Here is a 115343-nt window from a genome sequence, read left to right on the forward strand (position 1 = left end):
CGCCCGACAAGAAATCACCAAGGGATTCTGGGGACAATTCACGCAGAGTCTCTACAACGGCCTGAGTCGGCAGATCGTTATTTCGCGCATCATGCAGCCACTGAACACGATACGTCGCATACAGGTGGCAGTTCCCTCACGTGCAGAGTTCGAACCGGGTTTCTACCGTTGGCTGGAGCGCCTCTCCCGCATTGCGGCCAATACGGAATGCCGAATCGTTTTCCATGGTAGGCAAGACACATTGCAGCTCATCAGTGGCTACGTTCGTAACCGACACCCAAGTGTCAGGGGAGAATATGTTCAGATGGAGCACTGGAAAGAGTTGCCGAGACTGGCAGCCGAGGTGAAGGAAGACCATCTCTTCGTCATCGTTACTGCCCGTAAGGGCACCATCTCTTACAAAACGGCGATGGAGCGTTTGCCAGAGGAAATCAATCGCTTCTTTAAGGGAAAGACAATCATGATCATTTTCCCCGACCAGTACGGCGACCGCATGGACGGAATGACCTTTGCCCAGTCGCAACATACGGAAGAGCGGAGTGCTTACGATGTTTTCCGAGAGTGGATCATAAGTAAAATAAGAAAAATATGATAGATATTACAGGTATCACCAAAAGTTTTGGATCGCTACAAGTGCTCAAAGGCATCGACTTGCACATCGAAAAGGGTGAGATAGTGAGCATTGTTGGCCCTTCAGGAGCAGGAAAGACGACGTTGCTTCAAATCATTGGCACGCTCGATCAGCCCGATGCGGGCTCCGTCAGTGTCGATGGGATTGAGACCAACCGCCTGTCGAGCAACAAGCTCAGCGATTTCCGTAACCGGCACCTTGGTTTTGTGTTTCAGTTTCATCAGCTCCTGCCAGAGTTTACAGCCATTGAGAACATCATGATTCCAGCATATATAGCAGGAGTCAAGCCCAAGGATGCCCGTGTGCGTGCCGAAGAGCTTCTGGAATTTATGGGATTGAGCGACAGGGCCACCCACAAGCCCAACGAACTGTCTGGAGGGGAGAAGCAACGAGTGGCCGTAGCCCGTGCGTTGGTCAACAATCCAGCTGTCGTCCTTGCCGATGAGCCGTCGGGAAGTCTCGATACGAAGAACAAGGAGGAACTTCACCGTCTGTTCTTTGAGCTTCGCGATAAGTTCGGACAGACTTTTGTCATCGTCACCCATGATGAGACGCTCGCCACTCTGACAGATAGGACCATACATCTCAAGGACGGACTGATTGTCAATGGCGACCAGCACCAAGGCGAAATATAACCCGAAACAATTCCAAGCACTAATAGAAGCATGAAGATGTCAAAATTAAACATAGGTGACTACAACACCCTAACTGTAGTAAAGGTGGCATTGCGCGAGGGCAACGGCGATCCTTTCGGACTCTATCTGGATGGAGGGCGAGAGGGAGAAATACTGATGCCAGAAAAGTATGTGCCCGAAGGAACGGCCATAGGCGACGAGCTGCGTGTCTTCGTATATCTTGATCAAGAGGAACGCCCCATAGCCACGACCGAGAAGCCACTGGCGGTGGTGGGAGACTTCGCTTATCTCGAATGTGCGTGGGTCAATGAATACGGGGCATTTCTGAAATGGGGCGTGACGAAAGACCTTTTCTGTCCGTTCCGTGAGCAGAAGATGCGCATGCAGATAGGAAACTCCTACATTGTGCACATCCATCTCGATGAGGAAAGTTACCGACTTGTTGCCTCCGCTAAGGTGGAGCATTACTTCGACGAGTCGTTCCCGCCCTACAAGCCAGGGCAAGAGGTTGATTTGCTCATCTGGCAGAAAACAGACCTTGGCTTCAAGGTCATCATCGACAACCAATATCCCGGACTTATCTATGAGGGACAAGTTTTTCAGTATGTACACACGGGCGACCGCATGAAGGGTTACATCTCGTCGGTCCGCCCCGATGGGAAGATAGACTGCACCCTGCAGCCGACAGGGCAGCGACATGCCACCGATTTCGCAGAGACGCTCCTCCAGTATCTCAAGGACAACGGCGGCCAGTGCAACCTTGGCGACAAGAGCGATGCCGAAGACATCAAGCGGCGCTTCCAAGTGTCGAAGAAAGTCTATAAGAAAGCCGTCGGCGACCTCTACAAGCGCCATCTCATCATTGTGGAACCACTTTCCATCAAGTTGGTATAATCCTCTCAATACTTAGTTAATGGAGAATCAATTTTCCAGAACCGAGCTTCTCATGGGTGCCTCCGCCCTGGCGACACTCCGCAACAGTCATGTGATTGTGTTTGGAGTGGGGGGAGTTGGTGGCTATGTGGTGGAAGTGCTTGCCCGCAGCGGTGTGGGGAACATTGACGTTGTGGATGATGATTTCGTAACACTCTCAAACATCAACCGACAAATCATAGCCACCCATTCATCACTCGGAAAGCCGAAGGTAGATGTCGTCGAGGCTCGCATCAAGGATATAAACCCCGAATGCAAGGTTGGCAAGTTCCAAACTTTCTATCTGCCCGAAACAGCCGGTCAGTTCGACTTCTCAAACTATGACTATGTGGTGGATTGCATTGACACCGTGGTGGCCAAACTTGACATTATAACACGTTGCCATCAGCTCGGCGTGCCCGTCATCAGTTCGATGGGGGCGGCATTCAAGCTCGATGCCACGCAACTTTGCATCACTGACCTGTTCAAGACCATCAACGATCCACTGGCAAAGGTTCTCCGCAAGAAGCTTCGTAAAACCAACGTGCGTGGTATCAAAGTTGTTTATAGTCCCGAAGAGCCGCTGACCAGTATTGAGCCTCGGCAAGTGGATGGGGCGACGCCCGCCGAAGCGGAGGAGAAGACGGGAATAGCGCATAAAAAGCGTTCAACTCCCGCCTCTAATGCCTGGGTTCCGGCTGCTGCAGGGTTAATCGCCGGTGGTGAGGTTGTGAAGGATATTTGTGTCAAGGCTGGAACAATGCGCAATGGTTCCCTGACATAGTCGTATAAAGAAAAATTACTATTACCAAGCGGTGTCTTGCCTTTCGCACGACAAAAGCTAAGCTATCACATTATAAAAGGTCAGCTTTCGTATGACGAAAGCTGACCTTTTGTGTGTGGAAACTTATCATGTTGAAAATCAACTTGTTACGTAAGATGAAAAAGCCGTGATGTGTAACTCCAAATTGGGTATCAGATCGCACTTTCACCCTTGGATGATGAGAGGCCTTGAGGCCTATCAAAGGAATGGAAAAGTGTATGTCGAACCATGCGGTTGCCATTCTGTCATGCACTCATCTGCCTGTGTTGGGTTAGTCTTCCATCAACTTGCGGTAGCGGCCTTTCTTGATTTCTTCGTTGCCTGTTCGCATGGCCTTGTTGATTTCGTATTCGGAGTAGGTGCCTTCGAAGAAGAACACCTCGCCGTTGCCCTCGAAAGCGAGGATGTGGGTACAAATTCGGTCGAGGAACCAGCGGTCGTGACTGATGACTACTGCACATCCGGCAAACGATTCCAGACCTTCTTCGAGTGCACGGAGCGTGTTCACGTCGATGTCGTTGGTCGGCTCGTCGAGCAACAGCACGTTTCCCTCCTGCTTCAGTGCGAGTGCGAGTTGCAAACGGTTTCGCTCACCGCCCGAAAGTACACCGCAGAGTTTGCTCTGGTCGGTTCCGGCGAAGTTGAAACGTGACAGGTAGGCGCGTGAGTTGATGTCTCGTCCGCCCATTCTGATGGTTTCATTGCCTTGTGCCACCACATCATAGACAGTCTTGTTGGGGTTGATGTCCTTGTGTTGCTGGTCAACGTAGGCGAGTTTGACAGTCTCTCCGACTTCGAATGTTCCAGCGTCGGGTTTTTCCAGCTCCATGATGAGGCGAAACAGGGTGGTCTTGCCAGCACCGTTCGGACCTATCACGCCGACGATGCCGTTTGGCGGGAGCATGAAGTTGAGGTCGTCGAACAGCAGTTTCTCGCCAAATGCCTTCTTGACGTGCCGTGCCTCGATGACTTTGTTTCCCAGACGCGGTCCGTTAGGTATGAATATCTCAAGCTTCTCCTCTCGTTCCTTCTGTTCTTGGTTGAGCATCTGCTCGTATGAGTTCAGACGGGCCTTGCCCTTTGCTTGGCGGGCCTTGGGTGCCAGCCTTACCCACTCAAGCTCTCGCTCCAGTGTCTTGCGTCGTTTCGATTCGGTTTTTTCCTCCTGTGCCATGCGCTTTGTCTTTTGATCGAGCCATGAGGAGTAGTTGCCCTTCCATGGAATGCCTTCGCCACGGTCGAGTTCAAGAATCCATTCGCTCACGTCGTCAAGGAAATAGCGGTCGTGAGTCACGGCAATCACCGTGCCTTCGTACTGCTGCAGGTGCTGTTCGAGCCAGTCTATGCTTTCGGCATCCAGATGGTTGGTCGGCTCGTCAAGGAGTAACACGTCGGGCTTCTGCAGCAGCAGTCGGCAGAGGGCCACGCGACGGCGCTCGCCTCCTGACAGGTTGGTCACGGGTAAGTCGCCGGCCGGGCAGCGGAGGGCTGCCATGGCTCTGTCGAGCTTCGAGTCCATGTTCCATGCGTCGGTCGAATCAATGATATCCTGTACCTCAGCCTGCCTTTGCATGAGCTTGTCCATCTTGTCTGGATCGCTATAATATTCCTCTTGCCCGAACTTCACGTTGATTTCGTCGTATTCACGCAAAGCATCGTACACGTGTTGTACGCCTTCCATGACATTCTCCTTCACGGTTTTCTCTTCGTTGAGGGGCGGGTCCTGAGGCAAGTAGCCTACGGAGTAACCCGGACTGAAAACCACTTCGCCCTGAGTGGGCTGCTCTATGCCAGCGATGATTTTCATCAAAGTTGATTTTCCTGCTCCGTTGAGACCGATGATACCTATTTTCGCTCCATAGAAGAACGACAGGTATATGTTCTTTAGAATCTGTTTTTGGTTTTGTGGGATGATTTTCGATACGCCCACCATTGAGAAGATAATCTTCTTGTCATCTACTGTTGCCATATAATTGATTATAGTTGTTCACTTTTAAGGGGTTGTTCATCTCAGTGGATTGCCTTTGGTAATCGCTTTTCCCTATGTGCTTTCCCTATGTCGTCACACACTTGCAGCGATTTTCATCACCAAAGATAGTAAATAAGTCTGCACTGTGCAAGTAAAAGAACGGAAATCAGCACGAAACAGGGATGGAAAGACCTAAAGAGGGATACAAAAAGCAGACGCAGTATGCGACCCTTCGGTGTCCGTTGATGCGAACTGAGTCTGCAATACTGCGTCTGTTGTGAGAGTAATCCAGTTGGGGGATTACTTGATGATTACCTTCTTACCCTTGTGGATGTAAATGCCACCCTTTGCAGGCTTCATAACCTTCACGCCACCCAAGGTGTAGTAAGGTTCGTTGTCTGTTTCCTCGGAGTTCACTTCTTCGATGCCTGCTGCGTCTTTATAGACCATTACGTAGCCACCCTCACAGTCAAACTCATAGTTTTTGGCTTCTGCGCCATCCACATAGACGTGGTAGAGGCCTTCTGTTGTGAATGAAGTGACAACGTTTCCGTCCTTGTCCTTAATGATGAAGGTTGGCTCCTTCGTGAAGGTGCAGGTGGTCTCGCCGTTCTTCAGTCCGCTGATTTTGTAAGTTGGCGTATAGGCGTCGCCGAGATTGATGTGCTTGTCGTCAACCTTGAGTGTTGCCTTAGCCTTCGTGATGACAAGTGTGCCGTTGAAGAGCTGGAGCATGTCCGACTCGATGGTTCCGCGGGCAATCTTGATTTCGTAATCGCCAACCTCCGATGTCGGAGTTGCCACACATGATAATGCTGGTTCGCCCACGAAATCGTCACCATCGAACCGGTAGCCGAACTCTGGATTCTCGTCGCCGTACATGCGTGTGGCCGTGCTTGCGTAGATGTCTGTTCCGAATGGGAGGATGTTGTCGTAGTCAACGAAGAATTCCTTCCACTGCTCCGTTGCCTTGTAGATGTCTTCTGTGTGCAGAGGCACATAGAGTTTAGTTATGGCTTTGTTGATGTCGGCAAATACCTTCTCGCCCAAGTTGCAAGGAGTCTTTCCATAAACACGAATGCTGTTGAAGGCATAGCTGCCCTCGAATGCGTTGTTGTCAATCTTCTCAACAGTGGCGGGAATGATAATGTCGGTCAGTCGCTGGCAGCCTGAGAACCCGTAAGGATGAATCTTCTTCACTGTCGCATCCACCGTGAACTTCTGTGTTGCTAATGGCAATACTTCGATGAGCTCTGTGGCGTCCTTGGAATAAAGAACATTGTTTTTCAGTTGATATTGCTTGTCAGCTCCTTCAGGGATGACAATCTCTTGGATGCTGTTGAGTTTTCCGAAAGCACCGTCGCCAATCTTGGTAATAGAAGTAGGGAGTATAATCTTTCTCAGGCTCTGACAGCCAAAGAATGCACGTTCTGGTATCTCATTGTTAGCAGTGGTGAGGTTTCCGTCAACAAGGAACGGATCACCGCCCGACACAATGTTTGCTTCTTTCAGGTCAATGGTCTCAAGAGCGCCGTTCGTTGTCTTGCCATATTCGTCGCAACCGGCAATGCTACGCAAGAACTTGATGTCGGTAGAGTTGATGCTTCCCTTCACGGTCAGTGACTGAAGGATTTCAAGGTCTGCTGCTGAAATCTTGTCTTTGAGAGTTCCAGGCACTTCGACATCTATTGATAGCGCCTTGTCTCTTGCTGGACGGTTGGGAGCGAGACCAATAATCATGCTCTGTGCTTCTGAGAATTGGTAGTTGCTTGGGTTCAAGAGATTCACATCGTAGTAACCGTTGTCTTCTCCGTTCCATCCCCAGTTCACATAAACTTTACCTTCTTCATTGTAACCACAGAGAACAAAGGCGTGGCCACCGTTATTAGGGTTCTTGTCGCTTGCTCCATAGAAGATAGCGCGACGCTCGCTGATTTCCTTGAAAATAAGGTCCATCCATTCAGCATCCTTGGCAATATAATCCATGCGGTAAAGGAGTTGCATGGTAGAAGGATACTTGAAGTTGGCCTTCAGCCCAGCATAAGCTGCGTTGATGGGAGTTCCTGAGACGTCAGAGGCATAGCTCATGTCGGCAGCAAAACCGCAGTCGCGCATCAATGTTGCAACGGCCATCGCCTCTTCTTCGCTGAACGCACCTTTCTTATATACGTCGCGCATGTCGTTCCATCTGTAATTGCTCTGGGTGAAATCCACGGTAAAATCCTTTTTGGAACCGTCTGGCTGTTTCACAGTTAAAGTTTTGGTACCTGTTCCTGTGTCAGGATATTTGTTGTAGCGCAGAATTTGTGCCATGGCAGTGGCCACACAACCCGTAACGGCTGTTGTTCCGCCATGATAATTCTGTCCGGGGGTACTGTTACTCTTTGCTGCTGTTGGACAAAGGCGGTTATATGGATCTTGCTGTCCCCACTTAACATTGACAAATGATTCGATTTTTTGTGGGTATTTGGCAGGATTCGGTTTGATGACTTTAAGAACTTTGCCCTTTGCAACAATGTTCTTTACAGCCTTCTCGACTGCCTGTAAGTACCATTTGAAGTTGTCATTCGTATTTTCATCGTTGAAAGCTGATTCTGAATAACCGATGACTTCAGGAGCTAGGTCATCATTACTAATGATTACATATCCACCAGTGGGGGCACCAACAACCGTGAACGCTTCGTTTTCTTTCAGTATTTCAAGTTTGTTACTTGAAAAAGAAGGAGCCTTGCGCTGGCTGCTGCTGGCCTTCAAGGTGCGCTGAGCTGCCTTCATGATGGCTGCCTTGTCTCTTGGAGCTGCAAAACTTGGAGCTGCTAAAGCTACGAAGAGTGCCAAGCAAGCTATATTTCGTATTTTGTTATACATAATATTGAATTGTTTGATTTTTGTTATAGTGAGGCAAAGCAAGCCTTTTGGCCCGCTCTGCCAATACTATATTACTTGTTGATCATTACTTTCTTGCCATTGATGATATAGATACCACGTCTCAATGAATTGAGATCCTTTGCGTTCTTCAATACCTGAACACCTTCCAAGGTATAAACATTGTATGATGAGGCTTCTTTACTTTCAATTCCGCGGATGTCAGTTACCACATTGACTTCTACAGGCTCAGACTCCATGCCACCTGCATAAACGGCTGTAATGCTGTAGGTGTGCGTTCCATCGTTGTTTGGCTGGTCCTCAAACTTGTAGTCTGTGCTTGTGCCAATCAAGATACCATCGCGGTAGATGTTATATGCAACAGGTGTATTACCCTTCATGAAGGTAATATCATCAATCATGAACATCGTCGTGCTTGAACTTGGGCTGTTCTGACGGATAGCAAAGAAACGCGCTCCTTCTGGAAGGTCAACAGAGATATTCACCCACTGACCTGTGTTGGTGGTGTGTGTGTCTCCAATTTTGATAAACTTCCTAATGTCAAGTGGATTGATACCCTTTGAATAACGCACCTCGAAGGTTTCTGCGTATGTACCAGTGTTCTTTACCCAGAAGTCGATAGTCTGGGCCTTTCCTGGTAATGCGGGACTGATCATCCAGTTATCAGCAGCCATTGGAACTGCCTTAGAAAGGTTAGCAACTTGCAGGAATGACATGGCACACTTATCTCCTGAATGTGTGGTCACATGCTTCTTGTACTTGTTGTCTGGGTAATCTTTCGGTTGAGCCACGATGAATGCAAACTGTTCGCGGTTGTGTGGGAACTTGAAGTTTTCACCGTCTAGTGATACGTTGTAGCCTTTATCGACATCGACGAGTGTCCACTCACCCATAGTTGTTGACCAAGGATCGTAGCTTTCGAAGTCTTCTGTTACGGTCGGAGTCTCGATTGCTGGCTCGCTCCAGCTTAAACCAACGACTGGTGTGTTGTCACCTGTCGATGTCACGTTCTCTGGTTTCGGCATGTTGTTGTCAGCATATTCGATGATTGCGTTGTCGATATTGTTCTTCTTCTCAACATCGCCCACTGCTACAACCTCAGCTTTCACGTCGAGCTGGTCAGCTGCATCATTTAGAGAGGTCTGGTATGAAACTGGAAGCAGTTCGTAGTCGGTTGTCTTGAGTGTCTTTGTGAGAGCGACCTGACTTACTTCTGTTCCGTTGACAGATATCTTCACCATGGTTTTGGCATCGAGATCGTTCTGTCCCAAGTTTGTAATCTTAACCTTGAAATCAACCTTGTGTCCCTTGTTCACGGTCTTAGGTGTCACCAGCTCTACAGCTGCATCGTTTGGAAGGGGATCAACGAAGTTGAAATTGTCAACATAGATAGGTGCTTCTGCCTGCTTTTCTGTAGCTTCTCCGAGGATAATAAAGCTGATATAGTTAGTCTTTGTCAGTTCCTTTGGAAGTTTAACGACTGCCTTTTGCCATTCGCCAGCGTTGGTTATGGTGTTGAAATCCTTGATATCAATGCGTTGTGCTGTACCGTTCATGGGCTGAGCAACAAGAACCATCTTGCGTTTTGCGTTCGGAGTGCACTTATAGTCGAATATGAGTTGAGGATTTACTGCACCGCGGAGGCTTACCTTACCCAACATAATCATGGCACTGCCTGTTTCCTTAGGATCGTAGTAGAGGCAGCCGTTGTCCTTATCGGATGACTCTCCTTTCAGCATTATCCATTCATCGCCAGCTTCACTTGCGACTCCAGCCATGAACATTCCATCGTCTGAGCCGTTGGCAAAGCTCCGGTGGTGAGGCATTTGATAGGGTTTACCCACCAACATGGACTTAATCTTCATCGGCCCTCCTCCAGAGGCATTCCTTGGTGTGACTGCCCAGTAAGCGATGCGTTGTGTACCTTCGTAAGTTTTGAAATCTTCAATAGTATATTCAGTCACACCCTTTGCAGTTTGTCCTATCTCTTCAATCTCTGTGGATGATTTAACGTAGTGGATTTGATACCACAGCCCTGCTGGGTTAATCAATCCGCCTTCAGCTGCTCCCGGAGCCTTCCATGTGAGTTTTACAGAGTTTAGTTGGTCAATGGCTGACAAACTTGGGATAGCGCCAGGTTTATCTTGTCCCACTTTGATGGTAATGGTGGCTTTCTGTCCCACGCCATTTTCGTTGTAGGCATAGATGTCGTAGGTGTTGTCGCCGTGTTCGGCATTGGTATCGTGAACAGTACAAACTTGTCCTGGAGTTACCGGAGAGACAGTGCCCACCATGCGGTCGCCACTCATCACGACAATCTTATCGAGCGATGTGATTGTCTCGCCCTTGCGGTTCTTTGTCGGTGCTGTGAATTTGATAAATGCCTCATCCAGTCCGCTTGGCTCGGTCTCGCCACTCAGGTTGGTCACTGAGGCAGGAGCGGTAGGTAATGGTCCTAATTCAACTTTGAAGTTATCGATGGCCACGAAATACGACCCCGATTCTGATACGGCATGGAAACCGAAGTTATAGTTACCGTCAGAACCGATGGTGATTTCTTTCTCGTAGTTTGTCACGATACTTGCCTTACCTGGGTATTCTGTCACTGGCATCAACTGCTCTGTGAGGAGTGTTTCGTTGTCGTTGGCATCCTTGCCCCATTTTACCTCAAGTTTTTCCTTGTAGGCGGCTGGGGTGATGACGTCGTACTTAACGAAGTATGTATAGCCGGCCTTCAAGTGGATAGGGGGCGAAATCAGCCAGCTGTCGCTCTTACCCTTGAAGCTGCTGCTACATTTCATATACTTTTCTTCCTTGTCCCATTCCCAGTCGTTATAACTGCCTTTAACTCTGTTCACCTTAATGTAAGGTGTAGTGCTGGCTTCGTTGTCGAACGTTTCGCTGTAGTTAGGCTCATAGGCCTTGCCGTAATAGAATTCTTCAGTTTGGTCGTATTCACCTTCAACATCACCGTTGATGGTCTGTATGACATAGTAGTAGTTGCCGAATACAGCGTCGGCAGGCAAGTCCTCCTCAAATGTAAAGCCTGATTGCTTTTCGCTTACGAGTTTCAATTTGCCATTCTCAACCCGATACACGTTGTATGTTACATTTCCTATATATCCATCGTGCAATGTTTCTGTTGAGGCTGTCCATGTGATTTTGACATGCGAGTTATTGCTTCCGCTTCTTGTCATGATGATATCGCCCGGAGCAGCCATTTCATCGTGACCTACCCACTGGTTGTCTATGAATTTTGCACCTTCGCCAACGGCGTTTGAGGTGATAATCTTGAAATTGCACATGCCTGCCTCAGGAACGGTCACGTCTGGCTCGATGGTCTCACCCGGCTTAACAGTACCCTCGGCAACTTTCTTGCCATTGACATAGATGGTATAGCTCAGTGTGGTGCCAGTTGGCAGCGCATCACCGGCGTATGTTGTGGTAGGAGCGGTGAATTTAACTTTTCCTGATAAAGAACCGTTGGCAAAACTGTATGAGACGTCGGTCACCTTGTTTGGTGCGCCATCTGCAGCCTCAGCACCTGGAATGGCCATGCCCACGACTGCATCGGGGAGAGCGCCGATTTCGGTAGCGGCACCAGTCGTGAGGTTAACCGTGTAGAGCTTCGATACCATATTGCCGTCGGTCGCAGCCCAATAGAACTCGCCCGAAACAGGATCAATCTCACCACTCTGCTCATAGTATTTATTGGCAGATGTCATGACCTTCACACCCGTAGCACCCACGAGTGTCTCATTACCTGTAGATGGATCAATCTTGTATAGATTTCCGTCGGTTGCCACACCATAGGCAAAGTTATCATTGCCGTAGCCTAATGCAACAATTCTATGCTGGCTTTTCTTGATGACTGTGCGACTTTGGGTAGCATAATCGACAAAGCCCCATTCAAGTGCGCTCAAGTCGCTGGTGAAGAACTGGCCGAAAACCTTCGACGATTTGGGGTCTTTTGCTGTTTCTGTAGCAAGTAACGACTTGTCGTAAATCTGTGCAGGCTCTTCGGTTGCAGACTCCCATGTGTCAGTGTTGAATTCGTATAGATCAATCATTTTCATGCCGCCCAGCTCCCAAACGTTCATTCCGTAGTACTTGTTGTCTATGAGTGCGCAGCCACCATTGAATTTTACATCATAGCCCAATGTTTTGAGAACATTGTAACTGATGCTTGCCGATGGTGTGAATGATATCATTTCTCCATAGTCGCCTGAAATATGGCTACCCAGAATTTCGACCTTACGTGCTGTAAGTACCGGTGATTTCAGAGGAGAGGATACATTGTAAGAAGGCATGAGAGCTGTGAACGGAGTCGTCATGTCTGCTTTCTTCGGTATCATTTCGTCGAAAAGTGCGAAATTGATGGCACGATCTCCCTGGTGCTGTGAAATTCGTTTTTGGATTTCATACTTGCGGGCCATTTGTTTCTTGAGCTTTGTCTGCGCTAACGCAGGTATCGCAATACAAGTGGCAATCAAACAAGCACAAAAATAGGTAAATCTTTTCATGTCATTGTGATTTTGTTAACGATTGTATTTATATTAGTTATTATCTTTTCTTCCTGTACTGTTTTATGATTTATGTTGTAGAACAGAATAAACACTTGAGTATTAGCTATTTCAACCGTTGGCGCCAGCCTCAGCTTCGAGTCGTGTTGAACATTGTCTGACGTTAGTTGGCGGTAGCGATAGCAAGAGGCTCAATTAACTTCTGTTGAACGGTTTGTCATAATTATAATTAAGGTAGAATTAAATTCTCTTCGTTTAGGTCGGTGCTAAATTATACATTTTTTTTATATTTCCCAAATATTCATGAACTTTTTTCCAAAAGAGTTATTGTTAAAAGTCCTTCCAATATACGTAAATTCTGGTATTAATAGTCTTTCTTTCAGATGTTTATGTCGTATAATAGACACTTTGTAGGATAGGTGCAATGGCTTGCTTACAAATCATAACTTGATGTTTTCGACGACAATCGAATTGAAAACGGTTCAGGTTCAAATGACCAATTTATGTTAAAGGCATCGTAATATCGAAAAAATGGGGGAGTAAGGCTCAATTATTTTTATCGAGTTTGTAACATGTTGGAAATGAGTGCGATAGGAATGATTGTGCGAAACCTGACCTTTCGCGCAACGAAAGCTGACCTTTTGTCTCTTGAAAGCTGACCTTTTGAAATCCCATCAGTCATCCGTGTCTGTGCTGACTTTGTCTGATGGTAGGTGCGAAGGTTTGTTTTATCTGTAGAAATATCTATTCGTTGGCTTGGAAAAGGGGGCTGGAGTTATAGCAAGGGTGGTGGGGAAAAAGGAGTTAGAGGCCCTCCAAAGAGGCCTTTAACTCCAATAGATCGCCAGAATCTGTTCTGATTTTATTTGAATGCTTGCCTGCTCGTTTGTCATTTTTCAAAAACGTAGCGTGCTGCGATAGGAGAGTGCGTAATGAAAGCCCTACACGTGAATGATTACCGAATTATTGATGCTCGCTAAACACCCATTCCACAATCTGCCTTCGTTGTCCAATCGGCAGATTATGCTCCTTAGAGCTGCATGCGATTTTGCCAGACAGAGCTTCAGAATTTCAGTCAACATCAATAACTAAATCTTGATCTTCACCGATAGGGTGGTCTTCCCGTTGATTCGCACCACATAGATGCCTGGTGTAAGACCCTCTAACTGCATCGAAGAACCATCTGCCTGTTTGAGCAATAAGCCCGAAACAGAGTATAGCTGGATACTCTCGGCGCCACTTGCCATGATGGTGTGCGTCTTGGTATCGTAAAGGTATTGTAAGGTTGATGAGCCGATTGATGCCGTGCCGATTCCAGCTGTGCTGATAATACTCTTCAAGCCAGCCAGTGCATCGAGCTTTCCGTTCCCGAATGCATTGTTGGGAACCATGCCTGTGAAGCTGTCCGACTGCGATGTGCTGGCAAGCAACTTCCTTACCTCGGCCGCGGTCAAATCGTTCTTGGCCTGAAGCCACAAGGCCATTGTGCCAGTGACAACAGGTGTTGCCATAGAAGTTCCGTAGGCTATGCCCCAGAAATAGTTACGGCCGTTGCTGGTCTTCGAATGGGTCTTCAGGTTGTTGGGAAGGTTGTAGGGAGCGGCAAACGAATTGAACGATGAGATGACCGCTGCGCCCGGTGCCACGACTTCAGGTTTTGTGCGTCCGTCGAACGTAGGTCCTTGTCCTGACATTGGATAAAGGTCGTTGCGCGTCCATTTCGTATCTTGCTTCTTGCCCGTTATATCCGTATAATATCTTCGGCTTACGTATGCTCCAACAGCAATAGGCTCTTTTCCTGTGGCTGTGGAGGCTATCGACGACTCGTTGGTTCCGGCAGTGAATCCTGCCTTGTCACCATCGGTAAATATTCCATAGTCGCTGTTGACCATCATGTTGCCGTTTTTGGCGGTCATCTCCACCTCCCATATCTCGCCGGCAGCGCATCGGTAGAGTAAATTGAGCGAAAGCGCATGCCGCCCTGTACGTCTGTTGACCATCGATGAGGCCGTCAGCTGTGATCCGGCAGCATCGTCAGTGCCGAAATTCCTGAAGCTCTTGGTCCATTCCGTCTCCGTAGAGAAGGTCTGAGTGAAGAGCTCGTCGCCAGTGTTCGTATTGCGGAGGGTCAGTTTTAGTGTGTACGTACCGTCTTTCTCTCCCAATATGAACATATTGTCTCGGCCGTAGGCAGGCACTTTCCATATACTTTTCAGTGTTGAACTTGTTTTCAGCGTGGCGGAGCGGTGTCCCTCATTTCCGGTAGCGATGGCAACTAAAATTCCTTTCTTGTCTGCCAACAATCCATCGATCATTGAGGCGAGCATGCTTGAGCCGTCCTTATACCCCAGTTCCACACCAAAACTAATGTTGATGGCTAACGGCTTGTTTTGAGCCTGTGCGTAATTTATCAGGAAGTCCACTCCGTCAACAATGCTTTGCTCGGTTTTATTGGTTGATACCAGCACAATGTCGGCCTCAGGAGCAACTCCTTTGAAGTTGCCCTCTGCGCTTCCCACAGCAATTCCCGCCACATGGGTGCCGTGTGTATCGAACGATTTGTCATGCATGGCTGCCGCTACAGCTGCTGGCGAGTCATAGACTCTACCATAACCATAGCTGTTGTTTGGCGATGAACTGTCTGTCTGGTCCCATGCGCATTGAATCCTACTGTTGCCCGCTGCATCCTTGAAGTTGGGATGGGTATAGTCAAAACCTGTGTCGATGATGCCTACGATGACACCCTTGCCTTTGTATGAGCCTGAAAGTCCATTTGTTCCAGCATGAATCTCGTCTATATGCGACAATACACGTACGGAATCAAGCATCTCCCGGGCGGTCTCGCCTATATCAATTCTCACCACTGAAGGGTCGTTTGCAAGGGAATCGACCATCTGCAAAGGAACAATGGCCGTATAACGATTGCCGACCTTCACATTCAGGTGGACTCCATAGTGCGATGCGAGCATCGCTGCATCAGCATCCTCCTTTAGGGTTAGAAAAGCATTTGCATTTTGTTTTTTATGGGATAATTGAGCTGCAACGGTTCTGGCCGTCAATTTGGGGGAATGAAGCCTGATGCTTTGTGCCGCGAGTGGCAAGGATAGCAGCGCAGTGAGTACAAGTAAGCTAATTTGTTTTCTCATAATAACTAAATATTGAAAAGCATAACCGCCCTGCAAACTTTGACTTACAGGGCGGGGGATATTGGATAGATTCTTATTATTTTACAAGTATCTTGGTAACGGTTGTAGCCGATTTTACGATGTACAAGCCTTCTGCAGGCAATGCAATGTGAGTGCCCTGACCGATAAGGCTGCCGCCTACGGTAAAGATTGATACTTTCTGTGAAGCCGTAATCTCACGGCCATTGATGACGAAGTTGCCCTCAGTTGGAGCGTTAACTGTCTCTTCGATTCCGTCCGATGCAGCTTTTACAAGCCATGCGAGAACAGGGAATCCGCTGTTGATGCCTTTTTCGTCCTTAACAAATGGAGTGGGATCCTGTCCGGCATTGAGTGCGTCGAGCACTTCCTGTGTCTTCATCTCATCGGCTGTCTTTGCCGTTGCGCTGGGGTCAGATAGACCGCTGGTTGCCTCTACATAGTAGTTGTTCTCCACTTTGCCATTGCTTGACGATTTGTCGCCCACGACAGCGTGAGGCTCAAATATGCCTGCGAGAACAGGAGCCGTCACTTTGCCCGTATTGTAGCAGTTGATAACAGATGATTGGTCGAAAAGACTGCTGGCGATACCACCGGCACCGTAACTTGGACTTGATGTTACTGGACCAGCATTGATACAGTTCTTGACAACTGTGTTTCCAACTGGCTGTGCAATGATACCACCAACATCGGCTGTACCTTGAATCTCACCAGTGTTGAAACAACACTGAATAATGCCATCGTCTGCAACTGCGACGATACCACCACAGTTCATCGTGCCATTCAAACGGCCTTGGAAGAGAATGTTCTCCACCAAGCCACCAGTCATGTGTCCTACGAGCGATCCTGTCTCAAGGGTGCCTGCAACCTGTACCGAATTGGAGAGAATTACATTATGGATGTGGGCTGGGGCATTGATAGCTGCAAACAAGCCTGTACCACCGAGCTCGCCTTCTTCCTCCAACTGAATCATGAGATTTCTGATGGGCTTGTTGTTTCCATCAAATGTGCCCTTGAAATAGAAAGAATTGTCTTCTTGTTGCATAGTGGTGGTATTGAAAGCATTGTCGAACTTTCCAATCGGACGGAATATCCGACCTGCGTCAGCGCCCATATTCAGCTCATTTGCAACCTTGAAAAATTTTCCTTCGTAGGTTTCTGTTGCATTCACCGATGTGCTGAGATAGGCTAAATTGGCTGGTGTTTCTATCAGATAGGGATTGGCTTCCGTGCCATCACCATTTGTCCAGATTGCCGCTGTTCCGTCCCAAGCCTGCGCTGATGCTGTTAACGTCGCAACGAAGGCGAATAATGCAGTAAAAATTTTCTTCATAAATAAATGTAAATTAAGAATGGATAATAAATAATTAAATAGTTTCCTTACACTGTAGGCAGTGGTTCCACCTACTTGTAATTTGGCTTCAGTTCAGCAAAGATATTTATTTTTATTAATATCCGCAAGCTTTAGTATCAAAAAGTTCATATTTTGTCGGATTTTGTTCCTCTTGTGAATATTAAACGTATATATATTTAACGAATTGGCAGATAGATGTGCAATCCGTTGTTGAGTGTCGGGATGGGGATGAATGTCCCGATTGTGTTTTCTCCTTCGATAATCAAAAATAGGAACTCAGAAGTAGTGGGATAGAAGAGTGGGATTAAGAATTGAGAAGTTTACGCGCGAACTCGATGATGGTGTCTTTTCCTTGTTGGAAATCAGCGTCTGTTAGGTTGATTTTGTAGTCTGGATCTATGCCAAACTCTGTTAGTACCTTGTCTTTGTCGTACATCGGGCAGGCTGAGAAGCGCACACTCCATCCATTTGGCAACTCACTGGAGAACGGAAGCCCTGATCCGCCTCCCGTTCGGTCGCCGACAGTCTGTACGTTCGGGCAACAACGCATGTATTTCACAAATTCGTTGGCAGCCGAGAATACGCTTCTGTTTGTCAAGACAACGACGGGTTTCTGCCAGCGGATGCCCTTGCCTGGCTTGAGCGTTTGCTCTTTCATAGCCGAGAAGTCATTGTGTCTCTTGCCGGTCTTGTGCTGCATGTAGCCAACGAGTATCTCCTTGTTGGTGAAGCGTGCAGCGAGCTCCTCGGCATTGGTCAGTGCGCCTCCACCATTATTCCTGATATCGATGATGATGGCTTTGCAAGGCTGAAAGTAAAGTAGGATATCGTCGAGGTTTCCCGCCCCAATGCCTCTTTGAAAGCTCTCGCAGCGCAAGTAGCCGATGTTGTCGTCGAGGATGGTATAGTCCATACCGCTTGCAATGAGGTAATCGGTCTTGAGGTATTTGCGTTCCAAAGAGTCGGAATAGTTCTTCGGGTAATTCTCGTGCCACGACCAATAGCGTGCCATATTAAAAGAGGTGTAGAGATTGACGTGCCCGTCTTTCAATTCGGACAGCAGGTTTGCCAGTACTTCAAATTGCTGACTCTCAGTCATTCCTCTGTCAAACTGTTTGGCATAGCGGTTGTGTACTTCATTCCAGTTAATGCCTTTCTGTTCGAAGAAGCAGTAGTGCTCGTCCAGTATCTTCCAAAGCGCCTCGAAATTGCCTTGTGGATTGTCAGGGTAGTCATCGTTTGTCACACAGGAACTTAGGTTGAGCAATGTCAGCAGTAGGCAAAGGAATGCTATTGCATGATGGAAGGTGGATTTAACGTTCGTTGGCATTATGGCAGAATCTTAGTGATTGAAAACTTTCTCACGAGCCCCACGATGAGCATGTTGCTCCATGTGTGGTACTTCAGCCCGTTTACCTTGGCTTGTTGGAAATCGCCGAGATAGCCGAGTCGCACCGTCGTGTGGTGGATGGTGAAGTCGAAAGTGAGCATTTGGCGGAGCGATGGGGTGGAAATGATGGTCGTCGGCACGATATTGTGGTCGTAGTTGCCCTCAGAAAATATCTCATAGTAGCTTTGTCCGAAGTTCGGAGCGAACATCAAACCTACGAGTGGCACTTGTGCCTCGTAACGAATCTGGAACGGACGTTTCCACATCCGGAATCGATAGGCTGCGGTGGCGTTGGGCGCAAGGTTGAGGCTTACGTAGGCTTGTGCGGGATTGTTGGAATTGCGGGTGTTGTAAAGGAATCCCACATTAGCATCTATGCCTCCTCCCGCCTTCACCACCAAAGTGCCACTGCCTGTGTTCCATTTGCCCAACTCATACTGAATGTTGTACTGAAAGTTGTATAGTCCGCCCAGTTCGTTATTGTTTTCGGCTCGGTTATGCGTTGAAGAGAAGTGTGCTTGGTGAATGATCTCCCGCGAAATTCTCGTATTGTTCTCGCGTATTGAGTGGGAAAGGTAGCGCAATTCGAAGCCTCTGTATTCCAATGGCGAAAGATAGGTGTCGAGTTGGTTGACGTGTCCGATGCCGATTATTTGCGCATTGGTTATCACTTTGCCCGTCCGCAGTGTGTCTTGCGCATCGGTTTGTACTGAATAAAAAAGGAAAAGCGCACAGGAGCAAAGGTAAACAATTCTTTTAGTCCACTTTTTCTCATGCGTTCTTTCACTAATTCTGTTGCGATTACTCATCGGGGAATAAGTTTAATTGGCCGTTAATCTCGTCAATCACCTGCTGTTTGCTTTTGCCGGCATCAGGATCAAGATTGTTTTCCTCTTCCGTCTTAGGCTGTGCGTCAGGTGTTTCCTCCTCATCGGTGTCCTCTTCCACTTCTTCGGGTTCGGGGAAGCGGAGTGGTTCGAGCTCGGTTATTTTGGCAATCTTGAACGTTGAGATGCGTTTACCCTTTGCCTTGAATCCCTTCACGCCAACAAAGTCCTCGGCATCGATTTCCTCTTTGCCTCTGCCAGCATCGGCACCGCCATAAGTAACTTCAATACGGGGATATGTTTGGTCGGTTAGGAGCACCAGTTTGGAACTCGGATTCTCGCCGATAAAGTTCTGATGACGTTTTGTCGCTTCCATTTGGAACCGTTTCAAATAGGGATAGCCTTGGTTGTCGGCATCATAAACTACTGCAGTCCACGGCTTGTCGGCATCAAACTTCTCAAGTCTGAGGATGTTTTCCTCGTAGTGATTCGACGAGTCGAAGTTGGTAATGTAGAAATTTCCGTCATCGAGCACGACCAAAATGCTGTCGTTGTCGTTGAATTCGCCGAGCAATTCGCCTTGCTCCTCGTAGTTAATGCGGTTCACATCTGGGTCGAACCATACTTTTCGCCCACCTAACGTGGAGTGTCCGTGACTTTTGAGCGATATTCTGTGGATGTTTTCCTTTGTCAGGATGTTGCCTTTGGCCGTCTTGCCCTTAATCATGATGTCTGAAAAGTTGCGTTCAAGGAAAATGTTCTTTCGCTTTTTGCAGGGTGATGGGTCGAGTGTCACCTTGATAACTTCGGCTTCTCCGTTCGGATTGGCGGTGAAGTAGATGACCTTCGAACCGGGAGAACCTTGTGTAAGGTCGTAATCCTTATCGCGGGTGATTGATGTCACGTTAAATCGCTTGATGTAATAGATGCCGTCAGCGCCGTCACGATAGACGGTGTTGTAAATGGTTCTTTTGTCATTCTTCTTAAATACCTGAACGTGGAGTATGTTTTTGCCAACGAAAATCTTGTCGGCGATGCGTATGACCTTGTATTTTCCATCCTTATAGAAGATGATTACATCGTCAAGGTCGGAGCAGTTTTGTATGAATTCGGCCTTCTTCAGTCCTGTTCCGATGAACCCTCCCTTGCGGTCAATGTAGAGTTTCTCGTTCGCATCGACAACCTTTGCAGCGATGATGGTGTCGAAACTCTTGATTTCGGTCCGTCGGGGGAAGTTCTTTCCGTATTTGTCTTTAAGGTGTTTGAACCACTCTATGGTCACTCTGACCATCTCATTGAGATCTTTTTCTATATCGGCAATCTCGGCTTTTATCTTCTGAATGAGCTCGTCGGCTTTATCTTTGTTGAATTTCAAGATACGTTGCATCTTGATTTCCAGTAGTCGGAGTATGTCGTCGCGCGTCACTTCGCGGATGAAAGTTTTCTTGTAAGGCTCCAGTTTGGAGTCAACGAAGGCCACTACCTCATCCATGTTTTTCGAAGTCTCGAACTTTCTTTCCTTGTAGATGCGCTCTTCTATGAAGATGCGTTCGAGAGAGTTGAAGAAAAGTTGTTCTTCAAGCTCGCCCTTGCGTATCTCCAATTCACGTTGAAGGAGTGCTTTCGTGTGCTCAGCAGAGTGGCGGAGTACGTCAGATATGGTCAGAAACTGTGGCTTCTGATTGGCGATAACACAACAGTTCGGCGAAATGTTGATCTCACAATCGGTAAAGGCATAGAGAGCGTCCATGGTCTTGTCGCTCGATGTGCCTGGAGTGAGGTGCAATTGTATCTCAACTTCCGATGCCGTCATGTCTTCCACCTTGCGAATCTTGAGTTTCCCTTTCTCAACGGCTTTGGTTATGGAGTCTTGAAGTGTGCTTGCTGTCTTGGAGAAGGGTATCTCTCGGATGACAAGTGTCTTGTTGTCAATCTTCTCTATCTTGGCACGCACCTTGAGCGAACCGCCCCTTTGTCCGTCGTTATATTTGGAAACATCAATGCTTCCGCCAGTGGGGAAGTCTGGATAGAGGTGAAATTCTTTACCTTTCAGATACTTTATGGCTGCGTCACATATCTCGTTGAGGTTGTGTGGGAGTATTTTCGATGATAATCCCACAGCAATTCCTTCTGCACCCTGAGCCAAAAGCAAGGGAAACTTAACTGGCAGCGTGATAGGCTCTTTGTTTCTTCCATCGTAAGACAATTGCCACTCTGTGGTTTTGGGATTAAAGACGGTCTCAAGGGCAAACTTCGACAGACGTGATTCTATGTAGCGCGGTGCTGCCGCTCTGTCGCCGGTGAGTATATTGCCCCAGTTTCCTTGGGTGTCGATGAGCAAATCTTTTTGTCCCATTTGTACCAGGGCATCGCCGATAGAGGCATCGCCGTGTGGGTGGAATTGCATGGTGTGTCCGACGATGTTTGCCACCTTGTTGTATCGTCCGTCATCCATGCGCTTCATGGAGTGGAGTATTCGTCGTTGAACAGGTTTCAGACCGTCTTCGATATGGGGCACGGCGCGTTCGAGTATCACATAGCTGGCATAGTCCAAGAACCAGTTCTTGTACATTCCAGAAAGGTGTTTTACGGCTGAGGCATCGAATCTGTCTGCTGGCTTATAATCAGAGTGTGATTCCTCACTGGTCTCTTCTTCCTCAACCATAGTTCCTTCGCCGTCCTGTTCCAACTCTTCCTCTTCGTTGTTGTCTTTTCGCTTGTCGTCGTCCATAGATGATAAGTTGTCATGGTTTAAAGTTCAAAGGTACGACAAATTATCGAAATTGCAAAATTTAATGCGCTACAATTCAGAAGCGAACCAAAAGCATCCTATATAGTTTTGTGGAACTTCGCGCAAAGTTGTATCAAATTATGAGATTTAACGGGTTTCGGTCCAGTGCTGATTAATGTCTCCTTATGTGTTCAAGTCGTATTCAAAAGGCGGCAAATAGATGTTGGATGCCGAACCTGTGGACTAATTATTGTCATGAATCTATATGAACAAAAACAGGGTTCGATTTGTGTTTTTGTAATGTATTGATAATCAGTACGATATTTTTCCAAAACTAAAAGGTGACCTTTTGCCCTTCCATTCATGACATATCGTACGACAAAAGGTTAGCTTTCAGAAAGCGAAAGCTATGCCTTGTATGGATAGAATGAAAAATATTTGAGAATTTGTTAGAAGCGAACAGCAATTTTTGCACCCAATGTCATCGTATGGAAGTACTCGTGGGAGTTTACATTATGTGGCGGACGGAGGGAATAATCAAGAAAAATGCAGCCCATGAGCTTTGCTCTGATGATGTAATCGATCGAGATACCTGTTCCGTAGGCGATGCTGCGATTTGTTCTTAGGTTTTTGTTCGTGAAGGGTGGATGGCGATAAAGCAATTCTCCTAATAGGAGTTTGCTGCCCACTGCCCAACGGTTGGAGAGTGGAAGTGAGAAATATGGTCCAACGTAGAATGAATAATAATGGAACGTGTAGTCATCGGTCTTGCTCTCGTTGATGATGAAATGGAGGTTGGAGATGGATGCCCTGCCGCCGAAACCTATATATCGGTTAATGAAATATGCTCCCTCAATGCCTATGGTAGTCCCGGTTGATGTCTCAAACTCATTGTTCTCATCCAAGTCATATTTACTCAAGGGAAGGTTGAAGCCCATGTAAAGTCCGAGAAACGATGGCTTGACGTTGTGCGCTGCGCCATATCCGTACTTGGATTTGGTGATGTTCAGTCCCTTATCTTTGAAGATCTTGTCCGCAATCCAGTAGCCCAGTTCCGTCGAGATGATACCAATGCCAGCTCCCACCAGGACATCGCTCAACCAGTGCTTGTTGTTTGCCATTCTCATCAGTCCTGTTGCGGTGGCAACTCCATAGGCGCTGATTCCCACCCATGGGCTGTAGTGTCCGTATTCCTTGTTGAGCATTGTTGCGGTCATGAAGGCCGTGGCTGTGTGTCCTGATGGAAAACTTGCCATGTTCGAGCCATCGGGCCGCGTAACGGTTGTTGTATGCTTAAGCCCCTGTATGGTTCCAGTGACGAGTGCCATAGCGATGGCATCGCTCACAAGCATCCTTCCCCACGAGCTTCGGCTCTTCACTCCAGATGTCTTTAGCCCAATGAGAATTGCTGCCGGAAGGTATTGTGTGTAATTATCAACATCACTGTGGAATTGAGGCAAGAAGTCGTTGCGCAATGAGCGGAATTTCTTATCTTCGTGCATCTCTATCAGTCCGCCGGCGATCAGCGGCACTCCGATGTAAGTCATCTGGAAAAGCCTGCTTTGTGCGATTTTGTCCAGCCCCCGTTTCTCTACCATGCTGTCGGACAACAGGTTTTTTCCCATTGCAACACTGTCACTGTCGGCACTTGTCTGCCCTTTTGTGGCGGAAAGGGTGTCTTTGCAAACCGAAAGGGAGTCGTTATTTTGTCCGTAGGCTGCCGTGCAAAGCAGTATTAATAGTGGTAGAAGATAATTTCTCATATCTGGATTAATCCGTTTTGTCTGCAAAGTTACAAAAATATCTCACAGAAATAAAGCCTAAGGGCAACAAAACTCTGAAAAACAGATCTCCTTCCCTTGTTCCCTTCTTCGGTTTCGTGTGCCTGCTTTCGTAAACTTTCACATTCTTTCATTGTCAGTTTTTCAAAAAAACACTATCTTTGCGTCAAAATTGCATAAAATTTAAAGGAAAAGAAAGATAGTTATGGCACAAGAAGATGTTTTCAAAAAGATAGTAAGTCATTGCAAGGAATATGGCTTTGTCTTTCCGAGTAGTGATATTTATGATGGCTTGGCTGCTGTTTATGACTACGGTCAGAACGGAGTAGAACTGAAAAATAACATCAAGCAATACTGGTGGCAGTCGATGGTGCTGCTCCACAACAACATCGTGGGTATCGACTCGTCCATCTTCATGCACCCTACCGTTTGGAAAGCCAGTGGACACGTCGATGCATTCAACGACCCGTTGATTGACAACCGTGACTCAAAGAAACGCTATCGTGCCGATGTGCTGATAGAAGACCAGCTCGGAAAATATGAGGAAAAGATCGAAAAGGAAGTTGCTAAGGCTGCCAAGAAATTCGGTGACGCCTTCGACGAAGCGAAATTCCGCGCCACTAATCCTCGCGTTTTGGAGAATCAGCGCAAACACGATGACCTTCACGCTCGCTTTGCCGCAGCGATGGAGGCCACTGACCTTGAAGGTCTGAAACAGATTATTCTCGACGAGGGCATCGTTGATCCCATTAGCGGAACAAAGAACTGGACCGACGTGCGCCAATTCAACCTCATGTTCTCCACCGAAATTGGCGCATCTTCCGATTCTGCAAGTAAGATTTATCTCCGTCCGGAGACGGCACAGGGCATATTCGTTAACTTTCTCAACGTTCAAAAGACCGGACGCATGAAGCTGCCGTTTGGTATCGCACAGATAGGAAAGGCTTTCCGCAACGAGATTGTAGCCCGCCAGTTCGTGTTCCGTATGCGTGAGTTCGAGCAAATGGAGATGCAGTTCTTCTGTCAGCCAGGAACGGAGATGGAATGGTTCAATTATTGGAAACAGCACCGCCTTGCTTGGCATCAGGCACTCGGCATGGGCAACGAGAACTATCGCTACCACGACCACGAAAAGTTAGCGCACTATGCCAATGCGGCAACCGACATAGAGTTCCACATGCCGTTCGGCTTCAAGGAAGTGGAGGGAATCCACTCCCGTACCGACTTCGACTTGTCGCAACACGAGAAATTCTCCGGTCGTCAGGTGAAGTATTTCGATCCCGAACGCAACGAGAATTACACCCCTTACGTAGTGGAGACCTCCATTGGCGTAGATAGAATGTTCCTTTCGGTGATGTGCCACAGCTACGAAGAAGAGCAATTGGAGAATGGATCTTCACGCGTTGTGCTCAAATTGCCTGAACCTCTCGCTCCAATCAAGTGTGCCGTGTTGCCGTTGGTGAACAAAGACGGGCTGCCTGAGAAGGCACAGGAAATCGTGAACGACCTGAAGTTTCATTTCAACACCACGATTGAGGCCAAGGACTCCATCGGTAAGCGTTATCGCCGTCAGGATGCCATTGGCACACCTTTCTGTGTGACCGTCGATGGCGACTCGCTGACCGACAACAGCGTAACCTTGCGCTATCGCGATTCTATGAAACAGGAACGCGTGCCTGTGGCAAAGCTCCGCGAAATCATAGAGGACAGAGTTTCGCTCACCTCCCTGTTGAAGAAACTGGATGTATAATTTCTATCTATCAAATATGTATTCACTCAATCAAATAAAAGCCAGCTTACGGCATTCGTTGCTCACAGGCTTTGTCATGCTTGGACTGATGCTTTCGGCAGGGCTGCTGACGTCATGTACCGAGGACAACAACGAAGTAGAGGAGTTTGCCGACTGGAAAGCCGTCAATGACAAGTATTGGATCAATCTTTACAACGAGACGAAGCAGAAGATAGCCAATGGCGATACGTCGTGGAAGATAATCCTCAACTATTCCTATCAGAACCAAGTTCACAATGCCGAAGGAACGCAAACGTACGCTCCCGAAAAGCATATCATTGTCCATGAATTGGAAAAGGGCAAAGGTGCCGGAGTGCCATTGTTCACCGACTCTGTTCATGTCCATTATCAAGGGAGGTTGCTCCCTTCTACAACTTATACTTCAGGATTAATCTTTGATAGCTCTTGGGGATTTACAGATTTCAATGCGAAGACAGCGCGTCCGGCGCAGATGCGTGTCAGCAAGGTCGTTGATGGCTTTGCCACTGCACTTCAAAACATGCATATTGGCGACCACTGGGTGGTTTACGTTCCTTACCAACTTGGCTATGGCAATCGTGAAGTCAAAGGGGTTCCGACTTATTCTAACCTGATTTTCGATTTGCGGTTGCATTCGTACTACAGAGCAAACAACAAATAATCGTCCTCACCCCTTTTTTCGTCTTTATTCTCCTTATGGCAATCTGGCTATTTGGGGAATAAAGGTGAGAAAAGGGGCGAACATTTTTAGCTCCCTACTTTCCTGATGATATTCAGCAAGACAGTTACCGATTCTCTGTTGGCTAAGATAAGGAGTGGCATGGCTATGACAACGGGTGAGAAACTGAATCTCATCGTCCAGCTGAGCATTCCTTCTGTCCTTGCTCAGGTTACGACCGTGCTGATGTTCTATATCGATGCCTCGATGGTGGGTTCGCTTGGGGCAGAGGCATCGGCATCGATCGGCCTTGTCGAACCAGCCACGTGGCTCTTCGGTTCGTTGGTGGCAGCCGGAGGTATGGGCTTTTCCGTACAGGCAGCCCACTTCATCGGTGCCAACGACTTTGAGAAGGCTCGTGCCGTGATGCGCCACGGCTACATCTTCGGTCTGGCTTTCAGTCTGATTCTGATGTCTGTGGCAGCCCTGATTTCAGGTTTCTTGCCCCGTTGGTTGGGCGGTGGCGCCGATATTCAGCACGATGCCTCGATGTATTTTCTCATTTTCTCCTTCGCAGTTCCCATTCATTTGGTGGAATACCTTTCCGCCGCCATGCTGAAGGTCTCCGGCGATATGCGTCACCCCAGTTTCATTGCTGTGTTGATGTGTGTTTTCGATGTCATTTTCAACTTTATCTTAATTTTTCCGACCCGTGTTCTCCATGTCTTTGGTGTTGAATTCGAGATGTTCGGTTTTGGTCTGGGCGTTGAGGGCGCAGCCCTTGGCACGCTGTTGGCCTTTGTTGCAGCAGCGATTCCTTTGGTCTATTTCGCCATTTTCCGTAGTCCCATCCTCGCTTGGAAGTTAGATACCCATCGGTTTGTTTGGGTGTGGGATTATATTCGGAATGCCATTGCGATTGGTGCGCCCATGGCGTTGCAATATTTGCTGATGAACGGTGCGCAGGTGATATCTACTATGATTGTGGCACCTCTTGGTAACTTTGCCATTGCTGCCAATTCGTTTGCCGTCACTGCCGAAAGTCTTTGCTATATGCCGGGTTACGGTATCGGCGAGGCTGCCACGACGTTGGTCGGACAGAGTGTCGGCGCAGGGCGCAGGGAGCTTTGCAAGAGCTTTGCCCACATGACGGTGTTCCTTGGCATGGGAGTCATGGCTGTTATGGGCGCGGTGATGTATGTCTTCGCACCTGAAATGATTGGCATGCTTTCGCCTGTTCAGGAAATTCGCGAGCTGGGAGTTGCCGTTCTTCGCATTGAGGCTTTCGCTGAGCCATTCTTTGCTGCTGCCATCGTCTCATACAGCGTTTGCATTGGAGCAGGCGACACGTTCAAACCCTCGCTCATCAATCTCGGTTCGATGTGGCTGGTGCGTCTCACCTTGGCCTATGCCCTCGCCTCCTCCTACGGACTTCGTGGCGTTTGGTTCGCCATGGCGGTTGAGCTAACCTTCCGTGGCAGCATGTTCCTTGTCCGCATCTTCCGTGGCAGCTGGCTGAACAAAATCGCAGAACCGACAATGTAGGGTGGCTCATCGGTCGCCGACAATCCTTTTGCTCATTCGTTGATGGCGATGCGACGGAGGAAATTCCCATCTGACGTTTGAAATCGTAATGACTTTTCTGTCAAAATTTTTTATCAAAAACAAGCTTCCGAAAATCCTTGTTTTAGAAAATTTCAAACCAGAAATAAGCTTGGTTTGGTTGTTTTTATCCTTAAATATCCCCTTGGCTGGCAATTCAGCCTTCAAAGGCTAACCTTTCGCATGCTATTGGCTTATCTTTCATCGTGTCGTTTTTAACCTCTCGCATAGTAAAAGGTGAGCTTTCGCACGAAAAATGGCGCACCGTTTTGTGTTTTTTGCTCCGCTGTTTTTGTTTGTTTTTGCAACGGTTTGAAAATCAAATAATTGTATTGTTATCCAAAATTTGCGTATTTGCGAGCAAACTCACTGTCGTTTTCTTTTGAGCAAGTTATGCCAAGTCATTTGTAAGGATATTTCCCAATTTGGGAAGCATCGAAACGGCTGTATGATTCAGTTGGATATTCATTTTGATGGCTCGGCGAGTATTATCTGTCGCATGCACGTTGCATCTGGTTTTCTCATCTCTTGCAGTTAAATACAATTCGGTGAAGTGTCCAATTTGGGATTAACGCTTTTCTTTCCTGCCGTCCTTCCACTGCAGCACTTGCCATGTATTTGAAGAAACGACAGACGTCTGACCGACATAGAACACCATCCGCAAAGGATCTAATCGCCGAATTGGGTTGAATGGGGAAGAGTGGGATTGCGAAACCTGTCTATATATAATAAGGAGAATGAGGTGCGACATGCGGTTATTCAGCTATGAAAGTAAAATTTTCCCAAAAAAATTGCTCAAAAGTTTGGAGGTTATGTTTTAATGATATATCTTTGCAGTGTTCTATTAAAGTAGAACACTATAACAAGTAAGCAAACAACAAAACATAAATATACAAAGCTATGATTGAGATTAAGAATTTATCGTTCAACTATCCAGGCAGCAAGCACAAGGTGTTTGACGGCTTGAATCTAACGCTGAACCAAAAGCGCATTTACGGTCTGTTGGGCAAGAACGGAACGGGAAAGAGTACATTGCTTTATCTGATTTCCGGTCTGCTCCGTCCGAAGAAGGGATCCGTTAATATCGATGGTATGGAAACCAAGAAACGCCATCCTGAGATGCTGCGCGAACTGTATGTAGTGCCAGAAGAGTATAATCTTCCGAACCTTACGCTGAAGCAGTATGTGAAAATTCATCAGAATTTTTATCCTCGCTTCAGCGTGGAGGTTCTTAACAAGTGCCTGACGGACTTCGAAATGCCATTAGATGCCAACTTCAAGGAGCTGTCGATGGGACAGAAAAAGAAGATTTACATGAGCGTTGCCATGGCTTCCTGCTGCCAGTTGCTGTTGATGGACGAGCCAACCAACGGTCTCGACATTCCGTCGAAAGCCTTGTTTCGCAAGGTGGTGGCCGGCAATTTGCCCGAAGACTCCTCGCTCATCATCTCCACGCATCAGGTACACGACGTCGAGCAGCTCCTCGACCATGTGCTCATTCTGAACAATTCGGAACTGTTGCTTAACTCAGCGACCGAGGAAATCGCCGAGAAGTATGAGTTCTCTTACCGCAATGCCGACCAAATGGACGACAGCGTGCTTTATGCCGAGCCTTCATTGCAGGGCAATGCCGTCATGGCACGTCGCAAGAGCGGCAGTCCGGAGACACCCATCAACCTTGAATTGCTGTTCAATGCTGCAATATTGGGCAAGTTGGATAGGGCAGAGGTGTGAAAAACAGTGATTGAAAAATAAATTATCGGACACTTAAATAAAGTAAAAACAATGAAACAGATATATTCTTTTACAACAAAATTGTTGCTCGTGGCTGCTGTCTGCGCTACTGTTCTCACCTCGTGCAGTATCCGTAAGAAGGAGGAAAAGGGCAAGATGGTGAAGAAAGAAGTGAAGGTCGCACCGTTCAAAGACCTCCTTGTGGATGGCAACGCTACGGTAAACATCATCCCCGGCGATAGTTTCGCTGTCAGAATTGAAGGACGTGAGAAAATCATCTCACTTGCCAAGATAGAAGTTGAAGATGGCGTTCTCCACATTAGCCGAGGCAATAAGCAAAGCTCCGATGTCCATGAAATCACTTTCGGCATTCTGAATGGTACAGATTATTATCCCCGAGTGTACATTACCATGCCCTCACTTCGCAAGATAACATTGGAGGGTAATGCCGATATTACTATCGATAAGCCAATGCGTGGCGACAGTGTCAGAGTCTTGGTAGCATCAAATGCGGATATTGACGTGGCCGGCTTACAGGCAAAATTCTTCGATGTGAGGATAGAGGGCAATGCTTCTTCCTCGTTGAAAAACCTGAACGTTGAGAAAACAAATATCGTTATTGATGGTAATGCCGACCTCAATGCCGTCTTCAAGGATGCCGGCGAAGCTGAAGCAACAATCAACGGCAACGCATCGATAAACCTCTCTGGAACTATTCGCGTCGAACCGCACATCAATATCAATGGCAATGCATCGGTAAACAACAATACAACACGAGGAAAATAACAGGCAATGTGGGCAAGAGGAGCTGACACAGTGCAACTCCCTCAACCTGAACCCACTAATTTGCAAACTCATAAACTTATAAAAACAATGGAAAATTTCAATATAAAACGCTTCGGACAGGTATTTTGCCGTCTGCTGTTAGTGAGAAAAAAAACATACTTCAATCTGTTTCTTACAGCTGTTTTGTTCTTTGCCTTGGCGGTAATTGCGGGCTTCAATCCTTTCCACTGGGATAAACTGAGCGTCGAGGAAATGACAGTCTCTCTCGTTGGTTTATCTTCGTTCTGTTATGGAGCCATTGGGATAGTGGCTACGCTCTGCGGTTCAGCCATTATCAGCGATTTGAGAAACAAACAAGACAAAATCAGTGAACTGACTTTGCCGGCCTCCAATCTTGAGAAGTTTGTGGCACGATTCATCGGAGCGACATTCGTCGTGATGCTGATTGTGGCAGCTGCATTCGTTGTTGGCGACCTGTTGCAACAAGGTGTCAATATGCTTATCCACAAAGGCTCTCATGCGTCGATGCTGATGCTGCTATTCAAAAATATGGATCAGGCGATACAAGGGTTCAACGAAGCTGACAATTCACTCCCATTACGGTTGCTCGGCTTTATAACTGCCAATTCCATATTCGTGGTCGGGGGAATGTTCTTCCGCAAGGTGGCATGGTTGAAGACAGGACTGACTTTCATTGCCATCACCTTTACACTGATGGGCATCTTCGTAGGTTTCTGTTATCTGGTCTATACCTATACGGATTATGTGGTAGTGGTTCCCAACGAGTTTCCCAAATGGGCGCATGCACTATTCTGTGTCACAATCACCGCGTCGTGTTACTATTTCGCCTATCGCATCTATTGTCGCCTGCAGGCAGTCAACAACAAATGGATTAACATCTAAGCCTTTCTCAATCTTCTCCCTCCACGTAAGCGGAGGGGAAGGAGAGGCAAAATACTCCTTATGCTTATGAATTTCAATAATAATAAAGCAATCTACGAACAGATGGCAGACCGCCTCTGCGACGAGATAATAGCTGGACTATACAAGGCCGACGACCGAATACCATCGGTCAGAGAGTATGCCGTTACGCTGGAGGTGAACACCAATACCGCAGTGAAGGCTTACGAACTGTTGGCACGCGAGGAGATAATCTACAATAAGCGTGGACTGGGCTATTTCGTTTCGCCAGATGCGCAAAAGCAGATTCTCACCCAACGCAAGAAAGAGTTTATGAACGAGATGCTTCCCGAACTGTTTCGGCAGATGGAACTTCTGGAAATCAGTGTTGAGGAAGTGGAAAAACAATGGAATAAATACAGAAACGCAGCACTCTCTTAAAGATGTCATCTGCTGACAGGAAAGAGAAGTTGTGGTCATAAATACAGAAACAAAAAATGAAATTAATCAAGTCATTACTGACAGTGGTGCTTTCGGCCGTCGCAATCGGTCTCAATGCACAGACAACAACCATTACAGGCGAGCTCATCGACTCGCTCACACATGAAGGAGAACCTTATGCCACAGTGAGAATCTTCAAGAAAGGAAACACCGAAAAGCCGGTGGTAATGTTCGTTACCGACGACAATGGAAAGTTCTCGCAGAAGGTCAAGGGACAAGGTCATTACCTGATCACATTCAATGCCATGGGTCGCAAGGAACTGATACGCAGGATTGAACTTGGAAAGGACGGGGAAACCCTCCACCTTGATTCACTGTTCATTCAGGATGATGTCAAACAACTGAAGGGCGTCGAGGTGGTAGCGCAGAAGCCTTTGGTAAAAATGGAGACCGACAAGATGACCTACGACGTGCAGGGCGATGTCGATTCGAAGGCCAATACCGTGCTCGATATGCTGCGGAAAGTACCGATGGTGACGGTCGATGGGCAGGACAACATCACCGTGAATGGTCAGGGATCATTCAAAGTCTATGTAGATGGAAAGCCAAACGTAATGTTCTCTGCCAATCCGTCGCAGATTTTCAAGGCCATGCCTGCCTCTTCGGTGAAATCCATTGAGGTTGTGACCAACCCCGGAGCAAAGTACGATGCCGAAGGAGTAGGAGGCGTGCTGAATATCGTGATGAACCGCGAGGCGGGACAGCAGCAAAAGAATATGAACGGTTACAATGGGAATATCAGTCTGACAGGAACGAATTACGGATGGAGAGGTTCCACGTTCCTTAGCGGACAACAGGGAAAGCTGACCTACAGCGCCAACCTGATGTACGACCGCAAACAGACGAAAGATATTGAAACAACGATAGAACGGACGTCTGCCGATGGATCGAAGATGACCAACTATACCAAGGGCAAGACTGCCATTCCGTTCATGATGGGTAATATAAGTCTTGGTTACGAGCTTGACTCGATGAGCAATATCGGGGCATCTTTGGGCATGACCGGTTTCAGTATGGACAACAGCGGGCACACAACCAACACATTCGGCGGAGGTCTTTACGGCTCAGGCTTCTCCTACGGAAACGATATGGTGATGAACAACGGCAACAAGTCGTTCAATGGAAGTGTTGACTACCAGCGTTTCCTCAACAAGGCACGCAACAGTAACGTTACCTTAAGTTATCTTTTCAACACATCGCCGGGAACAAACGAGAATCGAAGGGTTTACGACGCCTTGCCGTCGGGCATTCCTTTCCCACTGAAGGACCTCTACTCTGAGGCCAACACACGAGGAACGGAGCACACGCTCCAAGCCGACTACACCACGCCGGTGGCAAAGGACCAGACGCTCAATGCCGGTATGAAGTATATTAACCGCCGAAACACATCTGATTCAAAATTCTACGACCTTGTTGGCGACGAGCAAATCTACAACAAGAAGAACAGTGTGGAGTACAAAAACACACAAAGCATTCTTGCTGCCTACATCGAATATTCGCTCAAGTATGGCAAATTCGGAGCCAAGATGGGCGCACGATACGAATATACATGGGAGAAAGTTAATTTTATCGTAGGTCCCGGCAGCGATTTCAAGAAGCAATATGGTAATCTTGTCCCATCTGCGAGCTTCACTTACAACATTACGCCGACCATCAACATAGGTATCAACTATGCCATGCGCATCTCTCGTCCGGGCATCACTTATCTGAACCCCTATATTGACCGTTCCAACGCCACGATGTTGACCTATGGTAATCCTGACTTGAGTGTGGAGACGAGTCATAACGTCAGTCTTGTGTTCAATGCCTTTACTCCGAAGTTCATGGTGAACCTCACCATCGGTGAGAACTTTGCCGACAATCAGATTGAGCAATTCTCATTTATGGACAATGGAATCCTCAACACCACTTACGGAAACATCGTCCGCAACCGCTGGACCAATGTCAGTTCCTTCATGAACTATGCGGTAACGCCTAAGACAAGGCTTATTTTCAACGGAGGCTTCGACTATGGCGACATGCGCGCCTCTATGCTTGGAGAAAAGCATTATGGGTGGCAGGCAATGGGCTTTCTCGGCTTGCAGCAGACGCTACCTCTCGATATCAAGTGGAGTGTCTTCACGGGCGGAATGACAAAGCGTCTCAATCTGCAGGGCTATGGTAATAGTTTCAGCATGTTCACCACAACGGTTTCCAAGAGTTTCCTGAAGGATAAGCTCGACGTGTCTGTCATGTTCTTCACTCCTCTACGCGACAAGATGCGCTTCCACCATTACAGTCATTCCAAAGACTTTGAGCAATTCACGCGCATTGCTTTCCCACTCCGACAGGTTGGATTGACGGTAACATGGAAATTTGGTAACACCAAGAAACAGTTCCGTCAGCACCAGAGCAACATCACCAACGACTTCCAAGAAAAGAAGGACGACAACCAGATGGGTGGTGTAGGAGTTGGTGTAGGAATGTAACCCCACTTTAGTCTCCACGGACGAGCGATGAAAGTCGATTCGCCCGTGGGGATTCTCGTTAGGATAAGCCAAGGCATGATCAACCGCTGTCAATTCAACTCCAACGCTGTTCGACCATGCTTTCAACAAATAATTGTCGATAAAACTTGCATAGTACAAAAAAACTTCTTAAAATTGCACTTGCTAAGAAAATCAACACGGACAACACCCGAATACGACTGACATGACAGGGCATTTTGCAAGCACCAACACTCAAATTGCTTCCGCAACATTCAGCTGACCGTCCGTTTCCTCGACAGATAAACTAACAGATGCAAATTAATAAAACAGAAATGAAAAAGAAAACATTACTTGCAGCGATGATGCTGGCAACACTGTCGGCAGGCGCTCAGAATCTTTCCTCTGGCATAGACAAAGCCAACATGGACCTCAGTGTGAAGCCAGGAACCGACTTCTACCGCTACGCAGCGGGCGGATGGTTGAAGAAAAATCCCCTCGATGCAGAACACACAAGCAACGGTGCCTTCACAGACCTTTATGAGCAGAACCAGAAACGCATTCAAGGCCTTATCCTTGAATATGCCACCCATCCACAGCCAAAGGGCACCCTTGGCCAAAAGCTCGGCAGCCTCTACAACCTCATGATGGATAGCGTGCGCCTTAACCGTGAGGGATATGCGCCACTGAAGCCCACACTCGCACGCATCGCAGCCATCAAGAACGTCAGAGAGTATCAGATCGTCACCTCACAGCTTGACCGTAGGGGCGACAACACCATGATGTTCGGCATCGGCGTGGGAGCAGACATGCGCAATGCCAGCATGAACATCGTCTCTATCGAACAGGGTGGCATAGGTCTCGGCACCCGTGACTACTATCTCAACGACGATGCACAGACTGTCAAGATTCGTGAGGCCTACAAAGCCTTCGTGAAGAAAATGTTTGAGATGGTAGGTGACGACCCTGCGACTGCCGAAAAGAAGATGCAGGCAGTTATGACCATCGAAACACGCATTGCAAAGGCAAGCTACGACAAGGTAACCTTGCGCAATATCAACAAGAATTACCACAAGATGAGCTACACACAGCTCGTCAGCGATTATCCGGGCATAGACTGGGGCAACGTGTTCCTTCAGAACGGTTTCCCGATGTTCAACGAAGTGGACCTCGGACAGCCCGAACCCATTCACGAGGTTGAGAAGATATTGGGCGACACGCCACTCGACGACCTCAAGGCATACGCCGAAGCAAAAGTCATCTCTGGCGCAGCAAGCCATCTCAGCGATGCGTTCCGTGCAGAGGCCTTCAAGTTCAGCAGCGTCATGAGTGGTGCACAGAAGGACCGTCCGCGCTGGAAACGCGCCGTGAGCGGTACGAGCGGTGTGTTCGGCGAGGCCATCGGCAAGCTCTATGTTGAGAAATACTTCCCCGAAAGCAGCAAGCAGCGCATGATAGAACTGGTGAAAAACCTTCAGGTTGCTCTCGGACAGCGCATTGCCGAGGCATCATGGATGAGCGCTGAGACAAAGGCCAAGGCACAAGACAAGCTTGAAAACTTCATCGTAAAGATTGGTTATCCTGACAAGTGGAAGGATTACAGCGGTCTTCAGATCGACGACAGCCTGTCGCTCTATGAGAACCTGCAGAACGTAAGCGAGTTTATGACGATGGATTACATCAACCGAAAGGTGAACAAGCCTGTTGACAAGACCGAGTGGGGCATGACACCACAAACCGTCAATGCCTACTACAACCCGACTACCAACGAAATCTGTTTCCCGGCAGCCATCCTTCAGCCACCGTTCTTCGATGCCAATGCCGACGATGCCGTTAACTACGGAGGCATCGGTGCGGTCATCGGCCACGAGATGAGCCACGGCTTTGACGATCAGGGATCTCAGTTCGACAAGACGGGAAACCAGCGTGATTGGTGGACGGCACAGGACAAGAAGAACTATGAGGCACGCACCAAGGTGTTGGTTGACCACTTCGGCAAGGTGGAGCTCATCCCCGGCAAGAAGATTAACGGCAACCTCACACTCGGTGAGAACATCGGCGACAACGGCGGACTAAATGTTGCTTACCGTGCTTTCCAGAATAGCATGAAGAAAAATCCGCTCAAGAACAAGGACGGCTTCACACCGGAGCAGCGTTTCTTCCTTTCTTGGGCAAGAGTATGGGCCGGCAATGCGCGTCCGGAATACATGGAATATCTATTGAACGTCGATCCACACTCACCTAACGAAGCACGTGTCAACGCAGCATTGCCTCACATTGATGGTTGGTATGAGGCCTTCAACATTAAGAAAGGCGACAAACTCTTCATTCCGAAGAAGCGGCGCGCACAGATTTGGTAATCGTGTCGTCAGACTGAACGATTCCAGATGTCGTGAAGGTAAAAGAAGTTGACAATCAACCAGCCTTCTCTTGATGCTGTAATCGTTTGATAATGACGACTATATACATTCTATCAACAAAAGGTCAGCTATCGTAGTGTGATAGCTGACCTTTTGCATTGCAATAGCTAACCTTTTGCCTCGTGAAAGCTCACCGTTCGGCAATCGGTTGTGATTTTTTTTTACGGTGGATTAAAAGTGGATGGTTGTCGGTCAAGAGATACTCTAAGTTGATGAAACTCTCATCGTACTGGCTGTTGGAGCATTCCGTTCCAAAACTGATATGTCCTTTTCGTAGCGGATGTGACAGACGTGCCTTCGCCTACAATCATGCGCATATTGCTATCGTTGAGTGCGGTAATCGTTCTATGCATGGTGCTGTGGTTTTCCTCTTGGTTATGCACCTCTGATCTTCCTCACTTCCACAACAGGTTGATAGATACATACAGCATCCATCTTCCTATGGTGTGGTGTAGTATCCGTCAACATTGTACGTTGTTGTGCGATTCATAGAGGCCACCTTTAATGAATGCCATCTGGAGCTAATCCAACAGTGAGGAAAAATAGAATTTCGGGAAATATTTAACGGGCCTGCCCGTGGCAAGATGGAAAATGGCATTGGTGCAAAGGCCAGCCGTAATCCACGAGGCGATGGAGAGTTGAGGCAGCGGAAGAGTGTCCTTCTCAGCCCTGTACTGGTTGAGAATCTGCTCCAACCACGGTTGGGGATTCTGCCAAAAAGCACTGTATCCTGTTACATAATCGGCCACTTTCATCTCGAATCGTGAAGGAATGTCCGACAATTCCGACAGCGAGTGGCGCGATGGGTCGGCTATGGTGAGGAATCCCGCCCATCCGAAATTGTAAGGGTGCAGCACCGGGATGTTTCTCTCCTTGCATTGCTGGGCAAAGACGAATGCACTCTCGTCATTGTCATCCATTGCCTCGACTGCCACATCTTGATTCTCCAGTATGTCATTTGCATTCTCTTTCGTGAAGAATTCGTTTCTAAATGTGATGTGGGCTTTGGGATTGATGTCAGAGAGACGCTTCGCCAGACATTCGGCCTTGGGCCGTCCTATATCGGAAGAAGTGTAGTTCTGTCGGTTGAGGTGACTTTCCTCCACCTTGTCGCCATCAATTATGGTGATGTGTTCAAAGCCAAATCGGAGCGCGCATTCCGCAACGATGCTTCCTATGCCTGCTCCGCCAATGATAATCCTGAAGTTCTTGATTGTCTCCTGTTCTTTCTCGCTCACGTAGAGTCGGTTGCTGGTGTATCTATTTTCCATTTCACGTATTTTATTTTCTGCAAAAATATCATTCGTTTTCAAATGTAGCACTACACAAAAGGGTAAAAAACAGACTTATTCATGGAAAAGAAACAATTATTAACCTAATTCGGTCATTGAGGCCAACATAGGTCAGGAAGTTATGTACGTTGTCAAACTAAATAGTGCTTGATGCCTTGTCGCATACTGTTTGCCTTGAAAAAAGGAGAGGGATACCGTACTGCCATGATGTGACAACTTGTCATAATTATATTGTTTGCGAAGCCTCGGCACAGCGTTTGTTATTAGAAGAGCAGGTCGAAAGACCCGTGATGAGTTAATAAAGCGGCTCATCACCTAAACATTGACAACAACAAAATAAAAATTTATACGATTATGGGAAAGATTATTGGTATCGACTTAGGAACTACAAACTCATGTGTTTCAGTATTTGAAGGCAATGAGCCAGTAGTAATTGCTAACAGCGAAGGAAAACGCACCACACCGTCCATCATTGGTTTCGTGGAAGGTGGCGAGCGTAAAATTGGTGATCCTGCAAAGCGTCAGGCCATTACCAATCCACAAAAGACGGTTTATTCCATCAAACGCTTCATGGGTGAAACCTACGAACAGTGCTCAAAAGAGGCAGAACGCGTTCCTTTCAAGGTGGTAAACGAGGGTGGCTACCCACGCGTGCAGATTGACGACCGTAAATATACTCCGCAGGAAATCTCTGCAATGGTGCTTCAGAAGATGAAGAAAACAGCAGAGGATTATCTCGGACAAGAAGTTACAGATGCAGTCATCACCGTGCCTGCTTACTTCTCCGACTCACAGCGTCAGGCTACCAAAGAGGCTGGACAGATTGCAGGTCTCAATGTACAGCGTATTGTGAACGAGCCTACGGCCGCAGCGTTGGCTTACGGTGTGGATAAGGCAAACAAGGACATGAAGATTGCCGTATTCGACCTCGGTGGCGGTACGTTCGATATCTCCATCCTCGAATTTGGCGGTGGTGTATTCGAAGTACTCTCTACCAATGGTGATACTCACTTAGGCGGCGACGACTTCGACCAAGTTATCATCGACTGGCTTGCTGACGGATTTAAGGCCGACGAAGGTATCGACCTCCGCAAAGACCCGATGGCGATGCAGCGTCTGAAGGAAGCTGCAGAGAAAGCAAAGATTGAGCTTTCAAGCACCACAACAACCGAAATCAACCTGCCTTATATCACCGCCGAAGGTGGAGTGCCAAAGCACTTGGTGAAGAGCTTGACACGTGCACAGTTCGAACAGTTGGCACACAGCCTTATTCAGGCTTGTCTTGTGCCTTGTCAGAACGCTATCCGCGATGCAAAGCTCTCTACATCAGATATCGACGAAGTGATCCTCGTAGGTGGTTCAAGCCGTATTCCGGCCGTACAGACATTGGTGAAGAACTATTTTGGCAAGGAACCCTCAAAGGGAGTGAACCCCGACGAGGTAGTAGCCGTAGGTGCAGCTATTCAAGGTGCTATCCTTAATAAGGAGAGCGGTGTGGGCGACATCGTATTACTCGACGTTACTCCGCTGACACTCGGTATTGAGACAATGGGTGGTGTGATGACAAAGCTCATCGATGCCAACTCCACCATTCCTTGCAAGAAGAGCGAAGTGTTCTCAACAGCAGCCGACAACCAGACGGAAGTAACCATCCATGTACTTCAGGGAGAACGCCCGATGGCAGCACAGAACAAGTCAATTGGTCAGTTCAATCTCACAGGTATCGCCCCGGCTCGTCGTGGTGTGCCACAGATTGAAGTAACATTCGACATCGATGCCAACGGTATTCTCAACGTATCTGCCAAAGACAAGGCAACAGGCAAAGAGCAGAGCATCCGCATCGAAGCATCCAGCGGTTTGAGTGAAGAGGAAATCAACCGTATGAAGGCAGAGGCAGAACAGAACGCAGCAGCCGATAAGGCAGAGCGTGAGAAGATTGACAAGCTCAATCAAGCCGACTCCATGATTTTCACCACGGAGAACTTCCTTAAGGATAATGGCGACAAGATTCCGGCAGACCAGAAGTCGGGCGTCGAGAGCGCATTGCAGCAGCTCAAGGATGCTCACAAGGCAGCCGACGTAGCAGCTATCGACACCGCCATCAACAACCTCAACACCGTCATGCAGGCAGCTTCTCAGCAGATGTACAGCCAAGCTGGTCCACAGCCGGGTGCGGACGCTGGTCAGCAGGCTCAACAAGATCAGCCAAAGCAGGACGACACTATCCAAGATGCAGACTTTGAGGAAGTCAAGTAAGGCACGATAAATATCTGATAAGATTTAAAAAGAAAAGGGGTGTAAATCAACGATTTACGCCCCTTCTTTGTTTTGTTAATCTTTGTTTCTCTGCTTGTTTCTTATTGATTTTTGGCTTATATTTGCGACATAATTGCAACACGTACTTAATTGGCGACAATACCATACTTGTGTGTACATAATACCACTTATATTACTTATGATAACTTAAAAGGAGATAGGAAGATGTCAAAGGCTAAATTTGAAATTAAACGCAAATGTGAGGTTTGTGGAAAAGTGTTCATGGCGGCAACCTTAGAATCAAGGTATTGCAGTCGTCGATGTACCAACATTGCCTACAAACAGAGAAAAGTTGAGAAGGCAGAACAAGAGCGATTACAGAAGATAGCAGAAAGTGTGCCTGATGCTCGCGATTATATTACAGTTCAAGAGGCTGTTGCAATGTTCAACGTCAGTAGAGGAACCATTTACAGACTTATTCATGAAGGAAGTGTTCCGGCAATCAATGTTGGACAGAGATTAACAAGAATCAGCAAATCTTCTTGCATTGCCCTATTAACGGCCAGAGACTTCAACCCTCCTAAAGTTGATCTGGGTGATGGTATCTATAATATGAATCCAGACCACTGCTACACCATTGGAGAAATATCTAAGAAATTTGATGTAGATGATAGTACCGTTTGGGCACATATCCGAAAATACTCTATTCCAACTCGCCAGATAGGTAACTATGTGTATGCACCAAAATCCGAAATTGATAAACTATACAGCAGTCTATGAAAAAGCCATTTCAATATACGAGAGTTACGGTGAAGCTGCGCACGTCAAAGAAGCTCAACGAGTGGTATTTACAGTTGGAAGCCTATCCTGTGTTCAAGGCTGGGGAAGAGAAGCCCATTCGGGTAGTAGAATCCTTGAATCGTTCCATTACTACCCCGATATGGGATAGCGTGGGCAGTACCCGTTCCGGCAATCATAAGGCTAAACGAGACAGGAATGGTATAATTCAATGCCGTTCCGATAGAGACCAAGAGATATGTATCTTTGCGGATCAAGTACGGAAGATGCGTCAACACGAATATGATATGGTGGCACTCTATCCAGAGAGAGAAAGAGAGAAACTGGAGCAGGAAGCACGTGGCAAGGAAGATTTTATCGCCTATTTTGAGAAAATCACCTATACACACCATCCTAACTCTTCCGATTCTATCATCGCCAACTGGGAACGCACGGCAGAACTACTGAAACTCTATTCAGAAAAGAAGCCTATCCCCTTCAATACCATCAGTGTAAAATGGCTTGAGAATATAAAAATATTTTTCTTACAAGCTCCACAGGGTGGTTTCAAGAAAGGAACAATTTCTCAAACCACAGCATCTACCTATTTCTCCATCGTAAAAGCAGGACTTAAACAAGCCTTTGTAGATGAATACCTGCTTACCGACATCAGTGAGAAAGTGAAGGGCATACCCTACAAGGGCAAGCAGCGACAAGCACTAACCATCGAGGAGGTGAATCGGTTGGTCGAAACGCCTTGCAAGCAAGACGTAGTAAAGCGTGCATTCCTTTTCTCTGTTCTGACAGGTATGCGTCATTGCGACATCAAGCAGCTGAAATGGGGACATATCATCAACACGAATGGTACTTGGCAAGTGGAGTTTACCCAGCAAAAGACTTCCGAAGCAACCTATCTGCCTATCTCCGAACAGGCATACCATCTTTGCGGTGAAAGGAAATCGTATAATCGTATAGTCTTCGAGGACTTACAAGATGCTTCATGGATTAACCGACCGCTTACCGAATGGGTGGAGGCAGCTGGTATCACAAAGCACATTACCTTTCATTGTGCCCGCCATTCCTTTGCCACACTGCAACTTACGAATGGCACCGACATCTATACTGTCAGTAAGATGCTTGGACACACTAACGTGCGTACCACTCAAATCTATGCAAAGGTAGTAGATGAAAAGAAAGAAGAGGCAGCCAACGCCATCCAAATCAAAGGGATTGATGGCAAGAAGAATTAAAGCTGATGTTCGCCAAAGTAAAGTGAATACACGAATAAAAGAGGGAAGGAAACTCATCCAAAAAATCCTTAAATCGTAGCACCTCGTTGATTATCAGTGAGGTGCTGTGATTTTGGTGCTATTCTAAACGTACTAACACCACTGTTCCACCAATATTTTTCTACATTTTACAGCCTTTTCAACATACTCGAAGGCTTAATAAACAGCAACAATAAGGTTCTCACATGGATTTTATACAGCGTTAGACTGCTCCGTATAAAATCGTGTTAATTGTTTTAGTGATTTTATGGTGCTCACGTGGTGCATTTGGACACCATGAGAGCACCTTTTACTTTTGCCTCCAGAATTTACAACGATAGTAATATGGAAAAAAGAATTCAACGTCTGGAGGATATGCCACAAGCATTGACCTACCTTATAGATAAGGTTGATTCTCTGGAGCAAAAGGTCACAGAATTATCCGTAAGCCACACTTCTGAACCTTCCAAGCAAAAGGAATGGATGAGTATTACAGAGCTGTGTCAGTATCTGCCCACTCACCCCGCCAAGCAAACGGTTTATGGTTGGGTAAACAATAAGCAGATACCTTACTATAAGCAGTCGAAGAAACTGACTTTTCTCAAATCAGAAATCGACGACTGGATGAAAGGTGGAAGCAGAAAGAGCCGTGAGGAATTAGAACGTGAAGCTGCTGAATACATTGCAGGAAAACGGAACATGAACTTTAGTACGGAACATTATGGCAATCATAGAAACGGTTAACGGTAAGTATGACACCGAGAAATGCGAGCTTCTTCATGTTGAATATTCAAAGGAAAAGAAGAAAGAAACGACTGTGGTAGAAAATATGAACCCTGCAATCAAGTGTGAGCCAACCATCCTGAAATCGGGAACCAATATCGTTACACAGAGGTATCAAATCAATGTCCGTCCTGATGCACTTATGGAAAAACCTGATCATCTTTTACCGTCTGATTATCTCATGCCGGAAGTGCATACTCTAGCCGATATGATGGCCTCTACCATGAAGTGTTCTGAGGATATAGTGCTCTCTACTATTTTTGCAGTAGTGTCGGGAGCTGTAGGCAGTAAGGTATTGATTGATGATGGTGTCTACCACAATCGTGCAAACATTAATGTGTGCCATATAGCTCCTCCGGGAAGCAACAAGACGCAGCCTGTTAGCAAATTAGTAAAACCGTTGGAAAAAATAAGCAGCGAGAAGATGTTGGCCTATCGTGATGAACTGGAGCGGTGCAAGCGTGAGAAAGATAATTCAGAAACACCTCATCCGCAGATACTCTTTGTTACCAATCCTACGCCAGAAGCCATCAATAAGACCTTGGCTTTCAATACGCATGGCCTGTTTGTGCGTAGGGACGAGTTGTCTGGATTTATTGATGACCTTTGCGGACGTTATAGTAATGGTGGCGGTGGCGTGCCAGACTTCCTTTCCACGTTTACCAACGAGAGTATTTCCATTATTCGTTCTGGAGAAGACCCATTGGTAGTTTCATCCCCTTACTTGACAGTAGTGGGTGGTATGCAGCCAAAGGTTTTGACTTCTGTATTGGGAAAGTCACAGCTTGCTAATAGCGGCTTCAACTATCGGTGGTTATTTGTAGCTCCAGAAATTCAAATCTCTACCGAACGTTCACATGAGGGAATGAATCAAGAGCTACTCAATTGGTGGGAAGTGTTGATACGTCGATTTCACAACATGGCACCTATGAATCTTTTTTTTAGTACAGAAGCTCAGAAACTGCTGGATGACTATTATTGTGAAATAGCTCTAAAGAAAGTGAGAATGGAAGACGACTACATGGATGAAACCCGTAACAAGCTTTTTATCTATGCAGAAAAATGGGCTGCTTTGGCTACACTACTGCATGGGGACGAAATGGATGTGTTTGATGGTAATAGATCAATTTCCAGTAATCTGCATTTTCCGAGAGACCGCCCTTGCGAGCCTATCATCACTGAAGATGCTACAGCTTATGCAATCAACTGCATGAGGGTATTTGAGAGATGGGCAGAGAAAGTGCATCAACTTATAGAAGCAGGTCAGAATAAAGCCGCTATCACTTTAGCAGATGCAGTGAGTACATTGAACCGCTACCACCCCATTCTGAATAAAAAGCAGTTTGCTGAGAGCTGTGGTTTGACACGTGAACAAATTTACAAATATTTACCCAAAACAACGAACAATGAGGTTACATCTGAAAAATAGGAAAATGCTGATAAATAAAGGCTCTAACAGGTGTGTAACCTGTAACTCTGTAAATACAAAAAACACGTCATCCGATGGAACACGAAGTTATGTGGTTACAGTTACATTCTCTCTGAACCCTTTTGTTTTAGGGCTTTCTTACAATAGTGGTGTGTAACCTCTTAAAAATTGAACTATGATATTTGATAAACATATTTCATATTATCACAATGTACGGGATAATATTGGTACAGAGATAAGGCTTTCCTCGTTTCTCTTCGATGAGAGCCACAGGGATTTAATTCAGCAAATTCGCCAGACACAAGACAAGAAAGTACGAGCAGAACTGAAACGGATGTTGCCCTGCGCTACTATAAGCGGTAGGTTCTCACCCACTCGAAAGACAGAAAATCTAGTGGAACATTCTGGGTTCATCTGCTTGGATATAGATGGACAGGACAATATAAATATCAAAGACTGGGAGAAATTGAAGATACAGTTAGCCTTGATACCGCAAATTGCTTATGCAGGGTTAAGCGTAAGCGGTAAAGGACTATTTCTATTAATACCCATCAGACATCCAAACAGTCATCAAGCTCATTTCCTGCAACTGGTGGATGATTTCTGTGCAATGGGAATAGTTCTCGACAGAAACTGTAAAGATGTTACCCGACTTCGGACAAAAAGTTTTGATGCCTCTCCGTATGTCAATGAACATGCCTGCGTATATAATAAGGTAAAGATAATAGAACAGCATCATACTCTTTTCTATGCCGAGGCACATGGTCATGATACATTGAATTGCGTTGCTGCCTGTTGTGAACAAATAGACCGTAGGAATATTGACCTTACTTCTACTTATGAAGACTGGCTAAAAATCGGCTTCGCACTGGCATCACTCGGAGAAAGTGGCAGACTCTTCTTTCATATTTGCAGTCGGCAGAATGCTTCCTATAAGTCTGCGGAAACAGACCGCAAGTTCAACAGCCTTTTGAAAAGTAACGGAAATATCACAATTGCCACTTTCTTTATGGCTTGCAAAAAGCTGGGGATCAGTTGGGCATAACCCTTCAGTGGCAAGTTTGTGTTATGGGTGCCCCATAACCTCGTCCCTGCCCTGTGTGACGAGTCATCCCGCTGGTCTATGATTTATAAAAACGAAAATGTTATGACAAGAAACGCCGGAGGACGACCACCTCTAAAAATAGAAGAAAAACTAAACTACCACGTCTCTGTAAAAATGAACACGGAACAGTATTACACATTAAAGAGCAAAGCCCAAAGTGCTGGAATGAGTATGCCTGAGTTTGTCCGTGTGTTGATATTCAAGGCGAATATCATACCACGACTGTCAAAAGATGAAGCGTGGCTTATTCGTCAATTATGTGGCATGGCTAACAATGTCAATCAATTGGCTCACAAGGCAAATGCCGAGGGATATTTTATGGTAGCCAGAGAGTGGGAACAAAAAACGGTACTTATAGATGAACTCATTAATCGTATTAAAAATGTTCGGAAAAATCATGATTAGAACTAACTTCAGACGTGTTGTAGATTATGCCATCGACATGGAGAAGAATGCAGAATTGATAGATTCTGAAGGTATACGCATAAGGGATAATGCCTCAATTGTCGAGAGCTTTGACGCCCAGGCACAGATACGTCCACAGGTAACCAATAAAGTAGGACATATTGCCCTTAGTTTCTCACCTGAAGACCGAGAGCGTTGCACCAATGAATTGTTGGTAAGGGTTGCACAGGAGTATATGCAACGAATGGGCATTGCCAATACTCAATACATTGTCGTACGACATCATGACCATGAGCATCCTCATGTCCATCTGATTTATAATCGTGTCAACAACGAAGGAACAACCATCTCGGACAGTCATCAGCGTGACAAGAACAGAAAAGTTTGTAAAGAACTGACGGTGAAATATGGCTTATATATTGCTCCGGGGAAAGAGCTAGTGAATAGAAAACGCTTACGGCAGCCAGACAAATCGAAGTATGCCATCTATGATGCGCTGAAAATAGCACTTCCCCATTGTACAAATTGGCAAGATCTGCAAAGCGCACTATCCGAACAGGATATTTCCTGTGAGTTTGTTTACAGAGGACAGACCGGCGATATTCAAGGTATCGTATTCATCTTGAATGGGTATCGTTTCACTGGTTCAAAGATTGACCGTCAGTACAGTTATTCAAAGATAAATAAGACACTACAGCAGAATCAACTGGCAACAGAACGACAAAAACGCTTAGCATCTCCAGTTTTCTCTTTTCATGCCACAAGTTCCGTGGGTATGTCGCACGTTCACGCACCCTATCACAATTTCTCCAATGTATTGAATCAGAGTACCAATGTCCACTCTCGTAATGCGGAGAACGAAGTAGGTGGCTATGACGATGTGGATGATGAAGAAACCTTCAAGCGTAGAAATGGGCTAAAAGTTTAGTAATAATCATACACGCAATAGAAATATGGATATAAAGATTATAAACGTCCTCTTCACCGATAAGATGAAACAGGGCAAACTACTGGTAAAGAAATTAGTAGAGTTGTACGGAAGGGTTGTAGATTTGAGTCAGCTGATTGATAAGGAGGCGGAGACTGTCCTTCCCCTGTCAGTTGATGTACAGAAGTTTTTAGGCGAAGAACCGTCTCAATCCTCTGTGGAAGGGTGGGCAGAACGTATCAAGATGTTCTTTCAGACATTACTCTCATCTGTTGATGAGACTTTAAGACTTATTGATGTTGCAACGATGAAATTGCAGAACAGAACAAGAGAAAACGCTGAAAAAGGGGACCAAAGTCTCACCAAATCCGATCTGATAGATATGTGGAATGCAGAGGTACTCGAATTTGAGGTAAACCAACAAATTAAAGGTATAGATGGGGAGCCAATTACTGTTTTTGAGAACTTCAAAGAACGACCAGCCGAGTTTCTTCTTAGAATGGATTACGAACTACGCAAGGGCAGCAATAGGCTGGATTTGTTGACAGACAAGATGAACGATACTGCACAGAAACTGTTTGCCGAAAGAATTTCCCAAATAGTAGTGGAGAAAACTACAGGTAGAATTGCCACTAAGATTGCAAATCAGGCTACAGAGAAAATAGCAGAAGCCATCAATACACAACTATCGAACAATAGGATAAAAGCTAATAGTGAGCAGGAAAACTATCATGAACAGCAGCTATCCAAACCACAGGATCATGTACCGCTGTCTGGCTGGAAACGGTGGGTGCCGGTGTTTCTCAATAATGAAATTCGGTGTCTGTATGTCTTTATCACGTTTTTGTTGCTGATTATCGTCTATGTTAGGTTTGCCTATGGGGAAAAGACGAACATCATTAATAGATATGAAAGCCTATTGCAGGATAATGCTGACAAAGCATTGCAATTCGATTACATACAAGCTATTGGCAGAGCAACGCCGAAAACACTCCTTAGACTGGACTCCATCTTCGTTACCCATCGTTCACCAGAAGCGATAGAGAGGATAAAGGAATATGTAGCCAATTATCAAGTCGAACAAAAAGAAGCCATTGATAAGCATATCCGCGAGGACTTGCAGAGGAAAGAGAAGCGGAAGTAGAAGTCTTGTAGCAAAATCCCTTACCCTAATACCATGCTGGTATAAGGCAAGGGATTATTATTCTACCATGTGATAACTTTATCAACGATTTCCTGTTGTTCCGTCGCTGTGCGACGCAAATAGATACGGGTAGTCTCGATGCTCTCATGTCCCATCAGGTCGGCAAGCAAGGAAATGTCGTTGAACTTCTCTAAGAAGTTCTTGGCGTAGCGGTGCCGGAAAGAATGAGGATAGACAACCTTTGAGTTCAGCCCATATTTTGCAGCAAAGTGTTTCAACTGCTGGGCGATGCCACGTGTGGTTATCCTTTCTCCAAAACGGTTGAGAAATAGATAGCCACTTTCCCTCTTGTCAGCGGATAACCACATAAGGGCTTCCTCTCTTAGTTTTTTTGGAATGAACAGACGACGAATCTTTCCCCCTTTGGTATAGATGTCATAATAACCCACGCTTACGTGCTCCACCTTTAGCTGTACCAGTTCGCTGACCCTCGCGCCTGTGGCGGCGAGAAATCGCACCACAAAGTACCATTCCTGATTTTTCTCCTTCTTTAATTTGTTTTTCAGGAAGATGTAGTCGGCATTGCTGATAACATTCTCCAAATAGGTGCGTTGCTGCACCTTTACTGATTTCAAGCGCAATTGTGGTTTATGCACAAAATCCAGATACTTATTTAAGGCCTGGATGCGCAGGTTGACGGTCTTGGGCTTGAACGCCTCAATGAGGTGCGTCTTGTAGAGCAACAAGTTCCTCTTTGTTAATTCTTTATACTTAGATTTGAAGTCTTTAACGGCATAGATGTAAGCCGTAATTGTGTTCTCTGCTATATTCGATTGCACGAGAAAATCTTTGAATTTTTCAACCATGATATTCTATATTTTGAAACGGTCTTTATTTATTAAATAATTATAGACATATAGCTAATTCTGTAATATATCGCCTTCTCACATTAAGTATTATAAGAACTTAATTGAGAATATTACCCAACACCCAGACCTCGTGGTGAATACATTCCATGATGGAAAGAGATTCTGGGAAATTAATGAGATTGGAAACATGAGATTGGATGCAGTAATAGGTAATCCACCATATCAAATAATGGATGGGGGAAATAGTGCAAGTGCATTGCCTGTATATCAACATTTCGTTTCTCTATCAAAGAGACTTAATCCTCACTATATTTCTATGATAACCCCATCTCGGTGGTTCGCTGGTGGACGTGGGCTTGATGAATATCGTGAAGAAATGCTGAAGGACAGCCGAATGACAGTAATAATAGATTATGCTGATTCAAAGGAATGTTTTCCAACGGTTACAATCAGCGGTGGCATCAACTATTTCTTGTGGAGCAGGTCACATACTGGTTTGTGCCGCATTATTAATGTCACCAAAGGTGTTCATCAAGAAATGGATAGAGCTTTGGATGAATATCCTGTTTTCGTAAGGTCAAACCTTTCGATTAGCATTATTCGTAAGACGAATCATCCAGCAACTAATAGCTTGTCTCCATTAGTCCTTCCATCTAATCCATTTGGCTTTCGAACATACGTAAGAGGCAAAGTAGCGCCGTTTACAGGTAGTCTCCGTTTTATACATAGTGATGGTATTGGATATGTAGCTCGTTCTGAAGTGACTAAATGTATGGATGCAATAGACACATACAATGTAATTACAACGAGAGCTATGTCTGGTGGCAATAAACCTAATGCTGATGGTAGTTATCAGATTATTCCTGCCACAATGAAGGTAATGAAGGCTGGAGAAATCTGCGCTGAAACATACATTTGTATTGGAAAATTTGAAACAGAAATAGAGGCAGAACATTTGATGCACTACCTTTCAACTAAGTTTGTCCGCTTCCTGATGCTACAAGCTATGACATCTATCATGATTAACAAAGATGTTTTCCGCTTTGTTCCCTTACAAGATTTCACTAGAGATTGGACGGATGAGGAGCTATACAATCAATATGGCTTAACAGAAAGTGAACGTGATTATATAGAGTCTATTATTAAGCCTTTAGGCTGATAGCGAACTTCCTTAAAACGCTATTATAGGAAATCCACCATACCAACTTACTGTTGCCAAGAAGGATACGGAAAACGGACAAAAGGTCGTAACAAATATTTTTCACTATTTCCAAATTATTAGTGAAAAGATGGCAAGATATACATCCCTTATCTATCCGGGAGGGCGCTGGATCCATCGTTCTGGAAAGGGATTATCCAGTTTCGGACTTGAACAAATCAATGATACACATTTGCAAAAGATAATATTTTATCCAAATGCAAATGAGTTATTTAGCCAGCAGGGAATTCCTGATGGAATTTCAATTGTGATGAAAGATTCTAAAAAGAAAACAAAAGGTTTTGTTTATGTATATTCGGTAGACAATAATAGGATTGAAGCGGATGCCCCCAATCCTGGAGAAGAACTAATGCCTCTTAATCCGTTGGACGTAAAAGTCGTAGGGAAAATAAAATCTTTTGTGTCAGATAATAATTTAACCTACTTACATGATTCAATTTTCCCAAGAACACTCTTTGGAATTGAAAGTAGTTTCGTAGAGGAGCACCCTTTACTTGTGCGAGAATATGAATCAGACGTGGTGATGAATTTTGACAGAGATGTAAAACTTTTTACTAATGACAAAGCTGGCAAAAGTGGCAGGGCTTGTTGGTTTGTTATCGATAAAGATAATATACCAACAGGACGACAATATCTGAACAAATGGAAAGTTGTAGTGTCAAGTGCCAATGCCGGAGGACAAAAGCGTAGCAACCAACTTGCCGTACTTGACAATCATAGTGCCTTTGGACGTTCGCGTGTCGCCCTCAAAGTTTTCGACACAGAAAGCGAAGCTCGAAATTTCTATAAGTATGTTAAGAGTGAGTTGATTAGATTTGCGTTCCTAATGACTGATGAATCTTTAACATCGCTTGCCAAGCAAGTTCCTGACTTGAAGGACTATTCTGATGGCAACCAATATATAGATTTCAATTCTGATGTTACCGAGCAACTTTATGGATTGTTCGATATCGAGGCTGAAACACAAAGTCACATTAAAAAAATACTTTCAAAGAAAGCAGAATAACAGGAATGTCCCTATTCTTAATTTACGGATAGGGACATTAACTATTATTCCATTGGTTTTATCACAGATTCGATGTATTTTATTTCTTCGTCAGTAAAGCTATATTTAGCATAAAGGGCTTCATCAGTCCAAGATCTTGTAAAGTCCTGCAAGGGGACAAAGCGAAAGTTTCCGCGTGATATATTCATAGATGTGAGGGACTGAAGCAAAAGAAATCTCAATGTTTTTGTCTTTATGTATTTTTCAAGATTTATAGCTTCTTCTTTTTTTTCAAATCTGCCTATAACCAAATAAGAATCTGTACACACATCGTTCGGATTTGCAGTCTGAATTGTTGCAATTACCTTAACTTTCCCATTTTCATCTGTTTCCCCGATATGTCCACTTAGCACTTTACCCATGAACACTTTGTGCTTATTGATGGAATTTATTCCAGACTTTATTTCAGATAATGGCAAATAGCCTGTGCCTCGACTGGAATATACAGTGACATCAGATGATTGCATCCGGCTATTTACACCTCTAACTGACGAATCAAGATTATAAATATTACGGGCAGACACTATTCCCATAAGACTCTCAAAAGAGGTCGCTAACACTTTTTCTATAATAGGTAGAGCCTTATTATACCTGACGAACACATCATATTCATATAATTGCCTTGTCGAAGAAATACGCTCTGAATTTACAACATTTGTATATTCGCAATTTCCTAAATAATTTTTATTCCAGAGGAAATAGCATATCCCACCACTGATATTCGCAGTTGGGAAGCAATCCTTTGGGTTTGGGTAATCCACCATACGTTGTATGCGTTTATCAGATAGCATTGATTCTCTAAAGCCATCAAGTCCCTTTCCGCCTGAATACCATCTCGCTGGCATGATCATAGACAAGTAGATAGGCTTTATTTTCCTTGCAATATCTACAAATAGATTGTATATTGATACAGCACTTGTATTGGATCCTCCTCCGTCCATCACCTGATATGGTGGATTTCCTATAATAGCGTCTATAGTCATATTCTCATCATTGTTTATTCCCCAGAAGTGCTTGCCGTCCTTGAAGGTATTTACCACCACGGCAGGCTGATGGGTGATGTTTTCTATTAAGTTCTTATAATACTTAGCATTCACAGTTGTATCACGGAAGCCCGCCAATGTACGCTTCGTGATACTTCGGGCCATCGGCGTCTTGCAGATAACAAGGATGTTGTTCTCGATGGTCAAGTCCCAAAGCTGCATGGCAAAGGCATGTCCTATTTCCCCATATTTGGCTTTTGCTGCTTCTACACGAGTGCGATAAATGTTGTAGGCCACGTAAAGTGGATAGAGACCGCTCTTGCTGTTGATTTCGAGAATGCGTGCTTCGGGACGAAAGACGTCTTTTGTCACTTGACCTTGATTCACATAACGAGGGACTTCGAGTGTGTGCTTAAACTCTTCGTCGTAGAAGCACAAGCCACCCAAACAGTCGCTCATGTGCATATTGACCACACGCCAGGGGGTGAGTACGGTCTCCTTGTCAGGGTTGCGGAAGGTGTTGAAAATTCCGGCTATTCGCTCAATGCGCTGTTCGACGGTGAACTTGTCTGCCGTTCGCGCCATTTCACGAATGCGCTTGCCTGCCTCACGGAATACGTCTGGTTCGTAGAACCGCTTGAACTTTTCAAAGACTTGCTTCGTGACACCTTTGGGCATAAATTCTTCCCATGACTGGTTGTCTACAAGATTTGCAAAGTTGTCAATGGTGATTTCATCATCCTCATTTATCAACTCCGCGCCAAAGATGAGCAAGGGCATACGAATGGAGATACCCCGAAGGATAGAAATGGCCTCTTTGCGCTGGTTATGTTTCTTTTTCAGCTCTTCTAGTCGCTTTTGCTCTTCCGGGGATCGCTCCTTCTTAGATTTCTTTTCCAGCTGTTCTTTCTCTTCGTATTCCTCATTGGTAAAGCCTTGGCTGTTCACGTCAATGTCGCCGGTCTTGGCCATAGCCTTGGTCTTGCCGATGATGCCTTTCAGGTCTTTGAAGTCGGTGAGGTCAACATCTGTGAGTTTCAGGAGCTCGTCATTATAGAGTGCACCATTTTCAAATCCACACTGCACCACCTTCTCTATCTGCGCTTTCTTCAGCTGTCCCATCATCTTGTTGACATCATACGGCTTCATCTGTGAACCGTCGATAGAGATAATAGGGCAGAAATTGAGGAAGTCGCCCAGGATTTTGCGATCCTCATCTGTAGCCTTGCCCACTTTGGCCGATACCTTGGCTGCCTCTGCCAGCACACGGAGCGTGCGGTCGGGGGCAAAGTCGAAAGCATAACACTGCTGCTTCATGCGTCCCTTGTACGTGAAAGGTGTCTGTACACGGAAGATGGTCTGCATATAGCTGGCAGCACTGGTGCTGTATGAACCGGCCATCATAAACACGGCAGTCCAAGGCTTGATGCTCACGCCTGTAGTCAGACGACCGCATGAGAGCGTGATGGTATAGGTCGCATCCGGGTCCGGACCAATTGTTTTTTTGACCATTTGGAGCGCGTCGGCATTTTCCTCATCCTCATCACCATTTCCAGCCACGTTCACAATCTCGAAGAGTCCAAAGACGGGGTGTGCTTTTAGTTTGGCACTCAGCGCTCGGGCAGCCTTTACACCAGGCAGAATCCATAGCGTGTGGCGAAATATACGGCGATACTCATCACGGCTGTATGGATAAAGGCTGTCTTTGTCGTCACGGCACAAGAGCGTGAGGAAGTTGTCCACATCGTGTTCGTGGACAAAGGTGTCGTCTTCACGGGTACGGAAAAACTCGCGGAAGTTGAAAGCCTTCTCATCATCGGCATAGTCGCTCATGAGTGTGCCTAAGTCATAGGTATAAATATTGATGGCGGGCAATGATTCGTAAGGGTTAGGATCGCCCATGTGGGCAATATCCCATTCAGCCTTAGCCCGCTGCTCCATCACATAATCCCAAGTAAAGATTTCATCTTCGGAGTGCTCATCAAGAAGATTAAAGGGGGTTCCAGAGAGCTGAAGCACCTTCGAGTCTGCTTTAGTCAGTTCCTCAATAACCGCCTTGCCCAATTCCGTCTGTGTTCCCTCATGTGCTTCGTCAATAATCAGAAAATCCCACGATGTCGAAAATAACTCATTGTTCTTATCAAATTTGCCTCCTACCAATTCTGAGCCTCGCATATCCTGCATGGAAGCAAAATAGACATATCTGTCTCCCTTAGATGCAAGGTACTCCAGAGCCTTAAAAGATTCACCTTTTGTTCGTGAGCCATAATGATAATCAGGGCGATCATAGAATATCTTCCCAAAATCCTCAAACCACCCTTCGTCGACAACAGGACGATGAGTGAGTATCATGGTTCGCTTCATTTCCAAATCCCTTGCCACACGAAGGGCACAAAGTGTCTTTCCAAAGCGCATCTTGGCATTCCATAGCATTTGATTCCCACGGCTAAATACTTTTTTGGTCTTGTCTATGGCTGCTTGTTGCTCTGGGCGGAAGATAATGGGATTCAGTGTGGTAGATATATCTCCGGGATGCAGACTTGTCAGTCCTTGCTTAACGGCAGCTATGGCTTTCTTTACCGTTTCAAGGTCACAGCAATACCATTCGTTAGCACCTTTCACCGTGTCGAAAAGCTTTTTCTTTACACCTGAGCGTTCCAATACGCTATGTACCTGCTTGTCATTGAATGAACATATAGTTTTTTTAAAAAAGACGGTCATTTCTGTATAAAGCAGCGTGTAAGCAATACCGGCAGTTGTCGTGTACTGGTCAATGCGCTTGCGAGCCGCTTTATTCAGTGTGTCGCTGCAAGGCGCGGGGAAGTCGCCATGGTCTTCCTCCAATGTTGTTTCACCAATCTTTAAGCAGTCCTTATGCCATTCGTCTTGAATGGCAAAGACATAAATGAGCCGTGATTTCAGTGATGATTCAAATGTAGCCATAGCCTTATTTTATCAAATCGATATATCTTATTTTTCGGTTGTTCTCTCCTGTCTTTGGGTCTTTCAGCCCCCAATCTCGGATGAGACAGTAAACTCCATTATGCTTTCGTATATTGTCCTGTTGACAGCCTTCACAATATTCTGTGCGTGTTGTCTCGCCAAAAAGATCTTGCTCCTTGACAGTCACACCTTCTTTACAGCTATTAGGCACAACGCCTTTCAGTCCATCCATTTGCCAGACATTCCATGATATGATATAGGCAATGTATTGTATGGATTTTTTTAAGGGACTCTTGCCAAATTTAGCTTGGTAATATTCAACAAACGAAATCAACAATGCCTCACGAGCCAGCAACAGATTATCGCCCTGCCACTCGTAGCCGTAAATGTTCTTATAGGCTTCTTGCGCCATGGCAAGCCAGTCGCCTGATGTTTCTGTATTTTCAGAGACAACACGCAGCTTACGATCGAGCATACCAATGCGTTGCTCCAGAGGTATCATTTCACCTGTGGTCGTGTCATATCGGCTCACCAAGTACGGTGCTTCACCGCATGTGATTTCCATTCGGGTAGCACGTACGTAATCTTTCCACGTCTTGTCTTCTGGAAAAGGGATAGGGCCTTCGGTAGCTTTCCAGGATTTGGACTTATCGTCCTCAATATTGAAAGAATCTTTGTATCCAAACCATGCGTCATCCACCAAATTATTTTGTGCATTGCAAACCCAGGAGGGCGTAAATACCTCTGCCATGTCTTTGGTTCGTCCAACTTGTTCCTCCTTTGTTTTCAAAGCACGAGGGCGAATCACCATTCCATGCTCTCCTATAATATGCTCTATTGCTATCGGGTCTGAGAATTGGAAGCCTTGTCCTAAGTCGGCATAACTGTCAGTAGCCCAAAAAATGTTCTTTTGGGTAGTATGGTCTTTCAGCAATGTTTCAAGGATCTCTGGGTATTGCTGAAAAAAAACTGTTTCACTGATGTCTGCTTGGTATGACATTTAGGTTCTCTTTTTTAAAGACAAAGGTACAAATTCTTTTCTATAGTGGTATGAAAATTTATAGAAAGTTCCCTATGACCTATTTGAAATTTTCTTTATCTCCTTCAGCATAGTGTTTACCCCTTTTATTTTTCTTAAAATTTGACTTTTAATATGTTCGAGTTCTTTTGAAGATTTTGGAATACGGAAATAGTTGGCAAATACTTTTAGGACAAAATCCACACACTGTACACGGCTTCTTCCTGTAAGAATAAATATACTGGATATCAGAATGAGATTTTGTTGGGTATAGTGTGTATTGTGTGGGGGAAGGTTCTCCTGTTTTATTTCTATATTACCACTCTGCATAAACAATTTAGCACAATTGCGCAAGGCTAATTGAATATCTGATTCAAAATATACTATTTTCATGTTAAACCATTCCAACACAGCCTCATTCGTCGCATTTTGTTCCTGTTGTAGCTTAGCATCTTTATCAGCAATCTTATTTTCGATATCTCTCATAGCTACTAATTCTTCAGATGTTTTTGCTTGATTTATAGACAGATAATCCATTTCTTTTTGCACATTAGAGGTCCGTATTGATAGTGGTTGGTCAATATCTTGTTGCTGAACCTGCTCTTCTTCAATTATTTTTTGACGCTCCATCGTTGCCACTTTACCACAAATAACTACAGCTATAACACCTACACAAAGACAGGTAACAGAACTGATAAAATTCAAACCTGCCGATAGATTTGCATAGAGTTGGTAAATGGCAAATGCTCCTATGAGAATGGAGGCTGCGTGATACACTCGTATTCTTGTGCGACGTGCAAAGAAATTCATTACTGCCAACATCACGACGACAAGCAAGGCGATAAATGCAGATGGTACCCATGAATGATCAAGAAACATAGCTGAGATTTTAATTGTTTTTATTGATTAGGTTAACAACGACCTTTACCATCACATCTTTCTCTTCTGTCCGGCTCTCGGCTATCATTAGCGTAAGGGCTACGAGGCTGTTGTCGGCAATGCGCTTGGAGCCATCCTCACGGTAGAGAATACCGTTATTGTTCATAAACCAGAGAAAGAGTGTGGCAGCAATACGCTTGTTGCCATCACTGAACGAATGGTTCTTGGTAACGAGGTAGAGAAGCATGGCTGCTTTCTCCTCTACGCTGGGATAAAGTTCTTCGCCACCGAAAGTCTGATAGATTTGTCCGATAGAGCTTTTGAAGGAATCGTCCTTTTCGTTGCCGAAGAGGGCGGAGCCTCCAAACTTATCACGGAGCATGTCTATTTCGTGCATGGCGTCCTCGTAGGTGGCGTGGAAAGGCTCTTCTTTGGTAGTCTTATTAATGTTCAGTCGTTGATAATCGTAATCATCGAGCGTATCGAGGGCGTAGGTGTAATCCACCACCACATCAAATAGGGCATCGCTCTCATCTGTGGTAGGAACGCTCTGCTGTTGAATGGCTCTACCCACCACCTGTACCAGTTGGCGCAACTCTGCTATCTGCTGTTTGCGTATGCGCTCGTTCACTGCATAACCTTTAATAAGATACTGTTTCAAGACGCTGTTTGCCCATTGGCGGAAGCGAGTACCACGAATGGAGTTGACTCGATAGCCAACAGATATAATTATATCAAGATTATAATAGGGAATAGTTCTGCTCACAGCTCTGCTTCCTTCCACTCGAACTTGTGCATTTTTTGCACAGGTTGCTTTTTCTTCAAGTTCTCCACTCTTGTAGATATTCCGAATATGCCGATTGATAACAGTTCTATCTATTTGGAATAGCTCGCTCATCTGTGCTTGCGTAAGCCACACAGTCTCCCCTTCCAACTTTACATCAAGTTGGGTTCTGCCATCCTCACTCTGATAGATGACGATTTCATTATTTAGGTTCAGTGATTCTGCCATTTCCTTATGCTTTTCTGCTGTTATCTTGGCAAAGTTACGAAAAATATCTTATGTTTTTCTTATCTTAATTTATTATTTTGCTCTGTGTAATACATCCCATTCATGCAGCGTTATCAGCTCTGCCTCAGTTATATAGCGTTGCTACACTCCCATTGAAAAAATGAGTTGAAACAGGGCGTCCCAAAAAGAGAAACAGGAATAATATACACTTATTGTAACGGTTATCGCTCCACCATTCCTACCTTTTTGAAGCTCTTTTCCTGTTTTTTATCTCCAAATCCTGAATCATGTGTCCGAGCTCATCATCCTTTGCAAGACTAAGAATGTCGTTTTCAAGCTGTAGCGCATTTAGTACTCTCGTAACGGTACCAAAGGAGACTGTTGCAGAACCTTTTTCCAAACGTGCAAGCGTTAAGCGACTGCATTGTGCACGCTGTGCCACCTGATCCATCGTCAGGTCCCTACGGAGCCGTGCAAGACGGAACTGCTCACCAACGATGTTCAACTTCTCCTGCAAGCCTCTGGTCATCCAGTTTGATTTAGTGAACTTTGTCATAATGTATCTTTTGATTGACAAAGATATAAAATAAAGATTAACTAATGATACTTTATATCGGTATTTGTAGCAATTATCTCTATCTATCTTGGCCTTGACAACGGTATTGAGTGAGAAAGACTTTGGAATAGCAACTGCATCGGAAAGATTGAATTTTTTTGCCAGCAGGAACATATAAGTTGGAGTTGAATGGAGGAATTTAAATAAAAGGAAATGAGTCCATCGCCTTGTCATGCTCAACCTTTGAAAGTGAAGCCGAACTGATAAAAGTGAAAATTCAGGACTTCGTGATACGTTAAACTTCTTAAACGCCTTTCCCTATTTTTATGGTTACTTATCCCATAACAATATCCAATATGGAAAACGTATTTGTAATTTGCGACACTTTTCTATAACTTATTGATAATCAATAGTATTAAAGTTTGAGGAAGTAAAGTAAAAATAGTATAACGCAGAAAATAATCCCGGTGGCATTGTGTGCCGCCGGGATTATTTGGTTATAACCAATTAAAATAAACAATCTGAAAATTAAACCGTATGGAACAATTTAACGACTGTTGTTTGGCCATCCAACCTATTTCTGAAGAGAGATTTATTAAAAGATTTACTGATGTGTTGAATTACCGCAAAATATTATGACCCAAGAAGAATACAACCAACTCGACAGCGGCTTCGCCCACTGCGCCGGAACACATTGCGAGCAAGCAGACCGATGCCTGCACCACACCGCCCAAAAGATGCTCGACGGGAACACGAACGAGACCTACACCGTAGCCAACCCTTCGGTGATAAACGGCAAGCAACCTTGTCCGCTCTTCATACCCGACCGTCGGGAAAAATATGCATGGGGCATCTCTCACATCTTCGACAATGTGCGGGCAGCCGACCTGCGCAGTGTCAGATATGAAGTCATGACTTGCTTCGGTGAAGCAACCTATTACCATGTCCGTCAGCAACGTCGTGCCATCACGGAAGAGGAACAGAAAGCCATTCGCCAATCGTTCAACGAAATGGGCTACGACGGCAATGCCATCGAGTTCGACCGCTATGAGGAATCCTACCCCACACTGATGCGGATAAAACGATACAAATAACTTTCCATAGTCTGCACCCAACCGGTCCTTATCCGCCTCTATAAGAACTCACTAACGAGATGTTAAACACTTCCTGTTTTGTACACGTTTGTACAGCTGACAGTACAAACGTGTATAGCGCATTATACAAACGTGTACTGTGTTCTCGGTGTTATGCTTCTGTGGGAGGAGAGTAAGGGAAACGATTGCTGCCCCTTCAGTGTTCGATGTGTTTTATCAACATTATATATAACTTTGCAAATAATTCCACTTGCTGGTTGATTCTGCGTGCGGTATGAAATAATTGTTGCGCTTAGGAAAAAGTCATCGAAAAATACTCGTTATCAGAAGTTTGTTGTACCTTTGCACCGAATTTTAATTTGCCCTATGGATAATTGCCGTGGGTAGCATGGCAAAAGAGGGCGAAAAACCGTATTTATATTAACAATAAGGTGCTGGGTATAAAAGATTGTCACTTCGATGATTACAAAAGTCTTGTCTGTTATTCTGTGGCGGATGGACAAGGCTGGCTGGGTGCCTATTCTATTTTAATTGACCACACATGGAAATGATTGTAGATTTATTGACAGGAACGAGCATCGGGCAGTCAATTTTCGTTTTAGCTTTGGTGGTGACAGTGGGACTGTCGCTTAGTAAAATCAAGGTTGGCGGATTTTCGCTTGGAGTCACTTGGGTTCTTTTCTCTGGAATTTTGGCTGGTCATTTAGGCCTCGCCATCGATCCCACCGTACTTTCTTTTGTTAAAGAGAGCGGAATGATCATGTTCATCTTCGGCATTGGCATGATTGTAGGTCCAGGGTTCTTCTCTACTTTCAAGCAAGGTGGCATTCAGCTGAATTTGCTTTCCATTGCTTCGGTTTTCATTGCACTCATCATCACCTATCTGATATTCTATTTTTCAGGTAATTCGATTGAGGCGATGGTGGGCATTATGTCGGGAGCTGTCACCAACACCCCCGCTCTGGGTGCCGCACAAGAGGCTGCCAAGGGGCTGACGGGAACTGCTTCGCCTGATATCGGTATTGGCTATGCGTTGGGTTATCCCATGGCCATTCTTGGAATGATTATCACTACTGGTGGATTGAAATGGGCTTTCCGTGTGAAAGTTGATGAGGAGTCGCAGCGCATTGAGGACAGGGAGAAGGCGCAGCGCAAAGAGGCACTTGTCATCTCTGTGGAGGTGACCAATCCTTCGGTGTTCCAGAATAAGGTGGCTCATGTGAAGACATTGCTCGACAAACATGATTTCCTCATTTCGCGCATCATGCACAAGGACACCGGTGTCATTGAGATGGCTCATCCTGAAACGGTTATCAATGAGGGCGACAAGCTTCTGATTATTGCCGAACAGAGTGAGGTTGAGACTATCTGTGCCTTCATCGGCCACCGCATAGAGATGACGGATGCCTTGTGGGGCAAACTCGACCACCGGCTCATCTCGCGTAGGTGTCTCGTGACGCAGGGAGGCATCAATGGTAAGAGCATTGAAGAGTTAAAACTCCGTTCGATATACAATGTCAACATTTCGCGAGTCCATCGTGCTGGCGTTCATCTGATAGGAAAACCTGACTTGCGTCTGCAAATCGGTGATACCGTGATTTTGGTCGGTGAGGAGGAGAACGTGAAACGTGTGGAGAGAATATTGGGCAACTCGGTCAACAGTCTTCGTCGTCCCAATCTGTCAGTGCTTTTCTTCGTTCTTTTGCTGGGAGTGCTGATAGGAAGCATCGAGATTCCACTGGCTGGAATGCCGATGCCTGTCAAACTGGGCTTCTCTGGCGGTACGCTTATCGTCGCCATACTCATCAGTAATTTCGGAACTCGTTTCAAACTGAACACCCATAATACGCAGAGTGTCAACCTTATGTTAAAGGAATTCGGTATTACGCTCTTCCTCGCTTGTGTGGGGTTGAGCGTAGGCGGAAACTTTGTCAGCAAGCTGCTCGACGGCGGTTACCTTTGGATGGGCTATGCCCTCATCATTACGCTTGTTCCGCTCTGGATCACCTCCGTGCTGGGACGCTACTGGCTGAAGCTCGACTACTTCACGCTGCTGGGTTACATTGCCGGAACCATGACTTTTGCTCCGGCACTGTCGCTGACTCCCGATGCTTCGAAGAACAATATCCCTGCCATTCGTTATGCTACGGTTTACCCACTGACACTGTTTGTCAGGGTGATGCTTGCGCAATGGATGATCTTGCTGTTTGCAAAGTAGGGCTTCGACTGAATTTCATTTAAAGTATTTGATAATATTAGTCCCATCAGAATAGTGGCCATGCCACACTCTGATGGGACTTTTGTTGATGTTCGACTCTCCGAATTGATAGCATTCCAGCTGGTGGTCGTGATCTGTTGCAGAGTCGTCCTCGCCTCCTTGTTCGCTAAGAGCTAAGCTATTGCGAGGCAAAAGCTGACCTTTTGCACTGCGATTGGTCACCTATTGGATGACGAAAGCTGACCTTTTGCAAGGTGGAAGCTATCGTTCAGTTTATCAGTGAGTTACGTGAAGAGCGGAATTCGTGGTCTTGTGAGGCTCTTTCGGGCTGGCAGCGGAGGGGGATGACGTCGCTCTCGTCGGACTATTCTATCTCGACAATATCGCCTTTTGCTTGCTCACGCGCATCGTCAAATTTCTTCTTCATGGTGGGATTCATGTAGGTCAGCTTGCGGATGGTCAGTTTCTCGGCATCGTCGTTGGCCAATTTCAGGTTTCTCTTTGACTGTAACAGCTCCTCCCTTACCTTTTGCAGCTTCGTTATCGTGCCGTCGATGTCGTTGATGGCCTTGTCGAATTTCTCGGCGGCTTTCTCATAGTGGTTGCCGAATGCCTGTTTGAAGTCCTCAAGTTTGTTCTCGAAGTTGGTTACATCGACTTCCTTGCTTTGTGCTTGCGCCAATTGCCGTTTGTAATCCACGCTTTTTTTCGATGTTTGCACGAGTAATGTTATGAGAGGGATGAAGAACTGGGGGCGGATGACATACATTTTCGGGTATTTGTATGAGACATCGACGATTCCTCCGTTGTAGAGTTCGCTCTCTGGCTCAAGCAAGCTGACGAGAACGGCAAACTCGCAGTTCTTCTTCCTTCGGTCGTCATCGAGCTTTTTGAAGAAGTCTTCGTTCTTATGCTTTGTTGCCGTGGTGTCCATCTCATTTTTCATTTCGAACATGATGGATATGTATTCAATGTTGTCTTCGTAATCGCGGAAGATGAAATCGCCTTTTGTCCCATCCGAGGCATCGTTGTCTTTCTCAAAGTAGGCGTTGGGCATGATGGAGCGGAGGTATTGGTTGAACTGTGTCGAGCAGTGGGCCTCAAGTGTCTCGCCGACCATTTTCGTTGACATTCTGGTCTTCAGGTCTTTGTAGTAGTCCAGTTGCTCTTGCTTGAGCTTCAGCTCGTCCTCATGCTGCTTTATCAGTGCGACTTCGTGTATTTGGGCCTCTTTTTTCTCCAGTTCCACCGATGCCCGCAGTTCGCTGATTTCCCTTTCCTTCGCCTGAAGGTGTTGCTGCGCTTTGTTGCGTTCCTCCATCAGTGCCATTTGGAGTTTGCTCTCTCCCTGAAGGAGTTGCGACTGCAGTTCGGTGCGTTCTTTTTCCATGTCCGCAACGGTCTGCAACAGCTCTGCTTTTTTCTGGCTTTCTATGCTTTTCAACTGTCCTTTCAGACGTTCGATTTCTTGGTCTTTCTCGTTTTTCACCCGGTTTATTTCTGTCTCTTTCGAATTTATTTCCTGTTCCTTGGCATTGAGGCGTTGCATCAGTTCCTTTTCGGCTCTTGCCTTGGCCAGTTCTTGCTCGGCCCGGTTCTTCTCGTGCATCTCCTCTATCCGGCACTTTATTTCAGCTTCGTACTCTGCATTCTTCACTTGGCTCACTATCGATGCATAGTCGGCCTCATCAACGGTAAACACACTACCACATTTTGGGCACTTGAGTTCTTTCATAATTTCGTAGAATAATTTCGTCTTTGTCAGTCAGACGATGGTTTTGGATGATGTTATTGCTACAAATATAGTGACTTTATCTTGAAATCCCAAGGCAAACTTTCGATATTTCATGCAGTTAACAGTGGCAGAAGGGTTCTTGAGAGGTCATGGTGGATGTTACATTTTTGTTACAGTTTTTAGTTTTTAGGCTATAGAAAGTGTCGAAACATATAAATTTATCTTGATTTAACAAAATATAGTTATAAAAATTTGTATTCTGTTTGATAATCGTTATATTTGCATTTGTACTTTAGTTTGAATTGAAAAGCCGAACTGCAAGTTGGAAAGAGCGTAGGCATCATTATAAATATCTGTAAATATGGATAAAGAAGAAGGAAAGAAAATGGCTAAGAATTTGAAGAAAGATGCAGAGAAAAAGTTAGATAAGGTGGAAGATAAGGTCGAAGGCATAGCTGAATCGGTCAAGGATAAGGTTGACGATGTATTGGGAGACCTCAAGGATAACGAGACTGTGAAGAACCTTCGCGACAAGGCCGAGGATTTGCTCGATGACATCAAGGATAACGAAACCGTCAAGAATGTTACGGAAAAGGTGGAGGATACCTTTGAGGAATTGAAGAAAAACGAGACCGTTAAGAACGTTACCGAGAAACTGGGCAGCACGATTGAAAATGCTGGCGAGCAGGTTCAGAAGTCAGGATTCTGGCAAAAGATAAAAGGCTTCTTCGGCGGTAAATAATCTTTTCCTGTGATGAGGATCTCTCTCTTCTCTCCTGTCTGATGGGGTCGGATAGAAGTTATGAGACGAAGGCTGGGCAAGGATTCTTCCATTGTCCGATTTCTGTAGGATTTTCGCCCCATGATTGTTCGCCCAATCCTCAATTGACTAATATGTCTGTACTGTTTTTATTCGATGGTCGGGTAGATTCTATATCGCCTCTCCAAAGCTATAATGAGGCATATCGGGATAAAACGACAAACAAGATGTCGGCAAGGGTATAAAAACGGCTGGAAACAAAGTTGGCATCATTGTAGGATGCGTTTGCCATCTGCCGGCCGATAGCGGTCGATGTTAACGAATATTTGCGTGCCTGATGGCGTGCTACATTGCAAAAGGTCCAAAGCCAGATTCTCTCTCTCTTATTTGCTGGCTTCGTACTAAAAAAGAGGATATGTTATGGCATATCCTCTTTATTTTGTTGTTTCTGGAAAGATTAAGCTTCTGCTGGTGCTTCAGTCTCTGCTGGAGCAGCCTCTGCCTCTGTTGCCTCAGCGGCTACTTCCTCATTGTTGGCAGCAGCCTCTGCAGCCTCTGCTTCTGCTTTCGCAGCAGCTGCGGCAGCCTTCTTGTCAGCTACCTTCTTGGCAATAGCTTCGTTTACTTTCTTTTCTTCTTCAAGATTCTTTGCTGCGGCAGCCTTCTTGTCTTCGGCAGCTTTCTTGCCCAAAGCCTCTGTCGCAGCTACCTTAGCTTGTTTCCAAGCGTCGAACTTCTGCTGGCAAGCAGCTTCGTCAAAAGCGCCCTTCTTTACACCACCACGGAGATGTTTCATCATGTAAACACCTTCGCTCTTGAGGATGTAGCGGGCTGTGTCTGTTGGTTGAGCGCCTGTCTCAAGCCAATAAAGCGCACGGTCGAAATTCAAATTGATTGTGGCAGGTGTGGTATTAGGGTTGTAAGTACCAATCTTTTCAATACATTTACCATCTCGTGGTGCGCGAACGTCAGCGGTCACAATGCTATAGATAGCATGGCCTTTACGACCACCGCGTTGCAATCTGATTTTTGTTGCCATAATTTGCTTTAATAACTTTTATTAGTTTGAATTTTATGCCATTATCTCGTAATAGCGGGTGCAAAATTACGTCTTTATTTTCTAACCACCAAATAATCTGTTCATTATCTGTTGGTTTTATTTACATTAGCGTAATTATTTGCTGGCGTTAGCTTTGATAGCCTCTCTGATGAGCCCCTCAATTTCTTCGGTCAGCTCCGGATTGTCTTTCAGCAAGGTTTTGGTTGCGTCGCGGCCTTGTGCGAGCTTCGTTCCGTTGTAACTGAACCAGCTTCCGCTCTTCTGAATGATGTCGTAATCAACCCCAAGGTCGAGTATTTCGCCAATTTTCGAAATGCCTTCGCCGAAGGTTATCTCAAATTCAGCTTTCTTGAAAGGGGGTGCCACCTTGTTCTTCACAACCTTCACGCGCACCAAATTGCCTGTGACATTGTCACCATCCTTAATCGAAGAGGCACGGCGGATGTCGAGACGGACCGTGCTATAGAATTTAAGTGCATTGCCACCAGTGGTTGTTTCTGGATTGCCGAACATCACTCCAATCTTCTCACGCAACTGGTTGATAAAGATGCAGCAGGTATTTGTCTTGGCAATGGTCGATGTCAACTTGCGCAGCGCCTGGCTCATCAATCGTGCTTGTAATCCGACTACGTTGTCGCCCATGTCGCCCTCAATTTCCTTTTTGGGTGTGAGTGCTGCCACAGAGTCAACCACGAGTATGTCAACGGCAGACGAGCGAATCAGCTGATCGGCAATTTCGAGTGCTTGTTCACCGTTGTCTGGTTGGGAAATCCAAAGGTTATCGACATCCACTCCCAGTTTCGATGCGTAGAAACGGTCGAAGGCATGTTCAGCATCGATAAAAGCTGCTACGCCTCCCGCTTTCTGAGCCTCGGCGATTGCGTGGATGGCAAGGGTGGTTTTACCTGATGATTCTGGACCATAGATCTCTATAATCCTGCCCCTCGGATAGCCGCCCACGCCGAGTGCGAGGTCGAGTTGGATGCTTCCGGTCGGTATCACCTCAACATTCTCTATCTGCTTGTCGCCCATGCGCATGATGGCACCTTTGCCGAAATCTTTCTCAATCTTAGTCATTGCGGCCTGTAGTGCCTTCAGTTTTCCTTCAGCTGATGATGCGGCGCTTGTATTTTCTTTTGCCATTTTCTTTTTCTTGTTTTCTATTGTATAATAAAAGTGTTATTTCTTTTTCTTCCTGCTCTTAGGGTAAGGCAGTACTTCGGCCAGCTTGCTCACTACTTTTACTGCGATGTCGGGTTTCGACACGTCCAAAATATAGTGTAGTTTGGCCCCTTCGTAGGGATATCCCTGTTCGGCCGCCGACATCAGTTCCCCGATTGCCTCGTGCATTTTCACGTACGGGATGTCATCGCCCACGGTAACCACTGGCTTATCGTTTACATAGATCATGTAATCGCCGAACATTTTCCTGTACTTCACCTCACCTGCGGTTGCTATCTGTTTGCAGATGAATTCTATAACGTCCAAAGACGATGCCATATCCTTAAAGTTCCAAGTCGCCTCCGAACACCTCGTGCCAAGGCAGACCTTGCTTGTTGAGTTGTTCCATGAATGGGTCTGGATCGAAATCCTCAAGGTTCCAAACGCCTGGCTTGCGCCAAAGCCCCTTGAAGAACATCATTGCTCCGATCATGGCTGGTACACCCGTGGTGTAACTTACGCCCTGCATGCCTGTTTCGTTGTAAGCATCCTGATGTTTGCAGTTGTTGTAAACGTAGTAGGTTTGTTCTTTTCCGTCCTTGATACCGCGGATGCGACAGCCTATGGATGTTTCGCCGTCGTAGTTCTCACCCAAGTCTTGTGGATTGGGCAATACGGCTTTGAGGAACTGCAGCGGTACAATCTTCACCTTTGCGCTCTTGCCGCTTCCATCGGCCAATGGAGCTTCATATTCGATTTCGTCGATGCGACTCATGCCGAGGTTTTGGATGCAGTCGAGGTAGGTAAGGTATTGCTGACCGAAAGTCATCCAGAAACGTGCGCGCTTGATGGTAGGATAGTTCTTTACCAGCGACTCCAGCTCCTCGTGGTGCATCAGGTAAGAGTCGCGTGGTCCGATGTTGGGGTAGGTCAGGTCTTGGTGTATGGCCAATGGCTCAGTCTCAATCCATTTCCCATCTTCGTAGTAGAGACCTTTTTGGGTAATCTCACGGATGTTGATTTCTGGGTTGAAGTTGGTTGCGAAAGCCTTGTGGTGGTTACCTGCATTGCAGTCCACGATGTCGAGGTAGTGTATCTCGTCGAAGTGGTGTTTGGCTGCGTAGGCTGTGAAAGCTTGCGACACTCCTGGATCGAATCCGCAACCGAGGATAGCCGTCAGTCCGGCTTTCTCGAACTTGTCCTTGTAGGCCCATTGCCAACTGTATTCGAAGTGTGCCTCATCCTTCGGCTCATAGTTGGCCGTGTCGAGATAGTTGCACCCACATGCCAGACAAGCGTCCATGATGGTCAGGTCCTGATATGGCAAAGCGAGGTTGATTACCAGTTCTGGCTTGAACGAGTTGAATAGCTCTTTCAGTTGCTCCACATCGTCGGCGTCCACCTGTGCGGTCTTGATGTCGGCCTTGTATCCCTTGTCGTGAATGGCCTTCACCAATGCATCGCACTTTTCTTTGCGACGGCTTGCTATCATAAACTCCGTAAATACGTCTTGGTTCTGGACGATTTTAAAAGCTGCAACGGTGGCAACGCCGCCCGCCCCGATCATTAGTACTTTTCCCATTGTTCTGTATTCTTTTTATTTTGTTTTCTTTTCTATCTCGTCAGCGGTTATCCCCATGGCATTTATGATGGAGTATCCGAGAATCTGCTGTTTGAAATTACCGCCCTCCATGGGCTGCATGGCAAACAGTGTGACGTGCTTTTCCTCGTCGTCAACATCCCTCAGCGCGTTGCGGAGCAGGTTATAGATGTTGCCATCTTCGGCATTGGGGACAATCATGATGCGGCTGACCTCCTTGTGGCTCAGCACAATCTTCAGGAAATCGAGCATCACTTCGTCCTTTTCGGTCACCTTTCCGCCTGTTGCGATGGTGTTGATGATGAACTCGCCGAGAGTCTCGTCCTTGAAAGCCTGTTTGTCGAGTTCTTGCCCAAGACTTGAGGGGACGTAGTTGTCGAGTTGCCGTTTGCCCTTGTCGTGCAATACCACCACCTGTGTCTCGTGATTGCCCGGTTTCATCCGCCCGTCGAGAGCAATGTTCACAATCCACTGGCTGAAGTCGGCTGCTGGAATCCTCCTGTCCAGCATTCTCTCAAAGTTCAGAGTCAGGTTGAATGCCACTTCGTCGATGTAGTCGGCGTCAACAATTATGACATTCTCGCTCATTTTTATGTTCTGCGAATCTTGTAAATTCATAGCTACAAAGATACATTAAAACGTGGGAAGTTCAAAATAATTAAGAAAGTTTTGGATAGGTTTTTTCATAATTCGCAGTCGCTTTGACGTGTGATGGTTGATGCTTTGGTGATAGCTGGTGTCAAATAAAAATCACCGTCACATTCCGTTGTCTGCCCCATCGCCTTGCGAAAGATGAGCTTTTGCGAGACGAAAGGTGAGGTTTCGCACGGTGAAAGATGAGCTATTGATGTGAGAAATGTAACCGCCTGAATAACAATGTGTTAAAATCGTCTTGCGAAAAGTTGATTTGTCAAGTTTTTTCGCACTGTTGTAATCTCCAATCGGTCATTGAAATCAGTCTGAAAGCCATGTTATCACCACCTGATAGTGAGATTGCGCCCTAATTAGCGATTGTGGATTATGGTTGGTGGGAGAGGTTTGGAGTGCCTGCAGGCTGGCTGTCGTAATGTCTCTGACTTGATGACGGCGAGGCAGAATTGAAGTGAATAGAGTTAAAAAGCGAAATTTTAATGGCGATGTGAAAGAAAATATTTATATTTGTAGTGATAAACGGAAGGGAAAGGCTATGCAGAAATACGCTGATTATATTGAAGAAATAGAGATAGACTCGCTTTGGGGCGGCATGAAACATATTAAGTGGGTGCTGAACAGACAGGTGAATATCCTCAGTGGCATCAATGGTGTGGGCAAGAGTACTATCATCAACAAGGTGGTAAAGGGCCTTTCACAAGGCGGTGAGTTTCCAAGCCATTTGCTGAAGGGGGTCCGTCTGAAAGTGTATCCAGAGAATGCGAAGTGGATTCGCTACGACATTATCCGCTCTTTCGACCGTCCGCTGATGAACATTGACAGCATCGCCAAGGTCGATCTAAACCTTGTAACAGAGCTCGACTGGCAGTTGTTCCAGTTGCAGCGGAAATATCTTGACTATCAAGTCAACATCGGCAACCGCATCATTGATGTGTTGCAGTCGGGGGAGCCTGATGCCGCCGTGCGTGCGCAGGCCATTTCCGAACCCAAAAAACGCTTTCAGGATATAATTGACGACCTTTTCACCGAGACTGGCAAGAAAATCGTGCGCACGGAGAATGAGATTCGATTCACGCAAGTAGGCGAAACGCTCTTCCCCTATAATCTGTCGAGTGGCGAGAAACAAATATTGGCCATTTTGCTGACCGTACTTGTCGAGGACAATCTGCCTTATGTGCTTCTCATGGACGAGCCTGAAGTCAGTTTGCATGTGGAATGGCAGAAACGACTGATAGACCTGGTTATGGAATTGAACCCCAATGTCCAGGTGATTCTCACCACCCATAGCCCGGCCGTTATCATGAACGGATGGATTGACAATGTTACGGAAGTGACAGACATTACTGTTGATTGAAAAACGGAAGGAACAAGGCAATGGGAAATAGATTGAAAGACAACCTATCGTCCGACTATATCCATGCGGCCAACAAGCTGAACAGCCTGAATGCGCGAACGAAGATCGTTGCCTACGTGGAGTCTTACGACGACATATATTTTTGGCGGACGGTGCTCAGTGGGTTTGAGAACGAGAAACTCTATTTTGAGGTGATGCTTCCGTCACGACAAAACCTGACAAAAGGCAAGAAATCGGTGCTGATGAATCTACTATCGAAAAAAGTTGGCGAGAATATGATAGCGTGCGTGGATGCCGATTACGACTACTTGCTGCAGAACACTACGGCCGTTTCGCGTGATGTTACCCAAAATCCGTATGTGTTTCACACCTACGCCTATGCCATAGAAAACCTCCAGTGCTATGCCCGTGGACTGCACGATGTGGCGGTTGCGGTGACATTGAACGACCAGCCGATTTTCGATTTCGAGAATTACCTGCGCGAATACAGCGAGGCCATCTTCCCACTGTTCGTGTGGAGTATATGGTTTTATAGGAATGGAATCTACGGAAGGTTTACCATAACCGACTTCAACAGAGTGATTGATATCGGAAAATTCTCACTGGAGGACCCGTATCGTAACATTCATAATTTAAGGAGGAAGGTTTCGCGCAAGATTATTCAGTTCCATAAGGATTATCCCGATGCAAAAGAGAGCTATCTGGCCGTAAAAGACGACATCAAGCGGATGGGTGTCACTCCGCAAACTACTTATTTGTACATCCAAGGACACCATCTGTTCGACAATGTCGTTGTGCCCGCAATGAAGAAAGTATGTGACAAGCTGATACACGAACGTGAACAGGAAATCTGGAGAAACGCTCGGCATGCCCTACAGCGAAAGAACGAATTGTCGAGCTATGAGCATAGTATGGAAGAAATCATACCCATGCTTCGCCGGAGTTTCGGCTACATGAATGCAGAACCTTTCCTTGAAATCAAGCGCGACTTAGCCCATTTCCTCGCTTCTTCATCCTTCAGCCAACAGAGGGAGCTGAAAACGGGAGGCTAATTCTCTTTCCAGAATGAGGGAGTGAAAAGCACAAGGACCGTGAAAAGTTCAAGACGCCCCACAAGCATAAGAAAAGAACCTATCCATTTGGCAAAATCGGGCAAATCATCCCATGACATCGTCGGACCGATTTCCAAACCAAGAGTAGGCCCGACGTTACCGAGGCAACTCAGGGTGATGGTGATGGAATTGGTCGAGTCAATACCGGCGGCTATCATCGTGAAGGCACAGACAAGCGTCAGACACAGGTAAAGACTAATAAAGGCAAGAAGCGTGACACGGTGCGACTGGGGAATGTTCACCCCATCTATCTTCATGGGAAGCACTGCGTTAGGATGCAGAATCTGTCGGAACTCGTTCCTCACCACTTTGATAAGCATGATGCCACGGAGGCTCTTGATACCACCGCTCGTTGAGCCGGAACAACCACCGAAAAACATACAGGCAGCCAGCACTACCCAAGTAACGTGTGGCCATTGGGCAGCGTCATCGCTGAAAAGGCCCGTCGTCGTGATGAATGAAACAACCTGAAAAACAGAACTTCGGAAAGCATGTTCCACGTCATAACTCCTCCGGAAAATAAGCTCCAGCATGATAAAGATGGTGAAACTCGCCACAAGGGTAGTGTAGAACCTGAACTCGCTGTTGCGGAAGAGTTTCTTTAACTTGAACCCAGCTACAGAAGTATATAATAATGTGAAATTAACGCCCGAAAGAAAGCAGAACAATGTGCAGACATATTCTTCGGCGGGAGAATGAAAAGACATAATGGAGCCACTCTCAGTGGCAAACCCTCCTGTGGCGGTGCTCGTCATTGAGTAGTTGAAAGCGTCGAACCAGCCCATCCCACATGCCTTGTAACTGAGAATACAGGCTATTGTCAGAATCACATAGACCATCCATAGCCATTTCGCACTTGTGCTGAGGCGCGGATGTAGCTTACTTTTGATAGGCCCGGTCGATTCCGCTGCAAAAACTTTCACTGATCCGCCGACAAGCGATGGTAACAAAGCAATGGTGAAGAACACAATTCCCAAACCACCGATCCACTGCGTCAGCGAGCGCCAGAAGAGGAGTCCCTTGGGCAAATGTTCAGGATAGTCGATGATAGTTGCCCCGGTGGTCGTGAAACCTGACATAGTCTCGAAGAAAGCATTTGTGAAATTGTCTATATAGCCACTGATGAGGAACGGAAGGGTACCGAAAAGCGAGAAAAGTATCCACGAAACGGCTACCACAAAGTATGCGTCGCGTCGCCCAAGCGTATTATTTGAATTCAATCCGATAACTCTGAAGGTGCAACCGCTGGCTATCGTGATGAGAATACTCCATAAAAAAGCTATGGTGTCTGTGCCTTGATACCAGCATGAAACCATAAGGCAGCAGAAAAGGAGCGTCGCTTCTATCCACAGCAGTGAGCCAAGAATCTTGAATATGGTTTTAAGATTAAGCATTATCAATGATTTCTCAAACAGTTAGTTGAACAATCGCTCGGCCTTCTTTTTATCAACGTTGTAGCAGAACACCACGACTGTGTCGCCAGCCTCAACTTGCGTGTTACCAGAGACGAGCATCCCCTCGTCGCCTCTTACCAGACCGCCGATTGTCATGCCACTTGGCAGCTTGATGTCTTTGATGGGTTTCCTTGTGATTTTTGAGCCTTGTACTGGTGTGAACTCAGCCACATCGGCATCAACTGACATCAAAAACTTTACGTTGTTCACGTTAGCGTCAAGCAGCATCTGGTAAATGTAGCTGGCTGCAATCGCCTTTTTGTTGATAATTGTACCGATATCGAGGTTGGCGGCCATATCAACGTAGTCGAAATTCTCAACCGACGCAATTGTTTTCCTCACCCCGTATCGCTTGGCGGCCATGCATGCGAGTATGTTTGTTTCGGCATTGGGCGTCAGAGCTACGAAAGCCTGTGTGTTTCTTATGCCTTCTTCAACGAGCAGGGCAGTGTCGCGACCGTCGCCATTGATCACCAGTTTATCCTCATCGAACATTTCATTGAGATATTCGCATCTGTCGGCATCACGTTCGATGACTTTTATGTTCATGTATTCTGGCATAATTTTGACTGAACGCACAGCAGTGCGCCCTCCACCCATAATCATGACATTCTTGACGTCCACGTAATGCTCCTTCCCCGCTATCTTTCGGATGTACGGAATATAGTTCTTGGTGGTCATGAAGTAAGCCAAGTCTTCGAGTTTCAGAGTGTCATTACCGCCGGGAATGATGGTTTCGTTGTGTCGTTTGATGGCAACAATGTGATATGGGTCATCAGGACCACTTATATCCTTGAGTGGTTTGTCGAGAATCTGGCAGCTTTCTCTCAGTTTGATGCCCAGCATGACGAGTGCTCCGTCGTGCACGTCCCAGCGTTGTCTTACCCACGACATCTTCAGACCGTTGATAATGTCCTTTGCTGCCAGAACTTCTGGATAGATGAGGCTGCTGATACCGAGTCGTTTGAAGAACTCCTGATTCTCCGGTTCCATGTATTCTGGGTTGTCGATCTTCGCAACTGTCTTCTTCGCACCAAGGTGATGGGCCATGATGCAGGCTGTAATGTTGTCCGTTTCCTTTGGTGTTACAGCGATAAAAAGGTCGGTATCTTTTGCCCCTGCATCATTGAGCGCCTTGATGCTGGTGGGCTTTGCCTCCATGGTCAGCAAGTCAAAGTCTCTTCCTATCTTCTCAAGGTTCTCTGGAATCTCATCGATCAATACGATGTCGTACTTGTTTCGTGAGAGGAGTTGTGCAAGATGAGTTCCGATGGCATAGGCACCGGCGATGATGATTTTCATGTCCTTAACTAATTATGGCTGTCTTCTATTGAAGATTGTCCTTTATTGTGTGCTTGATGGCTTCTGTGTCGAGTCCGCAAAGCTGCTGTAGTTGGCCGATGGTTCCCTGTTCGATGAATCGATCGGGAAGTCCCATTCGGTTGATGGTTGGCGAATACCCATTGTCGCTCATCCATTCCACGACTGCCGTTCCCAAACCACCGTTTCGTATTCCATCTTCTATCGTTATAATATGAGTGAAATGCTCTCCAACTTCCTTCAAAATCTTCTCGTCCAATGGCTTCAGGAAGCGCATATCATAGTGGGCGATATGGCCTGAACAGGAGTCGGGTGTCGATTCCAGCTCTCTGATGGCCGTCTCGACATTGTTGCCCAATGGTCCGACGGACAGAATGGCCACGTTGTTAGAACTCTCCTTTCCGATGTTCTTGTCGAAGAGTTTGCGTCCGGTGCCAACCTGTATTTCCTCGAACGGGCATCGCCAGTCAATCAGTACGCCTTTGCCTCTCGGATAGCGAATGACGAAAAATCCTTTCTCTGGCAACTGGGCAGTGTACATCAGCCTTCGCAGTTCTCGCTCGTCCATTGGCGAGGCGATAGTTGCATTGGGGATGGGTCTTAGGAATGCCAAATCGAATGCGCCGTGGTGAGTTGCTCCGTCTTCGCCTACCAGCCCCGCACGGTCGAGACACAATACGACAGGCAGATTCAGTATTGCCGTGTCGTGGATGATGTTGTCATAGGCGCGTTGCGAGAACGCACTGTAGATGTTGCAGTAAGGTTGCAATCCGTCTTTTGCCATTCCTGCCGAGAAGGTCATTGCGTGTCCTTCGGCAATTCCCACGTCGAATGCGCGGTCGGGCATTTCTTTCATCAGGACATTCATTGAGCAACCTGAGGGCATAGCTGGGGTAACGCCTACAATCCGTGGATTTTCTTTTGCCAACTCCAACAGGGTCTGTCCGAAAACATCCTGGTATTTGGGTGGTTGATTGCTGGTGTCTTGTATGATGCGTTCACCGGTTTCTGGGTCGAACTTACCTGGTGCGTGCCATACGGTTGCGCTTTTCTCCGCAGGTTCGTAGCCTTTGCCCTTGATAGTGTGGAGATGTAGCAGCTTTGGGCCTTTCATGTTCTTCAGTTGCCGTAGTATGCGCACCACTTCCTTGACATCGTTTCCATCGAAAGGTCCGAAGTATCTGATGTTCATTCCCTCGAAGAGGTTCTGCTGTTGAGAGATGACAGACTTCAGGGCATTATTCAGTCTGATGATGCCTTTTCTGCGCTTGTCGTTGAGTATCCCCCTGTCGTGCAGCCACTGTGATGCCTTGAATCGCAAGCGGTTGTAAGTCTCGTTGGTGTCAAGGTTCAAGAGATACTGTTGCATTCCTCCGACAGCACGGTCGATTGACATATCGTTGTCGTTGAGGATAATCAGCAGGTCGTTGGGCTTGCTCGATGCGTTGTTGAGGCCTTCGAAGGCCAACCCTCCGCTCATAGCTCCGTCGCCGATGATGGCTACAACATGCCTGTTGGGGTGGTTGGTCAGTTTGGCTGCCACGGCCATTCCGAGTGCTGCCGATATAGAGTTGGAGGCGTGTCCACAAGTGAAGGTGTCGTATTCGCTTTCCTTTGGCGACGGGAAGGGCATGAGTCCGTTGAGTTTCCTATTCTCTGAGAAACGCTCTCGCCGTCCTGTTAGAATTTTATGTCCATAAGCCTGATGCCCTACGTCCCAAACGATTCTGTCTTCGGGAGTGTCAAACACGTAATGGCAAGCCACGGTGATTTCCATAGCCCCCAGACTCGAAGCCAGGTGGCCGGGATTCACGGCTACTTCTTCGATGATATCTTCCCTCAACTCCTTGCAAACTTCAGGCAATTGCTCAATGCTTAGTTTGCGAAGGTCGGAAGGAGATTGTATTTTACTTAAAAGCCTATATCTTGTTTCGTTCGACATTATCAATAATGTGGATGTCGCTGCAAAGATACACCAAATCGATTGAATGGCAAAATAAAAGCCATGCTATTTGGGACGATTGCCTTTCCTGACTGCTTGGTGTGGTTTGCATGCAACGGCCCAAAGCCTTTCTTTCTCGCGCTTAACCTTTTGTTGTAGCATGGTTTTGCATTTGGCGGCAGACCTTTGGCAAAAGCGCTGGAAGAACTTCATGACGACAATGCCACACCAAGGCTTTTATCGGTCGGTGTTACTCTCTTGTCCGTCGGGTGCGAACAGATGTTTCCCAACAAGCAAAGCTATCGCATGGTGATAGCTGACCTTTTGCACAACGAAAGCTCACCTATGTGCTGGTAAAAGGTGACCTTTTGAAAGACGAAGTCTATTGTGTTGATAATCAGTAAATTGTATAATATGGTCCGAAGACGGCTTTTTAGTGGTATTAGTGGCTGTTTGAAAATGCTTTTGTTTAGGTATTGCGCAATCGATGCAACTTCTTCATGCTGTGTTTCCTCGCATGGGAATTGTTGTTGCGTTGAAATAGTAACCTTAAAAAAAGAAGAGCGTGTCATCACTGATACGCTCTTCTTGCGTTAACGAAGTTCAACCGACTGTATAGTCGTTTGTAAGAACTTGTCATCACTGATTTGTTCTCCTTCGGTCTGGAAAGTATTGACTAATTTGTTAAAAGATTAGCGTTTCCCAGACATTAATATCAGAAATAAATTTAAAAGGATTTCATTTGCAAGTTACAAAAACTTGTTTCTTTTCGATGTATGATTTACTGCACATTTCTGGAGCAGTGTCATGATCGTTTGAGTAAGAATTTAAATAAATTGCCTCTTGGCAATTCTTCGATTTGTTTTCCATCAACAACGATTACTGCTTCGACGATTTGTACGAAAAGCTGCTCCTTCTCTCCCTGACGGGCAAACGAGTAAGCGTTGTTAATGTAGAACGGCGTCATTACACGATGTTTGGCATTCTTGTAAGTCAGATCGAACGTCGGGGTTAGTGGATTGACAATCATCACTATCGGATTGGTTTTGTAGAAACGGATGCGACAAGTAATGTCTTGTGAGTCGGCTTTGGAAATTGCTTCTTTCAAGGTCTTGTTTTTTACGTTGAGCGCAAGCAGCTTGCTTGGGAAACTCTTGATAATGAATGTGCTGTCATTTGTTATCTGACAGTTGATATCCACTGTGTCGTTCTGAGAGGACTTTCTTGTAAAATTCTCTTTTTCATACACGAGTTTACCCGTGTAGTTGCCTTTTACTCTTTCAAAAGCGGCTTTCACCTCATCAGGAGTGGGGGGCATGTATTTGTCCACAGGATCGTCGTTATTGCAGGAAACCATTCCAAACAGCGAGATGCAGAAAATCGATAATGTAAATAATTTCACTTTGTTCATAATGCTAATAATTAGTTTTTTCATTAAGTTTTCATTTCGTAAATACACAAAAGATGAAAACCTTGCTTTTAAAATGCAAAAAGTTAGATTAATAGTTTTTTTCTTTTTTTTATAGCAAGGTTTTCATTACTTTTGTATTTAACGAGTAACGAAGTTATAAATTAAGGTACAACATCCATCTGTTGGTTCTATGCTGGTTGATATCCAGCTTCTCATTTGATGAAAACTTCGAGCTCGCCCGACAAGTAAATTTTCCTGATAAGAGGATGCAACTGGAGAAAATAGACAGAGAACGGCAAATCATAAGAATGTTCAGGCGAGGTGAAACTTCGGCTATGGATGTGTTGTATGCCGAGTATGCCGATTATCTGAATGCGGTTTGCTCGCGCTATATCTCGGATGGCAACACAGTGAAGGATGTCCTTCAGGAAAGCTTTATCAAGATATTTGAGAATGTCGGCTCATTTGAGTATCGGGGAAAAGGCTCGTTGAAAGCCTGGATATCAAGACTCGTCATCAATGAATCGTTACAACAGATAAGAAGAAAGGCTGCGGCTAAGGAGATGGTTGTTGATACGGACATGACTGGTTATCCAGACTCGGCACCTGTTGTGGCCGACATTAGCGAGGAGACCATTATGGAAATGATTCGCGAACTACCACCAGGGTGCAGGGCAGTATTCAACTTATATGTGATTGATGGTTGCAGCCACAAGGAAATCGGTGAGATGCTCGACATCAAACCAGATACGTCGGCATCGCAATATCATAAGGCAAAGGCCATATTGGCAAGAAAAATCAGGGAATATAAATCAAGACAACGATGAGGGAACAATGGGAAAAAGACTTGCAAAGTCGATTGGGCGACTATCGGAAGAAAGCACCTGAGGGACTATTGGGCGACATCAAGAAAGAGATGGCGCAGAGGGGAATCTGTCCTTCATCGGCCGAAGATCACTGTCTGGTGCTGCCCATGTGGTTGAAGGCTGTTGCTGCAGTTGTCGTTATTGTGGCTTCGGTGGCAGTTGGTACGTTTTTGTGGAACGAAAACGGAGGAAGACCGGCGCAACTGGCCCGTACAACTTCCAAATCGAACGATGTTCCTGTTGGCGAGAGCTCTGTTGACGGTGTGGAGTCGGGTGTCATCGATGCTACGCATGCTCTGCCACACGATAACGCTTTGCTGAATATTGTTAGTGGAAAACTGGCCTCTTTGACTGCTGGTGTTTCTGAACGCTTGGTTGATGTCGGACAGAATATCGCAGAATCGGTCAATAACAACCTATATAAAAAGGAGATGGCATTGGCGCAGACTGATGAATCAAGGATGAAGACAGATGTTGTGGATGCCCCAGAATCTACCGTTGCGATGGCGGCTTCTCCCGCAACAGATTCCAGTCAGCCACAGAAGCCCTCCGTTTCAGGCAACCATCCCAAACGTTGGTATGATGAATCACATAGCGTTCAGTCGGTCGCTTCCAGCGGGTTTCACAACAAATCCAGGATTGAACTGGGAGCTTTCTATTCTGGAGTGGTCTCCAGCAATGGTCGCTCGTCTGGCATACTCAATCCTGATTATAAATCAAATTATCGTGAAATATCAGGTTATTTGAGATATAAGTCAGTGGGCGAGACTTTAGAAGAGACCCATAAATTCAGCCAACCTATAAAGTTGGGACTGTCGTTCCGCTATATCATCAATGAAAAGTGGAGCATCCAGACGGGATTGACCTACAGTCGGCTGTCATCCACAAGCCAAAGCTTCAGCGATTTCTATGAATACGACTGTGAACAGATTCTCCATTATGTCGGACTTCCTGTGAGTCTGAACTACAGTATCTGGCGGAATCGCCATGTAAATGTGTATGCTGTCGCTGGAGGGGAGGTCGAAAAGCTCGTGAAAGGCAAGACAACTACCTATCCTTTCACATTGACAATCAATAAAAGAGGTCCTATCGTTCCCATTTCAGAGAAAGTTAAGGAAGGCAGACCTCAATTCTCACTGAAAGCCGCGGCAGGTATAGAATATGATTTTACGAAGCAAGTGGGCGTTTATGCAGAGCCGGGACTGGGCTATTACATAGACAATGGTAGCGGAGTGATGAACTTCTACAAGGACAAACCGCTCAATTTCAGCATCAATGTTGGCATGAGGATTAACTTTGGCAAATAAAATGATGAGAAAAATATTGCTGTTCGTCAGCTCGGTGGTCATCTTCTGCTCGTGCAACGTGGGTAAAGTTGTTCCCGTTGACTACGAATTAGCCCACAATTACTTTGTCATTAATCCAAGATTGCCAAGCACTCTGAAAATTACATCTCAGTCAGAATTTGACCATTATTTTGGTTTGGCAGCCGTAATGGGCAAGAACGGCGAGCCAACTCCCATTGATTTCACTCGCCAGTTCGTGATAACGAAGGTGTTACCTGAGTCAAACAGGGCCGTTGGGCTAACTCCTGTCAATCTTAACAGGTCTGACGGACAATTGGTATTGAGCTATAGAGTTGAGAGAGGCAAGCAACAGCAGTGGGTCAGTCAGCCCTTTTTCATCATAATCGTAGATAAGAAGTATCAAAAATACAACGTAACGGAAAAGATGGAATAGTCTTTTTCGTTTTTTTGTGGTCAATTAAATCGTACTACCTCATCAGAGAGTTGGCAGTTTGAAGTTTTTTATTTATCTTTGCAAAAGTAATGAATCCTGTTAGTTAAACCTAATATCTCGAACTCTACACAAAGAGCGGTTCGAACTGAATGAAAGCGATGAATACAACACTGACAACACAAGGTAAAGAAGGCAAAGTGATAGCGCAGGAAGGCAGTGAGCAAGTAGGCGAGCTCAACTTTCTGTTGGACAATGGTGTGGTTGTAATAACCCATACACGTGCTTTCGATGGCCATGAGGGGAAAGGCGTGGCAAAAATGCTGGTGAATGCGACGATAGACTATGCGCGGGAAAACGGCCTTAAGTTACGTCCCATCTGCTCTTATGCCTATACTTACATGATGCGCCATCCCGAACATGCTGCCCTTTTGGACAAAAGAACGGGCGAGGGGGTAGCGTGTGGTTTGTGACCAATGCCCCAACATGATAGAAATCAATAATAAAATAATAAATCTAAAACGAAAAAGACAATCTTATGAACAAACAAACGTGGATAGCCTGTGGACTTATGGCACTGTCACTCACCACGCAGGCACAGAACAAAGATGGTGGGATTGATATGCAAATGATGCAGAAAATCAGCGCAAGTCACAATTTTTCAGCCTCACGAGCTATCTCAAATGCAATCGCAACCAACTCTATCGACAATTTGGCAAGGAATTTCCGCAATTCCGGTGCTATCGATACGCATTTCAATGTTGAGACTCCCAAACAGAATATTCACGACCAACAGAGCTCCGGTCGTTGCTGGTTGTTCTCCGGTCTGAACGTATTGCGCTCCAATTTCGCACGAAAGCACAAAGATAGCCTCCGCGTCGAGTTCTCGCATGTATATTTGAGTTTCCACGACCAGCTCGAAAAGTCGAACTTAATGCTGCAAGGGGTAATTGACAACGCAAGCAAGCCCATGACAGACCCCATCGTTCAATTCTTCTTCAAGAACCCAATCGGTGACGGTGGTACATTCTGCGGTGTGTCAGACCTTGTGGATAAGTATGGACTCGTGCCCATGGAGGTGATGCCTGAGACCTATTCGGCTGAAAATACCTCACGTATGGCGCGCATTGTCTCATCAAAGCTGCGTGAGTACGGCCTTGAGCTCCGCAAGATGGTGGCTGGAAGGAAGTCGGCATCTGCCATTAAGGCGCGCAAGACAGAGATGTTGGGCAATATCTACAACATCCTCGTGCTCTCGTTGGGTGAGCCAGTGAAAACCTTCGAGTATGCTTTCAAGGACAAGGACGGGAAACAGGTGGGCAAGCCCAAGACCTATACTCCGCAGTCGTTCCGCGATGAGGTGGTGGGCAGAAAGCTCAGCGGCACTTTCATCATGGCTATGAACGACCCACGTCGTGAGTATTATAAGACCTATGAGGTGGAATACGACCGACATACCTATGATGGGCAGAACTGGAAATACGTTAATCTTCCGATGGAAGATATCGCAAAATTGGCCATTGCATCATTGAAGGATTCCACAAAGATGTACTCCAGTTACGATGTGGGCAAGCAGTTGGACCGCAAACGCGGCTATCTCGACTTGAATAACTATGACTATGCCACCCTCTTTGGCACGACTTTCCCAATGAACAAGGCTGATCGCATTGCTACTTTCGACAGTGGTTCGACCCATGCCATGACCCTTACGGCAGTCGATCTTGATGAGAACGGCAACCCGAAGAAGTGGAAAGTGGAGAACAGCTGGGGCCCAACGAGTGGGCACAATGGCTATTTGATCATGACCAACGACTGGTTCAACGAATATTCGTTCCGTCTTGTTGTTGATAAGAAGTACGTTCCAGCGAACATTCTTAAGATCGAGCAGCAGAAGCCTGTCATGGTGATGCCAGACGACCCATTGTTCCAAGAGGATAATTGAACCCCAACCGTCCATTAGCCCGCACTTTCATCCTTGGGTGATGAGGATATGGCTTCAGGGCAGCTTTCATTCGCTTGCCGTCATCTTTCCTGTCGTTCTCTCTTGGCGTAGCCCGCTACGGTTTTAATAGAACGACAAACAAGCAGCCTGGCAATCAAATAGAATCAGTTCAGGCTCTAAGGAGCGATTTGGGTGGAAGCCAATGTTTGCTGATAGTTCAGCCTTATGACAATAAAAAATCCCTTGTCTGTCAGCAGACAAGGGATTTTTTTGTTCCTTCGGACGATAAAATCACGAATTGATAATGCGTAATCGATTAAAAATCATTATATTTGTGGAAATAAAATAGTTGCTGATGATTCTACCAATCGTACTGTTCTTGTTGCTGCTCATCGCTCCCGATGTCTATCTGTGGACGGAATACATCCGTCAGCAAGACTCATGGTGGCTCAATGTCTTGTGGTTCATGCCTTCGGTGGCGGCCGTCGCGTCGTTCATACTCGTGAACAGGGGAGTTTATCACAACACGTTCATCAGGGTTATGTTTGCCTTGGTGCTATGTTTTGGGCTGCCCAAACTCGTTTTCGTCCTCCTTCAGTTCTTTGTCTCGTGGCAGTTGGCCATCGTTTTGCCCATTGCCATACAGATAGCTCTCATCTATGGATTTTTCTTCGGCTGGCGTCGGATTGTGGTACGTAGCTCAACGTGCGTGTCGAAGTTGCTTCCAAAGTCGTTCGATGGTTACAAGGTCTTGCAATTCAGCGACCTTCATCTGGGAACATTCAGGCACAATCCTGCCTTTATCAAGAAGCTGGTGCGTGTCATTAACGAGCAGCGGGTCGATTTGATAGTGTTTACGGGCGACTTGGTGAACATTCATGCCGAGGAGGTGCGCCCCTTCATGTCAGACCTTCAGCAGATAACCGCTCCCGATGGTGTTTATAGCATCATGGGTAACCATGATTATTGTGAATACGGCATGGATGCCACCCGTGAGAAGATGGAAAAGTCTGCCAAACCCAACAAACTGTCGAAGGCGGCTCGCAACCAACGTGTGCTGGAGTATCTTCAGGCGAAGATTGGGTGGCGGATGCTGATGAACGAGCATGTCAACATCGTGCGTGTGCGCAGCGATGAGGGAGCCAACAAGAGTGAGTCCATCTCAATCATTGGCGTAGAGAACATTGGTAGCCCACCTTTCAAGAACATGGGGAATCTTTCGAAAGCCATGGAGGGCCTCGTTGACGGCACGTTCAAGATTCTTCTGAGCCACGACCCTACCCATTGGCGGCGGGGTGTGCTGCACAAGACCGATATCGCGCTGACCCTTTCGGGCCACACCCATGCCGGACAGTTGAAGATAGGCAAGTTCTCGCCAGCCAAATGGGCCTACAATGAGTGGGGTGGCAAGTATGTAGAGGGCGAGAGCATGCTCTACGTGTCTCTTGGTGTAGGGGGAACGCTTCCCTTCCGTTTCGGAGCATGGCCTGAAGTAAACGTAATAACGTTGTTATCAAAGTGATACGACGGTGGGAAAAGTGATTGATTTGAGAGGGGTTTATGACGGATTTTCTCCTGTTTCCCTTTGTAAATTTGTGTGTTTTATAACTATCTGACAATCAGTGTTATAGAGTTTGGTATGCGAAAGGTTACCTTTTGCGGCCCGATAGCTGACCTTTTGTGATGTGATAGCTGACCTTTCGCAATGCGATAGCTGAGCTATTATCTCAAATCGTTCATTAGAGTTTTTTTCTTACAAAAAGAAATCGAAATTTTCTAATAATCGATTTGGGATTAATCGTTTTCATCAAAACGATTATACGTTTGAAAAGGATTCTTATCATTATCTATTGACCGCATTTGGGTTGAAGGAACGATAGCTGATGACCGATTTTACTAACAAAAAAGATGCGTCCCCTGTTCGGAACGCACCTTGTTCTATATTGATAGAGCACTGCAACCACAATCTGTTGTGGCGTCCAGCCCATCCGCTTTCCCAGCAAGTAGCCTTCGGCCGTATTGGTTGCGTTAAGGCACTCTATACCAAAGTCTTAATCACGTCTTCCCTTGAAGCTGGCAAGTAGTCGATGACCGGAATCTCAGGCATAGTGTAGCAGCCTGGAGTCAGACGCATGGAAGCGCGAGCGCAGTTGACCAGCACCTGAGCAGTCAGTGCAGGGTTGTTGATACTCATGTTGAACTCGAAACGCTGGTTGGGTGTCTTGCCGCTTACGCCCTTGCGAACGAGGTTCACCCCGTGCCCCATGTCGCGCACATCGTCAACACTTGTCACGGCAAACACGTGGGTCTCGTCGTTGGCAAAGTACGGATCAGCCTTGATTTCGGCCGTTACGTCTTCAATTGTCGCGCCATCCTCCAGTTCGACATAAACCATACGGCGATGGATACTCTCTCCCAGTGGGATGGTTACTGACAGTGCGTTCCTGACACCTTTCTTGCTGCGTACGCAAACAGAGTGTCCCATAGACATTCCCGGACCGAAGTTGGTGTAGGAGAGACCCTTTGGTGCGAGACTTTCCAACAGAACGCGCACAACTGAGTCGGAACCCGGATCCCAGCCCGCAGCAATGATGCTCACCTTGCCGGCCTTCTTGCAGTTTTCGGTCTGCCTTGTGCGATAGTCGAGTATGCCTGTGTGGATGTCGTATGAATCAACGGTGTTGATACCGAGTGCTACAATCTTCTCTGCGTACTCCGGACAACTGCGCGTCGGTGCGGCGAGAATGGCCACATCCACATCCTTCAGTTTCTTTATGTCGTCAACCACCTCGTAAGGAGTCAACTCCAGTGGTTTGTCCTTGTCACCCTGACGGCGAACAATGCCTACAATCTCAAAATCCTTGGCTGCCTCCAAGGCCTCCACGGCATAGTGACCGATGTTGCCGTAACCCACTACGGCTGCTCTTATTTTCCTCATAATCGTTTACTCTTAGAATGTTACCTTAAATATACGCTGCAAATTTAAATCAAAATCATGAGAACAATTACAAAATACACACTTTTTAATTAAAAAATAGTTGTATAAAAATTGCTGGCCGTGCAATATTTATCCTCCCGTGTCGTTTTTAAGATGTATATATACGATAATCCTGTTAGTACAGGAGCTTAAGAAAGATTACTATGATAGAATATATCAGGGGCGAATTAGCTGACCTGACGCCTGCATTGGCAGTAGTTGATGCCAATGGGGTGGGGTATGCGCTGAATATTTCGCTGAATACTTATAGTGCCGTTCAGGGCATGAAAAGTGTCAAACTCTATGTCCACGAGGCCATCATGACGGGCGGACGCGATGACAACTATACGCTTTATGGCTTCGCTACCAAGCAGGAACGCTCACTCTACCGACTGCTCATCACCGTTTCGGGAGTGGGGGCAAACACGGCACGCATGATTCTGTCGTCGTTGACTCCGGCCGAGCTCTGCAACGTGATAGCCAATGCCGACGAGAAGATGCTGAAAACGGTAAAGGGCATAGGGCTGCGTACCGCCCAGCGAATCATCGTTGACCTGAAGGACAAGATTGTTCAGAGTGGAATAGCCGACGAACTGCACGTCAGCAGTCAGCCGAGTGCCGCCAGTGTCAATTCCGCTGTCAAGGATGAGGCCGTCGGCGCATTGACCATGCTGGGCTTCTCGCCTGCACCTTCGGCCAAGGTGGTAGTGGCAATACTGAGCGAACAACCAGAGTTGCCCGTGGAACAGGTTGTCAAACTTGCGTTGAAGCAAATTAAATAGAAACCGTCATCGGGCTTCAACGTCTGTAGGAATGAAACAAAGGCATATCATACTACTCTCACTTTTCCTCTTGTTGGCAGGCGTGAGCTTGTTGGCATGGGGACATTCTGTGTCTGCTAATAGGCCTTTGGGAAGTTTTTTGCGGACGTTGGTGGCACCATCCGACACGGCGAGGAAGGATTCTGTCGTCGTTCAGCAAGTGGAGATAGAGGATGAGACCATCCCCGACTCACTGTTGCACCCACGATGGAAAGTGCAGCGCACCACACCTGTCACCTACGACGACCTCAACCAAGGCTCGTACGACCTGAACCGACCGGAGAACATGCGGCAGACTGTGGAGTACAACGACACACTCGACATGTATGTCATTGGAAACAAGATTGGCGACTCGTATGTCACAGCCCCGATTATGATGACACCGGAGGAGTATCGCGCATGGAGCGAGAAACGAAGCTTTGCCGACTACTACCGCATCAAGAACAAGGAGATTCTCGAACGCAAGGGTAAGGAGAAGTTCGACTTCACCGACATGCACTTCTCGCTGGGGCCTGCAGAAAAGATATTTGGGCCAGGAGGAGTAAGAATCAAGACACAGGGAACTGCTGAACTGAAGTTCGGCGCCACGCTGAAGAATATCGACAATCCGTCGCTGCCCATCCGTAACCGAAAGACTACGACAATGAACTTCGATGAGAAGATCAATCTCAACGTCAATGGAAAGGTGGGCGACAAAGTGAACATGAACCTGAACTACAACACTGATGCGACGTTCGACTTCGATGCACAGAACTTCAAGCTGCGCTATGAGGGCAAGGAGGATGAGATTATCAAACTCGTAGAGGGTGGCAACGTCTCGTTCCCCTCTAACAATTCATTGGTTCAGGGTGCCTCATCGCTCTTTGGTATTCGCGCGGATATGCAATTCGGAAAGTTGAAGTTGCAGACCGTTATTTCGCAAAAGAAGTCATCCAACAAGAGCGTAAGTTCAAAGGGTGGCAAACAGTTGACACCCTTTGAGATATCGGCTGCCGATTACGAGGAGAACCGTCACTTCTTCCTTTCGCACGCATTCCGCAGCCGTTACGATGCGGCAATGAAGACTTTGCCCAATCTGACAACTGGTATTACCATCAATCGCGTGGAAATCTGGGTGACAAACAAGACTGGAACAACCAACAACACGCGTAATATCGTTGCCTTGAGCGACTTGGGTGAAAACATGAACGTGAGCCGTAGCGACCTTTGGGGCAACGGTGGCGGACCAGTTCCTGCCAATAGTGCCAACAGTGAGTATGCAACCATTGCGCAGAATCATCCAGAGGCACGCGATATCGACAAGTCGGCTACCGTTCTCGACGCCTTGGGGCTGGTGGGCGGTACCGATTATGAGAAACTTTCAAGCGCACGTTTGCTCAATAGCTCGGAATATACGGTGAACAATGCTCTCGGATACGTCTCCCTTCGCACAGGATTGCAGACCGATCAAGTGCTGGCGATAGCCTATGAATACACCTTTGGTGGCGTGACGTATCAGGTCGGCGAGTTTGCGAGCGACAGAACGGATGTCTCGGATGTGCTTTTCGTCAAGTCGTTGAAGAACACCAGCAATCATCCACGGCAAGCTAACTGGGACTTGATGATGAAAAACGTCTATTATCTCGCATCAACCGTTGAGCGCGACAAGTTCCGTCTTGACGTGAAGTTCCAAAGTGACACGGCTGGTGTTTACCTATCATACATCCCTGAACAGCAAGTCAAAGACCAAACGCTCATTAAGGCATTGGGAGCTGACCGACTGGACAATAACAACAATGCTCATTCCAATGGATATTTCGATTATGTGGATGGCTATACGGTTGCCAACGGACGTGTGTTCTTTCCCGCAGCAGAGCCCTTTGGACAATACATATACAATTATCTGACATCGAAGGGAGTACCGGCAGCAACTGCACAGAAGTATGCTTTTACCGAATTGTACGACTCAACGAAAACCATCGCTAAGCAGATTGCTGAGAAAGACAAGTATCTGCTCGTGGGACAGTTCAGGGGAACGAGTGCTAATGTTATCTCACTGGGGGCGTACAATGTGCCGCAAGGCTCGGTTGTGGTAACGGCGGGTGGCGTAACCTTGTCGGAAGGCTCGGACTACAGTGTCGATTACAGTGCTGGTGAAGTGACAATCCTCAACCAAAGTATCATCGACGCAGGAACATCGGTGAACGTCTCGCTTGAGAGTCAGAGCGATTATGGACAGGAACGCAAGACAATGTTTGGGCTGAACTGGCAATATGATTTCTCAAAGAACTTCATGATAGGGGGTACTTTCATGCATTTGTCTGAGCAACCCTTGACAACGAAGGTAAATATGGGGGCTGAACCAGTTAACAATACTATCTGGGGATTGAACATGAACTGGAAGAAAGAGAGCCAATGGCTCACCAATATGCTTGACAAAATTCCGTTCTTGCACCTCACTCAGCCCTCACACATCTCCTTTTCGGCAGAGTTTGCACAGCTGTTGGCTGGCCAGAGCAGCGGAACCCAGGACAGAGCGTCGTATCTTGATGACTTTGAGAATACCAAGAACACCATAGACGTCAGCCAACCGACTAACTGGATTATATCAAGCGTGCCTTCTGATTTCACCGAATCAGCCGACAAGACAACGCTTCGGAGTGGTTTCAACCGCAGTTTGCTGGCTTGGTACAACATCGATCCTTTGTTTACGCGTCGCAGTAGCTCACTGACGCCAGGCCATATCAAGAGCGATTTGGAACAGTTGTCCAATCATTACGTGCGAGAGGTCTATGTCCATGAGCTGTTTCCTAACCGCGACCAGAGCAGTTACAACGGTTCCACTTCAACTTTGTCGGTTCTTAACCTTGCGTATTATCCAGAAGAACGTGGTCCTTACAACTTTAATCCGACACTTGACATCAACGGCCATTTGCCAAATCCACGACAAAAGTGGGGCGGTATGATGCGTAAACTTGATACAAATGACTTCGAGACGGCAAATATCGAGTACATTGAGTTCTGGATGCTTGATCCATTCATCTATACTCGTCAGCAAGCTGATGCCAATCGCTATGGTGGTGATTTCTATATTAATCTCGGGGAGGTGTCGGAAGATGTGCTCCATGATGGTAAAAAGTATTATGAGAGCGGTATGCCAGTCGATGGTAGCCAAGCTTGGACCACCACTCAGTGGGGAAGGGTTCCCACACAGGCTACAGTAACTTATGCCTTTGCCACGACAAAAGGAAGCCGTGCCTTACAGGATGTTGGCTTTAACGGACTGACGGATGCCGAGGAACAGCAGTTTGAGTCGTACCAGGATTTCCTTTCCTATGCGAGGGCAAATACAAACCAAGCTGTTTTCGACTCCATCTGGGCTGACCCGGCCAATGACGACTACCACTATTATCGTGGTTCGGACTGGGATCAGGCACAGGCCTCTATTCTTCAGCGCTACAAAAAAATAAACAATCCTCAGGGAAACTCTCCCGATAGCGATACCCGCAACGAGCGATACGACACATCTTATAAGACGACGCCTGACGTTGAAGACATCAATCAGGATTATACGCTCAACGAATACGAGAAATACTACCAGTACAAGGTGAGCATTCGCCCCGAAGAAATGGTGGTAGGACAGAATTACATCGTTGACAAGCGCACGGCATCGGTGAAGTTGCGCAACGGAAAGACAGAGGAGGCAACGTGGTATCAGTTCCGAATTCCTGTACGGGAGTACCAGAAACGTGTGGGAGGCATCAGCGACTTCACCAGTATCCGGTTCATGCGCATGTTCTTGACTGACTTTGAAAAGCCTATTGTGCTACGTTTTGGTACATTCGACCTCGTTCGTGGCGAGTGGCGGCAGTACCAACAGAGCCTGACAAATGCCGCATCTACGTCCGGAACGATGGCTGTGAGCGCTGTGAGTATAGAAGAGAACAACGACAAGACACCTGTCAACTATGTTCTGCCCCCTGGTATCACCCGCGAACAAGACCCGACGCAGCCCCAACTTGTACAAAGCAACGAGCAGGCGTTGGCGATCACGGTGCATAACCTCGGCAACAAGGAGTCGAAGGCCGTCTATAAGAATACGACGCTCGACATTCGCCAGTACAAGCGTTTGCAATTGTTCGTCCATGCCAATGCTTTGGAGCAAAACACGACAAATCTTACAGACAACCAGTTGGCCGTTTTCGTGCGATTGGGCTCTGATTACAAGAACAACTACTATGAATATGAGATTCCTCTGAAGCTGACGCCTGCTGGTTGGTATGACACTTACTCCCGACAGGGCTGTGAGGCCGTATGGCCAGTGGAGAATATGCTCGACATTCCAATCTCGCTGTTCACCAGTGTGAAGCGTCAGCGCAACGAGGGACGAGGAAATGGCACGGCAAGTTACAACCGTGAGTTTTCGGTTTATGACGAAAGCCGCCCCTCCAACCGAGTGAGTGTGATGGGAAACCCGACCTTAGGCGAGATAAAGACCATGATTGTGGGTGTGCGCAACCTGTCAGGGTCGGAGAAAAGCGGTGAGGTCTGGCTCAATGAGATGCGCTTGCTTGAGTTCAACAATGAAGGAGGATGGGCAGCAAAGGGACAACTGAATATCCAACTCTCCGACTTTGGTACGGTGGATGTGAATGCCAGCCACAGTACCGACGGTTTTGGTGGCTTGGAACAAGGAGTAAGCGAGCGCCAACAGGAAACGAACACCGATGTTTCGGTAACGGCCAGTCTCGAATTAGGCAAGTTCTTCCCCGACAAGGCCAGAGTTTCCGCACCTCTTTATTATAGTGTAACGAAAAGCGAGAGCCGTCCGAAGTACAATCCGCTCGATACCGACATGGAATTGGATGCCGCCCTCGACGGCGCAGCTAATGAACACGAGCGCGATTCCATCGAATCGATTGCCGTGACGAAACGAACGACCACCAACTTCTCACTGTCGAATGTGCGAGTGGGCATCCAGACCAAGCGTCACCCGATGCCTTACGACCCAGCCAACTTCTCTTTCTCCTACAGTCACTCACATTCTCACACCGCTGGCGAAACTACCGTCTATGAGAACGAAGACAACTGGCGCGGAGCGATGAACTATAGCTGGACACCAGTTTACAAAGCCTGGGGGCCGTTCAAGAGTCTGATCAAGAGCAAGTCGAAATGGTTTGACATTATCAAACGTTTTGAATTGAACTGGCTGCCCCAAAACATTGCCTTCAACACCGAAATAACCCGTAACTACTACGAGTTGCAGGAGCGTGACATGCAAGCGACCGAAAATTCGATGTTACCTCTGACGTTCAATGAGCAATTCCTGTGGAACCGTGATTTCTCCATCCGCTGGGACCTCACCCGCAATCTTCACATGAATTTTCAGAGTGCGACGCATGCCGAGATAGAAGAGCCTTACACTCCCATCAACAAAGATCTCTATGCCGACCAGTATCAGGCATGGAAAGACTCTGTATGGACCAGCATCAAGCACTTCGGAACACCGCTCGATTATCAGCAGAATTTTACTCTTTCCTATCAGTTGCCGCTCAACCTGATACCTATCTTCGATTGGATTAATGCCGATGCCAACTATACCTCAGCCTATACGTGGGTAAGAGGTACCGACTTGGAGGACGGAACGTCGCTGGGAAATACAATCACCACCAACCGAACACTCAACATCAACGGATCGTTGAACTTCGAACGGCTCTACAATCACATCCCATTCCTTAAAAAAACCAATGAACGATTCAACAAATCGCTCTCGCGCAAGGAGAATAGACTGAAGAAGCGGCTTGAACAGAATCTCAGAATACGCAATATTGACGGTGCCAAAGAGCCGAAAGAGGACAACAACAAGAAAAATTTGCCAAAGAACACAAAGAGCTTTGAAAAGGAAGTCACTATTCCTGCTGACACGGCAATCATTGTTTCGCACTCAAAAAAGACCAAGCGGATACTCCTCTCGCTTAAGGATGCAGATGGTCATTCCGTAAAACTGAAATGGCGGAAGATGGACAGCAATAGGGTGAAGCTTTACAACAAGACAGACTCCGCACTCAGATTGAAGCTGACTGTTACGCCAAAAGACCCGCTCGATAACAAAGGGTGGTACAAGACCGCACAATGTATTGCACGTGCACTGATGATGGTGCGCAATGCAAGCATCTCTTACCGTAACCAATACTCCATGTCGCTGCCCGGTTTCATGCCAACCGTTGGCGATGCCTTTGGTCAGACCCGTGGGCAGGGAGTGCTTTCGCCAGGACTCGATTTCGCTTTCGGACTTGTCGGAGACAGTTATATCGACAAGGCGCGAGAGAACGACTGGCTCCTGATAAACGACAGCATCGCCACTCCAGCTACAACCAACAAGACAGAAGACCTTCAGCTGCGCGTTACGCTCGAACCGATGCGCGACTTTAAAATCGATCTCAATGCGAGTCGCACGGAAACCACCTCCAAGAGCATACAGTACATGTATGTGGGCAACCCTACCACGCAGAGTGGAATGCTCACTATGACCACCATCTCATTGGGAACAGCATTCGAGAGTCAGGGAAATGCCAATAACGGCTACCGAAGTGCGACTTTTGAGAAGTTCGTCGGCTCGCTTGATGTCTATCGCCGTCGTGTGGAAGAGCGCTATCACGGTGCATCCTATCCGGCTTCGTATGGCGGTGGCGTATTCGACCCGTCTATAGGGGCAGTGGATAAGTACAGTGCCGATGTCATGATTCCCGCATTCCTCAATGCTTATACCAGCATGGGCGGCAACGGTCTGAAAATATTCCCTGGCTTGCGGAGCATGCTTCCCAACTGGACGATACGCTATAGCGGACTGTCGCGCCTGCCTTTCTTCCAGGATGTTTTCAAGAGTGTCAACATCAACCATTCCTACAAGAGTATTTTCGCCATCGGATCGTACCAGAGCTACAGCACATGGCAGGAATACATGAACGGACTCGGATTCATTGCCGATGCAACCACTGGTGTGCCCATACCAAGTTCGATGTACAATATAGCGCAGGTGAGCATCAACGAGGCATTCTCTCCGTTGTTAGGAATCGATGTAACGATGCTGAACAACTTGACAGCACGTCTCGAATACCGTCAGACACGTGTGCTGTCGCTCTCCATGACGAGTGTGCAGATTAACGAGGCGACATCGAAGGACTGGGTGCTGGGTTTGGGCTACCGAATCAACAATCTCAACCTGTTCGGAGGCCGCAACACCCGATTGGTGAAGAGCAAAAAGAAGGCTGGCGACGAGAAACAACAGCGCGCCAATACCAATAGCAGCAACAGCTCCAACCGCAATAACAGCGGCATCAATCGCGCTTTGAACCTGCGTCTCGACGTCAGCTACCGTCGCCAGTCAGCCATCACGCGCGATATCGCCACTTTGGCTTCTGCGGCATCAAGCGGCAACACGGCATTCAAATTCTCTTTTACGGGCGATTATACCCTCAGTCGTCTAATTACGGCCAGTCTCTATTACGATATGCAAGTCAACACACCGCTGCTCTCATCGAGCAGCTATCCCACCACCACGCACGACTTCGGCCTCAGTCTGAAATTGAGCCTTACACGATAGTCCTACCGTAGTCATGCAGATGGCTTGCCATAGCCTTTGGCAACCTTTGGTGAATGGTCAGCGCAATGAAAAATCCTTACAATCCACGTTCTTTCATTTGTTTTATAACGGTTTGATAATCAGTGCTATATTTTTTTGTGCGCAAAAGGTGACCTTTCATGCTGCGATACCTCATCTTTTGGCATGCCGAAGCTCACCTTTTGCCGTAGGAAGGCTGTCTTTCTGCAATCAGACGGTAAAAACATCTTACATTCGTTGCCAGTCAGTCGTCACACAATGGTCATGAAGTAACCGTTTAATACCATTGCTCCCGACCCGTTCTTGTTCGCCTTCCGTTGACTCGAACAAAGCCATATTTTCATCATCTAATTGTGAACTTCGGATTTAATGCCCGACAGAGGTAAGCTATACACTTGTCTGTAAATCACGAAAAGCCAGACACGACGAGGCGGTCAGTCAGCCGAAAATATCATGCGTTCACGACAATTATCGCCAATTAACGGCAGTTATTAGTTGCGCGATGCCCGATTGCCCGTATTTTTTTGTAAATTTGCATTCTAATAAATAGTGTTGCGATAATGGAGCGAACATTTAGTCATCGGGTGACGATACTCGAATGGAGTGCCATTGCACTCTTTGCGCTGGGCACACTCTACGGATTTTGGCACCGTCAGAATGTTGCGTTGGTTGTCTTGGGAACCGTCTTTGTGCTGTTGACCATCCTTGCGCTCGACAGAGCCTTGCACACGAGCTATGTTCTCACACCCGACGACGTGCTGATAGTGCGACGTGGCCGTTTTTCGCGTGAGAGACGCCTTGCACTGGCCGATATAAAGACCATAAGAGAGTTGCCCCTTGCCTTCCGTTTAGGCAACTTCGTGCTGCTGGAACTGACCAACGGCCGTGTGGAGAGTGTGCAGCCTGAAAACAACAAGGCCTTCATCGCAGCCATTCAGAAACGATTATGAGATTGAGATATATATACGCATTGTTGATAGCAATGGTGCTGTCGGCACCTATTGAGGCTCAGGTCTATTTAGACAGTGCCGAGGTGGCACGTGTGCTGAGCGGAAAGGATTCGGTGCTGCTTTCTGGTGACGACGAGGCTACCATTGAGGACGATAACGGCGATGACGAAGGCTATAATTCCTATTTTCAAAACGATTCATGCCTTACATGGCAACAGAACATCAAGGCACGGTTGGATGGAATCCTTCAAGGCAACCTGATGGAAACGACGCAAGTCGGTGTGATGGTTTGGGATTTGACCGACGACAAAAGACTCTACAGCTATCGCGAGCGTGTACAGATGCGCCCCGCTTCAACAATGAAATGCGTCACAGCTATTGCGGCCCTTGACCGTCTTGGTAGCGACTATTCCTTTCGGACACGCATCTATTATACGGGATCGGTTGACGACTCCACGCAAGTGCTCAATGGCGACATCTATTGTGTTGGCGGGATGGATCCGCTAATTGGCGGGACTGACATTACAGCCATAGCTGAGTCCATCAGACAGCTGAACATTCGAACCATCAATGGCAACTTCTATGCCGACCGCTCGTTCAAGGATAAGGATGAACTGGGATGGGGCTGGTGCTGGGACGATAAGAACCCATCGCTCAATCCGCTGTTGGTCAACAAGCGTGACAACTTCATCAGCCTGTTGCGCGAGAGACTCCACAACATGGGGGTAACCCATTATGGAATTGTTGGTGAGCGTACGGTTCCAAACAATGCGCGGCTGATTACCACGCGCCTGCATTCCATTGAAGAGGTGATGCGTCCGATGATGAAGAAGAGCGACAACCTCTTTGCCGAGTCGATGTTTTATCAGATTGCAGCTGCTGGAGGAGGCAAGTGGAGCACAGCCAAACAGGCGGCATCCTATATCAAGGGATTAATTAGAAAGGTGGGACTTACCCCTAACAACTACAATATAGCCGATGGGTCGGGACTGTCTTTGTACAATTATGTCAGCCCAGAACTGGAAGTGCAGTTGCTTCGCTATGCCTTTCAGAACAGGAATATTTACGATATCTTGCTCAAAACGCTGCCGATAGCAGGAATCGACGGGACGCTTCGAAGGCGGATGCGTGGTACTCCGGCAGCCGGGAATGTCAGGGCAAAGACTGGTACTGTGATGGGTGTCAGCTCCTTGGCCGGCTATCTCACCGCCTCGAATCAGCATAGACTCTGTTTCTCGATTATCGTTAACGGGGGAATGTCGAACGGACCTATGCGGAGGCTTCAGAATAGTATTTGTGTCGCACTTAGTAAATAAAATGAATGATGGAAGAAATAAGAATTTTTGTTGAGAAAATATTGAACTCCTTGGGTGTGGAAGGTTGGTTGGTGCCAGTGGCTCGTCATGCCTTGTTGGTGATAATTGCCATCTTGCTGGCTTGGCTTTCAGACTTTCTCTGTCGGAAGCTGATTGTTCCAGTCGTCGAGAAGCTGACAAAGAAAACCAAGGCTACATGGGACGATGTCATTTTCGACAAACGTGTGCTTTACACGGCTTGTCACATCGTACCAGCGGTGATGGTCTGGGAGTTATTGCCGATGGTATTCTATCAATATCCTCTGGTTCAGGAGACATTGGCACGGCTGACGGCTATTTATATCACCGTCAGTTCCACTCGCTTGGTTGTGCAGATAGTTGACCGTCTCCGATTTCTCAATACCCGTGAGGGAAGTTCCAGCAGTCAGTACCTCAATTCGTTCTGCGGAGTATTGAGGATTATAGTCATCTTTATTGCCGTGATCGTCGTGGTTGCTATACTGTTTAACAAGAATCCGATGAGTCTTTTTGCTGGATTGGGTGCGACGTCGGCCGTTCTGATGTTGGTGTTTAAGGACACTATCGAAGGACTGGTGGCTGGTATCAGGCTGACGAGCAATGAGATGGTGCACGTTGGCGACTGGATTACCGTTCCCGGCACACCCGTTGACGGCAATGTGATTGACATTACGCTGACAACCGTGAAGGTTCGGCAGTTCGACAATACGATAACCACCGTACCACCGTTGACGCTCGTGAACGGTCCGTTCCAAAATTGGAAAGGTATGCAGGATGCTGGGGTGCGGCAAGTGAAGAAACAAGTTTACTTCGATGTGCGCAGCATCTGCCTGTTAGATGATGAAACGAAGCGGAAACTCGTGGACAAAGGCCTCGTTAATGCCCGTCAAGTGGAAGGCGATGTGGTGAATATGGGAATCTTCCGCCGATATATTGAGGATTATCTGTCTAATCGGAAGGAAGTGGATGGCAACATGACCCTGATGGCTCGCCAGCTGGAGGCAACGCAAAGTGGTGTGCCTTTGGAACTGTACTTCTTCCTTTCCATAACGGAATCGGTGTTGTACGAAAGCACTGTCTCTGATATTCTTGAGCACGTGTATGCCTATGCTCATGAATTTGGACTGAAAGTTTATGAAATGTTTCCCGAACAGTAAGTAGGCTCACTCCCAACTCTTCTCGTTTGGGAGATGAGAGCCCCTATCTTCTTATAGAATGCCTTGTCTGTCAAGACCTTATTCGCACACCATCACTTTGAGGGGGAAGAGTTGGGGGATAGGCTGTACTCAATGTCGGTGTTTCTTTGTCTGAGCACACTTTTCTCCTTATCAAGGTCGAAAGTGTCAGTAAGCTCAGTCTCCTCTCCGTAGAGGATGCTCTTTCCATGGATGGCGACTGTGCTGTCGTTCACCTTCGTCCATTTGTCGTAAGGAAGTGTGGGCATGTTGATGGATGAGGCGATGCCGTTCTCTTTCAGTTCGATACCCAACTGAGCTGTGGAATCGTTGGGGTTGGAGGTAGTCCATTGTCCTATCAGATTGATAGTGTCGGCCTCGGCCGTGTTTTCACTTGTCTTTGCATTTTTGTTACCGCAACTGACAAAGGCAGATATGCAGGCAAAGGCTGCGCCAATACAAATTATCTTCTTCATGTTTTGTTCATTGGTAAAAGCAGAATGATACTGCTTCAGTTCGGTTTTGTAATCAAATGAGATGGACAAAAATAACTAAAATTGGGAACATGACCAATTGTTTTGGATTAAAAAGTCTAAAAGAAAAGGGCTCATTGCATGGGATGTACGTCGTTGTTGTGGCTATGCAGACATGAAAAACGGCATCCAGCGATGTTGCTGAATGCCGTTTTGGAGGATAATACCTTATCGTTAAACTTCTTCTTCGACAACTTTGAAGTGCTCAAGGTCAGCTGGCGTGAAGGCCTTGATGTAGGCAGAACTGCCGGTAACTTCTTCTTCAGCCATACGTACCAGTACGTTGGCCGACTTGGCGAAGAGATCTGACGCCTTGCTGGCATCCTCAATGAGGAGAAGCGACTGGATAATAACTGCTGTCATGTTATACAAACGGCGGGCAAGGAAGTCTTGCTCATCCTGATTGTCGTCAGCTTTCACCTTTTCAAGTGCCTCCTCATAGAGGTCGATGAGTTTTGCAATGCGCTGCTTCAGTGGTTTCATCTCTTCCGATACTTCACCTTCGAGCATCTCTTTCATGATATTCAGGTAGGTGCCGTTGGTGATGTAGCGCACGGCGGCTACTACTTGCAGCTGGGTTGTTCCCTCATAGATGGAGAAAATGCGTGCGTCGCGGAACAGACGCTGGCTCTTATATTCCATGATAAAGCCCGAACCACCATGAATACTGATAGCATCGTAAGCATTCTGATTGGCATATTCGGAGTTGATACCTTTTGAAAGCGGAGTGAATGCATCAGCCAGTCGAGTATATTTCTTCATCTCTTGACGTTCCTCAGGTGTGAGTTTTTGGTCGCGAGCTATGTCTTCCAATGCCTTGTAGATATCAACGTAGCGTGCTGTCTGATACAACAATGAGCGGCCGGCATCCAATTTAGCCTTCATACGTGACAGCATATCATACACTGCTGGGAAAGTGATGATCTTTTTCCCGAACTGTGAGCGTTCCTTGGCATAGTTGAGACCCTCGAAGTATGCTTCGTTGGCCACACCGACACTCTGAGCTGCGATACCGAGACGTGCGCCATTCATTAGTGCCATCACATATTTGATCAGTCCCATGCGGGTGCTTCCGCAGAGTTCTGCTTTGGCATTCTTATAGACCAGCTCACAAGTCGGAGAACCATGAATACCGAGTTTGTTCTCGATGTGTCTGACATCAACGCCGCCATCTCGCTTGTCGTAGATGAACATGGACAAACCGCGACCATCTCGTGTACCTTCTTCTGAGCGGGCGAGCACCAAATGCAAGTCGGAGTCACCGTTGGTGATGAATCGTTTCACACCGTTCAGACGCCAGCAGTTCTCCTTTTCATCGAAGGTTGCTTTGAGCATGACACGCTGAAGGTCGGAACCGGCATCGGGTTCGGTAAGGTCCATTGACATGGTTTCTCCGTTGCTGATACGCGGAATGTACTTTGCCCGCTGTTCATCCGTACCAAACTCATAGAGAGTATCGATGCATGATTGGAGCGACCATATATTTTGGAAGCCCGCATCGGCAGATGAAATCATCTCAGAGAGCATGGAGAATACCACGTTAGGCAAGTTCAAGCCACCGTATTGGCGAGGCATGCTCACTCCCCACAGACCTGCCTTGCGTGTTGCCTCAAGGTTCTCGTAGGTTTTGCTTGCGTAATGCATGCGGTTGTCAATGAGATGGGGACCTTCTTGGTCAACGGCCTCAGCGTTAGACTCGATGATATTGGCTGCGATATCGCCCGTAATATCGAGGATGTGCTTATAGTTCTCGATGGCATCCTCGTAGTTTACAGGTGCGTCATCATATTTATCTTTGTCCGCAAAGTTGCGTTCTTTGAGCTCAACGATGCGTTTCATCAGCGGGTGGTTCAGATGAAAGCCAATCTCCGGATGGTCTTTATAGTAATTTGGCATAACTTATTTCTTTTCTTTTATTGTTTTTTATGAAGAAAAACACATGGAACGGCCTAATAAAATCAAGGGAAGTGTCCCTGTCAGCTCAGGATGCTTGCCCGACATCATTGCAATGATGCGGCCCCATGTTTGCTGCGATGTGAGCATAGGCCTGTTTCATTCTACTTGCTGTTCTCCTTATAATATTTAATTAACTTCGGAACCACTTCCTCTACCGTACCATTGATGATGTAATCGGCAATCTGATTGATGGGCGCATCTGGATCGCTGTTGATGGAAATGATGATACCGGCATCCTGCATTCCTGCAATGTGCTGGATTTGGCCAGAGATGCCACAAGCGATATATACCTTTGGATGAACCGTCACACCGGTCTGACCCACCTGACGGTCGTTAGGAATCCAGCCAGCATCGACTGCTGCGCGTGATGCCGCAACCTCCGCATGGAGTTCCTTGGCCAATTGGAAGAGCAACTCGAAGTTTTCTTTTGAGCCTACTCCGTAACCGCCTGCCACAACGATAGGAGCGCTCTTCAGATTGTTCTGTGCCGCCTCAACATGACGGTCGATAACTTTCACGGCATAGGAGGCTTCCGATACATATTTGCCAACTTCTGGATACACCACCTCGCCCTTTGCCTTGCCATCGTAGATTGCTTTCTGCATCACACCTGAGCGGACGGTAGCCATCTGTGGGCGATGGTCGGGATTAACGATAGTCGCCACGATGTTTCCACCGAAGGCCGGACGTATCTGAAACAAGATGTTGTCATAGTGTTTGCCAGCCTTCTTGTCGTCGTACTCACCTATTTCAAGCTGGGTGCAGTCGGCTGTCAGGCCTGAGGTTAGCGAAGACGAGACCCTTGGTCCGAGATCGCGTCCGATGACCGTTGCTCCCATCAGGGCTATTTGTGGTTTCTCCTCCTCAAAGAGATTCACGAGGATGTCGGTGTGCGGCGATGACGTGTAAGGGAAGAGCCCCTCACCGTCGAAAACAAAGAGTTTGTCAACTCCGTAGGGCAGAATTTGCTCCTCTACCTTACCTTTGATGCCCGTACCGGCAACAACAGCATGGAGTTCTACTCCCAATTCGTTGGCGAGCTTACGACCTTTCGTAAGCAATTCCTGTGAGACTTCCTGAACGGTTGTCCCTTCTATTTCGCAATATACAAATACGTTGTTCATGTCCTTAGCCAATTATCTTTTCTTCTATCAATTCTTTCACTAATCCTTTGATGTCTTCATCCGAACCGTTGATAGTCTTGCTTTCCTTTGCTTGGAAAACAATGTTCTGTACGGCTTTGACCTTTGTTGGTGAGCCTGATAAGCCACACTGTGCCTCATCTCCGTCAACGTCAGCCACCGACCATTGGTTTAATGTCAGGTAAGGACGGGTTTCGTAGAGTTCTTTCCATGCTTCCTTGCCAGTGCGTTCCATTGGGCACGTGGCATATTTGTATTTCATCACGAGACGGGCATTGCGTGGACGTGCTGGCGCAGCGGTGCCGTTGACAGTGATAACGACTGGCAGTGGAGCAACCACTGTTTCCACACCACCGTCGATATGACGGCGGATTGTAGCTTGCCCATCCTCAATTTTCAGGATTTCCTCTGCGTATGTTACTTGGTTCAATCCCAGTTTCTGCGCCACTTGTGGCCCAACTTGTGCTGTGTCGCCGTCGATGGCTTGTCGTCCACCGATTACGATATCGACATCGCCGATTTTCTTGATGGCAGTGGCCAGTGCGTAAGAGGTGGCCAACGTGTCGGCGCCAGCAAATTTACGGTCGGTCAGCAACCAGCCAGTGTCAGCTCCACGATAGAGTCCTTGGCGGATAATCTCACCTGCGCGAGGAGGTCCCATGGTCAGTACTCCCACGGTAGAGCCTGGATGCTGTTCTTTTAGTCTGAGTGCTTGCTCAAGTGCGTTCAAGTCTTCCGGATTGAAGATGGCTGGAAGGGCTGCGCGGTTCACCGTTCCGTCGGCTGTCATGGCGTCCTTTCCTACGTTTCTTGTATCTGGTACTTGCTTAGCAAGTACTACAATTTTCAAACTCATAAATATATAATGTGTTATTAAGAATATTAATTGATAGGATTCGGAGAACAAAAGTACATTATTTTTGGAAGACTGGCAAATAAAAAGCACAAAATAGCCCCGTCGTCTGCACAAAATTGTAACATTGTGCAGATAGAAACTTACACTGTTAACACTGTTTTTTTCTTTGTATCGGATGATTTTTCGCCGATGATTGGGTTGGAAATCCGCTAAAAATTAGTCTTGAAAATTGGATTGGCATGTTACCGACAATATTCTGTCAGGGCTGATTCTTATTCTCCGAAACCAGCGTTTAGGAAGCTCTGAAAGCCCGATTCCGCCCATTTTAACAATAAAAACTGCACTAATTCGACTTTTTTGTGTAATTTTACACCCGTTAATGATATAATGAAATTATGGGTAACAATTTATTATCAGGAAAAAGAGGTATCGTCTTTGGTGCACTGAACGAAATGTCCATCGCATGGAAAGTAGCTGAACGCGCAGTAGAGGAAGGTGCTAAAATCACGCTTTCGAACACACCTGTTGCCGTTAGAATGGGTACTGTCAACGCTTTGTCGGAGAAGTTGAACTGTGAGGTGATACCAGCCGATGCTACCAGTGTGGAGGATTTGGAGAATGTGTTCAAGCGCTCAATGGAAATACTGGGCGGGAAGATTGATTTCGTGTTGCATGCCATCGGTATGTCGCCCAACGTTCGCAAGCATCGCACTTACGACGACCTTGACTACAAGATGCTCGACACGACGCTCGACGTGTCGGCGGTATCGTTCCACAAGATGATTCAGAGTGCAAAGAAGCTTGATGCCATCAGCGAGTACGGGTCGATTGTGGCCCTTAGCTATGTTGCGGCACAGCGCACGTTCTACGGTTATAACGACATGGCTGACGCAAAGGCCCTCTTGGAGAGCATTGCGCGCAGCTTTGGTTACATCTACGGTCGTGAACACCATGTCCGTATCAATACCATCTCGCAGTCGCCGACCATGACAACTGCAGGGCAGGGTGTGAAAGGGATGGACAAACTCTATGATTTCGCCAACCGTATGTCGCCACTCGGCAATGCTACGGCTGAGGAGTGCGCTGATTATTGCATTGTGATGTTCTCCGATTTGACAAAGAAGGTGACCATGCAAAACCTCTATCACGACGGTGGCTTCTCCAATGTGGGCATGAGTCTTCGGGCAATGGCCACTTATGAGAAGGGACTCGACGAGTACAAGGACGAGAATGGACACATCATCTACGGCTAATCAAAATGAGCTGTGTGGAGGATTCTTTAATGGAATCCTCTTTTTTTTGTTTTTGTAATAATGACGCCACCGTTTTAAGAGGCTATTGTAACGGTGCGGTCGGCGCGCTTTTGTTGTCGGGCGGCTGATGCGTTGTGGACTGTCAGTTTGAGTAAAGAATGTTTACAAATTATGATTCTTGTCTGATTTTGTAAACCGCTGATTGCCAGTGTTGTAGCATTTTTACGTCAAAAGCTCATCTATCGCATGGTGAAAGCTCATCTATCGCATGGTGAAAGCTCATCTATCGCATGGTGAAAGCTCATCTATCGCAAGACGACCGCTTAGGTTTCGTGAGATGGAAGTCAAATTATTTTACAATCTTTTGTTCGCCATGCGCTTTTGCCGACAGCGAATCCCTGTTTGGACAATGCGTTACGACACTCGGCTGGATGCTTTGAGGCAGTTGATTTGCCGACGATCGTTCCTCTGCATTGCAGCCAATCCCAAAAGTTTGTTTGCTTGCGATGCACAAATGAGCAGATATTTTGTTATCTTTGCAGATGTAACATTCGATAATTGTGTTCCTGATAGATTCCAATAAGATATATGATAGACAGACCAACGGTAGATAGGATAATGGAGGCGGCCAACATTGTTGACGTCATTTCGGAGTTTGTCTCGCTGCGAAAGGCGGGGACAAGTTTCAAGGGACTGTGTCCTTTTCACGACGACCGTACACCATCGTTCTCGGTCAGTCCGGTCAAGGGAGTCTATAAGTGCTTTTCGTGTGGCGAAGCGGGCAACGTGGTGAACTTCATCATGAAGCATGAGCAGATGACTTATCCTGAGGCGTTGCGCTGGATAGCACGGAAATACAACATCGAGGTGCAAGAACGCGAGCTGACGAGCGAGGAAAAACGGCTGGAAAATGAGCGCGAGTCGATGTTCTTGGTGAACGAGTGGGCGTCAAAGTATTTTCAGGACATTCTCAAGAACCATGCCGATGGACAGGCAATCGGCTTGCAGTATTTCCGCAGTCGTGGCTTCCGCGACGACATCATAGAGAAGTTTCAACTGGGTTTCTGTCTAACGGGTCGTCAAACGTTTTCCAATGCGGCGCTGCAGGCAGGTTACAAGAAGGAATTCCTACTGAAAACCGGACTCTGCTATGAGCGTGAGAATGGTGGTCTGATAGACCGCTTCAACGGTAGGGTTATCTTCCCTTGGATAAGCGTCAGCGGTAAGGTGACGGCTTTTGGCGGACGACTGCTTGACTCCAGGACAAAGGGTGTCAGTCAGAAATACGTCAATTCGCCCGATAGCGAGGTTTACCACAAGGAACGCGAGCTATATGGCATCTTTCAGGCCAAGAAAGCCATCGCCAAGTTCGACCTTGTTTATATGGTTGAGGGCTATACCGATGTAGTGGCCATGCACCAATGCGGCATAGAAAATGTGGTGGCCAACAGCGGAACGGCGCTTTCGACCTACCAAATCAAGCTGCTAAGACGCTTCACTTCCAACATCGTGCTGCTTTATGATGGCGATGCGGCTGGCCAGCACGCAGCCTTGCGAGGTACGGACATGCTGCTCTCGGAGGGAATGAATGTGAAAGTGCTGCTGCTTCCTGATGGAAAAGACCCCGATGAGATGGCAAAGAGCTATTCGGCGGAGGATTTCCGTAAATATATTGAGGACAACCAGACCGACTTTATCGTATTCAAAATTAATGTGTTGCTCCAAGGTGTCACCGACCCCGTGAAGAGGTCGGAGGCCATCAACTCCATCGTTAGGAGCATTGCGGTAATCAAAGATCCGATACTCCGCGACACCTATCTCCGTGAATGTGCCCACCGGACGGGAACAAAGGAAGAGACGCTGATTCTACAGATGAACCGTTACATCTACAACAACAAGGAACAGCAGCGGAAAGAAGAGCAGCGAAACGAGACAGAACAGCCGACACCAGAGCCTTTGCGACCGGCGACACCGATGCAGCAGGCTTCGAAGGTGGAGACGATGCTTGTTCAGGCCATCGTCCGCGACGGTGAGAAGATAATTATTCGTGATGTCCAAAACGAAGAGACAGGTGAGACAATCAATTTGAACGTCGCACAGTATATAGCCTATGACCTCGGACTCGACAATCTCGTCTTTGCCAACCCGCTTTCGGTGCAGATTCTAACGGAGGCCGTTGAGCACAGCAACGACCCAGGCTTTAAGGCTGAGGAATATTTCACCCATCATCCTGACATCCATGTCTCGACTCTTGCCGTACGGTTGAGTGTCGAACAGTTCCAGCTCTCTGAGAGTCTGCAAGTCAGAGAGAGGGAAATTGAGCGAAAGGATCGCATCATGCACCTCATTCTCGATTTCCGGATGGACTATGTTGAGCATCATCTCAAGGAACTACAGGTCAGGCTCTCGCAGGAAAAAGACATTGAAAAGATGATGGAAGTCATGGGAGAAATCAAGAAAATGCAGAATATGCGCAATATATTGGCAAAGAAATTAGGCAATGATATAGTAGTATGATTGACAAAATCAGGAGTCTGTTCAGACATAAAATCCGGTTCTCTGATGCCAATTCAGCCAACAACCGACGATGGGTTGGCAAGGGACTGACGGCACTCAACTGCGAAGTCGAGTGGCGGAAGGACGGCGAAGAGGATGTGGCCCACTATGATTTTCAAAGTGGTCACTTCGGGATTCGTGTGCAGAAGAATACCCCCAACGTTCTCTTGTCGTTCCTTTTCATTGCCGAAGCTCCGATGCTGGAGATAAACAATGTGCGACAGTTGTGCAATCAATTCAATCTGAGTTCCGATGGACCACGTTTCGCCTATTCAATCAATGAGGAAAAGAATCTGATTAACGTCCATCTGTTCTATAATCTGTTGCTTGACGAGGACCGTGTGAGAGCTATCCTGTCGCGTGCCATGACTGACCTTTTTGGTTGGCAGAACGTTTTCCTGCGGAAGCTGGGCGATTTGCTGAAAAATCAGTATCGACAGAACGACAATGACGTGGAATTGACTTCAAAACAGCTTGCACGCGAGCTGTTCTTGCTAAGCCAGCAAGAGCTCACCCATCGGAGCTCGCCCCTTGTATGGCGTCATAATGAGGTGCGGAAACTGACTCTGAAGCAGTGGATGGATACGGCTTGCGATCTTCATAGCTTTGTTCCGTCAGAGCTAACGATCATGACCGACAAAGTAGAGACGTTGAATGAACGCAAAATGATTGAGGATTTCGAATTCCATTCTTTGCTGATTGCTGACAAAGCGTTCAAGAGAAAGAGTGCAACGCTTAACCTCACATTCTTTTCACCTTCTGAACCAGACCGCAGAAGGTATGCCACTATCTTCGTTCAACAGGCCGAAGGCGAAGGCGATGCTCTCCGTTATAGGATAACTTCCACACTCATGCCGATGTCGGTAGATGCCAACGGCGCTGACTCACACAAGCAAACGCAGCCGATGACAGTGTCAGCGCTTGTGGAATATGACTTACGAACCGACAAACAGCAATCCGATGAGTTCCGTTACATGTGGCAAGATGCAAAAGACAAGATTGAAAAAGGCGAGGTTGACTCCCTGAGTGACGAGCAAAGGCTGATTGCCAACACCGTGTTGCCTGATGTGGCGAAAAGTCTTTATCGAGGCAAGCAACTCTATTTGCAAGGTAGATACTACGAGGCTATTCTGCATTTGGAGAATGCTTTCTACTTTCTGCACGGCAGTTTCAATGAGTTGTATGGCTCAGAGCAGGAGAATTACTTTGAGGTTTGTTACATGTTGGGCTTCTGTTACAATAGTTTGGGAAACTATCAACGAGCTTTCTATTATCTGACGTTCACCATCGGCCTGAATCGGATCACCTTTACCGAAGAGTACATCAACTGTCTGGTCAACATGGGTGACTTCCGAGCATTGGCTTATATAAATAACATCATCTCGGAACTGGAGAATGCCTATGGAAAGGGCGACGACGGCGATGCCCCGGAGCCACACATGCAGGCTTTTATCTCATTTCTCCAACGGCGAAAGGCCTATATCTATGTCGAACAGGGCAAGTTCGACGATGCCGAGGCGCTGCTGAAATCATTGCTTAACGACCCTTACAGCAGCGACTTCGCATTGAAAGAGCTGGCCTATCTTCAACGATTACGAACCTAAAACTGTAGAATGGCATGATTTACGTTCATTGGATAGTCTTAGTTGCCTACACGGTTGTGGCCATTATCGCACTGATTACCGTGTTGATGGAGAACCGTCAGCCCGCAAAGACTATGGCCTGGGCGTTAGTTTTGGTATTTATGCCCTTGGTGGGAATCGTGCTTTACTTCTTCTTTGGTCAGCATACGCGCAAGGAAAGGCACATCTGGCAGCGCAGTCTCGACCAATTGACAAAGCGGTCGATGCTCGAATTTGTCGAACAGAAGAACCTTCAGTTGCCTGAACGTCACCTGGAGTTGATAGATCTCTTTATGAATCAGAACTGGGCGCTGCCTTTTAAGGACAACGAAACTGAGGTTTTCGAGTCGGGTTATGAGTATTTTCCCTCTCTTCTCCAAGCGATAGCGAAGGCAAAGCACCACATTCACATCATCACCTACATCATAGATGACGATCCTTTGGGTAATCTCGTGGCCGATGCGCTCATCGACAGGGCTCGCGAAGGTGTCGAAGTGCGTTTTATCTATGATGATGTGGGGTCGTGGAAAACCAAGAACCGTTTCTTTGAGCGTATGCGTGAGGAGGGTATCGAGGTGCATCCGTTCATGCCTGTTAGGTTTCCGCTGTTCACAAGGAAAGTGAATTATCGCAATCACCGCAAGATTTGCGTCATCGATGGTCAGATTGGGTTCATCGGTGGGATGAATATTGCTCGTCGTTATGTGAGCAGTCACAAGCAAAAGCTCTGGCGCGACACGCATGTGAAGATTGTTGGCTCTGCGGTCTATGGCCTTCAGCGCTCGTTCCTTGTGGATTGGTTCTACGTTGTCCGCACACTGATAACCGACAGGAAGTACTATCCCAGCTCAATTGTTAAGCCCAACAACTGTCTTGTTCAAGTTGTCACGAGCAGTCCGACGAGCCAATGGCCTGAGATAGAGCAGGGTTATATGAAGATACTTTTGAGTGCGAAGAAGTATGTCTTTATGGAGACACCTTATTTCCTGCCCACCGAGCCCATTATCTTTGCCATGCGGACGGCTGCCGTGTCAGGTGTTGACGTTCGTTTGATGATTCCTTTGCGAACCGACACGAAGATTGTGGAGTGGGCTTCGCGCACTTATGTGATGGAAGCGGTGCGCGCTGGTGTCAAGGTGGTGCTCTATACAGCAGGCTTCAATCACTCAAAGCTCCTCGTCAGCGACGATTGCCTGTCGTCCATTGGTTCAAGCAATGTCGATTTCAGGAGTTTCGAGAACAATTTCGAGGCCAATGCATTCTTCTACGATGAGAAAATGGCTTTGAAGGTGAAAGGGATTTTCCTCAATGATGAGGCCAATAGTGTTCCATTGGAAGAGGTAAAGGACATTACCCACCGTTCGTTCCTGCAGCGTTTGTGGGAGTCGGTGGTGCGATTGTTGAGCCCGTTGTTATAAATCGGTCAGTTCTCCGTTGTTGGTCGGTAAGGGTTGAAACAGCGAGAAGTTGACACTCCCATAGCTTCTGTGCTCCTTGAAGTTGGCATGGGTCGAGAAGTCATTCTGTTTGCCATGTTCAAACACGAATACGCCGTCAGCGTTCAGCAGGTCGTATTGGAAGATTAAATCAGGGATGGTTGCCAATTCGGGTAAAGCGTAGGGAGGATCGGCAAAGATAAGGTCGAACTTCTGATGGCAGCTTTTCAGGAACCGGAAAACGTCGCCACGTATCAGAATGTCGTTTTCTGCTTTAATCTTCTTCAGGCATTCAGCTATAAAGTGTGCGTGGTCACGGTCTTTCTCCACGCTCACCACCTCCTTGCATCCGCGCGAGAGCAATTCGAGTGTGATGCTTCCCGTACCGGCGAATAGGTCAACTGCTATTGTGTCCTCCAAGTCGATGTAACTGTTCAGCACATTGAAGATATTCTCTTTGGCGAAGTCAGTGGTTGGCCTTGCTTTGAACGTGTGAGGAATATCGAAACGCCTGCCTTTGTATAGTCCTGTTATGATTCTCATGTTAGCTTTTTAACTCAAATACAATGCCTTCAGGTCGTAGGGGATGTCCTTTCGCTTGGCGAAGGAATTGTTGTTGAAGTCTATTTCTTGGTCGAGCAGATAGCAGCGTTGCAGGAACTTGTGCGCCTCCTCGTTGAGTTGTGTGCCGTTCGGGATGTTACCTGCAAGGTGAAGCTCGTCGCTTTCGGCATTCATGCCTATTTCTTTCCACGCATAAAGGATGAAATAGAGCATGTCGTTAATGCTCGATGCCTCGTAAGAGTTGCTGAAACGGAAGCGGTTCTGCTGAAAACTGAAAACCTCTAATTGCTTCTCATGATAATAAACAAACATTTTTCGTCGAGAGCCGGCTGAGGCACGGTGGTGCAGATGCGACCAGACGGCTTGCATCATCGGTTGTATTCTCACATCTTCAAAGTGGTCGTCAACCACCAGTCTCAGGTCTTTGTTGATGGTGAACACTGCCACGGCATTAAGATCGGGCAACACACTCGTCACCACGTCGTCGCTCCGTCTCCATTTGAGTGTGTGTTTGTAGAGTGTCTCCACGTCCTGTTCTTGAAACTCGTCGGTCGGTACGAGCATAACGGGGTTGTCGATGAGAATCAACGTGCGTCTGAATCCGCTCTGTAGCAGTTCGGAACGGTTGAAAGCCTCGCGCAAATTGGCCGCTATGGATATGCCGTTGTTCAGCTCATATTGCTCGTAGGCAATGTGTTCGTCCTGCTGTGGGTCGCCCACCGCGAACGAAAGGTGGTTGGCTGAGATGCGAATTGTCAGTCGCAGCTTCTTGTCCGATGTTCTATGGTCGATTTTTTCCATAACTTGCAATATGCTGCAAACTTACATATTTTTTTCCGATTATGCGGTTTTCTGTCCCAAAAATATTGTTGGTATTCGGCTGCCAGCTGCGATTAGTTCACCTTCTTCCCACGGTAGTAGGTGCGGAAAGTATCTTCGGCATACCCGTTTTGCAGCAGTTTGAAACTGTCGGGATTGGCTTGCTCCACGATTTTGCCCATATAGTAAACACGGAATGTGTTGGCCGCATATCCCTCGCCGAGGTAATGGAGTGCGTCGGGGTTGGCATTCTCCATGATTCGCCCCATGTAGTAGGCTCGGAACGTGTCGCACGCATATCCCCCTCCCAGCTCTTTGAACGAGTCGGGGTTGGCTTTCTCGACTATTCGCCCACGGAAGAGTACGGCGTTCGAGGTCACCATGTATCCGCTGCACCTGTAATCACCTCTGTCGTAATAGCTATCGTCATAGTCGGGGTGAGGCCACTGCGGCACTTTCAGCCGGAAGGTCAGCGGATCGACGAACTCCATTATCTCGCCACGGAAGTAAACGTTGTACCGGTCTTTGGCATAGCCGAATCCCAACTCGATGAACGTCGGCAAATCAACGTTCCCAAATGGCTCTCCACGATAAAAGGCGATACCGTTTTCGACAAAGTAATCGCCCTGTTGGCTTTGCGCCTTGACGATGGCCACCGAGCCTTGCAGCAATAAGCACACAAGCAGCGTGCGTAGGATGTTTCCAAGTGGTCTATGTGTCTTCATCTTTCTTAAAATGATAGTTGTAGTGCAAACTTACATATATTTTTCCAAAGAGTTGCAAAACACTGTGTTCTTTTTATCAAAGTTTTGCAAACGTGTCTGGCACGTCAGTCTTATGGGCTTGGGGAGGGACGGCAAGAATCAGCCGATATTTCGACTATGGCAGTCGGGACGACATCGGTTGATTGTAAAGTATTTTCGCTGTCACTGCCCAAAACTTCAGCTTTTGCCCGGTGATCGGTCACCTTTTGCCGCTCGAAAGCTGACCTATTGCAGTATGAAAGGTGAGGAATGACTGTTGGAAAAATAAGATATTGATTCATAGCACCTTACAGGATTTTTGCAAAAGACTGTTTTGTCAACATATTTTACCTTTCACTATAGTCGCTTGTCTTTTGCCCTTGACCGTCCATTCCTTGGGAGGAATCACAACGACGCATTGCCGATTAGTTGCTGAAGATGCGACAATTTTTTTGTTCACCTCGAATAAATCACTTATCTTTGCAATTCCATATTTTAGAAGTCGATGATACAAGACGAACTGGTATATCAGATTTTACAGGAATTCCGCTTCACCCCCACCAACGATCAGGCCAATGCACTGCGTGTGTTTTCCGAGTTCATGACCGACAGGGATGAGCGTGCGGCGATGATTCTTCGTGGATGTGCTGGCACGGGCAAGACTTCGCTGGCCGGAGCCATGGTTAGGACGCTCCGTCGGTTGAGCTTCAAGGTTGCGCTCCTTGCCCCGACGGGTCGTGCGGCCAAGGTGTTCTCCTTGAATTCCGGTTTCCCAGCCTCAACCATCCATCGCCGCATCTACCGCGAGAAGGCCTTCAATGGCGCTGACGGACGGTTCAATCTCAATCAGAACATGTATCGCGATATGCTTTTCATGGTCGATGAGGCTTCGATGGTCAGTCTGTCGTCAGGCAATACGGCATTTGGCAGCGGATGTCTGCTCGACGACCTGATAGAATATGTTTACGGTGGCACTAATTGTCGTATGCTGCTCATCGGCGATAAAGCCCAGCTGCCGCCTGTTGGCGAGGAGGAGAGTCCAGCGTTGCGGTCCGATGTTCTCCGCTCTTACGGCCTACGGGTCTATGAGTGCGACTTGGATGAGGTGCTAAGGCAGGGGCAAGACTCTGGAATCCTTTGGAATGCGACGATGATACGCCGGATGATTACTCACGACGAGGCCACGCAGTTGCCACGGATCCGCCTCAGCGGTTTTGCCGATATTTCGGTAGTGCCGGGCGATGAGCTGATAGAGAGCCTTGCATCGAGTTTCTCGGCCGTGGGAGTGGATGAGACAATGGTCATCACCCGTTCGAACAAGCGGGCTAATATCTTCAACCAAGGCATCAGAAACACGGTTCTGGGACGTGAGGAGGAACTGACGACGGGCGACTTGTTGATGGTGGTGAAGAACAAATACCTGACACCACGCAATCCCTCGACAAAGGAGGCGTCAGTAAAAAGTAAAGGCTTACAAGGCGATGCGCGGCAGTCAGCAAGCTCGAACCAACCACCTTTCGGGGGAATCGACGGAGGCTTCATTGCCAACGGTGACCGTGCCGTCGTGCGTCGTGTGCGCAATGTTCGTGAGCTTTATGGCTTCCGTTTTGCCGATGCTACCTTGGAGTTTCCCGATTATGACAAGACGGAGATAGATACGGTGGTCATCCTGGACACGTTGATGACAGAGGCACCAGCTTTGACACACCAACAGCACGAGCAGTTGTTCGACAATGTGGTGGCAGACTATGCTGACGTTCCGCTGAAAGCCGACCGCATGCGGCAGATTCGTGAGGACAAGTACTACAATGCTATGCAGATCAAGTTCGGATATGCCGTCACCTGTCACAAGGCGCAGGGCGGACAGTGGGCGAACATCTACCTCGATCAGGGCTATATGACCGATGAGATGCTCACTCCCGACTATATCCACTGGCTCTACACAGCTTTCACAAGGGCAACGGAACATCTTTACTTGGTGAACTGGCCGAGACAACAAATGGAAGAATGATGGAAGCAATGGAATTGACACAGGATTACATCAGGCTGGCTTTTGAGAAATACAACAGGTTGATATTCGACGACAGGCTGCCACTGCCTGTATTAAAGCTCTCTAAGGCACGTACCCGCCTCGGACAGATGTCGTGCAAGCGTGGCTTTCTAAAAAGAAAACCCTACGATTTCATAATTTCTATTTCCTCCTATTATAAACAATCGCAGCAGGAAATAGACGATGTCATTATTCATGAGATGATTCATTATTATATCGCTTACAACGAAATAAAGGACACTTCGGCGCATGGGAAGGTATTTCGCTCAATGATGGCAGAGATAAACCGGCGATACGGACGCCATCTGACCATATCTGTTAAAACAAAAGGAATGGAACCGACCATTGCCAAACAGCCAACGACTTGCCTTGTGTTGGCAATCGAAATGGATAACGGCACGTGTTACCTCTCTTCGGTAAATCCTAAGTTTGCCCATGAGATAGCCTTGACAATCTCACGCATATCTTCCGTTACTTCCCATTCATGGTTCACGACGCAGGATGCGTTCTTTCTCAATATGCCCCGTGTTCGTTCGCTTCGGGGACGTAAGGTTTCGAGAACGTTCTATCAAGAAATGATGGGCAGAATGAAACCATTTGAATTTCCTATGATTTAATCCCACCAAAATTCCCAGATGGATGAGTCGCAAATAGAATTGGCGGCATTGGCGATAGTACCGTAACCTTGATAAATATAGTCAGGACAATAAGCAAAATGCTCTAAGGCGACATCGATTGCTTGAGATTTGGCAATGGGTTTGTCAAGATAATAGCCGACCATGTCGCTATCAACATAAGCGGGAACAGCCCCATAGCGCTCAAACCAATACTTTGCCACGGCCATGTGGTCGGTGACGGCGATGTCGTAGTTGTCTGCATAGAACGGCAACCATGCAAAAACTTCCCAGGCATGCTTCACCGGAACTTCTGCCAACAAAACGTAGTCATAGGGCAGAAGTGAATTGTCAGACCGCTCAAAGAAACAATTCCTTCCCTCTAACTTCTCCTCGCATTCGCCAATGATGTCCTTGCGCCAATCGAGACTTCCGTCCTGTTCTATATCCGCTTTGGAATCAGCCAGCAATTCGTCAATCTTCTTGTGCCCGTCTGTGACAGCTGTTGCGAGCATATTGCGTCGCCATGCCCTCACTTTCTTCATATCGACGGAATAACACGGACCATCGGGATCGATTTCGGCGGTCAATCCTATGAAGTTATTTGCACTGACAGGAACTAAGACTGGATAAAAGCCTTGCGATTTACCCCTCTCAAGTGCTGATTTATAGGCTTCCGTGATTTCAAAGACAGTTGTTGATGAGTCGAATTCTTGATAGTGACAGTCAAGAAACTCCTTTGTGAGGCGTCTAAGCTCGTCAATGTCAACGTGTTCTTCATCGTCTGTCCTTACGCTATCTTTAAAAACTCTATATAATCGGTAAACCTTGATGAAGCGATAAGCCATAAAAGCGGTTGTGATTGCTGCAACAATCACCTTGTGATGGTTAACAATACTGGCTACCAACAGACCTATCGTTAGCAAAAATAACGCTCCCCATGTATAGACTTGACGTTTAAGGATATTGGAAACACCGACCCAATCGCTCTTGGCAGTCAGCGTTTCCAAATCCAATTCCATCTGTTTCTCCTTTCTTTGCTTGCGTTGGTACAGGAAAGCCATAAGTACCAACACGGCAATCAGAACCAAGATGAAGGTTAAATCCATAAGATTGATGAATTACAGCTCAGCCAATTCAATGACTTTTTCAACCGCAGCATTGATGTTGGCAGCATCCTTACCACCTGCTTGGGCATAATGTGGCTGACCACCACCACCGCCTTTGATTAGCTTGGCAGCCTCACGGATTATTTTTCCGGCATTCATCGCATGGTCTTTCACCATGTCGTCGCTGAGCATCACCGAGAGAAGAGGTCGGTTATCGTAAACAGAGCCGAGCACACAGACGAGCTTTTCGGGAATCGCCTCACGCACTTTGAATACGATATCCTTAGCCGACGAAGGCTCAACGGGAAGGACTGCCTTCACAACATTGATGCCATTCATGTTCCGAACCTTCTCTACGAGGCTCTTTGCCGCACGATCGGCAGCCTGTTGACGAAAACTCTCCATGTCTTTCTTCATTGTATCGTGCTCTTCGATGTACTTTGCCACCACGTTCTTCAAGTCCTTGGCATTGTTGAACATAGCTTTCAGGTCGCGAAGCGTGTCCTCCAATGCGTAGATGGCTTCCTCACAGTTCTTTCCCGTCATGGCTTCTATGCGACGAACGCCTGCGGCGACACTGCTTTCGCTTACGATTTTGAAGAAGCCTATGCGTCCAGTTGATGCCGCATGGATACCTCCGCAGAACTCACAGCTTGGCCCAAACCGCACGACACGTACCTTGTCGCCGTATTTTTCGCCAAAGAGTGCTACCGCACCCATCTTCTTTGCCTCCTCGATTGGTGTGTCGCGATGTTCGTCGAGAGGCAAATCCTGTCGTATCATGTCATTTACCAGCCGCTCAACCTGCCTCAATTCCTCGTCGGTAACTTTCTGAAAGTGTGAGAAGTCAAAGCGGAGCGTGTCAGGACTCACATAAGAACCTTTCTGTTCGGCATGCTCTCCGAGTACTTGCTTTAAGGCATAGTCCAGCAAGTGGGTAGCGGAGTGGTTGGCAGCTGATGCCTCCCGTTTGTCGGTGTCAACGCAAGCCATGAAGTCGGCTTCTACATCTTTGGGCAATTCCTTAATAATGTGTATGCTTTGGTTGTTCTCGCGCTTGGTGTCGATGATGTTTATGGTTTCGTTCTCGCTGACAAGAACTCCTTGATCGCCAACTTGACCACCCATTTCACCGTAGAACGGTGTATGGTTGAGCACCACTTCGTAGAAACTGCTCTTCTTTTGTGTTACCTTACGGTAGCGGAGGATATGGCATTCGTATTCGGTGTAATCGTAACCGACAAACTCTTGTTCGCCCTCTTTCAGCTGAACCCAGTCTCCATTCTCTACTACGGCGGCATTACGGGCACGTGCTTTCTGCTGCGCCATTTCATCATCGAACTGCTTTTCGTCAACAGTGAAACCGTTCTCACGACAAATCAGCTCGGTAAGGTCAAGTGGAAATCCATAGGTGTCAAACAGACGGAAGGCCTCTTTGCCACTTA

85 protein-coding genes (2 of these 85 cut by a window edge) are annotated in these 115343 nt (G+C 46.8%); 49 read left to right on the plus strand and 36 right to left on the minus strand.

The features are described from left to right. The 4 genes in view from H515_RS0100240 to H515_RS0100255 are tightly spaced (at most 36 nt apart) and all read left to right on the plus strand, a layout consistent with a single transcriptional unit that may run on beyond the window. A protein-coding gene (locus tag H515_RS0100240) for a cation:proton antiporter (RefSeq protein WP_025875202.1) crosses the window boundary here: on the plus strand, positions 1–592 show its final stretch. 1535 nt of this gene lie to the left of the window's left edge; the window shows 592 of its 2127 coding nt (coding positions 1536–2127); its start codon lies beyond the left edge, outside the window; the stop codon is at positions 590–592. After that, a complete protein-coding gene (locus H515_RS0100245; protein ID WP_025875201.1) occupies positions 589–1266 on the plus strand; it encodes an ABC transporter ATP-binding protein in 678 nt (225 codons plus the stop codon). Before H515_RS0100240 ends, H515_RS0100245 begins: the two co-directional genes overlap by 4 nt. A gap of 36 nt (positions 1267–1302) precedes the next feature. Next, positions 1303–2160, plus strand: a complete 858-nt coding sequence (locus H515_RS0100250; RefSeq protein ID WP_025875199.1) for a CvfB family protein — start codon at positions 1303–1305, stop codon at positions 2158–2160. A gap of 19 nt (positions 2161–2179) precedes the next feature. Then, entirely contained in the window at positions 2180–2962 is a 783-nt protein-coding gene (locus H515_RS0100255) for a tRNA threonylcarbamoyladenosine dehydratase (protein WP_025875197.1), read from the plus strand. Between the two features lie 310 nt (positions 2963–3272). Here H515_RS0100255 and ettA read toward each other — a convergent pair whose 3' ends face one another. The 9 genes from ettA to H515_RS12725 all read right to left on the minus strand — a co-directional run bounded on the left by ettA (position 3273) and on the right by H515_RS12725 (position 23608). Beyond that, positions 3273–4970, minus strand: coding sequence for an energy-dependent translational throttle protein EttA (gene ettA / locus H515_RS0100260; protein ID WP_028901417.1), 1698 nt, complete (start codon positions 4968–4970; stop codon positions 3273–3275). Between the two features lie 300 nt (positions 4971–5270). Then, positions 5271–7838, minus strand: coding sequence for a C10 family peptidase (locus H515_RS12720; protein WP_051274586.1), 2568 nt, complete (start codon positions 7836–7838; stop codon positions 5271–5273). 71 nt (positions 7839–7909) lie between these two features. Continuing rightward, a complete protein-coding gene (locus H515_RS0100270; RefSeq protein ID WP_154653598.1) occupies positions 7910–12379 on the minus strand; it encodes a choice-of-anchor J domain-containing protein in 4470 nt (1489 codons plus the stop codon). A gap of 1088 nt (positions 12380–13467) precedes the next feature. Then, a complete protein-coding gene (locus H515_RS0100275; RefSeq protein ID WP_025875193.1) occupies positions 13468–15525 on the minus strand; it encodes a S8 family peptidase in 2058 nt (685 codons plus the stop codon). A 76-nt stretch (positions 15526–15601) separates the two neighbouring features. After that, a complete protein-coding gene (locus H515_RS0100280; protein WP_025875191.1) occupies positions 15602–16876 on the minus strand; it encodes a hypothetical protein in 1275 nt (424 codons plus the stop codon). A 325-nt stretch (positions 16877–17201) separates the two neighbouring features. After that, on the minus strand, positions 17202–18227 hold the full coding sequence (locus tag H515_RS0100285) for a S41 family peptidase (protein WP_025875190.1): 1026 nt from the start codon (positions 18225–18227) through the stop codon (positions 17202–17204). Beyond that, positions 18227–19096, minus strand: coding sequence for a DUF3316 domain-containing protein (locus tag H515_RS0100290; RefSeq protein ID WP_081410089.1), 870 nt, complete (start codon positions 19094–19096; stop codon positions 18227–18229). The genes H515_RS0100285 and H515_RS0100290 overlap by 1 nt, the downstream gene beginning before the upstream one ends. Then, entirely contained in the window at positions 19089–21779 is a 2691-nt protein-coding gene (locus H515_RS0100295; protein WP_051274595.1) for a DNA gyrase/topoisomerase IV subunit A, read from the minus strand. The genes H515_RS0100290 and H515_RS0100295 overlap by 8 nt, the downstream gene beginning before the upstream one ends. 515 nt (positions 21780–22294) lie before the next feature. Further along, positions 22295–23608, minus strand: a complete 1314-nt coding sequence (locus tag H515_RS12725) for a phosphatase PAP2 family protein (protein ID WP_081410090.1) — start codon at positions 23606–23608, stop codon at positions 22295–22297. Between the two features lie 223 nt (positions 23609–23831). Here H515_RS12725 and H515_RS0100305 point away from each other — a divergent pair, with 223 nt between their 5' ends. The 10 genes from H515_RS0100305 to H515_RS14335 all read left to right on the plus strand — a co-directional run bounded on the left by H515_RS0100305 (position 23832) and on the right by H515_RS14335 (position 36849). Further along, on the plus strand, positions 23832–25376 hold the full coding sequence (locus H515_RS0100305; RefSeq protein WP_025875185.1) for a glycine--tRNA ligase: 1545 nt from the start codon (positions 23832–23834) through the stop codon (positions 25374–25376). 16 nt (positions 25377–25392) lie between these two features. After that, the gene (locus H515_RS0100310; protein ID WP_025875183.1) at positions 25393–26055 is read left to right on the plus strand and encodes an FKBP-type peptidyl-prolyl cis-trans isomerase; all 663 of its coding nucleotides are present in this window, start codon (positions 25393–25395) and stop codon (positions 26053–26055) included. A gap of 105 nt (positions 26056–26160) precedes the next feature. After that, on the plus strand, positions 26161–27597 hold the full coding sequence (locus H515_RS0100315) for an MATE family efflux transporter (protein WP_028901421.1): 1437 nt from the start codon (positions 26161–26163) through the stop codon (positions 27595–27597). A gap of 957 nt (positions 27598–28554) precedes the next feature. After that, complete coding sequence (locus H515_RS0100325) at positions 28555–29388, plus strand: ABC transporter ATP-binding protein (RefSeq protein ID WP_025875182.1); 834 nt, start codon at positions 28555–28557, stop codon at positions 29386–29388. A gap of 51 nt (positions 29389–29439) precedes the next feature. Continuing rightward, the gene (locus tag H515_RS0100330) at positions 29440–30174 is read left to right on the plus strand and encodes a GIN domain-containing protein (RefSeq protein WP_025875180.1); all 735 of its coding nucleotides are present in this window, start codon (positions 29440–29442) and stop codon (positions 30172–30174) included. A gap of 87 nt (positions 30175–30261) precedes the next feature. Beyond that, on the plus strand, positions 30262–31077 hold the full coding sequence (locus H515_RS0100335; RefSeq protein WP_028901423.1) for a hypothetical protein: 816 nt from the start codon (positions 30262–30264) through the stop codon (positions 31075–31077). 66 nt (positions 31078–31143) lie between these two features. Next, a complete protein-coding gene (locus H515_RS0100340; RefSeq protein WP_025875178.1) occupies positions 31144–31515 on the plus strand; it encodes a GntR family transcriptional regulator in 372 nt (123 codons plus the stop codon). A gap of 56 nt (positions 31516–31571) precedes the next feature. Then, entirely contained in the window at positions 31572–34043 is a 2472-nt protein-coding gene (locus H515_RS0100345) for a TonB-dependent receptor (protein WP_025875176.1), read from the plus strand. A gap of 332 nt (positions 34044–34375) precedes the next feature. Beyond that, positions 34376–36400: a M13 family metallopeptidase gene (locus H515_RS0100350; RefSeq protein ID WP_028901424.1), complete on the plus strand. Its 2025-nt coding sequence runs from the start codon at positions 34376–34378 to the stop codon at positions 36398–36400. Between the two features lie 272 nt (positions 36401–36672). Beyond that, positions 36673–36849 (plus strand): hypothetical protein, encoded by a 177-nt coding sequence (locus H515_RS14335; protein ID WP_154653599.1) that lies wholly within the window; start codon positions 36673–36675, stop codon positions 36847–36849. 132 nt (positions 36850–36981) lie between these two features. Here the strand turns inward: H515_RS14335 and H515_RS0100355 are convergent, their stop codons facing one another. Next, complete coding sequence (locus H515_RS0100355; RefSeq protein WP_025875174.1) at positions 36982–37731, minus strand: ThiF family adenylyltransferase; 750 nt, start codon at positions 37729–37731, stop codon at positions 36982–36984. A 375-nt stretch (positions 37732–38106) separates the two neighbouring features. Here H515_RS0100355 and dnaK point away from each other — a divergent pair, with 375 nt between their 5' ends. The 9 genes from dnaK to H515_RS0100400 all read left to right on the plus strand — a co-directional run bounded on the left by dnaK (position 38107) and on the right by H515_RS0100400 (position 47847). Next, positions 38107–40008: a molecular chaperone DnaK gene (dnaK, locus tag H515_RS0100360; RefSeq protein ID WP_025875172.1), complete on the plus strand. Its 1902-nt coding sequence runs from the start codon at positions 38107–38109 to the stop codon at positions 40006–40008. A gap of 225 nt (positions 40009–40233) precedes the next feature. Then, positions 40234–40788, plus strand: coding sequence for a helix-turn-helix domain-containing protein (locus H515_RS0100365; RefSeq protein ID WP_025875170.1), 555 nt, complete (start codon positions 40234–40236; stop codon positions 40786–40788). Then, positions 40785–42035, plus strand: a complete 1251-nt coding sequence (locus H515_RS0100370) for a site-specific integrase (RefSeq protein ID WP_025875168.1) — start codon at positions 40785–40787, stop codon at positions 42033–42035. Before H515_RS0100365 ends, H515_RS0100370 begins: the two co-directional genes overlap by 4 nt. Positions 42036–42398: 363 nt before the next feature. Next, on the plus strand, positions 42399–42797 hold the full coding sequence (locus tag H515_RS12730) for a helix-turn-helix domain-containing protein (RefSeq protein WP_025875166.1): 399 nt from the start codon (positions 42399–42401) through the stop codon (positions 42795–42797). Beyond that, positions 42775–44265: a DUF3987 domain-containing protein gene (locus H515_RS0100380; protein ID WP_025875164.1), complete on the plus strand. Its 1491-nt coding sequence runs from the start codon at positions 42775–42777 to the stop codon at positions 44263–44265. The genes H515_RS12730 and H515_RS0100380 overlap by 23 nt, the downstream gene beginning before the upstream one ends. A 175-nt stretch (positions 44266–44440) precedes the next feature. Continuing rightward, positions 44441–45310 (plus strand): BT4734/BF3469 family protein, encoded by an 870-nt coding sequence (locus H515_RS0100385; protein WP_025875162.1) that lies wholly within the window; start codon positions 44441–44443, stop codon positions 45308–45310. 102 nt (positions 45311–45412) lie between these two features. Then, positions 45413–45775: a plasmid mobilization protein gene (locus tag H515_RS0100390; protein WP_025875161.1), complete on the plus strand. Its 363-nt coding sequence runs from the start codon at positions 45413–45415 to the stop codon at positions 45773–45775. Further along, positions 45768–46703, plus strand: a complete 936-nt coding sequence (locus tag H515_RS12735) for a relaxase/mobilization nuclease domain-containing protein (protein WP_161625393.1) — start codon at positions 45768–45770, stop codon at positions 46701–46703. The genes H515_RS0100390 and H515_RS12735 overlap by 8 nt, the downstream gene beginning before the upstream one ends. Positions 46704–46728: 25 nt before the next feature. Continuing rightward, entirely contained in the window at positions 46729–47847 is a 1119-nt protein-coding gene (locus H515_RS0100400) for a hypothetical protein (protein WP_025875157.1), read from the plus strand. 62 nt (positions 47848–47909) lie between these two features. Here the strand turns inward: H515_RS0100400 and H515_RS0100405 are convergent, their stop codons facing one another. Beyond that, complete coding sequence (locus H515_RS0100405) at positions 47910–48713, minus strand: tyrosine-type recombinase/integrase (RefSeq protein WP_154653600.1); 804 nt, start codon at positions 48711–48713, stop codon at positions 47910–47912. 82 nt (positions 48714–48795) lie between these two features. On the opposite strand from H515_RS0100405, the gene H515_RS12740 reads away from it, so the two are divergent. Further along, positions 48796–49875, plus strand: a complete 1080-nt coding sequence (locus H515_RS12740) for an Eco57I restriction-modification methylase domain-containing protein (RefSeq protein WP_407635959.1) — start codon at positions 48796–48798, stop codon at positions 49873–49875. 25 nt (positions 49876–49900) lie between these two features. Next, positions 49901–50941, plus strand: a complete 1041-nt coding sequence (locus H515_RS12745; protein ID WP_211231988.1) for an Eco57I restriction-modification methylase domain-containing protein — start codon at positions 49901–49903, stop codon at positions 50939–50941. A gap of 44 nt (positions 50942–50985) precedes the next feature. On the opposite strand, the gene H515_RS0100420 is transcribed toward H515_RS12745, so the two are convergent. From H515_RS0100420 to H515_RS0100440, 5 genes are all read right to left on the minus strand, one after another. Beyond that, the gene (locus H515_RS0100420) at positions 50986–54906 is read right to left on the minus strand and encodes an Eco57I restriction-modification methylase domain-containing protein (RefSeq protein ID WP_028901425.1); all 3921 of its coding nucleotides are present in this window, start codon (positions 54904–54906) and stop codon (positions 50986–50988) included. A gap of 4 nt (positions 54907–54910) precedes the next feature. Next, complete coding sequence (locus H515_RS0100425) at positions 54911–55906, minus strand: hypothetical protein (protein WP_025878061.1); 996 nt, start codon at positions 55904–55906, stop codon at positions 54911–54913. Between the two features lie 72 nt (positions 55907–55978). Then, positions 55979–56803, minus strand: coding sequence for a hypothetical protein (locus H515_RS0100430; protein ID WP_154653602.1), 825 nt, complete (start codon positions 56801–56803; stop codon positions 55979–55981). Positions 56804–56813: 10 nt separating this feature from the next. After that, complete coding sequence (gene rhuM, locus H515_RS0100435) at positions 56814–57815, minus strand: virulence protein RhuM/Fic/DOC family protein (RefSeq protein WP_025878065.1); 1002 nt, start codon at positions 57813–57815, stop codon at positions 56814–56816. 238 nt (positions 57816–58053) lie between these two features. Further along, positions 58054–58371 (minus strand): helix-turn-helix domain-containing protein, encoded by a 318-nt coding sequence (locus tag H515_RS0100440; RefSeq protein ID WP_025878067.1) that lies wholly within the window; start codon positions 58369–58371, stop codon positions 58054–58056. Positions 58372–59006: 635 nt separating this feature from the next. On the opposite strand from H515_RS0100440, the gene H515_RS0100445 reads away from it, so the two are divergent. Together H515_RS0100445 and H515_RS0100455 are read left to right on the plus strand one after the other, a co-directional pair. Beyond that, on the plus strand, positions 59007–59465 hold the full coding sequence (locus H515_RS0100445; RefSeq protein WP_028901426.1) for a DUF6078 family protein: 459 nt from the start codon (positions 59007–59009) through the stop codon (positions 59463–59465). Between the two features lie 547 nt (positions 59466–60012). Continuing rightward, positions 60013–61683, plus strand: coding sequence for a putative transporter (locus H515_RS0100455; RefSeq protein WP_244870054.1), 1671 nt, complete (start codon positions 60013–60015; stop codon positions 61681–61683). Between the two features lie 364 nt (positions 61684–62047). Here H515_RS0100455 and H515_RS0100465 read toward each other — a convergent pair whose 3' ends face one another. Continuing rightward, complete coding sequence (locus H515_RS0100465) at positions 62048–63418, minus strand: DUF2130 domain-containing protein (protein WP_025875967.1); 1371 nt, start codon at positions 63416–63418, stop codon at positions 62048–62050. A gap of 361 nt (positions 63419–63779) precedes the next feature. Between H515_RS0100465 and H515_RS12750 the strand changes: the two genes are divergently transcribed. Next, entirely contained in the window at positions 63780–64160 is a 381-nt protein-coding gene (locus H515_RS12750; protein ID WP_025875968.1) for a hypothetical protein, read from the plus strand. 475 nt (positions 64161–64635) lie between these two features. Here H515_RS12750 and H515_RS0100475 read toward each other — a convergent pair whose 3' ends face one another. The 5 genes from H515_RS0100475 to H515_RS0100495 form a co-directional block, all read right to left on the minus strand. Further along, positions 64636–65217 carry a 30S ribosomal protein S16 gene (locus H515_RS0100475; RefSeq protein ID WP_025875969.1) on the minus strand — a complete coding sequence of 194 codons (582 nt, stop codon included), beginning with the start codon at positions 65215–65217 and terminating at the stop codon, positions 64636–64638. Between the two features lie 135 nt (positions 65218–65352). Then, positions 65353–66381 (minus strand): recombinase RecA, encoded by a 1029-nt coding sequence (gene recA, locus H515_RS0100480; RefSeq protein WP_025875970.1) that lies wholly within the window; start codon positions 66379–66381, stop codon positions 65353–65355. A 36-nt stretch (positions 66382–66417) separates the two neighbouring features. After that, complete coding sequence (locus H515_RS0100485; protein ID WP_025875971.1) at positions 66418–66738, minus strand: transcriptional regulator; 321 nt, start codon at positions 66736–66738, stop codon at positions 66418–66420. Positions 66739–66742: 4 nt separating this feature from the next. After that, complete coding sequence (locus H515_RS0100490) at positions 66743–67981, minus strand: saccharopine dehydrogenase family protein (protein WP_028901428.1); 1239 nt, start codon at positions 67979–67981, stop codon at positions 66743–66745. A 15-nt stretch (positions 67982–67996) separates the two neighbouring features. Next, positions 67997–68617 carry a DUF6621 family protein gene (locus H515_RS0100495; protein WP_028901429.1) on the minus strand — a complete coding sequence of 207 codons (621 nt, stop codon included), beginning with the start codon at positions 68615–68617 and terminating at the stop codon, positions 67997–67999. A gap of 568 nt (positions 68618–69185) precedes the next feature. Here H515_RS0100495 and H515_RS0100500 point away from each other — a divergent pair. Both H515_RS0100500 and H515_RS0100505 read left to right on the plus strand, forming a co-directional pair. Then, the gene (locus tag H515_RS0100500; protein ID WP_025875973.1) at positions 69186–70004 is read left to right on the plus strand and encodes an AAA family ATPase; all 819 of its coding nucleotides are present in this window, start codon (positions 69186–69188) and stop codon (positions 70002–70004) included. A 20-nt stretch (positions 70005–70024) separates the two neighbouring features. Continuing rightward, complete coding sequence (locus H515_RS0100505) at positions 70025–71056, plus strand: DUF4435 domain-containing protein (protein WP_025875975.1); 1032 nt, start codon at positions 70025–70027, stop codon at positions 71054–71056. Here H515_RS0100505 and H515_RS0100510 read toward each other — a convergent pair. The 3 genes from H515_RS0100510 to dxs are packed head-to-tail and all read right to left on the minus strand — an operon-like array spanning position 71053 to position 75832. Next, positions 71053–72510 (minus strand): TrkH family potassium uptake protein, encoded by a 1458-nt coding sequence (locus H515_RS0100510; protein WP_025875977.1) that lies wholly within the window; start codon positions 72508–72510, stop codon positions 71053–71055. The two genes, H515_RS0100505 and H515_RS0100510, sit on opposite strands and share 4 nt — an antisense overlap. 21 nt (positions 72511–72531) lie before the next feature. Then, positions 72532–73872, minus strand: coding sequence for a Trk system potassium transporter TrkA (gene trkA, locus H515_RS0100515; RefSeq protein ID WP_028901430.1), 1341 nt, complete (start codon positions 73870–73872; stop codon positions 72532–72534). A 25-nt stretch (positions 73873–73897) separates the two neighbouring features. Next, positions 73898–75832 (minus strand): 1-deoxy-D-xylulose-5-phosphate synthase, encoded by a 1935-nt coding sequence (gene dxs / locus H515_RS0100520; RefSeq protein ID WP_025875979.1) that lies wholly within the window; start codon positions 75830–75832, stop codon positions 73898–73900. 186 nt (positions 75833–76018) lie between these two features. On the opposite strand from dxs, the gene H515_RS14340 reads away from it, so the two are divergent. Further along, positions 76019–76189: a hypothetical protein gene (locus tag H515_RS14340; protein WP_154653603.1), complete on the plus strand. Its 171-nt coding sequence runs from the start codon at positions 76019–76021 to the stop codon at positions 76187–76189. Between the two features lie 448 nt (positions 76190–76637). On the opposite strand, the gene H515_RS0100535 is transcribed toward H515_RS14340, so the two are convergent. Then, positions 76638–77267, minus strand: coding sequence for a DUF4840 domain-containing protein (locus tag H515_RS0100535; RefSeq protein ID WP_025875981.1), 630 nt, complete (start codon positions 77265–77267; stop codon positions 76638–76640). Positions 77268–77509: 242 nt separating this feature from the next. Here H515_RS0100535 and H515_RS0100540 point away from each other — a divergent pair, with 242 nt between their 5' ends. The 6 genes from H515_RS0100540 to H515_RS0100565 all read left to right on the plus strand — a co-directional run bounded on the left by H515_RS0100540 (position 77510) and on the right by H515_RS0100565 (position 83310). Beyond that, complete coding sequence (locus tag H515_RS0100540; protein ID WP_025875983.1) at positions 77510–78070, plus strand: RNA polymerase sigma factor; 561 nt, start codon at positions 77510–77512, stop codon at positions 78068–78070. After that, a complete protein-coding gene (locus H515_RS13675; RefSeq protein ID WP_025875985.1) occupies positions 78067–79416 on the plus strand; it encodes an outer membrane beta-barrel protein in 1350 nt (449 codons plus the stop codon). The genes H515_RS0100540 and H515_RS13675 overlap by 4 nt, the downstream gene beginning before the upstream one ends. 1 nt (position 79417) lies before the next feature. After that, a complete protein-coding gene (locus H515_RS0100550) occupies positions 79418–79849 on the plus strand; it encodes a hypothetical protein (protein WP_028901432.1) in 432 nt (143 codons plus the stop codon). A 158-nt stretch (positions 79850–80007) separates the two neighbouring features. After that, positions 80008–80319 (plus strand): GNAT family N-acetyltransferase, encoded by a 312-nt coding sequence (locus tag H515_RS0100555; RefSeq protein ID WP_028901433.1) that lies wholly within the window; start codon positions 80008–80010, stop codon positions 80317–80319. Between the two features lie 65 nt (positions 80320–80384). Continuing rightward, positions 80385–81788 carry a C1 family peptidase gene (locus H515_RS0100560; RefSeq protein ID WP_025875991.1) on the plus strand — a complete coding sequence of 468 codons (1404 nt, stop codon included), beginning with the start codon at positions 80385–80387 and terminating at the stop codon, positions 81786–81788. A gap of 355 nt (positions 81789–82143) precedes the next feature. Beyond that, a complete protein-coding gene (locus H515_RS0100565; RefSeq protein ID WP_028901434.1) occupies positions 82144–83310 on the plus strand; it encodes a metallophosphoesterase in 1167 nt (388 codons plus the stop codon). A 516-nt stretch (positions 83311–83826) separates the two neighbouring features. Here H515_RS0100565 and H515_RS0100570 read toward each other — a convergent pair. After that, on the minus strand, positions 83827–84726 hold the full coding sequence (locus H515_RS0100570) for a diaminopimelate dehydrogenase (protein WP_025875995.1): 900 nt from the start codon (positions 84724–84726) through the stop codon (positions 83827–83829). Between the two features lie 203 nt (positions 84727–84929). On the opposite strand from H515_RS0100570, the gene ruvA reads away from it, so the two are divergent. The 5 genes from ruvA (at position 84930) to H515_RS0100595 (ending at position 96627) form a co-directional block, all read left to right on the plus strand. Next, positions 84930–85547 carry a Holliday junction branch migration protein RuvA gene (ruvA, locus tag H515_RS0100575; RefSeq protein ID WP_028901435.1) on the plus strand — a complete coding sequence of 206 codons (618 nt, stop codon included), beginning with the start codon at positions 84930–84932 and terminating at the stop codon, positions 85545–85547. 31 nt (positions 85548–85578) lie between these two features. Further along, a complete protein-coding gene (gene sov / locus H515_RS0100580; RefSeq protein ID WP_028901436.1) occupies positions 85579–93168 on the plus strand; it encodes a T9SS outer membrane translocon Sov/SprA in 7590 nt (2529 codons plus the stop codon). Positions 93169–93746: 578 nt separating this feature from the next. After that, entirely contained in the window at positions 93747–94136 is a 390-nt protein-coding gene (locus H515_RS0100585) for a PH domain-containing protein (RefSeq protein WP_025875997.1), read from the plus strand. Then, entirely contained in the window at positions 94133–95452 is a 1320-nt protein-coding gene (gene dacB, locus H515_RS0100590; protein ID WP_025875999.1) for a D-alanyl-D-alanine carboxypeptidase/D-alanyl-D-alanine endopeptidase, read from the plus strand. The genes H515_RS0100585 and dacB overlap by 4 nt, the downstream gene beginning before the upstream one ends. Before the next feature lie 8 nt (positions 95453–95460). Then, the gene (locus H515_RS0100595; RefSeq protein ID WP_025876001.1) at positions 95461–96627 is read left to right on the plus strand and encodes a mechanosensitive ion channel family protein; all 1167 of its coding nucleotides are present in this window, start codon (positions 95461–95463) and stop codon (positions 96625–96627) included. Between the two features lie 92 nt (positions 96628–96719). Here H515_RS0100595 and H515_RS0100600 read toward each other — a convergent pair whose 3' ends face one another. The 4 genes from H515_RS0100600 to H515_RS0100620 all read right to left on the minus strand — a co-directional run bounded on the left by H515_RS0100600 (position 96720) and on the right by H515_RS0100620 (position 101132). Then, positions 96720–97121, minus strand: coding sequence for a lipocalin family protein (locus tag H515_RS0100600; RefSeq protein ID WP_025876003.1), 402 nt, complete (start codon positions 97119–97121; stop codon positions 96720–96722). A gap of 231 nt (positions 97122–97352) precedes the next feature. Continuing rightward, positions 97353–99074 (minus strand): acyl-CoA dehydrogenase family protein, encoded by a 1722-nt coding sequence (locus tag H515_RS0100610; RefSeq protein ID WP_028901437.1) that lies wholly within the window; start codon positions 99072–99074, stop codon positions 97353–97355. 161 nt (positions 99075–99235) lie between these two features. Beyond that, a complete protein-coding gene (locus H515_RS0100615) occupies positions 99236–100258 on the minus strand; it encodes an electron transfer flavoprotein subunit alpha/FixB family protein (RefSeq protein WP_028901438.1) in 1023 nt (340 codons plus the stop codon). Between the two features lie 4 nt (positions 100259–100262). Continuing rightward, positions 100263–101132, minus strand: coding sequence for an electron transfer flavoprotein subunit beta/FixA family protein (locus H515_RS0100620; RefSeq protein ID WP_028901439.1), 870 nt, complete (start codon positions 101130–101132; stop codon positions 100263–100265). A gap of 395 nt (positions 101133–101527) precedes the next feature. On the opposite strand from H515_RS0100620, the gene H515_RS0100625 reads away from it, so the two are divergent. The 5 genes from H515_RS0100625 to cls all read left to right on the plus strand — a co-directional run bounded on the left by H515_RS0100625 (position 101528) and on the right by cls (position 107981). Beyond that, positions 101528–102385 carry an enoyl-ACP reductase FabI gene (locus H515_RS0100625; RefSeq protein ID WP_025876005.1) on the plus strand — a complete coding sequence of 286 codons (858 nt, stop codon included), beginning with the start codon at positions 101528–101530 and terminating at the stop codon, positions 102383–102385. Between the two features lie 337 nt (positions 102386–102722). After that, positions 102723–102968: a hypothetical protein gene (locus tag H515_RS14345; protein ID WP_154653604.1), complete on the plus strand. Its 246-nt coding sequence runs from the start codon at positions 102723–102725 to the stop codon at positions 102966–102968. 5 nt (positions 102969–102973) lie between these two features. Next, positions 102974–104902 (plus strand): DNA primase, encoded by a 1929-nt coding sequence (gene dnaG, locus H515_RS0100635; protein WP_028901440.1) that lies wholly within the window; start codon positions 102974–102976, stop codon positions 104900–104902. Beyond that, entirely contained in the window at positions 104899–106545 is a 1647-nt protein-coding gene (locus tag H515_RS0100640; RefSeq protein WP_028901441.1) for a hypothetical protein, read from the plus strand. Before dnaG ends, H515_RS0100640 begins: the two co-directional genes overlap by 4 nt. A 14-nt stretch (positions 106546–106559) precedes the next feature. Beyond that, positions 106560–107981, plus strand: coding sequence for a cardiolipin synthase (gene cls, locus H515_RS0100645; protein ID WP_025876007.1), 1422 nt, complete (start codon positions 106560–106562; stop codon positions 107979–107981). On the opposite strand, the gene rsmD is transcribed toward cls, so the two are convergent. From rsmD to H515_RS0100660, 3 genes are all read right to left on the minus strand, one after another. Beyond that, on the minus strand, positions 107976–108542 hold the full coding sequence (gene rsmD / locus H515_RS0100650; protein ID WP_025876009.1) for a 16S rRNA (guanine(966)-N(2))-methyltransferase RsmD: 567 nt from the start codon (positions 108540–108542) through the stop codon (positions 107976–107978). The genes cls and rsmD overlap by 6 nt on opposite strands. A gap of 9 nt (positions 108543–108551) precedes the next feature. Then, a complete protein-coding gene (locus tag H515_RS0100655; protein WP_028901442.1) occupies positions 108552–109364 on the minus strand; it encodes a DUF3822 family protein in 813 nt (270 codons plus the stop codon). Between the two features lie 92 nt (positions 109365–109456). Then, on the minus strand, positions 109457–110107 hold the full coding sequence (locus H515_RS0100660) for a DKNYY domain-containing protein (protein ID WP_025876011.1): 651 nt from the start codon (positions 110105–110107) through the stop codon (positions 109457–109459). Between the two features lie 523 nt (positions 110108–110630). Between H515_RS0100660 and H515_RS0100665 the strand changes: the two genes are divergently transcribed. Beyond that, entirely contained in the window at positions 110631–112136 is a 1506-nt protein-coding gene (locus H515_RS0100665) for an ATP-dependent DNA helicase (RefSeq protein WP_028901443.1), read from the plus strand. Further along, on the plus strand, positions 112133–112792 hold the full coding sequence (locus H515_RS0100670; protein WP_306302513.1) for a SprT-like domain-containing protein: 660 nt from the start codon (positions 112133–112135) through the stop codon (positions 112790–112792). Before H515_RS0100665 ends, H515_RS0100670 begins: the two co-directional genes overlap by 4 nt. Here the strand turns inward: H515_RS0100670 and H515_RS0100675 are convergent. Next, positions 112789–113898 (minus strand): DUF4253 domain-containing protein, encoded by a 1110-nt coding sequence (locus tag H515_RS0100675; RefSeq protein ID WP_028901444.1) that lies wholly within the window; start codon positions 113896–113898, stop codon positions 112789–112791. The two genes, H515_RS0100670 and H515_RS0100675, sit on opposite strands and share 4 nt — an antisense overlap. Positions 113899–113910: 12 nt before the next feature. Further along, positions 113911–115343, minus strand: the 3' portion of a protein-coding gene (alaS, locus tag H515_RS0100680) for an alanine--tRNA ligase (protein WP_025876017.1). 1228 nt of this gene lie beyond the right edge of the window; 1433 of the gene's 2661 nt are visible here — the last part of the coding sequence; its start codon lies beyond the right edge, outside the window; its stop codon occupies positions 113911–113913.

Origin of the sequence: Prevotella corporis DSM 18810 = JCM 8529 (assembly GCF_000430525.1) — a bacterium.
GTDB classification, from domain to species: domain Bacteria; phylum Bacteroidota; class Bacteroidia; order Bacteroidales; family Bacteroidaceae; genus Prevotella; species Prevotella corporis.

Coding starts and splice junctions, on each gene's coding strand:
- H515_RS0100245 (WP_025875201.1), top strand. CDS start 589: ATGATAGATATTACAGGTATCACCAAAAGTTTTGGATCGCTACAAGTG.
- H515_RS0100250 (WP_025875199.1), top strand. CDS start 1,303: ATGTCAAAATTAAACATAGGTGACTACAACACCCTAACTGTAGTAAAG.
- H515_RS0100255 (WP_025875197.1), top strand. CDS start 2,180: ATGGAGAATCAATTTTCCAGAACCGAGCTTCTCATGGGTGCCTCCGCC.
- ettA (WP_028901417.1), bottom strand. CDS start 4,970: ATGGCAACAGTAGATGACAAGAAGATTATCTTCTCAATGGTGGGCGTA.
- H515_RS12720 (WP_051274586.1), bottom strand. CDS start 7,838: ATGTATAACAAAATACGAAATATAGCTTGCTTGGCACTCTTCGTAGCT.
- H515_RS0100270 (WP_154653598.1), bottom strand. CDS start 12,379: ATGAAAAGATTTACCTATTTTTGTGCTTGTTTGATTGCCACTTGTATT.
- H515_RS0100275 (WP_025875193.1), bottom strand. CDS start 15,525: ATGAGAAAACAAATTAGCTTACTTGTACTCACTGCGCTGCTATCCTTG.
- H515_RS0100280 (WP_025875191.1), bottom strand. CDS start 16,876: ATGAAGAAAATTTTTACTGCATTATTCGCCTTCGTTGCGACGTTAACA.
- H515_RS0100285 (WP_025875190.1), bottom strand. CDS start 18,227: ATGCCAACGAACGTTAAATCCACCTTCCATCATGCAATAGCATTCCTT.
- H515_RS0100290 (WP_081410089.1), bottom strand. CDS start 19,096: ATGAGTAATCGCAACAGAATTAGTGAAAGAACGCATGAGAAAAAGTGG.
- H515_RS0100295 (WP_051274595.1), bottom strand. CDS start 21,779: ATGGTTGAGGAAGAAGAGACCAGTGAGGAATCACACTCTGATTATAAG.
- H515_RS12725 (WP_081410090.1), bottom strand. CDS start 23,608: ATGAGAAATTATCTTCTACCACTATTAATACTGCTTTGCACGGCAGCC.
- H515_RS0100305 (WP_025875185.1), top strand. CDS start 23,832: ATGGCACAAGAAGATGTTTTCAAAAAGATAGTAAGTCATTGCAAGGAA.
- H515_RS0100310 (WP_025875183.1), top strand. CDS start 25,393: ATGTATTCACTCAATCAAATAAAAGCCAGCTTACGGCATTCGTTGCTC.
- H515_RS0100315 (WP_028901421.1), top strand. CDS start 26,161: ATGATATTCAGCAAGACAGTTACCGATTCTCTGTTGGCTAAGATAAGG.
- H515_RS0100325 (WP_025875182.1), top strand. CDS start 28,555: ATGATTGAGATTAAGAATTTATCGTTCAACTATCCAGGCAGCAAGCAC.
- H515_RS0100330 (WP_025875180.1), top strand. CDS start 29,440: ATGAAACAGATATATTCTTTTACAACAAAATTGTTGCTCGTGGCTGCT.
- H515_RS0100335 (WP_028901423.1), top strand. CDS start 30,262: ATGGAAAATTTCAATATAAAACGCTTCGGACAGGTATTTTGCCGTCTG.
- H515_RS0100340 (WP_025875178.1), top strand. CDS start 31,144: ATGAATTTCAATAATAATAAAGCAATCTACGAACAGATGGCAGACCGC.
- H515_RS0100345 (WP_025875176.1), top strand. CDS start 31,572: ATGAAATTAATCAAGTCATTACTGACAGTGGTGCTTTCGGCCGTCGCA.
- H515_RS0100350 (WP_028901424.1), top strand. CDS start 34,376: ATGAAAAAGAAAACATTACTTGCAGCGATGATGCTGGCAACACTGTCG.
- H515_RS14335 (WP_154653599.1), top strand. CDS start 36,673: ATGAAACTCTCATCGTACTGGCTGTTGGAGCATTCCGTTCCAAAACTG.
- H515_RS0100355 (WP_025875174.1), bottom strand. CDS start 37,731: ATGGAAAATAGATACACCAGCAACCGACTCTACGTGAGCGAGAAAGAA.
- dnaK (WP_025875172.1), top strand. CDS start 38,107: ATGGGAAAGATTATTGGTATCGACTTAGGAACTACAAACTCATGTGTT.
- H515_RS0100365 (WP_025875170.1), top strand. CDS start 40,234: ATGTCAAAGGCTAAATTTGAAATTAAACGCAAATGTGAGGTTTGTGGA.
- H515_RS0100370 (WP_025875168.1), top strand. CDS start 40,785: ATGAAAAAGCCATTTCAATATACGAGAGTTACGGTGAAGCTGCGCACG.
- H515_RS12730 (WP_025875166.1), top strand. CDS start 42,399: ATGGAAAAAAGAATTCAACGTCTGGAGGATATGCCACAAGCATTGACC.
- H515_RS0100380 (WP_025875164.1), top strand. CDS start 42,775: ATGGCAATCATAGAAACGGTTAACGGTAAGTATGACACCGAGAAATGC.
- H515_RS0100385 (WP_025875162.1), top strand. CDS start 44,441: ATGATATTTGATAAACATATTTCATATTATCACAATGTACGGGATAAT.
- H515_RS0100390 (WP_025875161.1), top strand. CDS start 45,413: ATGACAAGAAACGCCGGAGGACGACCACCTCTAAAAATAGAAGAAAAA.
- H515_RS12735 (WP_161625393.1), top strand. CDS start 45,768: ATGATTAGAACTAACTTCAGACGTGTTGTAGATTATGCCATCGACATG.
- H515_RS0100400 (WP_025875157.1), top strand. CDS start 46,729: ATGGATATAAAGATTATAAACGTCCTCTTCACCGATAAGATGAAACAG.
- H515_RS0100405 (WP_154653600.1), bottom strand. CDS start 48,713: ATGGTTGAAAAATTCAAAGATTTTCTCGTGCAATCGAATATAGCAGAG.
- H515_RS0100420 (WP_028901425.1), bottom strand. CDS start 54,906: ATGGCTACATTTGAATCATCACTGAAATCACGGCTCATTTATGTCTTT.
- H515_RS0100425 (WP_025878061.1), bottom strand. CDS start 55,906: ATGTCATACCAAGCAGACATCAGTGAAACAGTTTTTTTTCAGCAATAC.
- H515_RS0100430 (WP_154653602.1), bottom strand. CDS start 56,803: ATGTTTCTTGATCATTCATGGGTACCATCTGCATTTATCGCCTTGCTT.
- rhuM (WP_025878065.1), bottom strand. CDS start 57,815: ATGGCAGAATCACTGAACCTAAATAATGAAATCGTCATCTATCAGAGT.
- H515_RS0100440 (WP_025878067.1), bottom strand. CDS start 58,371: ATGACAAAGTTCACTAAATCAAACTGGATGACCAGAGGCTTGCAGGAG.
- H515_RS0100445 (WP_028901426.1), top strand. CDS start 59,007: ATGACCCAAGAAGAATACAACCAACTCGACAGCGGCTTCGCCCACTGC.
- H515_RS0100455 (WP_244870054.1), top strand. CDS start 60,013: ATGATTGTAGATTTATTGACAGGAACGAGCATCGGGCAGTCAATTTTC.
- H515_RS0100465 (WP_025875967.1), bottom strand. CDS start 63,418: ATGAAAGAACTCAAGTGCCCAAAATGTGGTAGTGTGTTTACCGTTGAT.
- H515_RS12750 (WP_025875968.1), top strand. CDS start 63,780: ATGGATAAAGAAGAAGGAAAGAAAATGGCTAAGAATTTGAAGAAAGAT.
- H515_RS0100475 (WP_025875969.1), bottom strand. CDS start 65,217: ATGGCAACAAAAATCAGATTGCAACGCGGTGGTCGTAAAGGCCATGCT.
- recA (WP_025875970.1), bottom strand. CDS start 66,381: ATGGCAAAAGAAAATACAAGCGCCGCATCATCAGCTGAAGGAAAACTG.
- H515_RS0100485 (WP_025875971.1), bottom strand. CDS start 66,738: ATGGCATCGTCTTTGGACGTTATAGAATTCATCTGCAAACAGATAGCA.
- H515_RS0100490 (WP_028901428.1), bottom strand. CDS start 67,981: ATGGGAAAAGTACTAATGATCGGGGCGGGCGGCGTTGCCACCGTTGCA.
- H515_RS0100495 (WP_028901429.1), bottom strand. CDS start 68,617: ATGAATTTACAAGATTCGCAGAACATAAAAATGAGCGAGAATGTCATA.
- H515_RS0100500 (WP_025875973.1), top strand. CDS start 69,186: ATGCAGAAATACGCTGATTATATTGAAGAAATAGAGATAGACTCGCTT.
- H515_RS0100505 (WP_025875975.1), top strand. CDS start 70,025: ATGGGAAATAGATTGAAAGACAACCTATCGTCCGACTATATCCATGCG.
- H515_RS0100510 (WP_025875977.1), bottom strand. CDS start 72,510: ATGCTTAATCTTAAAACCATATTCAAGATTCTTGGCTCACTGCTGTGG.
- trkA (WP_028901430.1), bottom strand. CDS start 73,872: ATGAAAATCATCATCGCCGGTGCCTATGCCATCGGAACTCATCTTGCA.
- dxs (WP_025875979.1), bottom strand. CDS start 75,832: ATGTCGAACGAAACAAGATATAGGCTTTTAAGTAAAATACAATCTCCT.
- H515_RS0100535 (WP_025875981.1), bottom strand. CDS start 77,267: ATGAAAAAACTAATTATTAGCATTATGAACAAAGTGAAATTATTTACA.
- H515_RS0100540 (WP_025875983.1), top strand. CDS start 77,510: ATGCAACTGGAGAAAATAGACAGAGAACGGCAAATCATAAGAATGTTC.
- H515_RS13675 (WP_025875985.1), top strand. CDS start 78,067: ATGAGGGAACAATGGGAAAAAGACTTGCAAAGTCGATTGGGCGACTAT.
- H515_RS0100550 (WP_028901432.1), top strand. CDS start 79,418: ATGATGAGAAAAATATTGCTGTTCGTCAGCTCGGTGGTCATCTTCTGC.
- H515_RS0100555 (WP_028901433.1), top strand. CDS start 80,008: ATGAATACAACACTGACAACACAAGGTAAAGAAGGCAAAGTGATAGCG.
- H515_RS0100560 (WP_025875991.1), top strand. CDS start 80,385: ATGAACAAACAAACGTGGATAGCCTGTGGACTTATGGCACTGTCACTC.
- H515_RS0100565 (WP_028901434.1), top strand. CDS start 82,144: ATGATTCTACCAATCGTACTGTTCTTGTTGCTGCTCATCGCTCCCGAT.
- H515_RS0100570 (WP_025875995.1), bottom strand. CDS start 84,726: ATGAGGAAAATAAGAGCAGCCGTAGTGGGTTACGGCAACATCGGTCAC.
- ruvA (WP_028901435.1), top strand. CDS start 84,930: ATGATAGAATATATCAGGGGCGAATTAGCTGACCTGACGCCTGCATTG.
- sov (WP_028901436.1), top strand. CDS start 85,579: ATGAAACAAAGGCATATCATACTACTCTCACTTTTCCTCTTGTTGGCA.
- H515_RS0100585 (WP_025875997.1), top strand. CDS start 93,747: ATGGAGCGAACATTTAGTCATCGGGTGACGATACTCGAATGGAGTGCC.
- dacB (WP_025875999.1), top strand. CDS start 94,133: ATGAGATTGAGATATATATACGCATTGTTGATAGCAATGGTGCTGTCG.
- H515_RS0100595 (WP_025876001.1), top strand. CDS start 95,461: ATGGAAGAAATAAGAATTTTTGTTGAGAAAATATTGAACTCCTTGGGT.
- H515_RS0100600 (WP_025876003.1), bottom strand. CDS start 97,121: ATGAAGAAGATAATTTGTATTGGCGCAGCCTTTGCCTGCATATCTGCC.
- H515_RS0100610 (WP_028901437.1), bottom strand. CDS start 99,074: ATGCCAAATTACTATAAAGACCATCCGGAGATTGGCTTTCATCTGAAC.
- H515_RS0100615 (WP_028901438.1), bottom strand. CDS start 100,258: ATGAACAACGTATTTGTATATTGCGAAATAGAAGGGACAACCGTTCAG.
- H515_RS0100620 (WP_028901439.1), bottom strand. CDS start 101,132: ATGAGTTTGAAAATTGTAGTACTTGCTAAGCAAGTACCAGATACAAGA.
- H515_RS0100625 (WP_025876005.1), top strand. CDS start 101,528: ATGGGTAACAATTTATTATCAGGAAAAAGAGGTATCGTCTTTGGTGCA.
- H515_RS14345 (WP_154653604.1), top strand. CDS start 102,723: ATGGAAGTCAAATTATTTTACAATCTTTTGTTCGCCATGCGCTTTTGC.
- dnaG (WP_028901440.1), top strand. CDS start 102,974: ATGATAGACAGACCAACGGTAGATAGGATAATGGAGGCGGCCAACATT.
- H515_RS0100640 (WP_028901441.1), top strand. CDS start 104,899: ATGATTGACAAAATCAGGAGTCTGTTCAGACATAAAATCCGGTTCTCT.
- cls (WP_025876007.1), top strand. CDS start 106,560: ATGATTTACGTTCATTGGATAGTCTTAGTTGCCTACACGGTTGTGGCC.
- rsmD (WP_025876009.1), bottom strand. CDS start 108,542: ATGAGAATCATAACAGGACTATACAAAGGCAGGCGTTTCGATATTCCT.
- H515_RS0100655 (WP_028901442.1), bottom strand. CDS start 109,364: ATGGAAAAAATCGACCATAGAACATCGGACAAGAAGCTGCGACTGACA.
- H515_RS0100660 (WP_025876011.1), bottom strand. CDS start 110,107: ATGAAGACACATAGACCACTTGGAAACATCCTACGCACGCTGCTTGTG.
- H515_RS0100665 (WP_028901443.1), top strand. CDS start 110,631: ATGATACAAGACGAACTGGTATATCAGATTTTACAGGAATTCCGCTTC.
- H515_RS0100670 (WP_306302513.1), top strand. CDS start 112,133: ATGATGGAAGCAATGGAATTGACACAGGATTACATCAGGCTGGCTTTT.
- H515_RS0100675 (WP_028901444.1), bottom strand. CDS start 113,898: ATGGATTTAACCTTCATCTTGGTTCTGATTGCCGTGTTGGTACTTATG.